This window comes from Nocardioides marmoraquaticus (genome assembly GCF_054777915.1).
Genome location: NZ_BAAHAA010000001.1, coordinates 167,207 through 277,719, shown reverse-complemented (window position 1 = coordinate 277,719; position 110,513 = coordinate 167,207). Strand labels below are relative to the sequence as shown.

Below are 110,513 nucleotides of genomic sequence, written 5' to 3'. Positions count from 1 at the left end.
CGCCACCACGCTCGTGTGGATCACCTCCGCGCTGTACCTCGGCCCCGCCGCCGTGGTCCTCTACCGGCGCCACCGAGCTCCGAGCGCGACCAGCACCCGCTCGAGCAACCTCGTGGGTTCCGCCGACACCGGCCATGTCCGCGAAAGCGCGGGTGGGCAGGCCCGCGCCACGACCGTCTCGACCGCCCTCGGCGGGCTTCCCGGCGGCGGTGCCTCGGCGATCGCCCACCTCATCGGCGTGCCGCTCGTCATCGCCTCCGGCCTCACCATCGCCGGGATCGACCTGTGGGTGATGATCCTCGTCATCGGGGCCCTCGCCATTGCGTTGCTCTTCGCCTACGAGAAGTCGCTGACCGGCAACGCCGCAGCCCCAGCACCGACGTCTCGAGTCCGACCCAAGGCTGCGGTGCCAGCGGCCCTGGCCGCGGCTCTCACCGTCCTGGCCTTCGACATCGGGATGGGCGGATGGATGCTGCTCCTGCACTTCAACGCGTTCATGCCGCCAGCGACGGAAGGCTCGTTCTGGTTCCTCATGCAGCTCGGCATCCTGCTCGGACTCCTCACCGCCTACCCGGCCGTCGCCTGGCTCCGTCGCCGCAACTCGCCTGCCGTCGCGGTGTGACACCTCCACCGCCGCTGAGCACCATCAGCACCGCTCGCGTTCGGCCTAGCTCGCTGCCCAGGCGCGCGGCGACAGCAGCGACTCGGCACCCCTCATCGAAGAACGGCAGGTCCCACGTCATGCACATGACCACCCGCAGCCGAGTCGCCGCTCTCGTCCTCCTCGCGGTCCCAGTCACGGCCTGTGGTGCGGGCGACAAGGCGGACGACATCGATGCAGCCCTCGAGAACGAAGCGTCGTACCCGCCGTCCCTCGCGGAAGACAACGGCTATTGGCCGGCCCCCACCGACGTCCTCGAACACGTGAGAGCGGCCGGGCTCAACCTTGGTCCCATGGGCACCGCGCTCCACTTTCACCCGCAGCTGCGTCTCTTCGTCGGCGACACCGAGGTCCCGGTGGCGCCGAACATCGGCGTGGACCCGGCCACCGGAGCGATGTCCGCCCTGCACACCCACGAAGGCGACGGGACGATCCACATCGAGGCAGCCAGCCTCGATCAGCAATTCACTCTCGGCCAGCTCTTCACCCAGTGGGACGTCGAGCTCACCCGGACTAGCCTCGGCGGCATCCGGTCGGGCAGCGGAGCCCTCGAGGTCACCGTCGACGGCCAACGCGTCACCGAAGACCCCGCAGACCTCATTCTCGCCCCAGAGCAACAGATCGAGATCCGCGTCCCCGATCCGACCAAGGCGCCCTGAATCGGCCCCCACCGAGAACAGCCTCACCGCACAACCACGGCCACCGAAACCGCTCACCACCACACACCAGAACAGCGACACCAGAAGAGCGGCACGCATGCTACGGCGGCCCGTGATGTGTCCCCCGTGATCGCCGGCGACGTCTCGCAGCCCTAGGTACGCGACCCCTCCACGTCGCGTTCGGGGTCACGAGGTGGTGGCCTGGGTGCACGGCGGCGTCAAGTTCTTCCGGGGTGCCCCGGGAGCGGCGCGGACCTATGTCGAGGCCGACCGGTCCCGGGCCGATGACTACTACCTGACGGAAGGCAGTGGCATCGCGCAGCGATTCGTTGCGGAGCGTTCGCAGCCAGCGGTTTCAGACCCAAACGACGGATCGGGGCCAGCCCTGCCATCGGTAGCGGTACGAAGCGGCGGCGGTCTCGACGGGGATGCCTATGAGGAGTGGGTTGGTGGATTCGACCCGGTCACGGGGGAGGCGAGGGGTCGGTTGCGGACCGATCAGCAGGCGTTGCGGTTCGTGGAGGTGGTGGTCAACGGTCCGAAGACGTGGTCGCTGGTCGCGGCGCTTCACCCGGCAGTGGCAGCCGCCTATGACGAGGCGCAGGACCGGGCCGCGAGCGAGATCATCGGGTGGCTGGTGGAGCACGCCACCACCCGTGTCGGGTCGCGGGGCCGGCAGGTGCAGGTGCCGGTAGACGCGCTGGAGGCGGTCACGGTGCGGCACTACACATCGAGGGCGGGTGACCCGCACCGCCACCTGCACCTGCAGGTCAACGCCCGGGTGCACGCGATGGGCCGGTGGCGGGGACTGCACTCGGTAGGGGTGGTCGACAGCATCGAGGCCATCAATGGCATCGGCCAGGCCGCGGTGCAATGCGATCCGCAGTTTCGTCAGGTCTTGGCCGACCACGGCTACCACCTCGACCACACCAGCGGGGAGGTCATCGAGCTCGCCCCACATGCCCGCGCGTTCAGTGCTCGAGCAGCACAGGTCGCGGGCAACATCGACCGCTACGAGGCCGCCTGGCGCCGCGACCACCCTGGCAGCGAGCCTGGCGCGCACTTGCGGCGGGCGTGGGATCGGCGGGCGTGGGCAGAGGCCCGCCCCGACAAGGTCGTCCCCCTCGACGGGGAGACGCTGGCCCAGCGGTGGCGCGACGAGCTGACCGAACAGGGCTTCATCTCGCCGGTGCGAGCCAGCGAGCTGAAATCTCTGCGGGCGGCGGCGATTGACCGGGACGCGGTTGCTGACATGGCCGTGCAGCGGCTGGGAGCGAAGCGGTCGGCGTGGAACGGTGCCGACCTGCGCGGAGAGGTCGAGCGGGTCCTTGCTGCGGTTGATGTCGTCGCGGGCCCCGCCGTCCGCCGCGAGCTGGCCGAGGACGTGACCGCACGGGCCGTGGCTGCAAGTGTCGCCCTGCTGCACCGTGGCGACGTCCCCCGCCACGTCCGCGCCCTGACCTCCCCCTACGTGCTCGCTGTCGAGGGCCAGTTGGTCGACCGGCTCACCGCCCTCGCCCGCTGCATCGCGCCGGGGAGCGACGCCAGCCGCGGTGCTGAGGGGGTGGGGGGACGCGCTTCAGGGCGGCCGGGGGGACAGCACGCAGACGCCGACACGGCTGGGCTGGACCCCGGTCAGCAGCACGCGGTCCACGTGCTTGCCGGGACCAGCCGGCTGATGATCGTCGAGGGTGCCGCGGGAGCAGGCAAAACCACCACCCTGGCTGCGCTGAAGCACTGCCTCGAACACGTCGACGGTCCGCGTACCGCCCAGGCGAAGGACGGCGGCTCGACCGGTGCGAGTGGGAGCGGGGGTACTGGTGGGGGACAGCGCATGATGGTGGTGACCCCCACGCTCAAGGCAGCGCAGGTGGCTCGGCAACAAGTCGGGGTGACGGCGTTCTCCGCCGCCTGGCTCATCCATGCCCATGGACACCGATGGACCGAGACCGGCAGCCGCCACCACGTCCCGGTCCCACCTGACGAGGTCGATCCGCGTGCGCGACTGTGGCCGGGGGACCTGCTGGTCGTCGACGAGGCCGGAATGCTCGACCAAGACACCGCCCTCGCGCTCCTCGGCATTGTCGAGGAAGCGGGGGCCCGGGTCGCGCTCCTAGGCGACCGCCACCAGCTGCCTGCCGTCGGCCGCGGCGGCGTGCTCGACCACGCCATCAGGTGCGCGCACCCTGCCGACCACGTCACCAGCGACGTCGTGCACCGGTTCACCGACCCCGCTTACGCCCACCTCACCCTAGCCATGCGCACCGGTGAGAACCCCGAGAAGGTGTTCGACCAGCTCCACGCCGCCGGACACATCGTCATCCACCCCACCGACGTCGAACGGCTCGCAGTGCTCGCCGGTCTCGGGGCCGCCGGCGAGACCCTCATCGCCGACACCCGCGCCCAGGTCAACGCCCTGAACCACCACGTCGCCGACCTCCGCAACGACAATCAGACGGGCACGCCCGGCATGGCTGCAACTGTTGCTGGACGTGGCGGATCACTTCTCCGCGTCGGCGACCAGGTCGCGACCCGACACAACGACAGCAGCCTCGGCGTCGCCAACCGCGACCAGTGGACCATCACCAGCCTCATTCCAACTGACGGTGCCAGCAGTGGCGGCAAGACAGGTGCAGTCGTCGTCACCAACGACGCCAAAGGCCCCCGGAAGCTGCCCGCCAAGTACGTTGCCGACCACCTCGAGCTCGCCTACGCCACCACCGTCCACGGCGTCCAAGGCGACACCGTCGGCTCCTGCCACCTCCTTCTCGGCGAGACCACCGGTGCCGCCGCGGTCTACGTCGCCATGACCCGCGGACGGGACCGCAACACCGCTCACCTGGTCGCAGGCAGCATCGACGACGCCCGCCGCCAGTGGCTGGCCGCAGCGAGCCGCGAGCGTGCCGACCTCGGCCCAGCGCACGCGACATCTAGGGCGGCAGCGGACATCGAGCAGTACGGTGCGGAGGTCAGGCACCAGCCAGACGTCGGGCTGGTCCCTGGGACACCGCGTCCGCCCGGACACCTGGTCGCCGCGTGGGCGGCGGGACGTGACACCTCGGCGTCGCGACGTCGGTGAGCCGAGCAGAGTACGACGACAGCCTCATGTCCACTTGAGGTGCCAGCTGATGCCCGCTTTGCTGACATAGACGAAGACGTCGGCGAACGGCTCGATGGCGCTAACGAGCTCGTCGACACAGGCGCTGACGAGGTCGACGGCATCGGGCTCGGGACACCCCAGCTGAACATGGCGGCCGTGCGGGTTTCTGCGACGCCGAGCAGAGAACTCGACGTCATGCGTGATGACGACCGCGTCCTTCTGCGCGGCATATACCGACACGTCATCGTCTGCTGCGTCCGGGATTCCGGCGGCGGCCACCGTCCAGGCCTCGTGGCCCGCCGCGACTAGGACTGCGACGAGCGCCGCGTCGACGTCCTGGTCGAGCACGAACCTCACGCTGAGGCCAGGGCTCGAACCGCCTCGACGTCCTCGGGTGTGAGTGAGGGATACGACTGGATGATCTGCGCCGCGCTACGGCCCCGCTCCAGGTAAGCCTGGACCGTCTTGACCGGCACACGCGTGCCTGCGATGACCGGCTTCGAGCCGTGCACACCGCGCCGTCGTTCGATCTGACCGCGCTTGTCGTCAGCGCGTGCACCCGCGCCGAGCACCGCGGCCCGCAGCGGTCGGAGGTCCAAAACCTCGCTCATCTCGATCTGCCCCGGGTCGGAGACGTCGCTCCACGTGCCGTCCGGAAGCTGGAAGTGCACGCGGTTCCCAGCGAGCGCGAACCGCACCTCTGTCACCTGGTAGTCGAGGCTGCGCAGGTGCGCGACGATCTGCCGCACGTGCTGCAGGCTGACGTTCTGACGCAGCGACGCGAGCACCATCGCGGTCATGGCGTCGGAGAAGTCGTACAACCGGATCCGACGCGAGCCGGACAGGCGGTCGTCGACGGTCGAGACCATCAGGCCTGTCTTCTCCCAGTAGTCCAGGCGTCGTTCCGAGATGCCCCCGATCTGAGCGAGCCGAGGGCGGGTGAGCATGACGAGCCGCTCGTCAGACGCCATGGCGGTCACCTCGTGGGGCGGGTGGGACGGGTGGGTCGAAGCAGACTAAGTCACCGCTGACCGATAACGCAGTTTATTGGTCAGCAACGACAGGTGCCGAAGTCGCAGGTCAGCGCCTGATTGATGGCGGCTCGCTGGTCCGGGACGTTCGCTTGAGCCGGGGACCGGCCTCGAAGCCGTTCGTGGGGCGAGTCAGGTCGCCTCGAGGCCGTCCCACAGCAACGACCCCATCTGACGGGCTGCCCGGCGCCGCAGTTCGTCGACGGCATGGGTGTAGCGCTGGGCCGTCGCCATTTCGGTCCAGCCCATGATCGACATGACGGTGCGGATGTCGACGCCCTGCAGGAGCAGCAGCGTGGCCGCGGTGTGCCGGGCGTCGTGGAGCCGCACGTGGTGGACCCCCGCCGCTGCGATGAGCCTGTTCCATTCCTCCCGGTCGCGCGCTGGGTCGAGAAGACCCCCGCCGGCCGCAGGGAACACCAGGTCGTGTGCTCCGTCCCACGCCTCCCCTGCCTCGAGACGACGGCGGTGCACCGCGGCCCGGTGGGCGCGCAGCTCAGCCACCAGAGGCTGGGGCAGCACGATGGTCCGCTTCGAGGCTCTTGTCTTCGGCTCGACCAGGACCAGCCCACCCCCGGTGCGACGATCACAGTCACCGCCACGCCGGCGGCCACAGGCTGGGACGCCAGCGACCCGTTCGCACCCGTGGCTCCAGGTGTGGCGCTGCGCCGAGCGCCTGATGCGCAGCACGCCGTCGTCGAGGTCGACGTCCTCCCACAGCAGGCCCAGCGCCTCTCCCTGTCGCAGGCCCAGCGAGAGCGCCATCGACCAGCGGGCGGGGTGCAGCGTGTGCTGGGCTGTGGCGAGCATTCGGCGGCTCTCCTCGACCGAGAGGGGGTCGACCTCGACGTCAACGACGCGCGGCGGCCGGGCGACGGCGAGGGGATTTGTTGCGAGCCGGCCGCGGCGCGTGGCCTCGTTCAGGGACGAGCGCAGCACGCGATGCACCGCATGCACGAGGTGGGGGGAGCAGCCCTCGGCCTGCAGCCGCCGATAGTGCTCCTCGAACGTTTCCGGGCGCAGCTCGCTCAGGCGCAGGCCGCCCAGCACCGGGATGACGTGGGTGCGCATCTGGCTGCGGTACGTCGACAGGGTCTTCCACCGGGCCGTCATCGGCAGCACCGTCTCTAACCAGAGCTGCAACCACTCGCCGAGGGTCAGGTCGTCGCGGGCCCAGACGTAGGTGCCGTCGTCACGGCGACGCTCGAGGTCGCGCACGATGCCGCGCAGCTCGGCTCGGGTCCGGCGCTGCACGTGCTTGCGCTCCGCAGTGCCGTCGGGCCGACGGTTCATCGTCACGCGGGCGTGCCACTGCCCGTCGGCGCCGCGGTAGATCGTCGCGCTGGTCTGGTCGACTGGCTTGCGCGGCCTACCCATCGTGGGGTCCTCGCATCTGGCCGATGAAGCGGACCAGCTCGCGTCGCTCCACCCGTACCGACCGTCCGACGTGCACGACGGCGAGGTGCCGCCGGGCAATCTGCCGCTCGAGGCTGCGACGAGCGCAGCGCAGCTCGCGGGCCGCCTCGTCCAAGGTGAGAAGCAGGGTGTCGCCTGCCGGCGTGGTCGGAGTGCTCGCGTGGGTGTTGGTCTCCATGTGGCACCAAGGGACGGGGGTGGTCGCGTCACGATCACCTGGCGAGCCGGCACGCGGAGGACGACAACGGGCGCCGCAGCTCGCCTGTGGCCGGGCAGCGGGAGGACGCCGGGGGGACTTGCGACGACACCCGCCCCGAGGCGTCAGGAGCCCCGTCCAGAGTTTCTGAGCCGGTTGTTGAGACGGGAAAGGGCCACTCCCCCTATGGGAAGCGACCCTGTATTCCGCGTTTGCGCTGGTCATGCGGTGAAACCGTTCTGCGCGCCTGTAGGGATTCGAACCCCAAACCTTCTGATCTGGAGCCTGCCGCTGCGGCCGGCGGCGCCATCGCGCCGGCCTCGGCAGCGCTCGAGTTGCATGTCACGCCTGCCGACGTCGTCGAGCTTGGTCCCCGCCGAGCGCTAAGCGACTCTCGAGACGACCTGCCGCTTCGCTCAATGGCGACCGACCGTCACCTCGCTGTCGTGTCGAGCGCATCGTGAGCGGACGAGATCGATCACGGGCGACTCTGCGCGCTTTGCACTTTGGGCTCGTGGGCGCCGCAGTGGTTGGTGCGGCGGTTGCTGCGGGGGTCATGGCTACGAGCGCTGACCCGACGTTGGAGCGGCGGGAGCCGGAGCAGCCAGCTGCGGCGACACCTGGGAACCCGGTCATGGCCGAGGCGCTACGGCTGGTCGAGTACTACGGGTGCTGGACTGGCGATGCTCCTGCTGACATGCGGGGCGAGGTGCCAGGTCACGTGGTCGTCATCGACGCGGGTGAGGCCGTGTACGGCGGCGACCGGCTGGTAGGCCTGGCGCTGCGGCAGGTGTTCGACGGCGAGGACCACGGGCTTGTGGTGGCAGGGTTTTGCCGGTGATCTTCCTCGGCCCCGACTTGCGGTCACCGCGAGGCGTTCGCGACGCTGCGCCCGATTGGCGGACTCCCGCCAACCTGCCGGCGTGCAGCGTGCAGTTTTCCCGCGAGGACGCTGAGACAGGCCATGAGAATGCCCACGCGTGACCGACGTCACTGGCCAAGCTTGCGAGTCGTTGGCCCTTCCATGACGCCCAGTCTCGACTCGGGTCGGAGCTGGACGCCTGCGACACCGCAGGCATGGACCACCGCGATCGAGCAGTGGCGCAGGCACCTGCGAACAGAGACCGATGTCGCAGCGTCGACCATCCAGACCCGGACCGATCACCTGTACCGCACTGCGCGCGCGCTGGCGGCCGCTGACCCGTGGGCCGTCGACGAGCAGACGCTGCTGCAGTACTTCGACGCGCAAGAGTGGCAGCGCGAGACCCGCCGCGGACACCGCGCCAGTCTGCGGGCGTTCTACGCGTGGGGCGCGACGGCAGGCCACGTTGACCAGTCGCCGGCGCTCGCGCTGCCCAGGGTGCGACCCGGCAAGCCGCGGCCGCGGCCGTTGCCCGACAGCGGCTACCGCGTCGGCCGGCTCGCCGCGTCTCCTCGCGACCTGCTGATGCTGCGACTGGGCGCCGAGCTCGGCCTGAGACGGATGGAGATCGCCCAACTCCACACCCGCGACTACATCGAGGATTTCGAGGGCCTGTCGGTGCTCGTGCACGGCAAGGGCGACCGCGAGCGCGTCGTCCCGGTGCCCGACGGCCTTGAGCCAGTTCTGCGGGCCCTGCCGGCCGGCTACGTCTTCCCAGGCGACGACCACGGCCACCTGTCACCGAGGTGGGTTGGCACCGTCGTGGCGCGCCTGCTCCCGCCGGGCTACACCTGCCACACGCTGCGACACCGGTTCGCGACCCGGACGCACCAGGCAACCGGCGGGGACTGGGACGCCGTCCGCGAGTTGCTCGGGCACGCCTCGATGGAGACGACCAGGGCTTACGTCTTCACCGACCGGTCGCGCCTACGCGCAGCCGTCAACGACGCCGCCTAGCGCCCACTCGGCTGTGCGGTCATACGACTCGTGAGCCCCCACACTGTGACCGCAACCCTTGTCGTAGGACAAGAGTTGCGGTAGTCTTTCTCTTGTTGAAAGGGAGAGGGGGTGACAACATGACGAACAAGGAGATCAAGCGCCTGGCCCGCGAGCTGGAGCGTCAGGGCTTCGACGTCGAGCGGACGAAGAGGGGCCACCTGCGGGTGTTCCTCGACGGGACGTGGGTGACCACGCTCCCGGGCACGCCGAGCGACTGGCGGTCCTTCCGCAACGCGATCGCGGCCGCCAAGCGCGCCGGGTTCCAGTGGCCGCCGTAGGCCGCTGAACCACGAGGACCGGGGCGCGGATATCGCCCCGGTCCTCACCCAGCAGGATCACACGACCAGGGTGAGGACCGGAACATCATGACCACCAGCTACAACGCCACCATCGAGTACAAGAAGCGCGCCGACGTCGTGCTCCCCGTCGACGTCGATCACCTCATGGACTCCCTCGCGGAGTACCACCCGGCCGTAGGCAGCTCGCCGCGCGGCTGGCTCGAGATCACCATCACGTTGCCCGCCGCCAGCGTCGCCCAGGCGGCCACCACCGCCCTTGCGGTCGTCACCGAGGCGGTCCGCGGTTTTGCAATCAGCGCGGAGCCGCTCGTCGCGGCCGTGATGACCACCGAGGAGTTCGACGCACGCGCCGGCATGCAGCCGCTGCCCGAGCTCGTCAGCTCGGCCGAAGCCGCCGAGCTGCTCGGCGTCTCCCGCCAGCGCGTCAACCAGCTCGTCGAGGCGGGCCAGCTGCAGGGCGAGCACGTCGGCCGCGCGCTCGTGCTCCCCCGCGCCGCGGTGCAGAACTTCGCCGGCCGCGACCGCGGCCCGGGCCGCCCGAAGACGCACGCACGGTGAACTGGTGAGTCCTGGCGTGGAGAAGGTCCTGATCAGCCTCATCCCTACGGCGGTGACCCTGGCCATCGGGCTGCTCACCGTCCTGGCACTGCCGTGGCTCGGCAAGCTCAGGTCGCTTCGTCGTGACCTCGAGCAGGACGCGGCCGTGGTCGACAAGCTGCCGCGTGGCGCGCAGGGCGCGCTGCGTCGCGACATGGCGGACCGTGCTCACGTGGTCGTCGCGTACTCACGGCATCCGGCCGCCACGTACCTCGACGTCCTGGCCACCCTGGTCGTGGTCGTTCTGGCTGCCATCACCTGCACCCAGGCGATCGCTCAAACCCTGCTGGACAAGGTGTACGCCGAGGCCGCCTTCACCGCGAGCGTGTTCTTCGTGATGCAGGCGAGCATCATCGCGCTGACGATCACGCGCTGGCAGCAGCGCGCTCTCGACCGGCTGCAGTACCTCGAGTCCTGCGTTCCACAGGACGTTGCGCACCAGTACTTCCGGTCGACTGCGCTCGGTTACGGCGTCATCAGGTTCCTCGCTCTGTTGCTCACTGCCGGACCGCTGGTGTGGACGGTGTGGGTCACGGCCGTCGGCATCTACGAGCGCTCCGGGTGGGGCGACCTGCTCGCGCTGCTGACGGCGCCCATCCTGTTGACGTTCGGTGGTGGCGTCGCGATCCGACGCACCCTGTGGAACCGCCCATTCGCTCGCGTCCTACAGCGCGGAGGCGATGTTCTCGGCAGCTACACACCCATGGGCGTGGCCGGTGGTCTCGCTCTGCTGCGGCAGAGTCGAGAGGACACCGATGACGGTCGCGATCGCAACCACTAGCCCGACGACCGGGGCCTGCCACGGGTCGCCGGTGGGTCACACGACGGCGGCGGCGATGTCGTCGAGCACCTGCGAGCCGACCACGCGGTAGTGCTGGGCGGTCTGCAGGTTGGCCCACCCGAAGGCCTCGGCGACGGCCTGAGGGTCGGGCACGCGAGCCATGGCTAGCGTCGCGGCGCGCTTCCTGAGGTCGTGGAAGGTGTTGTCGATGCCGGCGCGGTCCATGAAGCGGTTGATCCTCCGCTGCAGCTGGTCGGCGGTGTAGGCGCGGCCGCCGGCGGTCACGACGTTGCCCCGGACGACCGGGAGGAGCTTGTCGAGCAGCACGGGGGAGAGCCCGAAGACGCGCTCCTTGGCGCCCTTGCCGAAGACGTAGATCCGGCGGGCGTCGAGGTCGAAGTTGGTCCAGTCGAGTGCCGCGACCTCAGAGACACGAAGGCCGGCGTAGGCGCCGATGGCGAACGCGCGGCGCAGGTCGAGGTGGTCGGTGGTGAGCTCGCCGAGCAGCTGGTCGAGCTGTGTCTGCCCGATCGGCCGAGGGACGCGGCGCTCGAGCTTGGGGAAGTCGAGGCGGCGCGTGGGGTCGTCGACGCGGTGGTCGAAGCGGGTGGCCCAGCTGTAGAACGACCGCAGCACCGCGAGCTCGTTGGCGCGGCTCGCCTTCGACAGCTGGGTGCGGCCGGCCCACCAGTGCTCGAGGTCGGTGGTCGTGGCGGTGAGCGGGTGGTGCTCGAGCGCGAGCGATCGCAGGACGGTGCGGTAGCGGCGGATGGAGTTCGGCGACCACCCCCGGTCGTGGGCGGCGTAGGTCACGAACGCGTCGATGACGAGACCGGGCGGGTCGCCGGCGCTGACGTCGAAGTCGAGCTGCTGGCGGTCGGGGACGAGCTCGCCCTGGTGATGCATGGGCGGTCGCGGTGAGCGCCGAGAACCTGCTGGGGGCATGGCGGGGAAGGCCTTTCGGTCGCCGCTGATCCCCAGGTCAGACGCTACATCGTTGATAACAGTGTTTATCGGTCACCGCACAGCGTGGCGTGGGCCCAGTTCGGCGGTGCCCCCGTAGCGCTCCGCGTGGTCACCGCCGTGTCGACCGCGATCGCCGTCGCCGAGTCCGGCCAGCGGTCGGTGCGTGAGCAACGGCCTACCGGTCGGTGCGTGGGCAACGGCCTACCGGTCGGCGTCGTCTCGCCGTACCTTGACGCGCATGAGCAACCAGCAGCCAACGCCGCCTGGCTGGTACCCGGACCCGGAGTCCCCGTCCTTACGATTCTGGAACGGCAATGAGTGGACCGACCAGCGAGCGCCCCTTCCGCAGCGCCAGCAGGGCGTGTCGACTCAGAAGCTCGTCACCGGGGTTGGCCTGGGAGTGCTCGCGGCTGCGGGGGCTATCTGGTTCCTGATCCAGGTCAGTCAGCCCTCCGAGCTCGACTGCGCGGTCCAGGAAGCCGAGCGGGCGATGGATGAGTCGTCGTACGTCGACCCCGACTGCCGCTAGCTGCGCCGACGTTCCTACGGTCTGCCACGGCCTCCGATCAACTCCTGCGCGGCCGGACGACGCACGGGCATGACGAAGCTGCCCCCGCCACCTAGTAGGTGACGGGGGCGGGGTGAGTCGACCGGTCGGGCCGTGCGCTACGTGTAGAACTTCACGGGCATGTCCTGCCCGCCGCGGGTGGCGGTGATCGTGATCCGGTCACGGTTGGCGCGCGACTGGCCGTAGCCCTGGACCTGAAGCGTGCCGGACGCCATCGCGACGCCGTTGCGGACGACAAGGTCGGCGAGGGCGACGTCGACCAGCTCGATGGTGGCGCTGCCGCGGGCGTTGAGGCCGACGTGGAACGCGCCGGGGTCGTTGCGGCCGCGGTGCCACCGGAACACGAAGCCGTCGGCGCAGTCCTCGAGGTTGACGCCGTGGCCGTGTACGTCGCTGGTGTCGACGTCGGACCACACGTGCTCGCCGCTCGAGCGCCAGATGGTGGGCATGCCGGCGTGGGCGTCGGTGAAGCGGGCGTGGTCGACCGTGCCGCCGGGGCTGTTGTTGACCATGAGCGGGGACGTGCCGCAGCCTTTGCCGTCGGCGTCGAGGCCGATGACGCGGTACCTGGCTCCGGAGTACGACACCATCGCGGTCTCGCCGTTGGGGATGCCGGCGAAGCCGCGCCAGGAGCCGGGGCCGGTGATGCGTTCGGTGGTGCCGCCCTTGAGGGTCAGGGCGTGGTAGGCGATGCCGCCGAGGTCCGGGCCTGGGTCAAGGACGAAGTTGCCGAAGTACCCGTCGAGGGCGGGGCACTCGATCAGCTTCTCCTGGGCGCCGACGAGCTCGTGGCCGCGGTCGCCGGTTGTGCCCCACCAGAAGCGGCCGACGGCCTTGGCGCCGGTAGGCCGCGGCTGCGCGGGCGAGCGCCAGGCGGTGCTGGCCACGGCGATGCGCGCGCGGGGGCCGCAGCCGACGATGCCGAGCTTGGCCCGGGCGAGGGAGAACCACCGGCCCGCCTTCGACTTCACGCTCTGGCGGGTGCCGTCGGCGAGCTGTACGGAGGCGACGCCGGAAGCGTAGAAGCCGTCGGTGGCGTCGAGCAAGTAGGGCTCGTCGCGCTCGGGCAGCACGAGCAGCTGGCGCGCGGTGAGCCGGTCGAGCACGGCGCCCAGCATGTCGCCGGGTCGGGCGACGGCGTCCCACCGCACCAGCTCGGCGTCGGCCGGCACGTGCAGGTGCCCGCGAATCTCGGCATCGGTGTCGATGCGCAGCTGCCCGAAGGGGTCGGGCTCGTGAGTCGCCATGTGCGCGGCATGCTCAGCCTGCACCGCGGCGAGCCGTGCAGCGAGGTCGTCTACCTCGGCCTGGCGGTCGGCGCGGCCCTGCACGCGGCCGTCGGCCTCGGCTTGCGCGACCAGCGTGTCGGCCCAGGCCGTCAAGGTGGTGTCGACGTCGTGGCGGGTGGTGCTCATGGAGGATCTCCTTCTTGGCGACGTAGGCGCGCGAAGCTGTCGCTCTGCGTGGTCTAGTGGGGGTTGATCGAGGCGCTTGGGAAGCTCGCTCTTCCCGCTGAGCAGGTAGCAGCGGGCGTTGACGACCTGGTGTCGGCCCTTAGATCGGCGGGGTGAAGATCGACCACTCGTGGCACCACAGCGACCAGCTGAACGCCTGTGTCGGGATCGGCCCGTTGTAGCGCTCGCACCACTGGTTGGACAGGATCGGCTGCCAGGTCTTCGCCGCGGTGTCGAACTGCGGGCTCCACAGAGTGGTGCCGTCGGTCGGGGTCGCGTTGGCGTTGAAGTCGGTCGGGGTGAAGGTGTTGACGAAGGCGCCGTCCCACCAGATCGAGTAGCCGGTCGGTGTCAGCAGCGCCTCGATGGTGTGCTGCCCACCGGCCACGCCTTGGAACGTCGGCATGCCGTTGCGCCATGCCTGCCGGTGCGTGGGCGAGGAGTACGGCGTCGTGTGCATGTTGGCGTGGGCGGTGAAGTTGCCGAACAGCTCCCAGTGATCCAGCTCGCCGTCGCCGAAGCCGGAGCCAAGTCCACGCTTCCACGCCGCCGGGAAGGTGCCGCCGACCAGTGGCGAGTACTCGACCCGGACCATCTCGTAGCAGTAGTTCGGGGTGGCGTGCTTGGTGCCGATGTTGCCGCGGATCTCCGAGGACCGGACCGTGCCGCCCGCAGTGTCGCGGCCGCCGTCCAGTCGCACGCTCTTGCCGGACGGCCCCTGCCCGAAGAACACCTTGCTGGCGTCCATCGTCCCCGACTCCTTGACCCAGCCGTCGGACAGTGCCCAGGAGTCGCTGGTGGAGAAGTCGAGCGTCTTGAGCAGCGCGTAGCCGGCGGGCCGGTTGGGGTACGCCAGCCCGGATGTCGGCGGTCGCACGACGCCGCCGGCGGCTCCGCGAAGCATCTTCCCGCCGGCACCGAGAAGCACGCGGGCGGTCGTCTCGGCGGTCACGACATTCCCATCCACCAGGAGAGCGAGTTCGACGCCAGGCCACCCAAGTTCACCGACGCTGGCACCGTCGACTGGCCGGGCAGCTGATTGAACCGGTACGGCCCGGCCTCTAGACCGACGTTGCCGACGCCGCCAGCGGACCCGGAGAACCCGCGGGCTATCGCGGCGGGGGTGGTGCCGACCTGCAGGATCGCGAGGTAGTAGGTCTGGCCAGCGACGACGTCGACGCCAGCGGTGAGCGCGCACTTCTTGTTGCCGATCGAGGTGAAGGCGCTGGACTGGTCGGTGGTGATCCCCAGACGGTTGCCGGTCGAGTCGTAGATAGCCATCTGGGCAACAGTGAGCGAGGCGCCAGCTGTCCCGACGTAGCACCACAGGTTGGCGAGGGTGCGCGACTCGACGGCCTTGACCCTGGCCAGGATCAGGTTGTTCGCTCCGGTGCCAGCCGCTGAGGCGCAGACGGCGGGGTCGAAGCACCAACCTGCGAAGCCCTGGTCGATCGGCCCGAAGGTGGGCTTGAGCAGCGGCGCCGAGATCCGCAGGTCGGACCCGATGGTCTCGAGTAGCAGCGGCGCGACGGCAGTGAGGAGCGCCTCGCCAGAGATGCCCAGCTTGGCGCGAGCGGCGGCCTGGTCGGCGAGCGTCAAGAAGTCTCGGCCGTACGACTGCGTGGGCAGTCCTGCGAGGGCGCTCAGGTCGCTGTCGAAGGGCTGCTTGTCGTCGAGCGCTGCCTGCAGCCCGGTCACGGTACTGATCGCCACCGCGGTGAGGGTGATGGTGATGGTGTCGGCGGCGTCGTTGACGGTGACGCCGATGCCGTTGGTGCCGACCAGTGCAGCGCCGATGGTGTCGCGGACCACCTCGGCGTCGGTGCCTGACGCGGTGACCTGGAGGCTGTTCCCGGCGTCGTTGTAGGCCAGCGTGACGTTGGCGCCCGAGACGAGCAGCGCAGCGACCGCGTCTTGTGCGGCCTCGGTGAAGTCGCTGATGGTCGACGCCGACTGCGACCCGGTGTGGGTGGAGCGGTCGCGGAGCTGGGCGTCGGTCGCGTTCGCGGTGGCGCCGGTGGCCACGCCGCCGAGCTTGGTTCGCTCGGCCGGGGTCATCGCGACGCGGGTGCTGGTGTCGGTGGTGGTGTCGAGGGACTGGTTGCCGGTGTGGGTGCCGCGGTCGCGCAGCGAGGCGTCGGTGGCGTTCTGGGTCGCCGTGGTGGAGATCGTGATGGTGTTCGCGGCGTCGTCGACGGCCACGCCGATGTTGCCGACGCCCACCAGTGCGACGCCGATCGCGTCGCGCACCGCTTCCAGGTCGGTGGCCCCGGCCGCTGCGAGGGTGACGGTGCCGGCCGCGTCGTCGTAGGTGACGGCGACGCCGGAGCCGACCAGGCTGGCGCCGAGGACGTCCTGCACGGCCTCGGTGAAGTCGCTGATCGTCGACGAGGGCTGGGCGCCGGTGTGGTTCGAGCGTGCTCGGTCGGTCGTCGACGCCGCCGCTACGTCGCTGGTGGTTGCGTACGGCCCTGCAGGCGCGAACCGGCCATCGGCCTCGGCCTCGGTGTAGTAGCGGCCGTCGTGGTCGTGGACGCTCGGAGGGAACGTCGCGGGCTTGTCGGTGATCGAGCTCCAGGAGGCGGCCCCGGTCTCGTCCTCGAGCAACGCGACGCGCCCCGCGAGCGCGTCGAAGTCGGCGATGTAGACGACGCTGTACGGCTCGGCCGGCTTGGGGATGACCCCGGGCAACCGGTTGAGCCAGATCACGCCACCAGGAGCATCCTTGTCGGCGATGAAGCTGATGTTGCGGCGCCCGGTGACGCCGGTGAGGTTCTCCGTGAAGCTGTACGAGCCGCCGGAGCCGACGATGTCGGGGTCGTTGCTGGCGGGGACCTTGACCTCGAAGTAGCCGACGTTGCGGGCGACGTACTCGCCCTGGCCCGGGATGGGCTGGCCGTTGGCGTCGACGGCTCCCTCCCAGATCGGCACGGACTTGGTGCCGATCGGCGCGCGCAGCAGCACCGGGTAGATCGAGATCGGCGTGACCGGGTCGTCGTCGAGCATCGGTCCCGGCGCGTTGTACGTCAGGTCGATGGTGCCGGTGGTCGGGGTGCCGTCGAGGTTGGTCGCGGCCCACTTCAGGGTGACCAGGTTCCAGTCGGGCGACGGCTGGTGCTGGGTGACGGTCACGCACGTGCTCCTGTCGTGGTCGTGCGACGCTCGGCGCGACGCATCCGGAGGTAGTTCTCGGCGCTGAGCGCGGCTGCGGCCGCGCAGCCCCACGCCGCGGCGCGGAGCAGCCGGCCGGCGTACCGGGTGGCGGCACGCAGGCTGCGGCGCCGCGAGTCGCCGGGGTGTTCGCCGTGGCTGGGCAGGCACGTCCCGGGCAGGTCGTTGTCGTTCACGAGTCGGCGTCCGGGCGGCCGTCGTGGCCGAGTCGCCACCGCGTGGCGAGCCCGAGCGGGTTCCGGGTGCCCTGGTGGCGCTCGTTGGCCTGGGTGAGGCGCTGGACCTGGAAGTCGACCGGCAGCCCGGTGACGTCGCGCAGGTAGGACGAGATGCCGATCTGCAGCAGGTTCAGCGCCCCGTCATCGGGGAGCGCGGCGGCCAGGCGGTCGTAGTCGACGTCCTCGAGCAGGGCCCGGACGTCGACGTCGCGAGGTGGCCGACCGTCGCGCGGCTGCTGTGCGGTGCCGACGAGGTAGGAGGCGTGGATGCCGAACCACTCGTTGAGCGGTCGGCATGCGAGGTCGAGCCGGAACATCTGCTCGGGGGACAGCGCGCTCACGTGTCGGCCTCGTGCTCGCCGCGGCGGCGGAAGGGCGCGACTTCCTGGATCGAGCGGGGCGTGAACCATCCGGCCAGGCCGGCGACCAGTGCTGGCGCGAGCAAGAAGATGAGCGCCTGCACGTAGCCGGGGACGTCGCCGGTGACGGCCGGGTTGTAGACGTGGTCGTCGAGCATCCCGATGACGAACAGTGCGACGACGCCGCCGGCGCCGGCGCCGCCGGTGCCGGCGACCACCTTCGGGGTTGGCCACCTGGTCGGCAGGTCGGTGGCGCTGGGCTGACGCTGCGTCATCGGGCCCTCCGGTCGTCGGCCGGGATGGACACGAGCACGCGCAGCACGAGGTGGTCGTTCGGGTTGGACCCGGTCTCGACGACGACCTCGTGGACCTGAACGTTCTTGGAGACCCAGAAGCCGTCGATGATGCGTCCGCTGGCGTGGGTGGCCACGGGGGCCGCGACGAACCGCAGGCCGATCGCGCGGAGCGGGTCGAAGTTGCGGTGCCCCTCGAGGCCGTTCTGGTCGACGGCGAGCATGACGGCGCGGCCGCCGGCGACGCGGGGGCCGAGCCGGCGGGCGATGCCGCGCACCTGGGCGGCGTGCAGCTGGCGGGTCGCGGTGAACTGCAGCGACGGGGTGCCGTGCCAGTTGTAGGCGTCGAGCTCGGCGCCGCGCATGAACGCGAGCAGCGCTTCGACGAGGTACCGGGGGTCGGCCATGGTGGGCCCGGCGGCCGCGACCGGCACCCGCTTGCGGCCGGTCAGCTTGTAGGCCTTCACGCGGCGCACGCGCAGCCGGTCGGTGTCGACCGCGATGGGGGTACCGCGCCAGGGGCGCAGCAGCCGCATCGAGGACCTGACCCCTGGCATCAGCCGCAGCAGCCAGCCGCCCTCCTGCAGGAAGACGATCGACACGCGGCCGAGCAGCGCGGCGATCACGGCGATCGCGCGGGCCCGCTGCTTGCCGCCGGGGTTGAAGGTGACGGCCTGGAAGTACACCCGGTCCGGGCGCGCCGGGGTCGCCGGCGTGACACGTGCCCGGGCGACGACCTGCCCGACCACTGGGCCGCCGGTTGGGGGCGCCGAGGTGCGGCGCCGGCGGGTGGTGCGGGCCATCAGGCGGCCGCCTTCTCGCCCTCGAGCTCGCGCAGCCGCTTCCACGAGATCGGGCCCATGACGCCGTCGACGACGATCTTGGGCTCGACCTTCTTCTGTCGCTGCTCGAACAGCACGACGCGCCGCTTGGTGGCGGGCCCGTAGATGCCGTCGGCGGTGATGCCGAGCGCGGTCTGCAGGTAGTGCACGTCGTTGCCGCGATCGCCCATCGACAGGGACCGCTCCCCCGGCACCCAGACCTTCTCCTCGAGGATCCGCTTGATCGCGGTGTAGGTGAGGTTCCGGGCGGCCTTCCACGAGAACTCGATGTGCAGGTGGTCCCAGTGGGGAGCCACGCCGAGGTACGGGCGCCCCTTGGGCGACTTGGCCGAGTAGACGCGCCGGCGGTAGATGATGGCCTCGATGCCGAGCTCGTCGGCGTGCTCGAGCAGCTCGGCGAGCAGCCGGATGCCGTCGGGGTCGTTGATCGGGAAGCCGACGTCGGCGGCGCGGCCCTCGCCGTGCTTGGAGGTCGTCGCGCCTCCGCGCACGGTCCGGCAGTTGAAGATGCCGAGGTTGAAGCCGCCGAGGGCGCCGTACTTCTCGACCGCCCACCGCATGAACGCGGAGACGCCGGGCTGGGGACCGCTGGTGCAGCTGACGGCGCTCGTCCAGGGGGCGAAGGTGGGCGTGGAGTCGGGAACGAAGACGCTCATCGCGCGCCGCCGATCGGGCCGTTGGCGTCCTCGTCGTCGAGGTCGCGGATGTCGACGTCGTCGCCGTCGTCGACGTGGGTGAAGTCGTTGTCGCCGGCGTCGACGTTGACCTCCTCCTCGACGTGGTCGTCGTGGTCGAGGCGCTCGTGCTCGGGCACGGCGAGGATGTCGCCGATGTCGGTCAGCTGCGGGTCGGACATGTGGGCCTCCTTGCGAGGGTGCGGGGTCGGTGATGCGCAACCGCGCCTGGGCGGCGGGGTCGTCGTTGGTGCTGTGCGTGCGCGCAGCCGTGCGGCAGCGGGCCGGTGGTCGCGCGTCAGTGGTCTCGGCGGGTGAGACGGTTCAGCCGCTCTTCGAGCGCTTCGCTGGCTCGCTTGGCCACGGCGGTGGCGGCCTCGGCGGCGTCGACCTTCTTGCGTAGCTCGGCGACCTCGAGGTGCAGCGCCCTCGCCTCGTCGCGGAGGGACGCGTTCTCGGCACGCAGCTGCGCGTTGTCGTTGTTGGCGGCGTCGAGGGCCTTCGACATCGTCAGCACGGCCTGCTCAGCGCCCTGGACGACGATGGAGTCGACCTCGACGGGGGTCTTGGCGTCGACGGCGATGGTCTCGGCCTTGGCCTTGCGCGCCAGCCACCCGGACTGTCGCAGCGACGAGATGCCCTGCCAGAGGCTGCCGCCGAGCAGCCCAGCGAGCAGCAGCTCGACGAGTGGGTTCACTCGCGGTCCCGGCGTGCGGCGGCCTGCACGGCGAGGACCTTGTGGGTCGTGATCCGGATCGCGACGGTGCGCAGCCAGCACGCGGCGGCGATGACGGCGAGCACCAGGGCGTACCCGGTGCCGCGGCCGGGGTTGTTGAAGATCACGACCAGGGCGAGGCCTGCGTAGGACGCAGCGACCACGAAGAGCGCGGCGCGCTCGACAGCGACGCCGGCGGGGATGGGGGCGTCGGCGGTGCGGGTGATGGCCGGGCGGCGGGACGCGGCGATGATGCCGCCGACGAGGACGACACCGCCGAACGAGGAGATCGCCAGGTAGGCGAGGCGCATGAGCGCGGGCAGCTCGGTGAGAGATGGGGTGACGTCGCCGATGAGGCCCCGCGCGCCGTTGACGACCAGCAGCAGGCCTAGCGCTAGCTCGAGGGGGTGCGTCAGCAGCGGGGTCGGGATCCGGTCTGTCCAGCGACGTCGTGCGGGCGGTCTCGGCACAGGCACCTCCGATGGTTGGGGGTTGGTCAGGCGACGCGGAAGCGGACGCCGTCGAGCGAGACGAACGTGGGTCGGTTGTTCCAGGAGGCGCGCACGATGCCGGTGGCGAGGACGTCGAGTCGGCCGGCGACGTTGCCGTTGAACATGACGGTGAACATGCGGTTGGCGGGCGGTCGAAGGCCGTCGGGGAAGTTGAAGATGGTGTCTTGCGTGGCGGCGCTGGACGGGGGGACGACGATGCCCTCGAGGGCGACGTAGAGGCCGTCGTACTCCCACATCGGGGCGCCCCAGCCGGAGAAGGCCGTCCAGCCGGAGGCGAGTACGGGTGAGGTCTGCGCTCGCAGGAGGTTCTTGCGGGGGTCGAGGGCGTGCTCGCCGGTACCGCGGAGCAGGATCGAGGCCAGGGCCCCGGTGAACGCGATCGAGCGGAGCTCGCCGATCGCTCCGGGGCGGGTCGCGAACTGGTTGTCGGTGCGGCCGGTGAAGCCGGTGAGGTCGAAGGCGTCGTAGACGACCATGGTGACGCCGGGCGCGAGGTCGGGCGTCTGGCGACGGTTGTCTACGTAGATCCGGAGCGAGTCGGGGTCGTCGACGCCGCCGCCGTCGCTGGGAGCGTCCATGTCGACGCGCACCCAGGTCCTGGGTGGTGCGGCGTACGTCGCCCGGTAGGCCGGCGGGTTGGGCTCGGTCTCTGCGGTGCCGGCGCCGGCCGGGTCGGAGTCGTAGAAGGAGTAGGAGAAGGTCCGGGACTCGGACGCCGGGCGACGAGCGAAGGCCCACACCTCGCCCTCGCTGGATATCACGTGGAAGCGGGTGCCGTCCCACGCGAGGCCGCGGATCAGGACTCCGGGTGGCGCGGTCCAGTCGTTGGCGGTGACCCGGGTCTGGTTGGTGCTCGACCCGGTGGCGCCGGATCCGGTGCGGGTGTAGACCCGCACGGCGGAGTCGCCGGCGACGACGAAGCGGGTGGCTCCGAGGTCGGCGGCGCCGACGTGGAGGCCGCGGATCTGTGGGAACGGCGAGGTGGCTTCGAGGACGTCGTAGCGGCTGCGGACGCCGGCGGTGTTGTACTGGTTGACCCGCAGCGAGCCGTTGTCGCGGCGGCGGTAGGCGATGAACAGGTCGGTGCCGTCGGTGGCCAGCGCGGGGACGTCGAAGACCACGCTGGCGGTGGTGAAGATGAACTCGTCGACCTTGGTGCCGGCCTCGTAGACGAAGACGTACCAGCTGCCGTCGCGGTTGGCGTCGGTGCCGAGGATGTAGGTGCGTGCGCCGATCTGCACGACGCCGCCGGCGGGGGTGAAGTTGCCGGGCAGCGTCAGGAGCAGGAACGTCGTGCCGTCGCTCTTGGACATCGCCTGGAGGCTGCCGCCGAACAGCGCGGCGCAGAACAGCCACGACGCGCCGTCGGAGCTGTTGAGCAGGCCGCGGGCCACGTCGAAGTTCTTCACCGGCCCGCCGGCGGGCGTGCGCTTCACTCCCGGGTGGTCCCACGACTTCCCGACACGCGGCCGGGTGGTGGGTGCGGTGATCCCGGAGGCGAGGTCGAGGCCGCCCTCGATGAAGTTGACCTGCCCGGTGAGGCGGAGGTTCTCGATGACGGCGCTGAGGGCGTTCAGCTGGACGGTCATGCTGGCCGGGTCGCCGTTGAACGGGATGCGCAGCACGCCGGGGAAGTCGAGCGCGTCGGTGTCCCAGGTGCCGATGCCGACGTCGATGCCGTTGGCGCGCAGCGCCTCCGTGAGGACGTTCTGCGCCAGCAGGGTCTGGACGACCAGGGTCAGCATCGACGGGTCGATCTGACCGGGGGTGCCGGCGACCCACGCGGACGGTGCCGCGGCGCCGGCGTCGTTGCGGGCCACGAGCGCGACGTAGACGACGGTGCCGGCCGGGATCGGGGTGGTCTTGTCGGCGAGGGTCTGCACGAACGCGATGGGCTTCACGTCGGCCGCGAGGAGGTGCTGCGGACCGGGTGGGCCGGCGGGCGCCGCGCCGTCGACGGCCGGGGCGACGTAGATGTCGATCGCGGTGAACAGGTCGTCGGGGGTGGACCAGGTGACCATGCACGAGCCAGGCCCGGACTGGCACGCCGGCATCGGGGACGACTGCGGCGGCGCGGACGGGGCGGGAGCGGGCAGGGTGCCGGGGTCGATGGTGGAGCCGTCGAAAGGCGCTTCGATGTCGTCCAGGCCGATGACAACCCGCTCGGTCAGGTCGACGCGCACGGGCGTCCCGCCGGGTGTGGCCTCGGTCAGGCGTCCGTCGAGTGACGTCTCCACACGGCAGTCGATGGGGTCCTGCACGTTGTCCACGGCGACGGTGGCTCGGAACTCGCGTCGGGGCCGGCCGTCGGCGAGCAGTGGCGTCACGGGGGCGCCGGTGGCCACCGCGACGGGGACGTCCTGGGCCAGGGTCACCACGAAGTTGCCGGTGGGGGAGTCGGGGTCGGTGGCCGCGGTGTAGTCGAGGACCTGGCCGTCGAGGTCGAGCACGCCGCCGGCGACGTCGAAGTCGACGGTCCAGTCGACCTTCAGCGTGCGGGAACCGGCGGCGACGTCGGCGACGAGCTCGGTGGTCACGGTGAGCAGCGACACCTGCTCGAGCAGCCCGGTGACGATCACGCCGTCCTCACCTCCAGGGGCTTCATCGGCGGCGCCCCTTGCCCTTGCTCTTCGAGCTCTTCTTCTTGGCCGGTCGCGCCGACCCGGACACGGCAACCCGTCCTGCTGCCCCAGAGCGCTTGTTGCGCAGCGACCCGAAGCTCATCCCCGCGGCCGCGGTGCCCGCGGTCGACCACTGACCAGCCACGGGCACCGAGCAGTCGCGGACCTTGACGACCTCGGAGCGGTAGGGCGACGACACCCGGACGACGTCGAGCGGGTCGAGGGCCCAGAACGGCAGCAGCTCGACGGTGACGGCGGTCGACAGGGTCACCAGCGCAGCGATGCGGCTCTCTCCGCGGGCGGCGAGGGCGGTAGCAGTGGCCAGCGACTCGTCGTCGTCACCGAACTCGTAGTTCGTCCACGCGCGCCCTCCTCGAGCGAGCTGCTCGGGGGTGTACGCCCCGGACGTTGCGGTGGTGGATCCGCGCAGGCTGTTCTTGCCGCCGCCGACCCAGCCGTTGCGCAACGTCGCCAGATCGGTCGACCACTGCGGTTCGCTGAGGAGCTGCTCGGCGGTGAAGTGCCACAGCGGCGCGGAGTCGATAGGCCAGGGACGCATGGTCGCCACGTTGGCGCCCGTCCAGAACAGCTGGCAGCCGGCCAGCGACGCCGCGCGGCGCATCGCGGCGAGCGGGGTGAGCGCGTCGGACTCGCCGCCGAAGGCGATGTCTCCGGACAGCCGCTTGGTGATGACGCTGCGGCTGGGGATGTCGATCCGCGGCTCGCCGGTGGACTCCAGGTAGGCGCGGATCTCGTCGACGACGTACCGGTTCTTGCGGAAGGCGTTGGCGGGGACGCCTCGGTCGTGGAACACCGCGCCGTCGTGCGCCTCGAGCTTCCACACGCCGCCGGAGTCGTCGCTGACCTTCTGCGGGCGGCCGGTGAACGTCTCGGTCCACAGCCACCTGCCCAGCGACTGCACGTAGGCGCCCTGACGGACCTGGATGAGCCGGCGGGGCGCGACGGCGTCGTCGAGGTGGTCGCCGAGCTGTGCGCCGTCGGTGTCTACCAGCACGCCCTGGAAGGTGCGGTCGACGTCGCCGCCGCCGACGAGGTTCCACTGGCCCTCGGCGAAACCTTCTCGAGGCACCGTCAGCAGCGGCCGCATGTCGAGGTCGAGGACCGCGACCTGGGAGTCGATGACGGTCGGCAGCGCCTGCTGCTGCTTCCACGCCTCCCACTCGGCGGCCGACCAGGCCGCTGGCTTGGCCACCGTCTACTCCTGGCCGGTCACAGGGGTGGGGAACTCGCCGTTCTGCTCGACGTACAGGCTGATCCGGTGCGCGAGCCGCCGGCGGGTCGCTTCGGGGGTGGGTCCACCGACGCTGAGCCGCGACACTCGCACCGGGATGTTGCGCATCCCGGACAGCAGCCGGCAGGTGCGGGTGGGGTAGCTGCGGATCTTCTGGGCGGCGGCGACCTGCTGCGCCACGGGCCGGTCGCCCTCGGGGACCAGCTCGCCGGCGATGGGTCCATCGATGCCGCCCAGGGCGAGGACCCGCCACGTGGGGGCTTGGGCGTAGGGGCCCTTGTACGTCAGCGTGGTCTCGGTCTGCTCGAGGTCGCCCGTGGCCGCCGCGCCGGCGATGTTGACCCATGCGCCGGAGATCGGCTCGACGATCACGACACCGGACAACGGCAGCTTCACGGCAGTGGCCGAGGCTGGGGCGCTCATCTTGCCGGCGACGATCGCGACCACCGAGTAGGTGGTGGTGGTGTTCGGTGGGCACGTCCAGTCCTCGTAGGACCAGTTCGTGCCGTTGCGGCCGACGGCGCCGGGGAACCGCGCGAAGATGACGCCGTCGCGCAGGATCGCCCACTCGTCGGGCTCGCCGGCGGCCCGGCTCCACGACAGCGTCAAGTTGGCGCGGCCGGCGGTCGTGGCCACCGTCAGCGCCGTGGGGGCTGCCGTCGATCCGGACGGCTCGACCGTCCACGTCCACTCGGTCTGTCGGTAGCCGAGATCGCCGGGCGAGGCGGTCCTGTCGGTGCGGCTGTCCCAGGTCCTCAGCCGCGAGCGGATCGTCGACGTCGCCGAGACCCGCAACGTCGCCGGCGGGGTCCACGACTGGTCGGCACCCGACACCTCGCCGGAGTCGTACAGCACCTCGCCGGCTGCGCTGAGGAGCTGGAGCTGGAACTTGCTCTGCGACGCGAACGACCACTGGTGCTCGGGGGTGACGTCATTCGTGGTCCCACCCGCCGTTGGTGCAGTGGTGGTCAGGGTGGCCAGGTCCTGCCGGGTCACGGTGACGGGCTGCGAGTACGGCGACCAGCCGAGCGGCCCGAGCTGGCGGAACCGCAGCGACGCCGAGCCCCCTGCGGCGAGACCCGCCCACCCGGCGGTGTCGGTGTTGACCTGGCCGATGGTCGAAGGGATCTCGGCGCTCGTCCAGGTCGGGTTGGTGAACGACCCGCCCGCGACATCGGCTTGCGCCTGCACCTTCAGCACCCCGGCGGGCGCGGCCCACGAGAAGATCGGCTTCGCGATCGCGACCACGCCGCGGGGGGTGACGTCGAGCGGGGCCGGCATCTCGCGGGCGTAGGTAAGCGTGAGCCGGGGGTAGCCGGTGGGGTGCTTGGGGCCGAGCCAGGTGCGGGCGGTCGTCTCGCTGTTCGACAGCCTGTGACCGTGGTAGGTCGCGCCGTCGGCGACGGCCTGGAAGTCGGCGGTGGCGTCGACGGCGGCCTGGGCGGGGCCGGTGAAGGTGCCGTTGCGGACGGTCCCGACGCCCGGCTGGTTGTTGTGGGTGGTGGTGGATCGGAACGGGCCCGTGAGCGCGCGGGCGGTCGGTGTGCGTGACCCGGTCAGCGCCGTCGAGCTGCGCCACTCGATGATCGCCGAGACCACGACGGCGCCGACGAGGTCGCGGGGCAGGCCGAACTTGACCAGGGCGTGCGCCGCGGTGCCGCGGAGCACGAACGTCGACTGCGAGGCCGACGACAGTGGCTTCGACGCCTTGGCGGAGTCGACGGTGGTGAACAGCGAGGTCCTGCAGGCAAGCGTGGTGACGCTCACGCGACCCCCTCGACGTACGTTCCTGCGCCGGCCCGGTCTGCCATGGCGTCCATCTCGGAGGCGGCGTCCATGCCGTCTGCCACCACGGTCCCGATGACCTCTCCGAGGTCTCCGAGGTCGGCGACGAACGTCGCGCCGACCAGCGACACCGCGACGGTCGTCGGCGCCGGTGCGATGGCCAGCGAGCCCCGACCCATCGGGGTCGCCGCCTGCTGCTGGGCGAGCGACCGGGTCATGTCGAGCACGGCGCCCTCGGAGAACCGGGCTTCGCCGCCGAGGAGCGCCACCGTCTCGGCTGCGATCGCCCTCGCGCGGGGGCGTCGGTAGTCGTTGGCGAGTGGGATGTACGCCTCGCCCTGCGTCTCCGGCTCGCGCCACACCCGGGTCATGCCGGGCCCGGCCAGCTCGGGCTGGTGGTGGTTTGCCACGTCGCCCCGGTCGCGCTGGATACCGCCGCCGGCGTACGCGACCGACCCGAGCAGGTTGCCCTCGGCGCTGCCGAACGGGATGACCCGGCTGATGAACTCGGTGACCCTGCGCGTGGTGATGGTCGAAGTGGCGACCCGGCCGTCGGCCTGGTTGAGCAGCCCGAGGACGCTGCGGATCGCGCCCGACGCGGCGTCTCGCACGCTGAGGGTCGGTCGCGGACGCTGACCGCCCAGCCTCCTTGCCGCCTCGATCACCTGCTCCACGACGCCTCTGGTTGCCTGTCCGCCGTTCTGGGTGATGAGCGTGCGGACCTGCTTCGGGGCGAGGTTGTAGCGGCGGGTCAGCGACACGATCTCCGACATTGCGAGAGGACCGCCCCGGGTCTCGAGCCGCGTGACAACCTCCTCCGGCAGCAACCCGAGGGACCGCTCGTACTGACGGGTCGCTTCCTCGCCGGAGTTGAAGGCACGGTTCATGCGGCGGATCTCGGCGTCGGTGGCGTTCGCGAGCTGCTTGAGCCGCAGCGCGCCGTCGGGCCCGAGCTGGCGCAGCTGGTCGATGAGGCCGGAGGCGACACCGCGCCTGGAGGCCCGGTTCGCGTTCTGGCCGAACTCGGCAAGAGCTCGCGCCTGCTCGGCCATCTTGCGGATGAATTGGTCGAGCGACAGCGACGCGTCGCCGGCGTAGGAGCTGATGTCCAGGAACGAGCTCGCGGTCGTCCGTGCGGCAGCAGCGGACTCACGCATCACGGCGGCCTGCCGCTTGTACGCCGCGGAGTCCTGCGCGGCAAGCCGTGCCTCGGTCGTCGCTCGCGCGAGCTCTCGCTGCTTGCTCTCGGCCTCCTCGGTCTTCCCGGTCCAGTCGGCGATCAGGCCGGACGCCTTGCCGATGCTGCCGGTGAACAGGCCGATGCCGGCGACGTCCCAGGGCCTGAAGTCGGACATCGACACGTTGGCCTTGTCGGTGGCCGTCGACAGCCGCTCCTGCGCAGCGGCCATGGCCTCGACGTTGCCGGACTCCATGGCCGAGTCGGCGCCCGCGATCGCGTCGCCCAGCTGCGACGACGCGGCGTTGAGGTCCATCATCAGGCCGATCGAGGCGCCGATCGCTGCGCCGAGCGGCCCAGCCATCGTGCCGGCGAGCCCGAGCGCAGCGGTGTTCGATGCACCCATGCCGTCGGCCAGGCCCGACGTCGCGATCGCCAGCGCGCCGGCTGCGGCCGCACCCTTCGCCATGGTCCCGACACCGGCGCGGATCGCAGCGGCCCGCTCGCGCTCGAACGCCGCGTGCTGCTGCACGGACATCTGGGCTCGCTGCTGAGCGGTCGTCACCGTCGTCAGCGCGGACGCCATGCCCAGGATGTTCGACTTGGCCTTGCCGCCCCACGCGGTCGCGGTGACGCTGCTCGTCACCGCGGACAGCCGGTTGAACGCGGCCAGAGCCGCGACCGCCGCCATGATCGGCGTCCCGAGGTCTGACTCCGCGATCGCCGAGATGGCGTTGGCGAACCCCTCGATGCCGGCCAGCACCGGACCTCCGAGCGGGGCCGCTGCGGTGACGATGTCGACCACGGCGTTGCCGAGCGCTCCGAGGGTGTCCGCGACCTGGGGGCCGGTGGTGCGGATGTAGTTGATGAAGTCCTGGAACCCGTCGGTCTGGTCGAGGCCCTCGGCCCATGCGTCGAGCCCGCTGGTCGCGTTGACCAGCCACGACCCGAAGTCGTCGTTGAGCGGGTCGAACGCCATCCACAGCTCGCCCATGGCGTGCGCGACGTTCCCGGTCGCATCGGCCATCTGGCGCAGCGCCTCGGGGGCGTTGGCGGCCAGGAAGTCGAAGAACTCCGCCCACCGCTCGCTGCCCAGCGAAGCACCGCCGTCGGCCGCGATGTCGCCGATGGCCTTCGACACCTCGGCGACGATGTTCTGCACCCGGGGGAGGGCGCCCTCGAGGCCCTCGATGCCCTCGGAGATCCCGGGGAACATGTTGGTCGCCGCCAGGTCGCGCAGGCCCTTGAGGGTGGGGCCCAGGTCGGCGAGCTGCTGCGTCAGGTCCTGCGCGGCCGGCGACAGCCGGTCCATGGCCAGGCGCGCCTTCTCGAGGTTCGCGGCGGTCGGCTCGAGCTGCGCCTCGTTGACCGCCTTCAGGGCGTCGCCCATGCCCTGGAACGCGCCGATCAGGGTGCCGCCTGCCAGGGCCGCGAACCCCGCCTGCGCGGCGAGGCCGGTGATGGCGGGCAGAGCGACCGCGCCGATGGACACCGCCGACGGTCCGAGGATGGCGGCGAGGTCCGCGAAGAGCCGTAGCCGGCCCGAGTACCGGTCGATCTCCGAGGCCCCGGCTGTGACGCGGGCGTTCAGCGACGCCACCGCGCCGTCGGCGGACCGGAGCCCTGACGCCGCGCGGGTGCCTTCGCGGCCGGCGCCGCTCAGGCCGTCACCGAGGTCGGTGCTGGACCGGTTGGCCGAGACCGCTTCCTTCGACAGGCTCTTCAGCTGCCGTTTCACGATCTCGAGCGCCGCGGCGGCCTTGGCGGCCTCGAGGGGGAAGTTGTGGTTGAGCTCCAGCAGCACCGACTCCTTGCGCACCGCCATGGCTCACACCTCGCTTCGGGTCAGCCGAGGAACTTGTCCTCGGGGTTCAGGTCGGTGTCGGCGACGACGATGGTGACGCCGTCGTCGAACCGGAACGGGGTCAGCGCGCTCGGCTCCTTGCCCCAGGTCGAGAACGTGCCGTCGTGGAACGGCAGCTCGGCGTGCAGGGCGGCGTACCGGCGCTCGGCGGCCTTCTTCTCCGCTGTGCGGCGACACACGAGCCGCTGCGGGTAGAAGTCGCGGTCCGGGTGACTGCAGGAGGAGTCGACGGCCCCGCACAGGGGGCAGGCGGCCTGTGCGACGTCGTGGTCGGCCAGGAGCAGCTGCTGGTAGTCCGGCGGCAGGGCGTCGAACGTGGGCAGGCTGATGCCTGCCCGGCGAGCTGCTGCTAGTTCGTGTCGTACGTCGCCGGCGGCACGAACGAACGCAGCAGTTTTGGGTCGGCGGGCCCTCCGGCGTTGACGTCCCACGCCTCGTTGAAGAGCCGGTTGACCTCGCCCTCGGACAGCTCGTCGTCGAGCCATCCGACCAGGTCGTGGGCGCTCTTGCGGGGCTCGGTGATGGTGCGGATCTCCGGGTCGTCGGGGTCGACGTAGCCGAGGAGTGCCACGGGGAAGGTGTCCATGTTGACGCCGCGGCGGGCGTCCTCGGGGTGGACGATCTTCCCGGTTGGCTCGTCGGAGGTGGGGTCGGGTGCGGGGTCGGTGATCCACCGCGGCGGGTGGGCCTGCCGCAGGGTCCGGAACCGGCGTCGACCGATGGACTTGCCGCGGACCGCGACCGCTCGTGCTGCTGCCTGGTCGATCAGGTCGTCCTTGGCCTTCTCGGCGTCCGCGACCTGCTGGCGCAGGCCGTCGACGCCTGCGGCGTCGCCTTCGCGCAGCGGGCTGGTGTCGCGCTGCAGCGCGGTGGTCAGGTCGGTGCTGGCGCGGGCCAGGTCGACCTGGGCTTCGATGATGCGGTCCCAGTCGCCGTCGCTGTACAGCGGGACCTCGAAGGTGGGCATGACGGTGCTCCCATCGTCGAGCGGTGTCGAGTGGAGACCCGCGGCCCGGCACTCGACGAACCGGGCCGCGGGCGTTCGTGGTGGCTTGACCGGCCCGCGCGGGCCAGGAGCAGGGTCAGGCCAGGACAGCGACGTCGGAGCGCCGCGGCCCGGTCTGCGCGATCGCCTGCTGGATCGCGACCTCCGCGCCCTCGCCGTCGCCCTCGCGGGTGATGATCTGGGGCCCGAACTCGACCGGGATCAGCTCGACCTTCTGACCAGCCGCGATGTCGATGTCGCGGTTCATGCCCCAGCGCTCCTCGATCCATCCCGTCGTGCCGGGCGGGAACGTCTCGAACGCCTTGCGGCCGGGCGAGCCCGTGGCCGCCTGCGGGTTGTGGGCGTAGCGCACCTCGCCGTACGTCGCCTGGGTCTCGCCGACGAACTCGTAGGTCTCGGCGTCGCCCTCCCGCTTCGGGGCGCGAGCCATGTTCGTGGTCTGCGACGGCCGGGCCGAGGAGTCGTAGAACATGTTGGTGACGTCGAGCGCCGAGGCGCCCGTGGACTCGGCCACAGTCGGCCCCGCGGCGCCGGCGACGGCGGGGATGAAGATGCGCTTGACGCGCAGGTACGCCTTGGTGCCGGCGGGGCGGGCGGGTGCAGCCATGTCAGTTCTCCTTGGTGTCGTCGGCGACCAGGCGGTCGACCAGGTCCGGCTTGTTGCCGTCGGTGGGCAGACCGCGGTCCGCGAGCTCGGCGCGCAGCTGCTCGACGAGCAGGCCGGTGTAGCGGCCGGCCGCGTCGGGGATGTTGAACACCGCGCCGGCCGGCTCGCCGTTGACGTCGTAGGCGGGGTGCTCGGAGTCGTCGGCGTCGAACACCGTCGAGAAGGCGTCCGGGTTGGTCTCGACGACGGACGCGGCGACGGTGTACTCGTGGCCAGTCGCGGCGTCGATCACGCGCAGGTGCGCAGGCTCGTTCATGGGTCTCCCTCGGGTCGGGGCGGGGTGCGGGTTGCTGGGGCGGTGGTGGTCAGGCGGTGTAGACGAACTCGCGGACGTGGCGCCACCACCCCTCGGCTCGCTCGACGGGGTCGGGGTCGACGACGGGGGCGAGCGCGCCGGTCGTGCCGTAGCTGGTGGGCAGCTCGCGCCACAGCAGGGCTGCGCGAACCTTGTCGGTCTCGGCGAGCGCGCCGGGGTAGTCGCGCGAGAAGGTGCGGGTGAGCACTCGGTAGCGCCGCTCGTCGCTGGTGCCGTCTTCGCGCAGCACCTCGGGGAGCCGGTCGGACACGTGCACCTCGGTCCACGCGGCCGGGGTGTTAGTGCGGTGGTGGGCCTCGCCGACGTCGTACGCCGCCGACCCCGCTGCGCGAAGAGCCGCGACCACAACGGCCGTCTGCGCGGCGAGGCCGCGCGGGTCGACCTCGGGGGCCTGAGCGGTCACGGCCAGAACCAGCCGTCGACCATGTCGCGGACCTCGCGCTGCAGCACCGGGCCCATCAGGTCGGCGGACTTCGCCAGGTTGAGGTGCGGGGAGGTCTGGGGCCCGGGGCCGTGCTCGAAGTCCATGCCGCCCTGCGGTCGGCTCGCGTCGGGCCCGTACTGCGCCCAGAACCCGGCTCCGCCGAACCCGACGCCGCCGCCCGACTCGTGGGTGAACGCGTTCGGGTAGCGCTTGCCGTGGTCGCCGGCGGTACGGCGGGCGGAGTCCTTCGCGACGGTGTTGCCGACCATCCCTGCTCGGCGCATCAGGGCCCGGGAGTCGGTGACGGACCGTCGGGCGATGGTCCGGAGGTCGTCCTGGAGGCGTTCGATGCCGTCGATGCCGGACACCTCCACGGTCATGAGCAGCGTCACGGCGGCCTCCTAGCGAGGTCTGATGGTGAAGGCGGCGGTGGAGGTGTCGGCCGGCGCGGCGGGGCTGACGCGGGCCTTCTCAGCGGAGGTGAAGTAGAGGTCCTGGGAGGCTGCGCCGTCGGCGTACTGCTCGGCGTTGCGGAGCACCCTCATGGCCGCGGCGCAGAGGACGTCGATGACGACCAGGGCCTCGAGGGTGCCCGCGTGAAGGGCAGCGGGCACTGAACGCACTTCTGCGGTCAGTGCCCGCCACGCCTCGTCGAGGCGGACCTGCGCGACCTCGTCGCTGCCGTGGTAGCCGCGGCCCAGGAGGTCCTTCACCAGGGCGGGGTTGGGCACGACGACCACGGCAGGTCAGCTCAGTCCGTCGGCTCGGGCTGGAACTCGACGATGGTCGTCCGGTTCTTGCCGGCGACCTCGGCCGCGATGACCCGGGCGCGCTCGACGTCGTCGGCGCCCTGCAGGTACGCGAGGACACCGTCGGGCCCCTTCACGCCGTGGTCGCCGGGGTCGTAGAGCGCGACCTTCGGGTCCCCGTCCTGCGTCCCCGGGTCGGACCCGGAGCTGTCCGGGACGGCAGCCGGCTCGTCCACCTCGTCGCCCGCCGCGTTGTCGGTCTCGGCCTGCCGGCGGTCGACCTCGTCGGCGACGCGGCGCTCGAACTCCTCGTCGAGCCGCTGCGCGACCTCGGCGTCGACGAGGCGCTGCAGCTCGGCGGCCACGACGTCGGGCTCGATCGCCGCGGCCTTGATCGCCGCCATGACCGCCTGGCCGGCGTTGTCGCTCGCGCCGTGCCCGGGCTCGCCGGAGCTGGACTCGTCGGAGCCGGACTTCTCGGAGTCCGGCTCGTCGGGGGTGAGGAGGTCGTCGGGGTGGACGAGCTCGGCGGCCCAGTCGGGGACCGGCTGACCCTCGACCAGCGCCGTGGCGGCGTCGGTGTCGGGGTGCCGCACGACGAGGGTGCGGCCCAGGACCGGGGCGCTCACGCGAGCACCTGGATGGCCATGGCCGCGTTGGGGTTGGCCAGCACCGGCTCCCCGATCGCGTCGCCCTCCACCTCGACGGACGCCCCGACCCGCTCCTCCTTGAAGACGCCGCAGACGATGCCGGGCTGCTCGTCGGGCTCGATCCCCCACGACTCGAACCCGGCCGAGACCGTGAGGCCCCAGTACGTCGCACCGAGCAGCGAGCCCTCCTCGGCGTCGGTGTCGACCGGCTCGGGGAGCAGGTAGATGTGCTTCGGGCTCAGCACCTTGGTGCTGACGCCCTCGACGGACACCGTGCGGTCGTAGACCTCCATCTCGGCCAGGTCGGCCGAGGCCACGTAGCTCTCGACCTCGGACCGCAGCGGCGGGCGCGTGGCCGCCCCGATGCTGGTCTTGAACTGGTTGCCGGCGGCGAAGGCGTTGAACCCCTGGCGGCTGCCGAAGACGATGCGGCCGGGCCGGGCGTCGTCGTTGAAGCCGGCGTAGAGGTCGAACCAGGTCGACAGCTGGCTGAGGCGGTCGACCGCGGGGTCGGACCACCAGTTCCCCGAGCCGGCGGCCACGCTGAGCGCGGCGTCGCGGCCGAAGTTGTCGTCGATCAGGAAGTTGTCCTGGTCGACGAGCACGCGGCCCAGGTTGATGGCGATCCCGCGGGTCAGCTCCTGGCGCATGGAGATGGCCTGGACGTTGCGCTTGATCGACGCCTCGATGCCCTTGCGGATCCGGTCGTCGGAGAGACGGCGCAGCTCCTTCTGGGTCATCTCGTCCAGGGGCTCGGTGCGGGCGATCGACGGCAGGTCGATGCTGGTCGACTTGCTGCCGGGGCCCTTGCCGACCTCGGGGCGGGCGTTGAAGGCGCGGTACTTGGCGACGTCGACCAGCCCGTTGCCGGGGGTCGCGCGCACCTTGACGTGGTCGGAGTCGACCAGGACGTTGGGCAGGAACCGGGCGAGAGTGCCGCCGCGGCGCTGCTCGATGAGGTACTGCTCATCGCGGGCGATGGCGGTCGCCTCGACGGGGTCCATGAGGTCGGTCCAGGGGGCGTTTGCCATGGTCGATCAGCTCCAGAAGGCGAACTGCGGCTGGGCCGCGGTGGTGGGCACCGCGAACCCGGCGAGCGGGACCTTCGCGGTCTTGATGTTGCCGCGCACGACGACGGCGCAGTTGAGGTCCTCGGCGTCGTTGAGCTTGACGTCGCCCTTGAGGAACCCGAGGCGGGCGCCGGCGGTGTCGGCCCAGGGGCGGATGACGTCGCGGTCGTCGATGCGGACGGGGAGCCCGGACGGGAAGAACCCGTTCGGGGCGTGGGTGGCGGGGGTGAAGGTGCTCACGTCCAGGACGCCGCTGATGGCCTCGTCGAGGCCGTCGGTGTTGAGCATCCAGGAGAAGTCACCCGTGCCGTACTGCGTGGTCTTCAGACCGGGCATGACGGTGTCCTTTCGGGACGGTGGGAGGGGGTCAGTCCTTCGCCGCTCGGGCCTCGCGCCGCTCCCGCATCAGGTCGGCGATGCTGCTGCCGGCCTTGTCGCTGCGGTCGCGGTTCTTGCCCTGCGTGGGGTCCGGCCGAGGACGCCTGTCCTTGCCGTCGGTGCCGGTGTCGACCTGCCACGGCTCGGTCTCGGCCAGCTTGTCGAGCTGTGCCTTGATCGCGTCGCGGTCGGGCTCACCGTCGTCGCCGACCATGACGGTCGACAGGTCCAGCAGCCGCACTGCGGATGCGGGGGATCGGAACTTCTGCTCGGCGGCGAGGGCGCGTGCCTCGGCGGCGACCAGTCGGGTGTGCGACGCCTGGGTCGCGGTGGTCTCGCCCTCCTTGCGGGCGGCCTCGACGGCCTTCTCCTGCTCGGTGCGGGACTCCTCGACGTGCTTGTCGAACTGCTCGGCCTTGGCCTTCAGGTCGTCGTAGTCGGAGTACTTCTCCCGCTCGCGGGCCAGCCGGGGACCGATGCGGCGGTCGAGCTCCTCTTGGGAGGTGATGGGCTCGAACTGGTCCTTCTTGTCCTTGTCGGCCTTGCCGTCCTTCCCGTCGTCGGGGTCGGGGGCTCCGCCGGCGATGGGGAAGATCGCGCGACCGCTGGGCAGGTACCCGATCGGCTGGATCGGCTGGCCGGCGAAGTAGGCGGCCAGGGCGGGGGGCAGCGACGCCCGCTGGGCTGGGTGCAGGGTTCGGTGCGACATGGGCGGTCCTCCGGTGGAGTGGGCCGACGATGACCCCGTCGGTCCGGTCGTCGTCGTGGCGACCGGCGGGTAGGTGTGGGTGGCGGCTGCTGGGCCGGGAGGCTCAGCCGAGGTAGGCGTGCAGCTTGAGCAGCCGGACTCGCTCGGCGGCGTCGTCGCCGGCGACAGCGAGGATCGACTCGGGCATGAGGCGGATCTGGTTGGTGGCCCGGTAGCGGCGGCCGCGGCTTTTCTCGAGCTGGCCGCGCGCGTTGCCGTAGCGGCCGCGCACGGTGATGCCTTCGCGGGTGAGGTGAACGTCGCGACCGAACACCTGGGCTCGTTCCATGCCGCGGCGGGCGTTGACGACCTGGGCGATGTCGGCGCCGTCGCGGACGGCCTGTGCGCCGGCTGCGGTGAACACCCGGTCCTGCTCGGTGGCGTCGAGGGAGTCGAAGTACGCCTGGGGGCTGGACACCGGGGTGCTGGTCGCGGCGAGGGTGGCGGGGATGTGGGTGCACCTGCAGCGCGGGTGACGCTCGAAAGGTTCGCTCATCAGGTAGCGGCGGCCGGCGAGGATGACGCACCTCGAGCAGGCGCCCGGCTCGACCATGCGGACGTAGTGGGTGACCGCGGGCTCGGCGGCCATCGCGACGCTCTCGAACGCCCGCACGGTGTCGGCGACGATGGTCGCGGCGTAGGCGTCGATGTCGCGCTCGACCTCGGCTAGGGCCTGCGCGAGGTCGCTGTCGCCGAAGTAGAAGAGCTTCGGGTCGACGGGACGGTCCGGGGCTCGCTCGGAGATCTTGTCGGCGCGGTCACGGACGGTGCCGATGCTGCTGGCGAACATCGACGCGCTCGGTCGCCCGTCGCCGGCCCAGCCCGCCAGAGCGGCCGGGTTGATCAGACCGAGCGGGTCGGGAGTGGGGAAGTCGAGCTCGGCGAGGACCTGCTCGACGTAGGCGTCGGCCTCTCGTGCGGCGGCGACCTGCGCGGCGGCGGTGACGGCCAGGACCTTCGGCGCGACGTCGGTGGCGTACTGGTCCTCGAGCTGGGCGGCGGGGTCGAGGCGACGCCACGCTCGACGGACGCCGGCGACGGTGCGGCTGGTCAGACGCGCCACTGCGCGGTCGTGGCGGCGAGCGGCGTCAGGTGCGGTCGGGGTCGGCACCTGGACCGGCATCCGGGTCGGCGCCGAGGTCGAGCAGGCCGCGGGCGATCCCGTCGAGGGTGGCGTCGGAGCGCTCCTCGCGGTCGTCGCGCTCCATGTTGCGGATCTGCACGTTGCTGTAGCCGAGGTCCTTGCGGGCCTGGCGCAGGCTGATGATGCGCTGCTGACGCAGCTTGACCGCGGCGTCGGCCGCCTGGGCCTTGGTGGGCGTGGAGGGGTCCCGGTGCTCGGTCTCGAGGCCGCGCAGCTTGGGGTCGTCGACGCCGGTCTGGAAGCGGCGCACGAGGCGCATGACGTCCTCGAGCGTGCCGGCCTCGGCGGTGTTCTGCCGCTCGCACAGCCTGACGAGGCGGGACTCGTCGGCGCGGATGCCGTCGGCGGAGGGTGGGTTGTCGGACAGCTGGCCGAGGTAGCGCATCGGCAGCCCGGTCAGGCCGGAGACCAGCTGGGCGTAGTGCCCGACGATGGTGACGAAGTTCGACAGCTCGGCGGCGCTGAACTGGTGGAACTTGGCGTCCTTGTTGCCCGTGGCCCAGATCGCGCCGAGGTAGGCCTCCCACTCGGTGAGGATGCGGCCGGTGTTCGGGTCCTTGAAGTCTTCCTTCGAGATGCCGGCAGCGGTCCGCTGCGGCAGGCCCATCACCTCGGTCGCCACCTGCGCGATGGTCAGCGCTCGGGCTGCGGAGTCGGTCAGCCCGATGATCCGCGTCATCATCGAGCGGCCGTAGCGGTCGTGGGTGCGCTGGCCGTTGACGAGCGGGACGACGGGGATGGGGAAGCCGTGCTCGTCGGGGTCTTCCTCGTCGACCCAGCCGGTGCGGTCTGCGCGGAGCCAGTGGGTGCGGCCCTCGGCGTAGTAGGTGGCGCGGCGGATCCGCTTGCCGTCTTCGACGTCGGTGTAGAACCGCGCGACGGCGGTCATCCGGCGGTGGTGGCTGGACCACTCGTGGGTCATCTCGAGGGGGCTCTCGACGGTGACGAGCGGGGTGGCGTCGTCGTCGGGGTTGGTCCCGACGCAGTAGTAGGCGTGGCCGAACACGTTGGCGTCGGTGCGGGCGAGCGGGGACTCGCTGTCCAGGTCGTTGGCCTGCCAGACGGCCCACAGGTTGCTGTCGGCGTTGGACCGGCCGGCGAGGCGGAAGCCCTCGACCTCGCGGCGGTCGACGATGGTGTCCACGAAGGTGCCGGGCCACCCGACGATGGTGACGAACTCGCGGAGGTCGTCGGGCACCGCGATGCCGAGCTGCTGCAGCCGCTGCTCGCCGTCGTAGTAGGCGTCGAGCGCCTCGAAGCCGAGGCGGCGGACCTTGCGGCCCGCGACGGCGTAGCCGCGGGTCTCGCGCGACAGCCTGGCGCGCAGACGACGCAGGGTGGCCTGGTCGTCGCTGGTCAGGGCTGCGCTCTGGGCCACGCGGTCACCTCCGGGGTCGTCAGCCTCGCCCGAAGACGAAGACGGTCTTGTCGGTCTCCTCCTCGACGACGGCGTCCATGACCTCGCACATCGCGGTCACGGCAGCTGAGACGCCGTCGATCTTCTCCGCGGCGCGCGCCTTGTCGGGCTTGACGTTGCCGGAGGGGTCCATGGCCACGGCGAGGTTGTCGACCATCCACCGCATGACGGGGTTGCCGCCGTGGCGGTACCGCTGCCGCAGCGTGAGCCGCAGGATCTCCTTCAGCGGCGCCGACATGGTCGCGAAGCCCTGGCCGACAGGTACGCAGGTCATGCCGTCGTCCTTGAGGCGGCGTACGACGTCGGTCGTTCCCCACCGGTCGAAGCCGAGGGTTTGCACGTCGAAGGTCTCGGCGTCCTTGAGGATCTGGGTGACGATGAAGTCGTTGTCGATGACGTTGCCGGCGGTGAGTGTGAGGCGTCCCTCGCGGACCCACACGGTTGCCTCGCCGGCGGTGCGTCGGTCGAGGTCCTCGAGCCGGTCCTCCGGGAGCCAGAAGCGCCACAGCAGGTCGTGTCCGTCGTTTCCGTCGGGGAAGTCCCAGCACAGGGCCGTGATGTCGTTGACGGAGGCCAGGTCGAGCCCGCCGTGGCACTTGCGGCCCGCGAGGTCGGTCTCGACGACGAGGCCGGCGGAGGCGTCCCACGGCGTGAGCTCGAGGTACTTCGTCTCTTGCTTGGTGCGGATGCCGAGGTGCAGCCGCAGGAACTTCGCGAGGTCGGCGGGTGAGTCCTTGGCCTTCGCGGCCTCCTTGGCCAGGTAGGACCGGGTGGGGGAGATCCCGAACCCGGGGTTGGCCTTGCGCCAGGTCGACTCGGCGAACGGGTCGTCGGTCTTCTCGGCCGCGAACACCACGCCGTAGGTGGTGGAGTCGGTCAGGACCCGTGCGGCGAGCTGCTCGATGCGGTGCCGCTTGCGGGAGTAGATGGTGGCGGGCTTGCCGTCGTCGGCGGTGGTGATTGCCGCCACGAGCGGTTGGTCGCGCGACCCGGTGCCGGTCTCGAGGGTCTCGACCATCTCAGCGGTCTTGTGGATGTGCAGCTCGTCGATGACGGCGCAGTGGATGTTGGCGCCGTGCTGGGCGTCGGCGACGCTCGAGATGGCCTGGAAGTACGACGCGGTCTTCGGGTGGATGATCTTGCCGGCCAGCGCCTTGACGTGGCCCTTGAGCGCCGGCGCCTTGTCGCACATCGCCTTGATGGGCGCGAAGACGAACCCGGCCTGGTCCTTCGTCGTGGCAGCGGCGATGACCTCGGCGCCCTGCTCGCCGTCGGCGGCGGTCATGTAGACCGCGATGCCGCCCAGCGTGGTCGACTTCCCGTTCTTGCGGGGGATGTCGACGTAGAGCTCGCGGATGACCCGGACCCAGCGGTCGGCGTCCTCGTCGAAACGGACCCACCCGAACACGGGCGCCAGGACGTAGGCGACCTGCCACGGGTCCGGCTTCAGCGGGGTGCCCGCCCACTTGCCCTTGGTGTGCCGCAGCAGCCCGAAGACCTTCAGCACCTTGTCGACCCGCTCGGGATCGAACCGGGCGCCCGGGCAGGTCTCGCCCGGTTCGGGGGTCTTGATCAGCGGCGGGCAGTCGGGCAGCGGGATGCCGCGGCTCTGCAGGTACCACGCGACCTCGGGGCTCAGCTTGAGCCGCTGCAGCTCCTCGGCTGAGAGCGGCTCGGGCTCACCCGAAGGGGTTTTCGTCCTCCTCGCCATCGTCGGCCGCCTTCCCCAGCGCCATCTCCGCCGACGGGGTCAGCCCGTAGTGGATGGCCCAGGCGCGTAGTTCCTTGCCGGCGTTGCGGGCGATCGCCACCGACGGGTTGGCCATCTCCTTCTCGGTGACGGTGCCGTCGCGGGTGGTGATGATCATCTGCACGGTCAGGCCACGACGGGTGACGTCTCGCGTCGCGAGGACGTAGGTCGACCAGGTCTCGCAGTACGCCGCGAGGGTGGCCCGGTCTTCCTCCTTGAGCAGGTCGAGGCGCTGCAGCCCGGGGGCGACGCGCTTCCACTCGGCCTTCGCCTCACGCGAGATCCACGTCGGCGGGTTCGGGGCGATCCGTCGGAACGCCGGCGGCGTCTTGACCTTGCGGCCGCCGGAGTCGGTGCCGGCGCCGCGGCCCTTGAGCAGCTGCAGCGCCGCGGGCTGCGCAGGACGACCCACGAGAACCCCCTAGAGAAAATTCGTTCTGAGATCACGTGCGCGGCGCTCCCCCGCGGTCCCTGGAGAAGGGGCCGGGGAGGGGGTCACCCCCCACCCCCGTCGGGGCGTTCCGTCGTGCCGTGCTCGACGTGCATCGGGTGGGGGCACGGCTGCCCGGCCCGGCCGGACGTGGCCTGGTTGCACCGCGGGTGCTCTGGTCCGTGGTGCACGGTCTTGTCGTCGTCGCAGTGGCCGAGTTGCCAGTCGACGCCACGGCGGGCGCCGGTGATGGGGCGCCCGCACCGCCAGCACCGGTAGCTGCGGCCGCCCTCCAGCTGCTGCTGATAGTGGCGACCGACCTGGTCGTGGTGGGCGTCGTAGCCGCGGCGCTGGCGTCGGCCGCGTGCTGCGTCTCGGATGCGCCTGCATCTCGGGCAGCGTCCTGGTCCGTCGTGCAGGAGCTTGCAGTCCGGGCACCGGACCTGCGGAGCGGACGGCATCGGTCAGCTCCTCAACCGAGCGGTCGTCAGCATCCCGCCTGAGCTACCGATGTCGGCGGGGTTCTTCCCGCCGCGCTCGCCGGGCCAGATGCCGAAGACGTCGTGGAAACACTGGCTGGCCATGCGCTCGTGGGTCGCGGTTCCAGTAGTGCTGGAGGGCGTTGTCACCGCCGGTGTCAGCCATCGTCGTCTTGCTGGGCGCAGAGGATGTCTCGCTTCAGGTAGTGACCGCCGGCCTCGAGCAGGCCGAGGCATGAGGTCATGCTGAAGTTGTCGGTCGGCACTGTGTAGCGGATGGCGCGCCCGACCTGACCGTCGTCGCTGACCTCGATGTGCTCGTAGACGACGAGGGCGACGTCGACCAGGACGGGCTTGCCGGCCTGGTCGTTGGCGTACGCCTGGAGGCTGGCGAGCAGCTGCTCGAGCGGTGAGCGCTCGGCCTCGGGATGGTCCGTCATCGCGGCCTCCTCCCTGGACAGGCCCCGGGGTCGAGGCGTCGGTGTGCGGCGTGGTGTGTGCCCTGCCCGGGGGAAGTCACAGGCAGGGAGTCGGCCACGTCGTCATGGCCTCGACCCCGGGGAACTTGGCGGTCTGCGCGCTGCGCGACAGCGTGCTGAAGGAGGTGCCCACCCCGCGTTGCACGCCGACTTCCTGAGACGCCAGAACCCCGGTCGCGAGCCACTGGGCTCGGCCGGGGTTCCGGGGTCTGGGTACACGAAGACCGCTGGCGATATCTAACAGCACACACCCTGAGCCTGGTCGCATGAAGGGGTTCGACACGCCTGTCAGGACTGTCGGTGCCGGGTGCTAGCCATCCGCTCGGCGACCTCGCGCAGCTCGGTCAGGTCGTACTCCGGGACGGTTCCGCCGCGGCCTCTGCCGTACCGGTACGACACCGGCTCCACCAGGTTGCGGCGCTTCCACATGTAGATCGTGGCTGGCGTAATGCCGAGGATGGTTGCTGCCTCGGCCGCGGTGACCTGTTGGCTCAGGTCAGCCATCGGCCCGCGGTATGGCCGGCGGCGCCAGGACCCGCGCCTCTGCTAGCTCGGCCTCGTCGTACCGGTGGGCTGTGCCCTCGATGACGCAGCTGTACTGGTCGCGCTCGCCATAGCGTAGGTCGCAGTCGATGCACCGTACGTCGCTCTCGGCCAGGCCCGCCGACCACTGACGCTGGCGCAGGTCCTCGGCGCGGTACGCCTCGAGCTCGGCGTGCTCGGCCACGTTCAACGCTGCGGGCTGACGGTGACACCCCCACCCAGACAACCGGGCGAGCATCCCACCTGGACAGGTAGGGCCCATCTCGCAGAGCTCGCTGCAGTCACAGCCCGGCGATGACGCCACCTCGCCCGGCTGCGCGCCTGTCGGTGTCGCCTCAGGCCACAGCACGCGAAGCGGGAACGCGAGGTCACTCCAGGCCACGTCGCGGGGCTCACTCGCTGTCTCGTCGTCGCCGGCGAGGATGACAGCGCGCGGCCAGAGGTCGTCGCCACCCTCTTCGTTGAACCAGAGCCAGAGCATGCGGCCGTCGCGGTCGACGACGGCGATCTCGGGTAGGCCGACGTGCTCGTTGACGTACTGCAGCAGTCCCCACACCTCGGTCTCGTCGCTCAGCGCGCTCACCGGGAAGCCTCGTCCGGGTAGGGGTGGCGCCCAGCGTGATCGGGCCGCATCTTGCCGCCCGCGGTCACGCAGTACTCGTCCTCGAGCGCACCGCACCGGGGGCAGAAGCCGTCCGCCTCGCCGCTCACCGCTCGTCAGCCGCCTCGGTCGCGCCGGCCGGGCCGTCGTAGTCGCAGCCGCCCTCTTCTGCACCCAAGGCGTGTGATCGGCCCGACTCGACGCCACAGCGGGGACAGGACTCCTGGGTCTCTCTCCAGGGCCGGCCGCCGCCCGGCTCGACGTACAGCTCGCCGCCGGTCTTGCGGCCCATGATCCAGCCGATGTGCTGGCCGTGTTCGTCGACGACGCCGGCGAGCAGCTGGCTGTAGGCCCCAGTAGCGCTTGCGGGGACGACTGGCCGGCGAAGTCGCCAGCGGAGCAAGCGGAAGGCGGCGAGGATGTCTCCGCGGAACCGGACGCCCGTGGGTGGGACATCGTCGATGTGCCAGGACCAGTTGCTCAGGCCCGACGGTGTTGCAGCCTCGAGGCGTGGACCTTCCCAGTCGTCGGGGACGGGCGCTCGGGAGACGTGCAGGGCGAGGACGCGGTCGGTGACGTACTGCTCGTCGTCGTAGCTGAAGGTGGCCAGGGTGGGCCAGTCGATCGGCTCCAGCTCACCCACGAGCTCGCAGTGCTCGCAGGTGCAGGCGTGCACCTCGGGCGTGGGAACGAGGGTGCGCCAGTCGAGCTGGGTCACGGCTGGCAGGTCCGGCTCGCTGGCGGCGGTTGTGGTCTCGTCGCTCACTGGTCGACCTCCGTGTTGTTGCGGTGGTTCTGCAGCTGGGAGACGGCGGCTCGTGCAGTGGCCTCGTCGAGACCCACCTGCCCGCGCAGCGCCCGGTAGTAGGCGGCGTCGAGGTCGGCGACCGCGACGGACTCGAGGACGTGCATCGCGTGAGCCCGCGCGGCGGCCGGGGTCCACTGCCCGAGCCGCTGGTCGCCGTCGACCGCCACGGTGATGAAGGGCTCGAGCTTCGGGTTGACCCCGGGCGTGAGCCGGATGGGGTAGGTGACGTTGGGCGCGACCGACGCGCGGTCGCCGCGCAGCAGGTTGACGACACCGGCCGCGTGCTCGAGCGCGGCCTGCTCGCCCTGCTCGGCGGCTAGCGCCTGGGTCTGGCGTCCGACGGCGGCGTCGTGCTCGGCCTGGGCTGCGACCGCGGTCACCGCGGCCGCGTAGCGCATGGCCTGGGGCGGCTTGAACGCCCGGGCGCGGTCTTCGCCTGCGCTGACGGTGACGACGTAGCCGCCGGTGTCGTGGTCGACGTCGGTGCGCACCCAGACGGTGTCGCGGTCGGCGGTCTCGGTGGGTGTGTCGGGGGTGGTGGTCATGCTCAGCCTTCCCAGTGGGTGATGCGGATGGCGCCGGCGGGCGGGTGGGGTGCGTCGCTGAAGGTGACCCACCACTCGGAGGGTCGCTCGGCGTCGACGCAGTAGCAGCTGGGCGTAGCGTCGCCGTGGTCCTCGACCCAGTCGGCGGTGTGCTTGCAGATCTCGGCGTCGCCGCAGTCGGCCCGGTGCTCAAGGAGCTCGCAGTCGCCGCGGTGCTCGCGGAACAGGCCCCACCTGCGGGTGACGGATCCGACCTCGACGTCGAAGGCGAGAGCGTTCGTCGCCGCCTCCTGCATGTCGGCGGCGGTGATGTCGCCTAGCGCGATCGCGCCGGCGTCCCTGTCCTCGCCCAGCAGCGCGAGCTGGACGCCGTTGGGCTGCAGCTCGAAGGTCGGGCGCAGCTGCTCGAACGTCATGGGCGGTGCGCTGAAGACGGGAGCGGTGCGGTTGACGTGGACCAGCCCCTCGGTGTGAGCAACGGGTTTGAGGCGCCCGTCGACGATCGCCAGTCCGAGGGGGACGTCCTCGGTCCAGTCGTCGCCGAGGAGGTCGATGCCTTCGTCGAGCGCGAGGCTGAAGGGGCAGTCGCGGAGGTCGATGCCAAAGTCCCGGCACAGCTTGCTGTGCAGGATGTAGACGGTCTCCCCGTCGCTGGCGGCGCGGCCGAGGTGGAAGAGGGGATGCCGGCGGGCGCCGACGATGCGCTGTATGTCCTCGGCGGGGACGAGATTGGTCATGGTGGGGTCCTCTCGTGGGTGGGCGTGGACGGATAGCGGTCAGGCGTCGATGACGCCGACGGCGACGGCGTCGGCCATCGCGCGGGCCTCGCGGTCGGCGCGGCAGTCGGCGTTCAGGCAGCGGTAGGGCAGGGCCACGCGGCTGGCGCCGGCGCGAGAGCAGACGATCGCGATGCCGCCGCTGGTCATCTGGTCGCCGCAGCTGGGGCAGGTCGTGAGCTCGTGCCTGGCTGCCTTGGCGAGCTGGTCGGCGTACTCGTTGTGCTCGTAGCCGGCGTGGCCCTTGACCCAGGCGAAGCGCACTTCGCCGGCGCGCAGCTCGATCTCGGTGACGATCTGCTCCCACAGGTCGGCGTTGGCGACGCGTCGGTACTTCACGCGGGCCCAGTTCGGCCACCATTCGGTGGCGCCCTTGACGACGTACTCGCTGTCGGAGACGACCAGGAGCAGGCCAGGGAGCGCCTGGATGGCTTCGAGGGCGGCCTGGAGCTCCATGCGCTGGTTGGTGGTGCCGTGAGCGGACCCGGAGGCGCAGTGGCCCTCGGTGGTGACCCAGGCCCAGCCGCCCGGGCCGACGCGGCCCGTGGATGAGCCGTCGGTGTACACCGTGGTGTACGGGTGAGGCGTGTCAACGGTGGGTGGCGGGGGCAGTTGCTCGGTCATGGGAGACCGCCCCTGGTGCTGCCGGGCCGGGGTCGGTAGTCGTCGCGGGTGATGGCGCCGTGCCGAATGGCGGAGGGGATGTGCCCGAAGTGGTAGTACTCGCCGCAGCGGTAGACGTTCATGTGCTGACCGGGGTTCAGCCGCCGGGCGACCTTCTTCGCCGCCCGGCGGGTGGTGAAGCGGCGCTTTCCGCAGACGGGGCAGGAAGTGCCGGTGTTGCCGGTCTGGCGGGGCTGGCGGGTCACTGGTCGGCTCCGCGGATGAGGATCTCGGTGGCGACGAGGCCGCCGCGGTGGGACCGCTCGGCGAGGCCGTTGCGGACGAGCTCCCCGCGGTAGGTGGAGAAGGTGCCGCCGGTGGTCGCGATGCCGGCCGCTTCGCCAAGCTCGTCGTTGCTTAGGGGTGTGGGGTAGGCCTCGATGAGCGCGTCGAGCATCTTGGCGGCGCCGGCTCGGAGGATGCTGCGGTAGTGGTCCTGGAGCTCGGGCGCGGTCATGGGGTCGGGTCGACCGCCGAGGTAGTCGAAGCCAGCCTCGGTGAGGGTGAAGCCGGCGTGGTCCTCATCGATGAAGCCCAGGCGCCGGATCTCGCCGAGGTAGGTCGACCAGGTGCCGCCGGTGGTCTTGAGGCCTGCGACCGTGCCCCACTGGCCCTTGGTCAGCCGGAGCGGGTGCATGCGGCCGAGCGTCTCGACCATGCGACGTGCGCCGGCCCTGAGCGTGACGTCGCCGGCGCGTGGTGGGCGTTCGCGCTGTCGCTGGGCAAGGCGCGGCTCGGCGCCGGCTGTCCTTGGGGCCGGCGGCACCGGCGCGGCCTCGGTGGCGCGCGGCGCAGGCGGGACGAGCCCGACGAGCTGGGTGCCGATCTCCTCGAGGGTGTCGCGCAACGCGATCGCGTGCTCGCGGAACTGCTGCAGGAGCTCGTCGGTGACCGCGGGCACCTCGACGTGCTCGACGTCGGGCTCGGCATCGCGGAGCTGCTCGACCTCGCGCTCGAGCTGCGCGATGCGGCGGCGCAGCTCGCGGGGGTCGTCGGCCTTGGCGCGTTCGACGGTGGCGGTGATCTGCTCGCCGAGTGCGGCGAGGTCGACGTCGGCAAGGCGCTGCGGGGTGACGCGTTTCTCGCCGGGCTTGGGGGTGGCGGAGGAGTCGAAGGTGCGGCGTGCGCGGACGTGGACGCGTTGCAGCACGTCGAGCCACCCGGGTGACCAGACCCACGCGTCGCCGACCTGCAGGCTCGGCAGTGACGCCTTGACCTGGCGGGCCTGGTCGTCGTCGGCGTGGAGGCGGACCCACTCGTCGATCGCGGCGACGTCGCGCACGCCGGTCATGCCGAGCGCGACGAGGACCTCGGCCTGGGTGAGGACGTCCTTGTTGAGCACGGCGGGCCGCTGGGTGATGAGGGTGACGCCGATGCCGCGGGCGCGGCCGCGGCGGACGAGGTCCTCCATGGCGCCGAGCAGGCGGGCGCCGTCGGCCTGTGGCCGCTGGGGCGCGAAGGCGTCGGCCTCGTCGACGATGACGTGAAGGGCTTCGCGGTTGCGGTGGTAGAGCCGCTCAACGAACGGGCCCATGAAGCGGCGTGAGGCGGACTTCGACAGCGACGACAGGTCGATGACCGCGGACATGCGGCGGTCGACGACGACGTCGGCGATGAGGTCGCCGGCCTTCTCCTCGAGGGGGACGTCGGCGTGGTCGCCGCCGAATATGACGACGGGCAGCCCCTCGCCGGCACCGTCGGCGCTGGAGCGGATGCCCCACCAGACGCCGACGGGGTCGAGCACGACGACGGGGATGCCGGCGCCGATCATCTCCTCGGCCATGACGACGGCGGTGTTCGTCTTGCCCTTGCCGCGCTTGGCGAGGATGGCGAAGGTCTCGGTGACGGCCTCGAGGGGGAGGTCGAGGTCGGGCGCGATGCTCAGCTGCTGGTCGGTCATGCGCCGTGCCACCAGCCGGCCGGCCGCGCGTCGGGCGAGCAGGCGCTGCAGAGGTACCTCTCAACCCACCAGCAGGGCGGGTCGCAGGCCGCGTCATCGGTGCAGCCGCAGCTCTTGCAGACGCGGATGCCGGCGTCGGCGAGCTTGCCCTTGGCGTTGGGCCACCAGGGCTTGACGGCCCACAGCAGGGCCATGAACCACGCGATCCGACGCCACGGCCGGTGCGACGGCTCGTCGCAGCGGTCCGCGCGCACGACGCACCTGAGGACTCCGAAGTCAGCGCGGGTCGGCGCCGGGCAGCCGCTGAGAGACGGGCGCCTCATCGGAGGAGTCCTGCTCGTCGCAGCGCGTCGTGTGGCGTCCTGGAGACGGGGCGCACCTGCTGCAGCGCCGCGATCGAGGGGTCGCGGCGGAGTTCTGCCCACTCCTGCGGGGTGGGTTCACGCAGCTCGGTCGGCGGGGTGCCGACGAAGATGCTGACGCAGGAGCACCCCCAGCAGACGGTGGCGTGGCCGTCCCCGGGTGGCTGGCCGTGACCGGGGGTTGCGTTGGAGGTGGCGTTGTTGGCCCGACCGCAGACGCGGCACGGGAGCTCGAGAGCGTGGGTGGTCATGGGGGTCTCCTAGTTGGCGTCGTTGCGGATGACGGCTTCCCAGCAAGGGCCACAGGCGGTGCCGGCGACCTTCGGGACGCCGCGGTGGTCGCAGAGGGATCGGGCGGCCTTTGCGAGGGGGTGGGTGTCGCCGAAGTAGGGCTTGGTGGTGGCGCCCTTGGGGCGGCCGACGGGTCGGGCGACAGGGTTGGCGGCTTGCCGGTCGGCGGCGCGTTGCGCGCGGATCAGCTCGTTGCCGTACGTCGCGGAGAAGTGGCCGTTGCGGATGGCTTCCTGGTCGGCCGTGGGGAGCTGCAGCAGGTCGAGGCGGCTACGCACGTAGGCGACGGAGCGACCGTTGCGGGCCGCGATGGTCTCGACGGAGTGACCGCCGGCGCGGAGGCTGGCGAAGGCGCGGGCCTCCTCGACTGGGTCGAGGCCGGCGCGCTGGCCGTTGGCGACGAGCATGGCGATGAGCTCGTCGTCGGGCAGCATGTCGCGGCGTACGACGCAGGGCACGCGCTGCAGGCCCGCGAGGCGGGCGGCGGCGTGGCGGCGGTGGCCGTCGACGATCTGGAACCCGCCGCCCGGGATGTCCTGGACGAGGATCGGGTGGAGCAGTCCGATGGCGCGGATGCTCGAGGCGAGCTCCTCGATGCCGGCGAAGACCTTGCGGGGGTTGTTCGGCGAGGTGCGGATCCGGTCGATGTCGAACATGGCGAGGCCCTTGATGACCCTGCCCTCGGTTGGACTCATGAGGTCGGTGCCTTCCTGGCGTCGGTGGGTCGCTGGTCGAGGTGGGTGCAGGCGGGGCACCGACAGAAGTCGGCGGGCAGGTCGGTCTCGACGCACCGCTCGGCATCGGTCGCGGGTCGCCCGACGACCTGGTCGGCTGGGCCGGCGTGGCGGGCACGCTGGGCCTGGTCGAGGCGCTGACGGATGGCGGCGTCGACGTCGGGGCGGGCTTGGGCGGTCGCGATCTTCTTGCTGAGGCGGGCCAGGCGGCGCTTGCGTGACTGGACATCGGCGTTGGCGGCGTAGATGTGCTTGCTGACCTGGGCGCCGACGCCGCTGCGCTGGCCGAGCCAGACCCAGGAGCCGCGGCCGATGCCGGCGCTCATGAGCCACGTGTGGCGGAAGGCGACGGGGTTGCGGTGGCACTCGCAGTAGCCGTCGTCGCAGACGCAGGCCTCGTGCTGGGCCGCGCCGAGTGGCTTGTCGCAGCGGATGGTCCAGGTGCGCCACTCGATGACGAGGGTGTCGAGGTTGCAGAACGGGCAGGTGGCGCCCGGCAGGCGGCTGCGGTCGGTGCCCTCGACGATGACGTCGACGTCGAGCACGAGCTCCTCGATGACCTCGAGGACGCGGGCGAGCGGTCGGACCTGGTCGATCAGGGCGACGAGGACCGCGGTCTGCTCGACGGTCGCTGCGGTGCCCGCGTCGGCTGCCAGTAGACGCCGGTCGGCGGGCCAGGTGCGCAGGTGCTTGCGCAGGGCTGCGTTGAGGCTGCGCAGTCGCCGGCCGACCTGGTCGTCGACTGACATGGCGGTGACGTTGCCGGGGGCGTCGGTGGCGCCGTGGCCGTTGGGGACGTCGATGCCGAGGCGGGCGCAGATGTCGACGAGCTCGGCGCGGGCGGCGACGTCGTCGGCGTGCTGCTCGGCTCGGGCCTGCTTGGCCTCCATGGTGAGGAACCCGAGGCCGCGTTGGCGGCTGTCGACGAGGTGGTGGAGCAGCGTGGCCTCGCCGGCGAGGAGCCGTAGCGTGGCGGCGGTCTCGGCCTGGAGCATGCCGGTCGGCAGCTGGATCCGCTCGAGGAAGCGCTCGTGGCGGGTCTGGTCCTCGTGTGCCGCGGTGATGCGAGCGATCGTCGTCATCGTCGACGGCCCAGCTCGCTGGCCAGCTGGGCCCAGAGGTCGCGCTCCTTGCGGAGCTCGTCGATGCGCAGGTCTCGGACTCGCTCGGCCTCGACGGTGTCGGAGGGCGACAGGTCGGGGTCGACGGGTGCGGTGCCCAGCCGGAGGATGGCGTTGTCGCAACGGACGGTTTCGCTGCGGCAGTGCTTGAGGTACTCGCGGTCGTCGTCGGTGAGCGGCATCAGGCGGTCCTCCGGATGAGCTGGCGGGCTTCGTCGGTGTGGCGCTTCTTCGCCTCGGGGCTGGCGGCCTGGGCATCGCGGTCGCGACGGGCCTGCTCGTCGGCGACGCGGTCGGCCGCGCGCTTCTCCGCGGCCGCGGCCTTCCGGGCTGCGGCCTCGAGCTGGCGAGGGGTGGTGCCGCACGAGCGGCAGGGACGCAGCCCGCGGCAGCTGGCGCAGCTCGGTGTCGAGGCGGCGCTCCCCCCGCTGGCGGGGGGATGGGGGGGAAGTGGTTCATCTGGTTCATGGGTTCTGTGGGACACAGATGTCCCCCCGTGACCGGGTTCCTGTCCTGCCGTCTGTCCCCCCGTGTGTCCTGCCGTGCGTCCCCCCGTGGCGGGTGGGGCGGGCGGGGCGTCGGGGTCGTCGCGGGGGGACACATGTGTCTCGTCGTGACCCTGAGGACGGGGGGACAGGTTGTCCTGCCGCGCTTCCGGGGCCCCGGCGGCGGCGCCGGTGTGCTGCAACGCGGCCTGCTCGGCGTCCCAAGAGCTGTCGCCGGCCTTCGCGGCCGCGGCCCAGCGGGCCCGGGTGGCCTCGGTCATCGCCAGGTCGTAGACGACTGGTCGACGGTCGCCGCGGCCGCTGACGATGCTCTGGTCGCCGCGGCGGATGAACCCGTCGGCGATGAGACGTCGCTGGTAGCGGCCGATGCTCCGCACGTCGCACTCGAGGTACTCGGCGAGCGTCTCGCGCTTGCAGAAGCTGTTACGGCCGTCCTTGTGGGCGTGGTCGGCCATGGCGACCAGCAGGAACTTGCGGGCGGTGTCGCCGACGCCCTTCTCGCCGGCCTCGGAGCCGACGTTGAGGGCCCAGGTGGTGGCCTGGTGGCTCACGGGGCGGGGTCTCCTTCCGGGAGGTGGCGGCACTGGTGCACGGGCTGCCAGGGCATGGCGTAGGCCTCTTGCTCGGCCTCCTGCCGGCTGCACCGCCGGCGGATCATGAGGTCTTCGACGAGGTCGCGCAGCAGCCACGCGCGGCGGCCCTCGACGGGGTAGGCGGCGACGCCGATGTGGGTGCGGCCGTCGACCTGACGCTGCTCGAACGGGCGTGTCCGGTGGGGGGCGTGGGGGTCGGAGAGCATGTCGACCGGCCGGTGGCAGTCGTCGCACCGGATCGGGCCCGAGCCGCGACGCCGGCGACGTCCCCGCGGCGGGGTCACCGGCGGCCTCGAGCAGCAGCGACCGCAGCGCGCAGCGCGACGTCGTGCGCGGCCCGCACGTGCGTGGTGCTAGGCCACCGCGCAAGGTCGCTGGCTGCGGCCTTGAGGGCCTTGCGGGCCTTGGTGGGCACGTCGGACCAGCACGACGAGCAGAACGGGTTGCCGTCGCGGACGAGCTCGCGCTTCGCGGGGGCGGAGCAGGCAGCGCATCTCGGGGCGCAGGTCGGGGTCCTCACGTGTCACCGCCCGCTGGAGGGCGCATCGGCGCGTCGGGGGCGCCGGCGGTGTCGGGGCAGCGGAACCACGGCGGGTGGAAGCACGCGACGTCGATCTTGACCTGGACGACGCTGTAGGCGGTCGACCAGTGCTCGGCGTCGGGGTGCGTACCGCGGCGCAGCACCCGGGCGCGTGGCTTGCTGGTCGGTCGGTGGCCGCTGGCCAGCGTGACGAGTCGGAGGCTGGCCAGGGCGCTGACGACGTCGGCGCCGAAGTCGCGGGGGCGCGGGTCGACGACGGGTCCGGCGGGGCCGTCGACCTGCTGGCGGTGCTCGAGCAGGATCCCGCGGGTGCCGGTGGCGATGGGCTCGTTGCGTGGGGTGTGCTGGGCGAGGCCGCGGCGCAGCCGGCAGGCGACGCAGGAGCACTGGGGATGGACGTGGGTCATGGGGTCGCGCCTCCGGTGGTCTCGCGTAGCCAGGTCTCGATGTCGTCGGCGAGACGGCGGCCGTCTTCTCGAGCGGCGCCGCGGCTGCCGCACGTCGCGAAGTGGGGCATGGCGCGGGCCCAGGACGGGTCGAAGGAGCAGTCCCTCGACAGGACCTCGCAGACGAGATCTCGACCGTGCATCCGGGCGCCGACGTTGCCGTCGGGGTGCGGCTCGAGATCGAGGGGCATGAGCTTGCCGCCGCGGCCGCGGTCGGTCGCGACGGTCCGAGCGAACACGATGACCCTGTTGCAGGCGCGGCACCGGTGCCGTCGACCGGGGAGCTTGCCGTCGACGAGCCAGGTGCGGGCACCGCTCGACCCGCTGCCGGGGTTGTCGTTCGTCCGTCCGGTCATCACCCTGGGCTCCGCTCAACGACGGGCACGGCGGGCAGCGCAGGCATGCCGAGAGCGCGGCGTGCGGCGTTGGCGACGCGGCGCACCTCGACGGCTGCCCATCGCGACCAGGTGGCGGGCGGGTCGTCGAGCTGGGGCACCGCGTCGGGGTGCTCAGGCGCCCACACCATGAGCGAGGCGGTGCGCTGGTCGAAGCCGGCCGCCATCAGCTCGAGCACGCGCGCGAGCTCGTGGTCGCCGTAGCAGTTGCAGGTGGGGGTGGGAGTGGGGGCGGTGCTCACCGGGGCCCCCCGAGCTGCCGGCGTACGGCGGGCAGGTCGCGCACCGCGAGCAGGGCCTCGCGGTGCCGTCGGCCGTCGTCGGGGCCGACGATCGCGTTGTCCTCGAGCTGCTGCAGCAGCACGCGAGCGCGCGGGGCGCCGATCGGGAACTTGCCGCGCAGGTCGGCGACGTTGACCCGGCCGCGGCGGATCGCGAACTGGGCGGCTGAGAGCAGCAGAGGGTCCTGCTCGAGCGGTGCGTCGGTCACTGCCACCACCGTCCGTAGCCGTAGGTGCAGAACACGCCGGCGCCGAGGATCGCGGCGACCATGACGACGCCGCACAGCGCGCGGCCCAGCTCGTAGACGTCCATCAGTCCTCCGGGCCGGTGTCGGGGGCGATGCTCAGGAAGGTGTCGACGCCGTCGAGGGCGAGGCCGACGCTGGTGCGCGCGAACTGCTCGGCGGTGCGGGTCGCGAGGGCGGGGTCGACGACGTACGCCGACAGCGAGAGGCGTACGCCGCTCACGACGCGGCCTCGCCGTCTTGGCCGAGCGCGCCCCCGAGGACCTCGGCCAGAGGCTTGTTGCCGCGCTTGTCCCAGGCCTCGTCCACGGAGCTACGCAGCCGCTGGTCGACGTCGCTGAACGGGTGGCCGGCCTCGACGAGCAGCTCGAGGTACCGCTTCGCCTCACCGACCCGGTGGTCGCTCGCCCTCGTGAGGTTCTCGTCGGCGGGGACGGTGAGCGCGACGATCAGTGCACGGGTCAGCGTGCCGCGTGTACACGTCGCCATCCCGTCGAGGTGCTGACGAAGCTTCATGAGCATCTGGTTGCTCGAGCCCGTGCGAGCCAGGGCGGCCTCGTTGTAGCCGTTGATGAACGTCCACCGGTCAGCGGACGCGATCTCCATCGCGTCCTGGTAGCGCGTTAGAGCGGTGCCGTAGAGGTCAGCGACGCGGGTCGGCAGCAGTACACGCACCAGGTCGGCAACCGCGTCGGGGAGGTGTGTGTCGGTGCCCACGAGGTCGAGCAGGGTCTGCAGCCGAACGTCGGCCGCAGCGTCGTCAGCCGCAGTGGCATCCTCCTGCGCCCTGCGAGCCGCATCCCGGGCCTCCTCCTCGACCCGGTCCTGCTCGGCGGCCTCGGCATCGTGCTTCGCGACGTCGAGGCACACCGGGGTCACCGCCGGGTCGGTCCACTCGTCGGCCGCGGTCTTCACGTAGCCCAGGCACCCGTCGTGGTCGGACCACTCCACGGAGAAGGTCGCCGTCAGGCGCCGGGCGCTCTTCATCGACCAGATGTGCTCGTACTCGCCGAGCTCGTGCTGGCGGGCGCCGGCGGCGAGCAGCTCGGCCTCCTGCTCGGCGACCTCACGCTCGGCCTTGGCGCGGCGGCGCTCGCGCTGGATCTGCTGGCGCAGGTTGAACCCGTCGCCGCTGGCGGCGCGTTCGAGGCGCTTGGTGGCGGCTGGGTCGTCGGCGAACTCGGTGACCGCGGCCGCGTCCTCGAGGCGCAGCTGGCCGGCGTGGACCTTCTTCCGCGTCGACGGCTGCAGCTTGAGCAGCTTGAGCCGGGAGCGCACGGTCTTGACGTCGCGACCGACCTTCTCCGCGATCGCCTTCTGCGTGTGCCCCATCAGCGTCAGCTGGTGGTAGCCCTCGGCCTCCTCGATCGGGGTGAGGTCCGCGCGGTGCAGGTTCTCGACGAGCATCGCCTCGAGCTGCGTGGCGTCGGTGGAGAGATCCCAGCGCACGAACGCGGGGACGGTCTGGAGCTTGGCCTTCTTCGCGGCGTCGATGCGGCGGTGGCCCGCGATGAGGATCCACTTACCGGCCTCGTGGGGGTGGGGCGCCACGGTGATGGCCTGCAGCAGGCCCTGGGCGCGCACCGACGCGACCATGTCGGGGTCGGCGACCGCGCGGTGGCGCGGGTTGCTCGGGTGCTTCACGACGTCGACGAGCCGGGGCTGCGCGAACGGCGTATCGGGCGACGGGTCGGTGCCGGGGGTCGAGGTCGGCGCCGCGGCGGGCGCCGGCTTGGCGGCCGCTTGCCTCGGTCGGGCGCTCGACGTCTTCTTGGCCGGTGTCGAGGCCTTCGAGCCGCTGGTTGACGCCTTCGGGCTGGGCGTTGAGGCCTTGGCTGGGGTCGTCATGCCTGTCCCCCGACCGCGCCGTCGGCGGGCTGGTCAGCGACGCCGCCTACCAGCAGGCGCGTGCAGGCTGCGGCCACGGCACCGCCCTGACTGACGCCGGAGGGTGGAGGGGGCAGCAGGCCGAGACGGCCGGCGACGAGGGTCAGCAGCGACACGGTGACGGGCTGCCACGTGTCGGGCTGGTAGTCGCGGCAGCTGGCCAGGGCCGGGACGTCGTCGTGGTCGACGTCGACGAGGATCTGGTCGCTGAGCTGGGACCAGGTCTGGTGGACCAGGGCGTCGTAGTGCGCGAGGACCCGTGCGAGCGCCACGGCCTGGTCGTTGTCGAGCTCGATGGTCAGCTGACCGTAGGAACGGCGTACGACGCGGGGGGCGGGCGGCCTGGGGTGGGGCGCGGCCTGGGGTCGGCTGCTCGCGGTGGTGTGGGTGGTCATGGGGGTCTCCTTCGGTGGGTGCGCAGCGGGGTGGGCGGTCGCTGTGGCGCGGTGGTGTGGGGCCGTCCGGGTCCTCGTGTCGGGGGGATCAGCGGGGACCCGGACGGCGGCTCTAGGGGGGCGGCGTCACCGCCTGCAGTCGTGGCTCGGGGTGCGCACGCCCGATGGCCTCTCCAGGTGCAGCCCGCCGGGCCTCCAGCGGGTGCCGGCCCGGTCCACCGGGCTGCACAGGCAGCGGGCGTGCGCACGTCGCAGGTGTGGTCACCGGAACAACCCGCCAGTCACTCCATGCAGGTAGCGCCGTGTCCGGTCCCACCACGGCTCGGTTCGTGACACAGAGGCGGGTGGGCGCGACTCGGGGTTCGGCTCGGGGTTCGGCTCGGGGTTCGGCTCGGGGCCTGGCTCGCGTGACGGGTGGTACGTAGTGCTCGTGTCGCGGCGCGGGATGGGCGCGTGCACGGGCCGGTCAGCGGGGAAGTCGGCGTCGCCGTCCTGCACCAGGTTGCCGTCTGAGCGCTCTCGGTCGAGCAGCCCGAAGACGACGCGCGGCGGCTGGCCGGGGTCGGTGTCCCGCAGCGGGAAGACGAAGCCAACGGTGGCTGCGATCCAGCGCCCGGAGTACCGCGAGCAGAACGTGCGGTTGCCGTGGTGGCGGTTCGTGCACTCGCAGTACGCGAGCGGGTCGTACTCGACGAGGAGCACGGTGTCGCCGTGCTGGAAGCCGCGGTCGTTGACGCGGACCTCGTAGGGCTTCCAGCCGGCCCAGGCCTCGCCGAAGAAGCGCGGGTTGGTCTTCAGGACGTGGGTGGCCTCGGGGACGTGCTCGGTGGCCATCATCGCCGGCCCTCGCTGCTGAGGATCGCGATCAGCGCACAGACGAACACCAGCAGTCCGAGCACCCCGATGGCGACGAGCCCGGTCACGACGCCCACCGCTCGAGCTCGTGGAGGTCGCTGCACACCAGTCGGCAGTCGCCGCACAGGCCGTCGGTGAGCCCGGACTCGATCGAGCACCTGGTGCAGGCGCCGGTCTCGCCCCGACCACACTGGAAGGCGTCGATGGTGCCGTCGCGCTGGGCGCGGAAGTAGCACGCGCTGCACAGACCGCGGCCGCCGCGGCGGCGCACGCCGAGTCGTCCGAGGTCCCGCCGCTGCTCCGGGCTGAGGTTGCCCCAGCGCCCGGTGTCCCAGACCAGCAGGAAGCCACATCCCGCCAGGCACTCGGGCAGCTCGCCGAGTTCGTTGACCTGCCCGCGCACGTCCTCTCGGCGCGCGTCGACCGACTCGATTGACATCAGGTCGGCCGCGGCGTTCTCGAGCGCTCTCATGCCGAGGCCTCCGCTGCGCCCTGAGACCGCTGGTAGGCGAGCTCGTCGATGACGCCGGCGTCGAAGAGACGAGCGCCAGTGGCGCCGGCCATCTCGACGGCGACGGGCACCTTGCCGGCGGACACCCAGCGGTTGAAGGTCGCCCGGTTGACCCCGAGAACCTCCGCCGCCTGCGCAGACCCGATCAACGGGGCGGTCTTATGCATGTGCGCAAACCTAGGCACGGTCTAGAACTCTGCGCAAGTATCCGCATGCGGCGAGTCGCGGTGTCTTGCACAAACTTGCGCAGGCGCGGCATCATGGGCGCATGACCACGCAGCCAGCGAGAGGCCTTGTCCCCGAGTTCACCCTCGGTGATCGCCTTCGCAAGGCCCGCGAGCACGCGGGCTACGAGCAGGGACCGTTCGCCGCGCTACTCGGCGTCTCGCGCGGGACCGTCAGCAACTACGAGCGCGAGCTCGGCACGCGCGGTCCCAAGCCGATCGTGCTGGACCAGTGGGCCGCGAAGACGGGTGTCAGCCTGCAGTGGCTGACGACGGGACACGACGACGGCCAGAACGCGAAGAGCGCCGCCCCGGGTGGCGGGACGACGCTCTTGCCGGTCGGTGACCGTGTGCTGCGCGCCTGTAGGGATTCGAACCCCAAACCTTCTGATCCGTAGTCAGATGCTCTATCCGTTGAGCTACAGGCGCCCATCCACATTGCTGCGGACCCGAGAACCTTAGCCGACCTGGTGGGTGGGGTCGAAATCGGGCGGCGCCGGTTCACGTGTCACCGGGTCTCGAGGCTCGTCGCCCAGGGGCTCCTCGCACCTCGACCAGCCCGGGCGGCGCGGATGGTCTCGACAAGCTCGACCCACGAGGCGACCGGGCTCGACCAGCGAGGCGGACGGTCTCGGCAGGCTCGGTCGACTGGCGGTGTGAGGCAGGCCACACCCCCTGGATCGATCCAATAGCCGAGGTCACGGGGGCGACGTACATTCGCCAGCACCCTTCGGGCGCGGGCTCGTTACTGCCGGGTACGGGGGGTCCCACGCGGGCGCATGCAACGGTGCGGCACCCGGCAACAGACACACCTGCCGAGACTGCTCAAGAGGGGCTGGCATGACTGCAACGTCGGACATCACCACCGGAGCGCCCACCACGCACCAGGGCATCCTCGACTTCGTCGCCGAGGTCGCCGCGATGACCAAGCCCGACCGCGTCCACTGGTGCACGGGCTCCGACGAGGAGTGGGTCGAGCTCACCGACTCCCTCGTCGCCACCGGCACCTTCACCCGGCTCGACGAGTCCAAGAAGCCCAACTCCTTCCACGCCGCGTCCGACCCGATCGACGTCGCCCGCGTCGAGGACCGCACCTACATCTGCAGCCGCGACGAGCGCGACGCGGGGCCCACCAACAACTGGATGGACCCCGAGGAGATGAAGGGCATCATGCGCGGCCTCTACGACGGCTGCATGCAGGGCCGCACGATGTACGTCGTGCCCTTCGTCATGGGCCACCTCGAGGCCGAGAACCCGATGTTCGGCGTCGAGCTGACCGACTCGGCGTACGTCGTCGCCAGCATGCGCGTGATGGCCCGCATGGGCAGCCACGTGCTGGAGAAGATGACCGAGACCGACGCGCCGTTCGTGCCGTGCCTGCACTCGGTGGGCCACCCGCTCGCCGAGGGCGAGGCCGACGTGGCGTGGCCGTGCAACGAGACCAAGTACATCGTGCAGTTCCCCGAGGAGCGCGCGATCTGGTCGTTCGGCTCCGGCTACGGCGGCAACGCCCTGCTCGGCAAGAAGTGCTACGCGCTGCGCATCGCCTCCGCCGTCGCCCGGGACGAGGGCTGGATGGCCGAGCACATGCTGATCCTCAAGCTCACCAGCCCGCAGGGCGTGACCAAGTACGTCGCCGCGGCCTTCCCGTCGGCGTGCGGCAAGACCAACCTCGCGATGCTCGAGCCGACCATCTCCGGCTGGAAGGTCGAGGCCATCGGCGACGACATCGCCTGGATGCGCATCGGTGACGACGGCCGGCTGTGGGCGGTCAACCCGGAGTACGGCTTCTTCGGCGTCGCCCCCGGCACCAACGAGCACACCAACCCCAACGCGATGAAGACCATCAACAAGGGCAACTCGGTCTTCACCAACGTCGCGCTGACCGAGGACGGCGACGTGTGGTGGGAGGGCCTCGAGAACCCGCCCGCCCACGCCACCTCGTGGAAGGGCGAGCCCTGGACGCCCGAGAGCGAGGAGCTCTCGAGCCATCCCAACAGCCGCTACTGCACCCCGATCAAGCAGTGCGACATGCTCGCCCCCGAGTACGACGACCCGCGCGGCGTCCCGATCGACGCCATCCTCTTCGGCGGTCGCCGCAAGACGACGATCCCGCTGGTGACCGAGGCCCGCGACTGGACCCACGGCACCTTCATGGGCGCCACGCTGTCGAGCGAGACCACCGCGGCCGCCGTCGGCGCGGTCGGCGTCGTGCGTCGCGACCCGATGGCGATGCTGCCCTTCATCGGCTACAACGCCGGCGACTACTTCGGTCACTGGGTCAACATGGGCAAGGAGAACGACGCGGCCAAGATGCCGCGGATCTTCTACGTCAACTGGTTCCGCCGCGACGACGAGGGCGGCTTCCTGTGGCCCGGGTTCGGCGAGAACTCCCGCGTGCTCAAGTGGATCATCGAGCGCATCGACGGGCAGGCCGAGGCCGTCGAGACCCCCATCGGCCACGTGCCGACGCCGGGCTCCCTCGACGTCGAGGGCCTCGACATGACGCCCGAGCAGCTCGAGGCGGCCCTCGCGGTCGACGCCGAGGAGTGGAAGGCGGAGATCCCGCAGATCACCGAGTGGTTCGGGAAGTTCGGCGACGACCTGCCGACCGTGCTCTGGACCGAGCTCGACGGTCTCAAGGCGCGCTTGGGTCAGTGAGCAGGCACTTCCTGCATCGGCCATCATGGCCGACATGAGTGCGGAGGACGGAGTCGAGGAGCCCGCACCCGACGCCCTCGTCGCTGCTCCGCCGGACCCCCGGCAGCTCCGTGACGACCTGGCCGGGCCCGCCGGCCGGCTCTTCGCCGAGGCGGTCGAGGCCGGCGGTATCGAGCCCGACGACCCCCGCGTCCAGCCCGGCGGCGCCGACCACGCCTCGCTGCTCACGCTGAGCGCGCTCGGCCTGCTCCGGCAGGACGGCGACTCCGCCTGGCTGCCCACCGACCCCTCGACGGTGCAGACGTGGCTCGTCGCGCCGCTGACCCGCGAGGTGCAGCGGCTGCTGGAGGAGAGCCGCGCCTGGGCCGAGACCCTCGACACCCTCGGCCAGACCTACCGCACCGTCGGCACCGGCGAGGAGGGGCTGACGCAGCTGCGCGGCCTCGACACCGTCAACGGCTTCCTCGAGTCGGCCGTCGAGGACGCCCGCATGGAGATCCTCACCGCGCACCCCGCCGGGGCCCGGCGGGCCAGCGTGCAGGCCATGGCGAGGTCGCGCGACGTACGCGCCCTCCAGCGCGGCGTCCGCCTGCGCACCCTCTACCAGCACACCGCGCGCCACAGCCGCTCGATGCGCGAGTACGTCGACGCGATGCGCGAGGTCGGCGCCGAGATCCGCACCCTCGACGAGTTCTTCAACCGGCTCATCGTCATCGACCGGCGGCTCGCGCTGATTCCCGGCGACGTGCCGGAGTCGGCGGTGCTGATCCACGACCGCCGGGTCGTCGCCTACCTCGTCGACGTCTTCGAGCGCTCCTGGGAGCGCGGGCGCGACTACGACCACGAGACCCGCAGCACCAAGGGACAGATCGCCGAGGAGGTGCGGCAGCTGACGGTGAGGATGCTCGCCGAGGGCCACAGCGACTCCGCCAGCGCCAAGCGGGTCGGCGTCAGCACCCGCACCTACGCCTCCTACGTGGCGGCGCTCAAGGCCGAGTTCGGCGTCGACACCCGCTTCCAGCTCGGGCTGGCCATGGGTCGGGCCGACGACACCGCCCTGCCCGACGACCCACCCGCGGCGTACGACGCAGAACGGCCCGGCGGCGACGCCTGAGGCGTCGCGGCCGGGCCGGCTGGAGGACCGGGAAGGGTCACTCCCAGGCAGTGTCCTGAGTCTTGACGACGCCGGTCGGAGCCTTCTCCCAGGCGGTGTCGGCGTGGGCGGGGGAGCCGAGCGCGATCACCGCGACGGAGGCGGCAGCGACGGTCAGGGCCTTGGCAGCGTGGCGGAGGTTCATGCGAGTCGTCCTTTGTTCGTGGTGGGCAAGGACAAGCCTCCCCCGAGATCACGCAGGAGAGTCCTGCCGGACCCCCTCGCGAACGTGCAATGCAGGTTCGTGCACTCCTGAGGGCAGGACGGAACCGCCCCCGGTCGCGGATCGCGAGCCGGGGGCGGGTCTGGCGGAGGTGGAGGGATTTGAACCCTCGATGGGGTTGTAGCCCCAAACCCGCTTAGCAGGCGGGCGCCATAGACCTGACTAGGCGACACCTCCAGACCGGGCACAGGTTACCGATCGGTGCTGCGCCCGGCGAATCCGGCCCGCCGCCAGCCCCTGGGCGAGGGCCTCGAGACCCGGTGAGGTGCAGCCGGCAGCGCCTGTCAGCCGAGGCGCTTGTAGCCGTGGGTGCGGTCGAGCTGGGCGGCGATGACGTGGACGAGCTCCTCGGGGTCGCCGGCGAAGACGTCAACCGGGAGGGTGGCGGTGCGGCCGTCGCGGAGGCGGATCATCGAGCAGCGGACCCCGTCGACGGTCGCGACCTTCACGTCGAGCACGTCGCTCCAGCGCGCCGAGCGGGCCTCGGCCGAGCGGAGGCCCCGGATCCGGTAGCCGTCCTCGTCGAGCCGCAGCACCCAGTGCGCCGGCAGGAGCAGGCCGAGCAGGGCGGCGAGCGCCGCGAACACCAGCACGACGACGACCGTGACGACCGCGCCCGGCAGGCTCAGCAGCCACGCGAGCAGCACCAGCACGAGCAGCGCCACGGAGACGACGACGATGCCGGCGCCGAGGACCCGGGCGCGCAGCGCGGGGGCGAGCGGGCGGCGTACCGGAAGGTCCGGGAGGGGCGGTTGGGGCTGCTGGGGCGTGGGTGCTGCGGACATCTCGTGTCGAGAGTAGTCCAGCCGTGGACCACGCTTGATCGAGGCGTCGCGGGGGGCCACGATCGCGACGTCAAGCCTGCGGTGCTGCCCGTCGCCGCGGGGCCGTCGAACGCGAGGCAGGTCGCCTGATGGGTGCCAACGACGCCGCCGTCCGAGAGCTGCAGCAGCTCCTCGACGCCTCACCCACCGCCCCCGAGTGGCGGTGGAACGCCCACCGACGCCTCGTCTCCGCCCGTACGGCGCTCGCCGTGCCGGCGCAGCCGCGGGGCGACCACGACGCGACCCCGACCGACGTGCCCGCCCGCCTCGACGAGCTCAGCGAGGGCGTCCTCGACCGGCTGCACGTGCAGACCGTCGTGCGCGAGGTCAGCACGCTGCTGCGCCACCTCGAGGACTGACCCCGGGCTGACCCGGGACTGACCCGGGGCTGACTGGCAGAGGGGGCGGGATTCGAACCCGCGGTAGGTCTCCCTACGACCGCTTTCAAGGCGGTTCCGATAGGCCACTCCGGCACCCCTCCTGGTAGGGCCAGAGCCTAGGCCACGCTCACAGCCGGCGGTTGGCCAGCGAGGGGTTGGTACGCCGCACCTCGGCCACCGCGTCGCGCTCGAGCAGCGTGTCGAGCACCGCCTCGTCGGCGTCGGCCTCGACGACGACGTCGCCGGTCGGGGCGACGACGGTGGAGTGACCGGTGTAGCGGGGGCCGGGCTGGCCGACGCCGATCACCCAGACGGTGTTCTCGATGGCACGGGCGCGCAGCAGGGTGCGCCAGTGCTCGACCTTGCGCTCGCCCGCGACCCAGGCGGCGGGCACGACGAGCGCCTCGGCTCCTGCGACCGCGAGCGCACGGGCGAGCTCGGGAAAGCGCAGGTCGTAGCAGGTCATCAGGCCCAGCGGGAAGCCGTCGACCTCGGCGGTGGCCGGCTCGAGCGGACCCGGGCTGATGGTGCGCGACTCCTCGTAGCCGAAGGAGTCGTAGAGGTGGATCTTGCGGTAGGCGCTCACCCGGCCGCGCTGCGCCAGGACGAGGGTGTTGAGCGGGCGGGCCGGGTCGTCGCCGCGCTCGAACATCCCGCCCAGCCACGCCGGGCCCGCCTCGCTGAGCTGCTGCAGCCGGGTGGCGAAGGGCCCGTCGAGGTCCTCGGCCCACGGCGCGAGGTCGGAGCCGGCCTCGCCGAAGTCACGGGCGAACGCCTCCGGCAGCACCACGAGGTCGGTCCCACCCGCCTCGGCGGCGGCGCGGTCGATCGCGGTGAGGTTGTCGGCCGGGTCGAGGGCCGAAGCCTGCTGCACCAGGCGGACCCGCAACGTGCTGCTCATGGCCTCCAGGGTGTCAGACTCGCCGGGTGGTCGTCGGGGTCGTGGTGCTGACGGGCGGCACCGGACGCCGGCTGGGAGGCGCCGACAAGGCTGGTCTCACGGTGGGCGGTCGGTCGCTGCTGTCGCGGGCGCTGTCCGCCGCGTCCGGACTGGGCCCGGTCGTGGTGGTGGGGCCGTTCCTCACCGGCGTCCCGGCGACCTTCGTGCGGGAGGACCCACCGGGGGGTGGCCCGGCCGCTGCGCTGCTCGCCGGGGTCGCAGCGCTCCCCGAGGTCGACCTGGTGGTCGTGCTGGCGGTCGACATGCCCCTGGTCGCCAGCGCGACGCTCGAGCGGCTGGTCGGCGCCGTCGGTCCCGGTGACGGGGCGCTGCTGGTCGACGGCGACGGGCGCGAGCAGTACCTCTGCGCGGCGTACTCCCGCGCGGCGCTGCTCGCCGCCGCCCCGGCCGACGTCGACGGCCTGCCGCTTCGGCGGCTCGTCGCCGGGCTCTCGCTCGCGCCCGTCCCGGCCGTCGGCGACGAGGCGCTTGACGTCGACACCCCCGGCGACCTCGACCTCGTACGGCGGCTCGCGGGCGGCTGAGGGCCGGCTCGGCGGGACTTTTCGAACGAAAAGTCCCCGACACGCCGACGCCGGAGGTGCCGATCGGTCGAAAACCAACCGACGACGCAGCCCGCGCCGAGCCCGTGGCAGGCTCGGGCGCATGCGAGCCGTGACCGCGCCCGAGCCCGGAGGGCCGGAGGCCCTCGTCGTCAGCGACCACCCCGACCTCGAGCCGGGGCCGGGCGAGGTGGTGATCGAGGTGGTCGCCACGGCGGTCAACCGCGCCGACACGTTGCAGCGGCAGGGCCACTACCCGCCGCCGAAGGGCGTCACCGAGGTGCTCGGGCTGGAGTGCTCCGGCCGCGTCGCCGCGCTCGGGGAGGGCGTCGACGGGTTCGAGGTCGGCCAGGAGGTGTGCGCGCTGCTCGCGGGCGGCGGGTACGCCGAGCAGGTCGTCGTGCCCGCGGGCCAGGTGATGCCGGTGCCGTCGGGCGTCGACCTCGTCACCGCCGCCGCGCTGCCCGAGGTGGCGTGCACGGTGTGGTCGACGGTGTTCATGGTGGCGGGCCTGCAGCAGGACGACGTGCTGCTCGTGCACGGCGGCGCCGGCGGCATCGGCAACATGGCGGTGCAGCTCGGGGCGGCGTACGGCGCTCGCGTGCTGACCACCGCGGGCACGGCCGACAAGCGGGAGTTTTGCGTGAAGCTCGGGGCCGAGCGGGCGATCGACTACCGCGAGGAGGACTTCGTCGAGGTCGTCAAGGGCGTGGGCGGCGCCGACGTCATCCTCGACAACATGGGGGCCTCCTACCTCGACCGCAACGTCGACGCGCTCGCCGTCGAGGGCCGCCTGGTGATCATCGGCATGCAGGGCGGGGTCAAGGGCGAGCTGAACATCGGCAAGCTGCTGCCCAAGCGCGGCGCCGTCATCGCCGCCTCGCTGCGCGCCCGCCCCACCGAGCAGAAGGCCGCCATCTGCGCCGCCGTCGTCGAGCACGTGTGGCCGCTGGTGGAGCAGCGGAAGGTGCGCACCTTCGTGCACGAGACGTATCCCCTCGAGGACGCCCACCGTGCCCACCAGGTCATGGAGGAGGGCTCGCACACCGGCAAGCTGGTGCTGACGACGGGTCGCTGATCATCCGCTCAGGCGGGTCATCAGTGACTCCGTGGCTGCGGCAGCAGTCACGACGTCACCGAGATGGACGACACGTCATGGGGCGAGGGGCTGTCGGGAGGCGTGGGTACCCTCCACCCCATGTCGACGTCCTCCGGTGAGCACCAGCCCGACACGACCCACGACGACGGCCACGTCGTCGTGATCGGGCCCGACGGGCAGCCGGTGGCGGTGCCGGCCTCCGCGCTGCAGGGCGCCCAGGAGGTCGAGCCGATCGACGACGGCGACGGCGGTCCGCGCAACCTGACCGACCTCGTCGAGCAGCCCGCCAAGGTGATGCGCATCGGGCGCATGGTGCAGCAGCTGCTCGAGGAGGTGAAGGCGGCGCCCGTCGACGAGCCGGGCCGCCAGCGCCTCGCCGACGTCGTGCACACCTCCATCGCGGAGCTCAAGGACGGCCTGGCCCCCGAGCTCGACGACGAGCTCGACCGGCTGATCAAGCCCTTCGAGGGCGGCACGCCCACCGAGTCCGAGATCCGCATCGCCCAGGCGCAGCTGGTCGGCTGGCTCGAGGGCCTCTTCAGCGGCATCCAGACGGCGATCTACGCCCAGCAGATGGCCGCCCGCGGCCAGCTCGAGCAGATGCGCCGCGCGCTCCCGCAGGGCATGACCCCCGGCGCACCGCAGGGCCAGCCGCAGCAGGGGGCCGACGACGACGGCCACGGCAACCGCGGGGGCATGTACCTCTAGCCCGCGTCCCACCACCGCAGCACCCGCAGCGCGGCGAGCGTGACCCACGGCGACGGCTCGCCGACGACGCCGTACGACGCGTGGGCAGGGCCGCGCAGCACCCGCGGCAGCGGCCAGCGGCCGTCGGGGAGCCGCAGCGATCTCACGACGTCCACCGCGTCGGCCAGCCGCTCGTCGCGCCGGTCGGCGCGGCGGAAGTGCTCGAGACCCCGCAGCACGTCGTGGTGCCAGCGGGTGGGGTGCGCGGGCAGCAGGTAGTCGGGGTCGGCGACCTCCCCGTCGCGCTGCCGCCAGGCGAGGCGGCGTACGAGCAGCCACTCCTCGCCGGCCGCGCGGGCGTCGGGAGCCGCGTCGGCCGCGAGCAGGGCCTCGACCACGTTGACGGTCGAGTCGAAGGAGGACGTGAGGGCGCCGCGCTCGCGCTCGCAGTTCCACGCGCCGTCGGGCAGCTGGTCGCCGACGAGCCGCTCCACCACGGGCGTCACGTCGACGCCGAACCAGCAGCCGGTCACGACCAGCCGACCGTTGATGCACTCCTCGACCTCGCCGTCCCAGAACGGCTGCTGGTCGTGCTCCCACCGCAGCGCCGACGCCGCCTCGACCAGCGCGGCCGCGGTGGGGGACGCGGGGTCGAGGCCGAGCTCGACCAGCTCGTGCAGCACGAACGACGTCGCCGTCCACGCCTGGCCCTGGGCGCGGAACAGCTCCTCGGTGTAGCCCTCCGGCCAGAACGCCGCGTGCTCCCACGTGCCCTGGTCGTCGCGGGCCGCGAGCAGCGCGGCGCCGACGCCCTCGTGCTCGACCCGGGCGCGCACCGGCGCCCACGACGACGCCGGCTCGTCGAGCAGGTCGCGGCGCGCCCGCCACGCGACGGCGGGGTCCGACTCCAGCAGCCAGGTGACGACGTCCACCGGCCTACTGTGCGTCGAGCAGCCCCTCGATGACCACCGCGACGCCGTCGTCGTCGTTGGAGGGCGCGCGGTGCGTGGCGGCCTCGATCGCGAGCGGGTGGGCGTCGGCCATGGCGTACGACGTGCCGGCCCACCGCAGCATGGCGACGTCGTTGGGCATGTCGCCGAGCGCGACGACCTCGCCCGGCTGCACCCCCAGCTCCTCGCACAGCAGCGCGAGCGTGGAGGCCTTGGTGACGCCGGCCGCGCTGATCTCGAGCAGGTCGTCGCCGTTGGAGAAGGTGACCTCCACCCGGTCGCCGGCCAGCTCCTGCACGCGGGGGGCGTAGTCGTCGGCGATGGTGCCGGGGTTGCGCACCAGCAGCTTCTGCACCGGCTCGGTGACGAGCTCGGCGAGCGGGCGGCGGCGTACGTCGGGGGCGAGCTCGTGCTGCGGACGGTAGGCCTCGTGGTCCTCGACCAGGAAACCGTCGAGCCGCTCGACGGCGAACGCCGCCCCCGGGAACTCCGCCCGCACCGCCGCGGTCACGTGGTCGACGTCGGCGGCCGCGATGGTGCGCTCCAGGCGCGGGCCGTCGGTGCTGACGTCCCACACCAGCGCACCGTTGGCGGCGATGACGAGGCCGTGGCGCCCGACGTGCTCGAAGACCTCGGCAGCCCAGCGCAGCGGCCGGCCGGTCACGAACACGACCGGCAGGCCGGCGTCGTGGGCGCGCTCGAGCGTGGCGGCGGTGCGCGGCGAGACCGTGCGGTCGCTGCGCAGCAGGGTGCCGTCGAGGTCGGTCGCGACCAGGCGAGGGGTCATGGGGCGGGCTCCAGAGGTACGTCGGGTCGGGCGGGCGGCCGGCGCGGTCACCACGCCGGTGGTGCCCGGGAGCGGCCGCACCATCACCAGGGACCCGTCGTCGCGTGCGCCACGCAGGCCGGTGAACCCGCTCCGGGTCGCGAACCGCATCGCCGCGGGGTCGTCGGGGCGCACCGCGGCGCGGACCCGCACCCCGAGCCGGTCGGCCTCGGCGAGCAGCGCCGCCAGCGCCTCCCGCCCGGCGCCGCGCCCGCGCGCCTCGTCGACCAGCCGTACGACGGCCTCGACCTCCGCGGTGCCGTCGTCACCGGCCGCGGGCGGCCCGACCAGGGCGGCGCAGCCGAGCGTGGCGCCGTCGCCGCGGCGTACGACGTGGCGCGGGCCCCAGCCATCGGACCCGTCGGCCACGAGCGCCACCAGGTCGAGGTCGTCACGGGCGGGGTAGCCGGGCAGCCACGACACCCGTCGGCGGCCCGCGAGCATGCCCGCGGCGTCCTCCGGCGTGACGAGCGGGAGCCGCAGCCGCTCGGTGGTGAGCTCGGGGGCAGGGTCGCTCAGGGGAACCACCGACGGATCTCGCGGGCGGCGCCGTCGTCGTCGACGGAGTCGGTGGTGGCGTCGGCGGCCTCGTGGACGACGTCGGGGGCCTGGCCCATCGCGACGCCGCGGCCGGCCCAGCGGAGCATCTCGAGGTCGTTGCGGCCGTCGCCGATGGCCAGCACGTCGGCGGCGTCGAGGCCGAGGTCGTCGCACACCAGCGCGAGGCCGGAGGCCTTGGAGACCCCGGGCGGCTGCAGGTCGAGCCAGGCGGTCCAGCCGACGAAGTACTCGGTGCCCTGCAGCCCGACCCGCTTGGCGGTGGCGATGAAGTCGTCGACGGAGGCGTGGGGGTCACGGATGATGACGCGGCTGACGGGCTCGCCGACGATCTCGTCGATCGGGGCCTCGACCAGCTGGCCGGTGAGCTCGCCGGGTGGGAAGGGGCGGCTGACCTTGTAGCCGACGCCGCGCTCCTCGACGGCGACCATCGCCTCGGGGTGCTCGGCCAGCACGGCGCGCACGCTCTCGCTGGCGTCGAAGGTCGTCTCCTCGACCAGCTCGAAGGGCGGGTAGCGGAACACCACGGCGCCGTTGGACGCGACCACCCACAGCGGGCCCTGCGGCGTACCGCTGCGGCCGTCGGTGATGCCGAGCAGGTCGGCCACCGGCATCATGCCCTCGGGCGAGCGGCCGCTCGCCAGCACGACGTGGGCGCCGGCGTCCTGCGCCGCCCGGACCGCCTCGCGCACGGCCGGGTTGACCTCCTCGCGGGCCGCGCCGACGGCCTCGCCGTCGTCGTCCTCGGTCCAGCGCAGCAGCGTGCCGTCGATGTCGAGCGCGACGAGGCGAGGCTGCCAGCCCGGCGCACCAGACGTCACGCCGGGACCACGGGCTCGATGACCTCCCGGCCCTGCAGGTAGGGCTGCAGCGCCGCGGGCACCCGGACCGAGCCGTCGGCCTGCTGGTGGGTCTCGAGCAGCGCGACGATGGTGCGGGGGATCGCGGTGAGGGTGCCGTTGAGCGTCGCCACCGGCTTGACGTCCTTCTCGCCGAACCGGCCGCGGATGCCGAGCCGGCGGGTCTGGAAGTCGGTGCAGTCGGAGGTCGAGGTGAGCTCGCGGTAGCGACCCTGGGTGGGGATCCAGGCCTCGCAGTCGTACTTGCGTGCCGCCGAGAGCCCCAGGTCGCCCGCCGCGACGTCGATGACGCGGTAGGCGAGCTCGAGCTTGTCGAGCCACTCCTTCTCCCACCCGAGCAGCCGGAGGTGCTCCTCGGCGGCGTCCTCGAGAGTGGTGTAGGTGAACATCTCGACCTTGTCGAACCAGTGCACCCGGAAGATGCCCCGGGTGTCCTTGCCGTGCGAGCCGGCCTCCTTGCGGAAGCACGGCGAGAAGGCGACGTAGCGGCGCGGCAGCGACTCGGCGTCGAGGATCTCGTCGGAGTGGTACGCCGCCAGCGGCACCTCCGAGGTGCCGACGAGGTAGGTCTCCTGACCCTCGATCCGGTAGACGTCGTCGGCGGCCTGGCCGAGGAAGCCGGTGCCCTCCATCGCGCGCGGACGCACCAGCGTCGGCGGCACCATCGGGGTGAAGCCGGCCGCGCGGGCCTGGTCCATCGCCATGTTGACCAGCGCGAACTCCAGGTCGGCGCCGACGCCGGTCAGGTAGTAGAACCGCGAGCCCGACACCTTGGCGCCGCGCTCGAGGTCGATGGCGCCGAGCAGCCGGCCGAGCTCGACGTGGTCGCGCGGCTCGAAGCCCTCGCCCGCGAAGTCGCGGACGGTGCCGTGCTCGGAGATCACGGCGTAGTCGTCCTCGCCGCCCGCCGGCGCCTCGTCGGCGGCCGGGTTGGGGATCGCCAGCAGCGCCTGGCGCCACTCCTCGTCGGCCTCGGTCTGGCGCGTCTCGGCGGTGCGCACGTCGGCGGCCAACGACTTGGTGCGGGCGAGCAGCTCGGCCTTCGCCTCGCCCTGCGCCTTCGGGATCTCCTTGCCGAGCTGCTTCTGCTCGGCCCGCAGCCGCTCGAAGTCGGCGATTGCCTCGCGGCGGTCGGTGTCGGCGCCCAGGGCACGGTCGACGACGTCGCCGGAGAGCCCCCGCTTGGCCTGGGCGGCACGGATGCGGTCGGGGTCGTCGCGGAGCAGTCGTGGGTCGATCACGTGGCGAGGATAACGAGCGGCACCGGGGCGCCCGCCCGCCCGTCGCGCCGCAGCGGCGTACGGCGCCTGTCATGCTCGTCAACCGTGAACCAGGTGCAGCGTCGACGTGCCCAGGGGTTGGCCGCCGTGGCCTGCCTGGCGGTGTTCGGTGTGCTGCTCGCGCTCGTGCTCACCGAGTGGGGTCCGCTGCACCGCTTCGACGAGTGGGTCGGGGCGTGGCCGCAGGAGCAGACCGAGGCGCACGGCTGGCTGGAGGGCTTCTGGCGGCTGGTCAGCGCGGTCTTCGGCACCCTCCCGCTGACGATCGCCGCGCTGGTCACCGCCGGGCTGCTGCTGAACAAGGGCTACCACCGGGCCGCGATCTGGACCCTGCTGGTGATGGCGACCGTCTCGCTGGCCACCACCGGCGCCAAGCTGCTCATCGCACGCGACCGGCCCGAGCTCGGCCTGCTGGAGCTGACGAGCTTCTCGTTCCCGTCGGGCCACGCCACCGGCACGACCGGCGCCGCCGGGGTCGCGATCGTGCTCACCCACCTGCTGGTGCGGCGGAGCGGCGTACGACGCCTCGTCACCGGCCTCGCGGTCTTCCTCGTGGTGCTGGTCGGCGCCGACCGACTCTTCCTCGGCGTCCACTTCGTCTCCGACGTGCTCGGGGGTGTGGCGCTGGCCTCGGCAATCGTGCTCGGCTGGCTGGCGGCGTACGACCCGACGCCGCGCAGCATCGCCGCGGTCGCCGACCCGCTGCCCTCCGACACCCCCGCCGTCGCCGACCGCAAGCGGCTCGCGGTGATCCTCAACCCCATCAAGGTCGACGACGTCGGTCGCTTCCAGGCGCTGGTCGAGGAGCTGGCCGGCGACGCCGGCTACGCCCACGTCGACTGGCACCGCACGACCCCGGAGGACACCGGCTACGGCATGGCGCACGCCGCCGCGGTCGACGGTGCCGACCTCGCGCTCGCGGTCGGCGGCGACGGCACCGTGCGCGCCGTGTGCGAGGAGCTCGCCGGCACCGGCATCCCCGTCGGCATCGTGCCCGCCGGCACCGGCAACCTGCTCGCCCGCAACCTCGACCTGCCGCTCTACCTGCGCTCGGCCGTCGACGTCGGCCTCAACGGCCAGGACCGCGCCGTCGACATGGTCGAGGTCAGCGGCGACAACATGGACGACTCGGTCTACCTCGTCATGGCCGGCATGGGCTTCGACGCCGCGATCATGGAGGGCGTCAACGAGCAGGTGAAGGCCCGCGTCGGCTGGCTCGCCTACGTGCTCTCGGCGCTCAAGGCGCTGATGTTCCCCGCGATCCGGGTCGACATCTCGGTCGACGGCGGCGAGTTCACCCGCCACCGCGCCCGCACCGTCGTCGTCGGCAACGTCGGCGCGTTGCAGGCCGGCATGCCGCTGATCCCCGACGCCGCCATCGACGACGGCCGCCTCGACGTCGTGCTGCTCTACCCCCGACGGTTCCTGTCCTGGATCCCCCTCGCCGCCCGCGTGCTGTCGCGCTCCAAGCGCACCGACGAGACCATCACCCGCATGAGCGGCCGCGAGGTCGTCGTCCGCGCCCACGCCGACGCCCCCCGCCAGCTCGACGGCGACCTGATCGAGCCCGGTCGCGAGATCCGCGCCCGCTGCATCCACGGCCGGCTGCTGGTGCGGGTGCGGCGGTAGTGGTTCCTGATTACCCGCTCAGGCGGGTAACCAGTGACTTCGTGGCCGCGGCAACAGGCACTAAGTCACTGAGAAGCGCGCCCAGTCGTCGTACGGCGGCTTGGGTGGCTGGGTCGACGTGGTGCCAGCAAACTCACTGGTTAACCAGTGAGTCTTGTGACTGATGTGACACGACGGGTCATCGGACTCTCACTGAGCCACGAAGTCTGACGCTGAGCCACGATTGTTTGCCGCGTCCAGCGGCAAAGTCACTGGTGAACCAGTGACTTTGCGCCCCGGCCCTGCGCCCCGGCCCCGCGCCTCGACCGCGTCGACAGGAGCCTCGCGGCACTCCGGTCGCCCGGGGCGCTCACCCGCGGGCGTGGGAGATGGCGTCCTGCTCCTCGGGGCTCAGCTGCTGCTCGCAGCGGCCGTCGACGACGTTCTTGGCGTAGGTGCGGGACTCGGAGCGGCCCTGGATCGAGGTGACGAGGACGCCGCTGCCGGAGTCGTCGAGCAGGGCGAGGCTCCACGAGAGCTGGCCGCCGGTGTCGGTGAAGGCGTCGTAGCGGACGACGGCGAGGTGGCGCAGCGCCTGGGCGCCCTCGCGGCGCAGGGCGGCGACCTCCTGACGCAGGGCCTGGACGTCGGTGGGGAGGTCGGTGTCGTCGGCGACCGTACGCCGCGCGCCGCCGCGCCGCGCCGCCAGCGACACGAACAGCGCCGCGGCGGCGAGGAGCAGGGCGAGGACGGCCACGAGGATCACCCGGGAAGCCTAGGCAGCGGGCGATCCCACGACCGACCGACGCGCCACGACAGCCCGCAGCCGCGTGGGAAAGTAGCGACGTGAGCACGAAGCGCATCGCCTACCAGGGCGAGCCGGGAGCCAACTCGCACATCGTGTGCCTCGAGCACTACCCCGACCTCGAGGCGCTGCCGTGCGCGTCGTTCGAGGACGCCTTCGCCGCGGTCGCCGGCGGCGAGGCCGACCTGGCGATGATCCCGATCGACAACTCGATCGCGGGCCGGGTCGCCGACGTGCACCACTTCCTGCCCGGGTCGGGGCTGCACATCGTGGCCGAGCACTTCCTGCGCATCCGGTTCTCGCTGATGGCGCTGCCGGGCGCGACGCTCGAGGGGCTCCGGTCGGTGCACAGCCACGTGCACGCGCTCGGCCAGTGCCGCGGCGTGATCCGCGAGCTCGGCCTGCACCCGGTCATCTCCGGCGACACCGCGGGGGCGGCTCGGGAGGTCGCCGAGTCGGGCGACCCGACGATGGCGGCCATCAGCCCGCCGCTCGCCGCGGCGACGTACGGCCTCGAGGTGCTGCGCGACGACGTCGAGGACGCCGACCACAACACCACCCGCTTCGTGGTGCTCTCGCGCGACCTCGTCGAGGCGCCGGTGGGGCAGGGGCCGGTCGTGACGACCTTCGTCTTCAACGTCCGCAACCTGCCGGCGGCGCTCTACAAGGCGCTCGGCGGCTTCGCGACCAACGGCGTCAACATGACCAAGCTCGAGAGCTACATGGTCGACGGGCAGTTCACCGGCACGCAGTTCCTCGCCGAGGTCGACGGCCACCCCGAGGAGCCCGGCCTCGCCCGCGCGCTCGAGGAGCTCACCTTCTTCACCACCGACGTCAAGATCATGGGCGTGTACGCCGCCGCGCCGTTCCGGGGCCGCTGAGATGCCCTTCGTGGCTCGCTCCGCTCGCACCTCAGGGAGCGAGGGGGGTCGCTCGGCTCGCACCTCAGGGAGCGAGGGGGTCGCTCCGCTCGCACCTCAGGGAGCGAGGCGGCTCGCTCCGCTCGCACCTCAGGGAGCGAGGGGGTCGCTCCGCTCGCACCTCAGGGAGCGAGGGGGCTCGCTGCGCTCGCGCCTCAGGGAGCGAGCGGCCCTAGGCTGCGGGCATGAGCGCACCCGGGGTGACGAGCGAGGTCGGTCGGCTGCGGACGGTGATGCTGCACCGCCCCGGTCCGGAGCTGAAGCGGCTGACGCCGCGCAACAACGACCAGCTGCTCTTCGACGGCATCCCGTGGGTCTCGCGGGCGCAGGACGAGCACGACGCCTTCGCGCAGGCGCTGCGCGACCGCGACGTCGAGGTGCTCTACCTGACCGAGCTGCTCACCGAGACGCTGGCCGACGCCGAGGCCCGCGAGGTCGCGGTCGCCGGCGTCACGCAGTCGCTGCGGCTGGGCGACACCCTGCGCGAGCACCTGCGCGGCTGGCTCGGCGAGCTGGGCCCCGAGGCGTTGACCGAGGTGCTGACGGCGGGCCTGCGCAACGACGAGGTGCGCGGCGGCTTCGGCCTGGTCACCAGCCTGCTGGCCTCCGACGACTTCGTCGTCGACCCGCTGCCCAACCTGCTGTTCACCCGCGACTCCAGCGTCTGGATCGGCGACCGGGTCGCCGTCACCTCGCTGGCGATGCCCGCGCGCGACCGCGAGACGCAGCTGACCGAGCTGATCTACACCCGGCACCCCCGCTTCGCCGGCACCACCACCTTCCACGGCTGGCACCAGGAGCACGTCGAGGGCGGCGACGTGCTGCTGCTCGCGCCGGGCGTCCTGGCCGTCGGCGTCGGGGAGCGTACGACGCCTGCCGGCGCCGAGCGGCTGGCCCGGCAGGTCTTCGGTGAGGGCGGCGTGCACACCCTGCTGGCCGTGCCGATCGCCCAGGAGCGGGCCACGATGCACCTCGACACGGTCTGCACGATGGTCGACGTCGACACCTTCACGATCTACCCCAACGTCGCCGACCACCTGGTCGCCCACACCGTCACCGCGGGCGACGACGACCGGCTCGAGGTGGGTCCGGCCGAGCCGTTCCTGGTCGCGGCCGCCAAGGCGATGGGTCTCGACACGCTGCACACCATCGACACCGGCCTCGACCCGGTGACCGCCGAGCGCGAGCAGTGGGACGACGGCAACAACACCCTCGCGATCGCGCCGAAGGTGGCGGTGGCCTACGAGCGCAACGTCGAGACCAACGCCCGGATGGAGGCGGCCGGCATCGAGGTGGTCGCCATCGCCGGGTCCGAGCTGGGTTCCGGGCGTGGCGGGCCGCGCTGCATGTCGTGCCCCGTCGCCCGCGACGAGGTCTGAGCGCGCGGTACCGTCGACGCTGTCGGGGGACGTCGCCTCCGCCGTGTCCCCACCGGAGGTCTGCTCATGCGTCGCTCGCTCGCACTCCTGGCCGGCTCCCTGGTGCTGCTCACCGGCTGCGGCGTGTCGGTGGGCAACGGCTCCGACGACGTCCCGACGCTCGGCACCGACGACCTCGAGCAGGAGGTCGCGACCCAGCTGGAGGCCGAGGTCGGCACGGCCCCCAAGGCGATCACCTGCGACGACCCGCTGCCGGCGGAGGTCGACGCCCAGGTCCGCTGCGTGCTCACCGCACCCGACGACACCAGGATCGGCATGACCGTCACGACGACGGCGGTCGACGGCGACGACGTCAGGTTCGGCATCCGGGTCGACGAAGAGCCGATGGACTGACCGGTCGGCGTGAGCGCCCCCGTCGTACCGCCACGTCGCGACCCCGCCGCCGGCGCCCGCCTGCTGCTGCCGGGGCTGCTCGGGGTGCCGGTGCTGACCCTCGTGCTCTTCGTCTTCTTCGGCTGGTGGGTCGGCGACGCCGAGGCCCGCGGCGTCGACACCTCCGCCCACGGCTTCGCGTTCCTCCTGGTCTTCCCGCTGGGCGCGCTCTTCGTCCTCGACGTCGTGCTCTACGTCGCCCTGCTGCGACGGCCCGAGGGCGGCCGAGTCGCCCTGGCGGTCGTCAACGGCAGCGTCGCCGGGCTGATCCTGCTCCTGCTGCTGGTCAACGCGGCCTCTATCGGCCGCGGCAGCGTGATCGCGGCGGCGGGCGCCGCGGTGGGCGCCCTGGTGATGGTGGCCTCGGCGGCGCTGATGTGGCGCGGGCCGTTCGTGGCGAGCGCCCGGCCGACCAGGCGGGCCTGAGAACGAAGGTGCCCGGTCGGTGTTGACGGGGGGGACAACATCGACCGGGCACGACCGACAGTACGGCATCGCCGAGCGCGCTCACAACCGCGCGGGCGCGTCGTCGCTGCGCCGCAGGTCAGCGCACCGTCAGCGCACCGTCAGCTGCCGGCTCGCGAGGCCGTTGCGGGCCGATCTCTCCTCCGCGGTGAGCGGCTCGGTCGACTCGAGCGCGGCCCTCAGCCGGGTGGACAAGGCGTCGAGGGGCTCCTCGAGGGCCTCGCCGCCGGTGCCGCGCGGCACGTCCCACACGGGGACGACGAGGCCGTGGGTCCGGAACATGCCGATCAGCCGGCTGCCCTCGACGAGACCGTCCTCGCCAGCGGCGTGCAACCGGGCCAGGGCGTCGAGCACGTCGTCCTCGGCGTGCGGCAGGGTCCAGCGGAGGTACTCGCGGTCACCCATGTTGGTCCAGTACGCCGCCTCGACCGACGTCAGGCGCACGGTCGGGGACGCGGCCTGGTTGGCCTGGTCGAGCGCGGAGGCCATGGTGTCGTCACCCTCGACGTCGGCGACCCAGTAGTCGAAGCCCTCGTGCACGGTGATCGTCAGCGGCTCGTCGGCGACGAGGTCCTGCAGCCGCGGGCCCTCACCGGGCGGCTCGGGCAGACCGATGAGGCTGCCCGGCTCGGCCTCGAGGGCCTCGAGCAGGACGGCGGCCAGGTCGCGGCTGGGGTCGCCGTAGGAGTGCTGCACCTGCATGCCGAGCCACACCGTGCCGTCGTCGCGCACCAGCGCCGGGGCGGCCCCAGGCAGCAACGAGCACACCTGCACGGAGCGCTCGTGCGGCTCCTTCAGCGGCAGCGGGGCGGTGGCCGCCGGCACGAACTCCTTGAGCGCCACGAGGTCGAGCTCGGACGGCAGGCCGGCGAAGGGGCGGGCGACGTACGGCGACGCACCCCCGCCGCTGCCGTGGCACGCCTTGTAGCGCCGGCCGGAGCCGCAGGGACACGGCTGGCGCGGACCGACCGCGCCCTCGGCGGTCTCGACGCGCTCGGCGGTCTCGGTACGGGTGCGCTGACGTGACTTCTTCCCCATGCACGCACCCTAGGGTCAGGTGGAGGGGGTCAGGCCAGAGGGATCTCGGCCACGACGGTGACGCCGCTGCCGCTGCCCTCGACCCACCAGCGCGCCGCGAGGTGCTCGACGATGGCGAGGCCGCGGCCGCAGGTGTCACCGGTGCCGGCGTCGACGACGGAGGGCACGGTGCCGGCACCACCGTCGGTGACCTTGATGGCCAGCAGTGATCGCGGAGCGGCGTTGGCCTCCACGCGCCACTCGACGCGCAGCAGCTCGTCGTCGAGCGGGCGGGCGTGACGCACGGAGTTGCCGACCAGCTCGGAGATGAGCAACCGGGCGTCGTCGCGCGTCTCGTCGGCGGCGTCGACGGAGTCGAGCCACGTGTGCAGCGCCCCGCGCGCCACGCGGGCGCTCTCGGGCGAGAAGGGCAGGTCGAGACTGACAGCCTCGGGAACTCTCGGCTCGAGGGTCATGGTCATGCGTCCTCCACAGACGGGACCGCTGAGTGCTGTGCTGGTCTCCGCAGGGAAACTGCCCAGCCCGTGCCGGTTCGAAACCACCTCAACCCGGACGGTCCTCCCGGCGCCCGACGTGGGCCAGGGTGCGCCCCGGGTGGTCGGTGATGAGGGCCTCGATCCCGAGCCCGACGCACAGGTCGACGTCGGCCGGCTCGTTGACGACCCAGCAGTGCACCCGACGCCCCTTGCCGACCAGCCGCCCGACCCGGTCGGGGTCGGCGCGCACGGTGTCCATGCCCGGACCGACGATCCAGCCGGGCTCCAGGAACGGCTTGACCCGGGCCCAGTGCTGCCGCTTGTCGTCGACCAGCATCACGAGGTCGAGGTGCGGCGCCAGGCGCTGCAGCCGTCGCAGCGCGACGTAGGAGAACGACATCAGCTGCACCGGCGAGCCCGGGTCGGTGAGGCCGTAGTCGGAGAGCAGCTCGACCACCCGCCGCTCGACGAGGCCGGCGTACCGCGTGGGGTGCTTGGTCTCGATCGCGAGTCGCACCGGCGCGCCACGTGAGGCGGCGTGGTCGAGGGCGGTCTCGACGAGACGACGCAGCGTCAGCACGGTGCGCTGCTCGGGGTCGGCCTCCGGTGCCTCGTCGTCGAGCTCGGCCCACGGCCGCTTCCACGACGCGAGGTCGACCTGCTCCAGCTCGGCCAGCTCCATCGCCGAGACCACGCCGTGGCGGCTGCCGGTGCGGCGCAGGTCGCGGTCGTGCACGCACACGAGGTGACCGTCGGCCGTCAGTCGTACGTCGCACTCGAGCCCGTCGGCGCCGGCCTCGAGCGCGGAGACGTACGCCCCCAGCGTGTGCTCGGCGTGGAGCGCGCTCGCCCCGCGGTGCGCCACCACCCACGGCCGCTGCGTGACCATGGTCAGCAGTGTGCCCCCGCGGGTGGGCCGGCGTCAGCCCGCCGAGCCGAGCGCGAGGCCGGTGAGGGTGACGCCGTACGCCGCGGCGAGCGCCTCGGCAGCGCGCTCGACCTCGGCCTTGCGCGGGCGGCGCGTGCCGGCGAACCAGCGCACGTCGAGCCGGCGGCGTGCTCCGCTGCCCTCGAGCCGCCAGGTGCCGCGGATGCGGCCGTCGACGAGCAGGAAGGGCTGCATCAGGGCGTTGCGGGGGTTCCACAGCCGGGCGAAGTGCTCGGGCGTCACGAAGCGGTCGCGCCGCTTGGTGTCGTAGGCGCAGACCACGGCGTCGAACTCGGGCAGCAGCCGCACGCCCGCCTCCTCCGCCGCCGGGGGAGCGTCGGGCAGGTCGTGGAAGGTCAGGCCGTCGGGGCCCTCGAGCGGCACCAGCCGGTCGGCGAGCCGCTCGAGCGAGCCGTCGACCACGCCGAGCGTGAGGCCGGCCCACCACGCGACGTCGTGCCGGCTCGACGGTCCGTGCCACCGCACGTGGCGCAGCACCAGTGCGTCGAGCGCACCCTCCGGGTCGGCCAGCACAGAGTCGCGCGGGCCGAGCAGCTCGCGCGCCGTGCGGTAGACGGGCTTGCCCTGGCCCTCCCAGCCGCCGCTCGACGGCTTGCGCAGCAGCCCGCCGTGGCCGTTGGACATCGACCGGCCGACCGTCTCGTCGATGCTCGCCCGGTGGTCGGGGTCGTGCTCGTCGAGCCAGGCGCGGACGTGGTCGTGCACCTCCTGAGCGGTGCGCCACTCGTCGGCGGCGTACGCCTCGACCTCGGCCCAGACCTCGTCGACCTCGACCGCGGACGGTCGCCAGAGGCGCTGGCACATGGCGCGCATCGACCAGCGGGTGACGGCCTCCATCAGGGCGTGGTCGGCGGCCGTCGAGGTGTGCACGGTGCCGCGCAGGTTGCTGCCGCGCACCAGCCGCCACTGCTCCTGGGCGGCGGTGATGGTGTCGCGCTCGACGCCGGGCAGGCGCGCGGCGAGTCCGACGTACGGGGACCGCGCCGTCTGCGACTGCACGGGCCCCGTCGCGCCGATCGTCGCGACGACGGCGTCGACGTCGCGCCCCTCGACCGCGGGGAAGTGGCGTGCGGCCGAGCGGGCGCCCAGCTCCTCCCAGGTGAGGCTCACACCTGCCTCCTCAGGAACTTGCCGAAGTGCGGCACCGTGAAGGCGACGGTGCCGCGCTCGCCGGAGTAGACGAGGCCCTTCTTGATCAGGCCGTCACGCGCCGGCGAGAGCGACTGCGGCTTGCGGTCGAGGCGGCGCGCGACGTCGGCGGTGGCGACCGCGCCGTCGCCGACCTGCTCGCCCAGGTCGGCCATGGCGACCATGTAGTCGCGCTCAGCCGGGGTCGCGCGGTCGTAGCGGGCCCCGAAGAACCCCACCGCCAGCTCGCCCTCGGCCTCCGGCGCCGCCTGCACCACGTCGGCCCAGGTGATGGGGGTGCGGACGGCGGTGTCCCAGACGACCTTGCCGTAGGCCTGCACGAAGTAGGGGTAGCCGTCGGTCAGCCGGTAGAGCTCCTCGAGGGCCGCCGGCTCGTACGTCGCGTCCTCGTCGGCCGCCGGGAGGGTCCAGGCCCGCTCGGCCATCTCGCGCGGCAGCCGGTCGACGGCGACGTAGCGGAAGAGGCGCTCGGCGTAGGACTTCGACGCCGCGAGCGCGGCCGGCAGGTGGGGCAGGCCCGCGCCCACCACGACGAGCGGGGAGCCCTGCTGGCTGATCTCGTGGCAGGCGCCGCAGAGCGCGGCGAGCTCGGCGGTCGCGATGTCCTGCATCTCGTCGACGAAGAGCGCGACGCCGACCCCGAGGTCGCGGGCGAGCGACCCGACGTCGGTGAAGAGCTCGACCAGGTCGGTCTCGAGGTCGCCCGAGTCGGCCCGTCCCTTCGTCGCCTCGACGTCCGTCGGGGGCTGCCACCGGCCCTGCCCGGCACCGGCCGCCCGGCTCGCCGCCTTGCGCTCCTCGAGCGGCGTACGCAGCGCGAAGGCCTTGAGCACGCCGGTCACCGCCTCGACCCGCTCGGGGTCGCGGTGGCGGTGCGCGACCTCGCGCAGCGCGGCGTGGACGGCCTGGGCGATGGGCAGCCGCAGCGACTGGTCGGGCCGCGCCTCGAGCTTGCCGGTGCCCCAGGCCCGCTGCACCGCGAGGCTGCGCAGCGCGTTGAGCAGCACCGTCTTGCCGACGCCGCGGAGGCCGGAGAGCACCAGGCTGCGGTCGGGCCGCCCGGCCGCCACCCGCTCGAGCACGACCGCGAACTGCTGCAGCTCGCGGTCACGACCGGCCAGCTCGGGCGGGCGCTGGCCGGCGCCGGGGGCGTAGGGGTTGCGCACGGGGTCCACGATCGGACCGTATCGGGCTGTCTAGCGTGAGCCCTAGACATCGCTAGCGTGTCGTAGGAGCGAGTCCGGCGGTCAGCGTCGCCAGCACGGCCGGCACCTCGGCCCTCGACAGCCGGAACGTGCCCGCGCACTCCGCACCTCGCCACAGCGAGAGCGTCACCTCGTCGTCGGCGGGGTCACCCGCGTGCTCCCAGCGCACCGCGAGCGCGCGACCGCCACCGCGACGGTCGAGGAAGACGTCGGTGCCGAGGTCGACGTGCGCCTGGTGGGTAGCGGCCATGACCCATGGTCGCCCCCGGTGCCGGTGGTTGACCAGACCCCTGCCGCCCGGGGTCTGGGCTGGGTACCTTGGCGGCGTGCCCGAGCTGCCCGAGGTCGAAGCGCTCGCCGGAGACCTGTCGCGCCGGCTCGCCGGCCGCGCCGTCGTGCGCGTCGACGTCGTGGCGTTCAGCTGCCTCAAGACCTACGACCCACCGGTGACCGCACTGTCGGGCGGCCTCGTCGACGGGGTGACCCGGCACGGCAAGTTCCTCGACATCGACGTCTCCGGCACCCACCTCGTCATCCACCTCGCCAAGGCCGGCTGGGTGCGGTGGAAGGACGACCCGCCGGCCGCCCCCGCCCGGCCCAGCACCAAGTCGCCGCTCGCGGCCCGGGTGCTGCTCTCGCCGTCGCCCGACGGCGGGGGCGAGGCGGCCCTCGACCTGACCGAGGCCGGCACCCGCAAGAGCCTGGCGCTGTACGTCGTGCGCGACCCGGCCGAGGTGCCGGGCATCGCCTCGCTCGGCCCCGACCCGCTCGTCGGCGACTTCGGGATCGACACGCTGCGCGGCATCCTCGCGGAGCACGGCCGGTCGCAGCTCAAGGGGGTGCTGCGCCAGCAGAGCACCATCGCCGGCATCGGCAACGCCTACTCCGACGAGATCCTCCACGTGGCTCGCATGTCGCCCTTCAAGCCGGCCAGCAGCCTGACCGACGAGGAGGTCGAGGTCCTCTACGCCGCCGTCCGCGACACCCTGACCGCGGCCGTCGAGCGCTCGGCCGGCCTCGAGGCGTCCAAGCTCAAGGGCGAGAAGAAGACCAACCTGCGCGTCCACGGCCGCACCGGCGAGGCCTGCCCCGTGTGCGGCGACACCGTCCGCGAGGTCTCCTTCGCCGACTCCTCCCTGCAGTACTGCCCCACCTGCCAGACCGGCGGCAAGCCGCTCGCCGACCGCCGCATGTCGCGTCTGCTCAAGTAGCCGCCTGCCTGGTCGCGCCCTGCCGTGCCTTGCTCCCTGAGGAGGTCGCGCCGAGTCGTCCTCCTGCTCCCTGAGGAGGTCGCGCCGTACCGTCCCCTGCTCCCCGAGGAGGTCGCGCCGCGCCGTCCTCCGCTCCCTGAGGAGGTCGCGCAGCGACCGTCCCCTGCTCCCTGAGGAGGTCGCGCAGCGACCGTCTCGAAGGGCCGCCCCGACGAGCAGACCACCCCAGGTGGAGACTGGCCCCATGATCGAGGTCCCGACCGTCGAGGTCGCCCAGGTGCCCGACCCGATGCCCGAGGGCGTGACGGTGCTCGACGTGCGCGAGCCCGTCGAGTGGGAGCACGGCCACATCGACGGCGCCGTGCACGTGCCGCTGCAGCAGCTGCCCGGCCGGGTCGAGGAGCTGCCGCGTGACCAGCAGCTGCTGGTGGTGTGCAAGGTCGGCGGCCGGTCGTCGCAGGCCACGGCCTTCCTGCAGGAGAAGGGCTTCGAGGCGGTCAACCTCGCCGGCGGGATGATCGACTGGGCCGAGGCCGGCCGCGCGATGGTCCGCGACGACGGCGGCGCCCCGCTCGTCGTCTGAGGGACGTCGAGCGACGGGCAGCTCGTCGGATCGGCGGACGGGACGCCGTCTGGTCGTGCGTCTCGCACCGGCCGCGGACCGCGAGCTGCCCAGTTCGTCCCCGGCCCGGGCGTCAGGCGAAGGCGGCGGGGAGGGGGAGGGTGAGGGCGCGGTCGAGGCGGCGGAGGTAGTCGCGGCGCGGCACCTCGACGACGCCGAGCGTGGCGAGGTGGGGGGTCTGCCACTGGGTGTCGAGCACGCGGTGCTCCGCGTGCTCGTCGCGGAGCAGCTCGACCAGGCCGACGAGCGCGGCCTTGGACGCGTCGCGCTGCCGGGCGAACATCGACTCGCCCGCGAAGAGGCCGCCGACCGCGACGCCGTACAGGCCACCGGCGAGCTCGCCGTCGCGCCACGCCTCGACCGAGTGCACCCAGCCGAGCCGGTGCAGCTCGGTGTACGCGCGGACGATGCCGCGGTCGATCCAGCCGCCGTCGCGCGAGGGGTCGGCGCACCCCGCGATGACGTCGCCGAACGCGGTGTCGACCCGGACCTCGTAGTGCTTCAGCGACTGCCGCAGCGAGCGGCTGACCCTCAGGCCGTCGAGCGGCAGCACGCCGCGCTGCTCCGGTGACCACCAGCCCATCTCGTCGGGGCGGCGGGAGTCGAGGGCCATCGGGAACAGCCCCTGCCGGTACGCCGCCAGCACCGTGCCCGGCGCGAGGTCGGCGCCGGCGCACACCACGTCGCCGTCGGCGTCGTCCGACGGCGGGAAGAGCCAGGGGGAGGGGGCGGGCTCGACGGGCACGTGACCATGGTGCCCGGCCGTACTGTGGCGCCATGACCCTGGCGCGTGACCTGGCCCAGCAGCTGGGTCGGCGCCTGCAGCACGACCTCGGTCGGGCCGCGCCGCAGCTGGCCGCCGGGTTCGTGCACCAGGCCTACGACCGGGCGGTCGCGGGTGTGGGCCCGCTCGAGCCGGCCTCCGTCGTGGGCAAGCGGGCGTTCGTCGAGCACGACGACGAGGCGCAGGCGGTCTCGAGCCTCATCGAGTCGCACGTGCGTCTCGCGGGCGCGCAGGGGTTCGTGACCAACCTCGGCGGTCTCGCCACGATGCCGGTCGCCGTGCCCGCCAACATCGGTGGGCTGGCGATGATCCAGTGCCGCATGGTGGCGGCCCTGGCGCACCTGCGCGGCCACGACCTGGCCGACCCGCGCGTGCGCAATGCCGTGCTCACGACGCTGCTCGGCGAGGAGAAGGTGCACGAGCTGGTGCGCGAGCAGCGCCTCCCCGGTCCGCCGATGGCCGTCGCGACCGCCCCGGTCCACGATCCCGACCTCGACCGCCTCGTCGCCAACGAGGTGGCGGGCGAGCTCATGACGCGGGTGGCGGGCAAGCGGCTCGCCTACGCCGTCGGGCGACGGGTGCCGGTCGTCGGCGGTGTCGTCGGGGCGGGCACCGACGGCTACGCGACGTGGCAGGTGGGCCGCTTCGCCGACCGCGAGCTGCTGCTGCGCCACCACGCCTGACGCGTCAGGCGTCGGGCGTCACCTCGAACAGCGCGGCGCCCAGCGCGACCTGGTCGCCCGCCGCCGCGCCGACGGCCGCCACGGTGCCGGTGACACCGGCCGTGAGCGCGAGCTCCATCTTCATCGCCTCCAGCGTCCCGAGCACCTGGCCGGCCTCGACGACGTCGCCGACTCCGACGCGCACGTCGAGCACGGTGCCCGGCATCGGGGCGGCGACCGTGCCCTCGCCGATCGCCGCGACGGTGTCGGCGAAGGGGTCGGGCCGCTCCAGCACGTGGCGTTGGCCGAGGTGGACGACCTCGACGCGGCGCTGGCTGACCGCGGCGACCGGCACCGGGCCGGTGAGGTCGGCGGGCTCCAGGACGACGGGCTCGTCGAGGTCGACGACGACCGGGGCGGCGTCAGCGCCGAGGCGGAAGCCGTCGTCGCGCCAGGGCCCGCCCGGCCGGCCCTCCGCGGCCAGCACGGCGCGCGCGGCGGCCCGGCGGGCGGGGGCAGGGTCGGGCGCCGTCAGCTCGTGGCGGTCGAGCCAGGCGGTGTCGACCTCGCCGTCGCGGAAGGCGTCGGAGGCCACCAGCTCCCGCAGGAAGCCGACGTTGGTGGTGAGCCCGAGGACCGCCGTCTCCTCGAGCGCCCGCACCAGCCCGCGCCGCGCGGCCTCACGGTCGGCCGCGTGCACGACGACCTTGCCCAGCATGGGGTCGTACGCCGTGCTGACGACCTGCCCGTCCTCCAGCGCGTGGTCGACGCGGACGCCGCTCCCGTGCGGCCAGCGCACGGTCGTGGCGCGGCCCGCCTGCGGCAGGAAGCCGGCGTACGGGTCCTCGGCGTAGACGCGCACCTCCATCGCGTGGCCGTCGACCTCGACACCCTCGTCGAGGCCGGTCAGCGCCTCGGCCTCGCCGGCCGCGACACGCAGCTGCAGCGCGACCAGGTCGGTGCCGGTGACGAGCTCGGTGACGGGGTGCTCGACCTGGAGCCGGGTGTTCATCTCGAGGAAGTAGACGTCGCCCGTCGCGACGTCGAGCAGGAACTCCACGGTGCCGGCGCCGGCGTACGACACCTCGGCCGCGAGGTCGACCGCGGCGCGGTGCAGCAGCGCACGGGTCTCGGGCGGCAGGTCGGGGGCCGGAGCCTCCTCGACGACCTTCTGGTGGCGCCGCTGCGCCGAGCAGTCGCGGGTGCCGAAGTGGACCGCGCCGCCCCGTCCGTCGCCGACGACCTGCACCTCGACGTGGCGGCCGCGCTCGACGTACTTCTCCACCAGCATCGCGTCGTCGCCGAAGGCCGCCGTCGCCTCGCGTCGCGCCGCCGCGACCGCCTCGGACAGGTCGGCCGCCGCGCGCACCACCCGCATGCCCTTGCCGCCGCCTCCCGCCGCCGCCTTGACCAGGACGGGGAAGACCCAGCCGCTCGTGTCGGTGGTCTCGACAGGCTCGACCGACGACGGACCTCCGCTGGTCGAGCTCGTCGAGACCATGTCGTACGCCGGCACCACGGGCACGCCCGCGCGCTCGGCGACCTCGCGGGCGGCGTCCTTGCGGCCCATCAGCTCGATCACCTCGGCGCTCGGGCCGACGAAGACGAGGCCCGCGTCGGTGACGGCGCGGGCGAAGGTGCTGCGCTCGGACAGGAAGCCGTAGCCGGGGTGGACGGCGTCGGCGCCGGACGAGACGGCCGCCGCCACGACCGCGTCGACGTCGAGGTAGCTCTCGACCCGCATCGCCACGTCGGCCGCCCGCACGTGCGGAGCGCGGGCGTCGAGGTCGGTGTGCACCGCCACCGTCTCGACGCCGAGGTCGCGGCAGGTGCGGAAGACGCGCAGCGCGATCTCGCCGCGGTTGGCGACGAGGACTCTGGTGAACATGACTTCAGGTTGCCTTTCGTCTCACTGGGTCTCGACGCGTCCGTCGCGACCTCGTGCCTCGGTCGCGGGGCTTGCTCGACCTGGCCGCGCCCCCGCGACGAGCTCGTTCCTCGCCCACCGCTGCGCGTCTCACATCCGGAAGACGCCGTAGTGGGGCGTCGGTCGGGGCTCGTCGGCGGCGAGGCCCAGCGCCATGCCGAGCAGGCGGCGGGTGTCGCGGGGGTCGATGACGCCGTCGTCCCACAGCCGGGCCGTGGAGTAGTAGGCCGAGCCCTGGGTCTCGTACTGCTCGCGGATCGGGGCCTTGAAGTCGTCGTCGTCCTCCCGACCGGCGACGGTGGCGAGCACGGAGGCGGCCTGCTCGCCGCCCATGACGGAGATCCGGGCGTTGGGCCACATCCACAGGAAGCGCGGGTCGTAGGCGCGCCCGCACATGCCGTAGTTGCCGGCGCCGAAGGAGCCGCCGACGACCACGGTGTACTTCGGCACCGACGCGCAGGCCACGGCGGTGACGAGCTTGGCGCCGTCGCGGGCGATGCCGCCGTTCTCGTACTCGCGGCCGACCATGAAGCCGGAGATGTTCTGCAGGAACAGCAGCGGGACGCCGCGCTGGTCGCACAGCTGCACGAAGTGCGCACCCTTGCGGGCGGACTCGCCGAACAGGATGCCGTTGTTGGCCACGATGCCGACCTCGTGGCCGTGGATCCGCGCGAACCCGCACACCAGCGTCTCGGCGTACAACGCCTTGAACTCGTGGAAGCGGCTGCCGTCGACGATGCGGCGGACGACCTCCCGCACGTCGTACGGCGTGCGGCTGTCGGTGGGCACGACGTCGAGCAGGCCCTCGGGGTCCTCCAGCGGCTCCTCGACCTCGCCCGCCCCTCGCTGGTCGAGCCTGTCGAGACCATCACGCGGCAGCGTGTCGACCACCGAGCGCAGGATGCGCAGGGCGTGGCGGTCGTCGTCGGCGAGGTGGTCGACGACGCCGGACCGCTTGGCGTGCACCTCGCCGCCGCCGAGCTCCTCGGCGGTGACGACCTCGCCCGTGGCGGCCTTCACCAGCGGCGGGCCGCCGAGGAAGATCGTGCCCTGGTCGCGCACGATCACGGTCTCGTCGCTCATCGCCGGCACGTAGGCCCCGCCGGCGGTGCACGAGCCCATCACGGCGGCGAGCTGGGGGATGCCTGCGCCCGAGAGGTTGGCCTGGTTGAAGAAGATCCGGCCGAAGTGGTCGCGGTCGGGGAAGACCTCGTCCTGCCGCGGGAGGAAGGCCCCGCCCGAGTCGACGAGGTAGACGCACGGCAGCCGGTGGGCCCGGGAGACCTCCTGGGCGCGCAGGTGCTTCTTGACCGTCATCGGGTAGTAGGTGCCGCCCTTGACGGTGGCGTCGTTGGCGACCACGAGCACCTGCCGGCCGTGCACGCTGCCGATCCCCGTCACGATGCCGGCCGACGGCACGGCGGTGTCGTCGCCGGCCTCGCCGTACATGCCCCACGCGGCCAGGGCGCCGAGCTCGAGGAACGGGCTGCCCGGGTCGAGCAGGGCGTCGACGCGGTCGCGGACCAGGAGCTTGCCGCGGGCGGTGTGACGCTCCCGCGAGCGCTGCGGCCCTCCCTGCCGCACGCGCGCGAGCCGCTCGCGCAGCTGCTGGACCAGCTCGGTCATCGAGGGGGTGGTGCCAGCCGTCACGGTCACGCCGCGATGTTAGCGATCATTAACATGCGCGGCCAGTCCGGCTGCCGAGCTGCGGATCCGTCGTACCTGGCACGTGCGATCCGCGGAGCCGGCGGCGGCGTGTCAGCGCAGGACGGCGCGCTCGCCGAGCAGGGCGGCGGTGGCCATGCGGGTGAGCAGGCCGTGCATGGCGTCGCGGTCGAGCTTGGCGCTGTGGGGCGTGGAGTTGAGCAGGCCGAAGGTGGCGTGGGCGGCGGCGCGGGCGGCCTCGGGCGTGACCTCGGGGTCGTGGGCGCGCAGCTGCTCGACCCACACCTCGACGTAGAGGCGCTGGGTGCGGCGCACCCGCTCGCGCGCCTCGTGCGACAGCGCCGACCAGTCGCGGTCCTGCACCACGATGAGCGCCTTGTGGTCGAGGGCGAAGGCGGCGTGCCAGTCGACGAGCGCCTCGAGCGCGGCGGCGGGGGAGTCGGCGTCGGCGACGCGCTGGCGACCGACCGCGAGCAGCTCCTCGCTGATGCCCACGAGCATCGCGGCGAGCACGGCGTCCTTGGAGCGGAAGTGCCGGTAGAGCGCGGGGCCGGAGAAGCCGCAGGCCGCGCCGAGCTCGGCGATGGACACGCCGTGGAAGCCCTTCTCGGCGAACAGCTCCGCCGCCACGGCCAGGATCTGCTCCTTGCGCTCGCTCACGACGGGCAAGGTTATCGGGCGTTCACGTCGGTCCGTGAGCCGTGGCGGTGGTGATGCTCGGCACCAGGCGGCTGACGGCCTCGTCGTACGCCGCCACCTCGGCGTCGGCGAGCCCGTGGCCGGTGGGGGCGTCGGCCGCGAGGGCCAGGACGTGCGCCGCCCGGCCGCGGGCCTCCTCGCGCTCGGCGGCCCCCGGCGCGGGCAGGCCGGCGGCGAAGGCGGAGACCGCGTCGAGCAGCGCCTCGCGGGTGCGTCCGCGCAGCAGGAGCAGCACGTAGGGGTCGCCGTCGACGTGCCACGCCAGCTGGTAGAGCAGCGCCAGGGTGTGGCGGCACGGCTGCGCCCAGGCGTCGCAGTCGCACGCGGTCTCGAGCTCGCCGGGCCCGGGGAGCACCTCGGCGCCGGCCTCGTCGGCGTGCTCGACCAGGTCGACCGGCAGCTGGCCGGACTCGAGGGCGGCGGCGAACCGCGACTCCCGCGCCGCCTCGCGCGCCAGCGTGGTCCAGCCGTCGTCGTCGAGCCGCTCGACCCGCAGCTGCGCCATCACCGGCTGCTCGGCTCCCGGGTCGACCACGACGGAGGCCATGCCCTCGAGCACGACGACTGCGCCGAGGCGACCCGACCGGGCCAGGGAGCGGGCGCCTGCGAGGTCGTCGGCGTCGACGGCGGTCTCCTCGAAGCTGCGCACGAAGGCCCGGCCCCACCAGGTGTCGCTGCGGGCCACCGCACCCCGGCGGCGCGGGAGGCGGGCGAGCACCATCGGGTCAGGCACCGGGCAGGTCTCCGTCGCGGCGCAGCCGCGCGTCGAGCCGGACGAGGTCGTCGAGCTCGTCGTCGGAGAGCTCGGTCAGGGCGACGTCGGACTCGGCCCCGAGCACCCGGTCGGCCAGCGAGCGCTTGCGCACCAGCAGCTCGCCGATGCGCTGCTCGATGGTGCCCTCGGTGACCAGCCGGTGCACCTGCACGGCACGGGTCTGGCCGATCCGGTGCGCCCGGTCGGTGGCCTGGTCCTCGACGGCGGGGTTCCACCAACGGTCGAGGTGGACCACGTGGTCGGCGCGCGTCAGCGTCAGCCCGGTGCCGCCGGCCTTCAGCGAGAGCAGGAAGACCGGCGCCCGGCCGTCCTGGAAGTCGCGGACCATGCGCTCGCGCTCCCGCGCCGTGGTGCCACCGTGCAGGAACAGCGTCGGCACCTCGCGCTGGGCGAGGTGGCGCTCGACCAGGCGCGCCATCTCGACGTACTGGGTGAAGACCAGCACGCCGCTGGTCTCGTCGGCCACGACGGTCGAGACCAGCTCGTCGAGCAGCTCGAGCTTGCCGCTGCGCCCGCGCAACCGGCCGTTGGGCGCGCGCAGGTAGTGGGCGGGGTGGTTGCAGATCTGCTTGAGGCCGGTGAGCATCGCGAGCACGAGGCCGCGGCGGGTCTCGGGGTCGGCCTCGCGGATGCGCCGCATCGACTCGCGCACCAGCGTCTCGTAGAGCACCACCTGCTCCTGCGTCAGCGCGACCACGTGGTCGGTCTCGGTCTTGGCCGGCAGCTCGGGCGCGACGCCCGGGTCGCTCTTGCGGCGCCGCAGCAGGAAGGGCCCGACGAGCTGGGCGAAGCGTCGGGCGACCGCGGGGTCGACACCGCTCTCGATCGGCGCCGCCCACGCCCGGCGGAAGGCGGCGCGCGAGCCGAGCAGGCCGGGCGTGGCCCAGTCGAGGATCGCCCAGAGGTCGACGAGGTTGTTCTCCACCGGGGTGCCGGTCAGCGCCACCCGGCAGCGCGAGGGGATCTCGCGCAGGTGGCGCGCGGTCGCCGAGCGGGGGTTCTTGACGTGCTGCGCCTCGTCGGCGACGACGAGGTCCCACCGCACCCCCGCCAGGGTCTCGTGGTCGGCGCGCATCGTGCCGTAGGTCGTCAGCACGACCCCACCGTCGGCACCGTCGAGGCCGTCGAGCGAGCGGGTGCCGCCGTGGAAGCGGCGTACGGCGACCTGCGGGGCGAAGCGGCGCAGCTCGCCCTCCCACGTCCCGAGCAGGCTGGTCGGGCAGACCACCAGGGTCGGGCCGGTCGTGAGCCCGCGGGCGCGTCGGTGCAGGTGCAGCGCGATGACGGTGACGGTCTTGCCCAGCCCCATGTCGTCGGCCAGGCACGCCCCCACGCCGATGCCGGTCAGCTCGGCGAGCCACGTCAGGCCACGGCGCTGGTAGTCGCGCAGCGTGGCCTCGAGGCCCGGTGGATCGGGCAGCGGGGCGACCTGGTCGGCGTCGACCACGCGGTCGCGCAGCCGCTCGAGGGTCGCCCCCGGGTGCACCTCGACGGTGCGGCCCTCGACCTCCAGCACCCCGGTCAGCGCCGCCTGCAGCGCAGCGCCCGCACCGAGCTCGCGCTCGGCCGTGCCGAGCCCCGCGCGCACGCGCTTCTTGGCGCGGCGGGCCAGCGCGGGGTCGACGACGACCCAGTTGTCGCGCAGCCGCACCACGGGCGTCGTGGCCTCCGCCAGCGCCACCATCTCGTCGTCGTTCAGCGTCGTGGTGCCGTCGGGACCCTGCAGCGCCAGGCGCCAGTCGAAGCCGAACAGCGCCTCGGGGCCGAACGGACTCTCCTCGTACGTCGACTCCTGGGTGCTGCCGCGAGACTCCACCCGGGCCTGCTGCAGCAGGTCGGCGCGCAGCGACCGCGGCCACAGCACGTCGACCCCGACGGCGTCGAGCGCCTCGAGACCGCTGTCGAGCAGCTCGGCGAGCTCGTCGCCCTCGAGCACGAGGCGGTCGGGGACCTGCTCGCGCTGCAGCCGGTCGAGCACCGTCCACGCCAGGGCCGCCTCGCGCAGGGCCACGCCCACGGCGATGCGCGCACGCGGGGAGAAGCCGTGCTCGTCCGGCCCCTCGGTCCACAGCCGGGCGGCGTCGGCCACGTGCGTCTCGTCGGCCTGGTCGTGCACCTGCAGCACGACCTCGACCGCTCCCGCGGCGAGCACCTCCTCCGGGGCCTCCACGCGCAGCGCCAGACGCACCTGGGAGGCCAGGTCGCGGTGGTCGAGCGGGTCGACCGGTCGGGCGCGGAAGGTGACCTGCGGCTCGGCCACCCGCTGACGCGGCGCCAGCGTGCCGGGGCGGCGGACCATCGCGTCGGCGACGGCGTCGAGGAGCTCGCGCACCACCTCCTCGGCCTCGTCGGGGGCGGCGTCGGCGTGGGCCCGCGCCGTGGCCAGCGCGCGCACGCGCTCCTCGTCGGCCGACCCGGCCAGCGCCGCCCGCCACGAGCCCGCGTCGTCGGCCCGCACCGCACCCCGGGCCACCAGTTGCATCGCCAGCAGCGTCGCCCCGCCGAGCAGGCCGACGCTGGGGTGCGCGTCGTCGGCGCGCACCGCGCGTGTCAGGACCGGGATCGCCGCCGGCACCGGCAGGCGCAGCGTGCGGCCGCGACCGGTGAACTCGACCTCGCTCTCGCGCGGCGGCTCCCGCGGCAGCCAGGTGGCCGGACCGGTCAGCGGGACGAAGCTCACCGGGTGAACCTAGCCCCCGCCCCCGACAGCCCCGACGGCTGCTGCGGTGGCCGCGGAGGGCGCCGTAACGACGGAACTGGACCAGTCGAGGTCCACCGTTGCCCGAATTCCGGCACAACGTTGTCAAGGTCATGAATCGGACACCCGCTTCACTCCTCCCGCTCGTCACCCGCGCCGGTCTCGGAGCGGCCGTCGTCCTCGCCGTCGTGCCCGCGGCGCTGGGCAGCCAGGGCGTCGAGGTGCCGAGCGGGGTGCCGGACCCGCTGGGAGGCGCGGCGGCCGCCATCGGGCGGGGGCTCGGCGACGAGCCGGCCGTGGTCGCCTCGGGCGTCCCCGGGATCGCGCAGCGCGCGACGACGCTGATGATCGAGCACGACTGCTGGGCGGGGGAGGCACCCGACGACGTCGACCTGCCCGGCCACGTGGTGGTGACCGTGGAGCGGGGCGATCGGATGGTCACGCGCTACGGCGGGGCCCGCCTGACCGGGCGCGCCCTCGACCACGTCTTCGGCGACCCCGACCCGCGGATCTTCGTGATCCACGGCTTCTGCCGCTGAGCCGCGGGTGTCAGGATCCGGTCGCCGTTCGAGCTCCGGGGCGACCCGATCCTGACAGTCACCCGCGGACTACCCGCTCAGCCGGGTAATCCGCACCTCGGTGTCAGGATCCGGTCGCCGTACGAGCTCCGGGGCGACCCGATCCTGACAGTCACCCGCGGACTACCCGCTCAGCCGGGTAATCCGCACCTCGGTGTCAGGATCCGGTCGCGCGAACCCCTCGCTGACGACCAGGAACTGACAGCGAGCGCTCCGCGTCAGTCGAGGCCCTGGATCGCCTTGGCGACCGCCTTCGGCACCTTGGCGTCGAAGACGCTCGGCATGATGAAGCTCGGGTTGAGCTCCTCGTCGGTCACCACGTGGGCGATCGCGTCGGCCGCGCGGATCAGCATCTCGGTGGTGACGTCGGAGGCGCGGGCGTCGAGCAGGCCGCGGAAGACGCCCGGGAACGCCAGCACGTTGTTGATCTGGTTGGGGTAGTCGCTGCGGCCGCTGGCCACGACCGCGGCGTGCGGGAGCGCGTCGGCCGGGTCGATCTCGGGGTCGGGGTTGGCCAGGGCGAAGACGATCGGCTTGGGCGCCATCTCGGTGATCCACTGCGCCTCGAGCACGTTGGGGGCCGAGACGCCGATGAAGACGTCGGTGTCCTGCAGGCCGTCCTGGAGGGTGCCGGTCACCTTGCGGGGGTTGGTACGCCGCGCCAGCTCGAGCTTGGCGGGCGGCAGCGACTCGTCGTCGCCCGACAGGCACCCCTCGCGGTCCCACACGACGATGTCGGTGGCTCCGGCGGCGGCGATGAGGGTGACGATCGCGGTGCCGGCCGCGCCGGCGCCCGCCACGACGATGCGCACGTCGGCGAGGTCCTTGCCGACCACGCGCAGCGCGTTGGTCAGCGCCGCCAGCACCACGATGGCCGTGCCGTGCTGGTCGTCGTGGAAGACCGGGATGTCGAGCCGCTCACGGAGCCGGGCCTCGATCTCGAAGCAGCGGGGGGCGGCGATGTCCTCGAGGTTGATGCCGCCGAAGCCGGGTGCGATGGCGGCGACGACGTCGACGATCTCGTCGGTGTCCTGGGTGTCGAGGCAGATCGGCCAGGCGTCGATGTCGGCGAAGCGCTTGAACAGCGCGGCCTTGCCCTCCATCACCGGCAGCGCGGCGCCGGGGCCGATGTTGCCGAGGCCCAGCACCGCCGAGCCGTCGGTGACGACCGCGACGCTGTTGCCCTTGATGGTCAGCCGCGGCACGTCCTCGGGCTTGTCGGCGAGCGCCCGGCTGACCCGGCCGACGCCCGGCGTGTACGCCATCGACAGGTCGTCGCGGGTGCGCAGCGGGACCTTGGAGCTGACCTCGATCTTGCCGCCGATGTGCAGCAGGAAGGTGCGGTCGGAGACCTTGTGGACCGTGATGCCCTCGAGGCCACGCAGCTCCTCGACGATCTCCTCGGCGTGCTCGGAGTCGGTGGCCGAGCAGGTGACGTCGATGACGAGGCGGTCGTGGCGCGACTCGGTGACGTCGAGGGCGGTGACGATGCCGCCGTTCTCGGCGATGCTGGAGGCGACGTGGCCGATCAGCTGCGGGTTGACGTCGGTGTGCAGCCGCACCGTGATCGAGTAGGACCCGCTCGTGGCCGCCCTGCGCTTCTTCTGCTCGTTCTGCTCACCCATGGTGGGCATCTTCCACTGGCCCGTGGGTTACCCGCGAGTCCGTGACCCCCGTCACCGCGCGAACACTACGACCGAAACTCGGCGGTCCGCGCGTGCCGCCGAGCCGAGGGTGGCGCCCACGGCCTTGCGGACCGCACCGAGCGGGCCCCCGCCGCGCGCGCGGCGGGGGCCCTGGTCGGCCGGTGGTGCCTCAGGCCTCGATCGCGGTGCGCTCGCTGTCGGAGCCGGAGACCGAGATGCGGCGGGGCTTGGCCTTCTCGGCGACGGGGATCACCAGACGCAGCACGCCGGCCTCGTAGGACGCGTCGAGCTGCTCCAGGTCGAGGTTGTCGCCCAGCACCAGCTGGCGGCTGAAGCGGCCGCGTGGGCGCTCGCCCGCCAACAGCTCCCAGTCGCCGTTGCGGGCGACGCGCTCGGCGCCGACGGTCAGCACGTTCCGCTCGACCTGGACGTCGATGCTCTCGCGGCTCACGCCGGGCAGGTCGAGCTCCAGCACGAGCTGGTCGCCCTCGCGCCAGGCGTCCATCGGCATCGCGACGGGTCGGCTGGTGGTGCCCAGCAGCTGCTGGGCGAGGCGGTCGAAGTCACGGAACGGGTCGGTGGTGCGCAGCAGCATGATGGTCCTCCTCTGGGGTCGCACCTGTATCAACGGATACAGGTTTTATAGTCAGTGCAACGCCAGGTTTCAAGACCCTAGTCCCCGATCGTCCGGAGGTGCTCGTGCCCGCTCGCCACGTCGGGGTCTACGCGATCTCGGTCGCCGCCGACATGCTCTCGATGCAGGTGCAGAACCTCCGCGTCTACGAGCGCCGCGGCCTCGTCGACCCCACCCGCACCGCGGGCGGCACCCGCCTCTACAGCGAGGCCGACCTCCAGCGGCTCGCGCGGGTGCGCGACCTGCTCGCCGACGGGCTCAACCTCGCCGGCATCGCCCGGGTGCTCGACCTGGAGGGGGAGGTCGAGCGGCTGCGCGCCGCCAACACGCGACTGCGGGGACAGGTCAGGACTGCGTCGCGAGGGTGACCGGAAGCACCGCCCCTGCTCCCGCCTCGCGGAGCGCCTGGGCGGCGAGGGTGAGCGACCAGCCGGTCGCGACGAGGTCGTCGACGAGCAGCACCGGCCCGCCGTCGAGCGGCTCGTGCACCTCGAGCGCGTGGCGGCGGCGTACGGCGCTGACCCGCTGCGCGCTGTTGGCGGCGCCGGCCTCGGGCGGCACATCGGGGTCCTCGACCGCCCAGGTCGCCACCAGCGGCACCCGCATGGTGCGGGCCAGGCCCTCGGCCAGGCTGCCGACCAGCTGCGGCCGTCGCACGGACCCGGCCCGGGCGACGCCGGTGGGCCGCGCCTGCCAGGTCGGCGCCCAGTCCTTCATCACCGCCACCAGCGCCTCGACCAACGCCGGGGGCACCGGCTGGTCGGGCGCGTCGGGGGCGAGCAACGCCCGCAGCGCGGCCCCGTGGCCGAGGTCGGTCAGCCGGGCGACGGCGCGCCCCTCCTCGGCCTGCTCGCGGATCTTGCCGGTCAGCTCGATGCCCATCCCGGCCAGCGCGGTGGGCCACATCTTGCGCGGCGCGATCGTGACGCCCGGGCGGCTCAGCCGCTCCTGCGCGGCACCGACCGTCTCGTCGCTGACCGAGCCGGGGAGGCTGACCCCGCCGCAGTTGTCGCAGCGACCGCAGTCGGCGGCCTCGGGGTCGTCGAGCTGCTCGCGCAGGAAGCGCATCCGGCAGCCGTCGGTCGCGACGTACGCCAGCACCGCCTCCTGCTCGGCCTGCCGCGCCGCCCGGACGCGCTCGTAGCGCTCGGCGTCGTAGGTCCACTCCCGCCCCGTGGCCACCCAGCCGCGCTGCACGCGGCGTACGGCGCCGTCGACGTCGAGCACCTTGAGCATCGTCTCGAGGCGGTTGCGGCTGAGCTCGACGACGGTCTCGAGCTGGGCGGTGCTGCTCGGGCGCTCGTGGTCGAGCGCGGCGATCGTGGCGCGCACCTTGTCCTCCGGGGGGAAGGCCAGCGAGGCGAAGTAGCGCCAGATCTCGCGGTCCTCCCAGGCTGGCAGCAGCACCACGGTGGCGTCGTCGGTGCCGCGGCCCGCGCGCCCGACCTGCTGGTAGTAGGCCACCGGGCTCGCCGGCGCCCCGACGTTGACCACGAAGCCCAGGCGCGCGTCGAAGCCCATGCCGAGCGCACTCGTCGCGACCAGCGCCTTGAGCCGGCCGGCCAGCAGGTCCTGCTCGAGCGCCTGGCGCTCGGTGGTCTCGGTCTGCCCGGAGTACGCCGCCACCGCGTGGCCGCGGGCGCGCAGGAAGTCGGCGATCTCCTGCGTGGCCGCGACGGTCAGCGTGTAGACGATGCCAGTGCCGGGGAGGTCGTCGAGGTGCTCGGCCAGCCACGCGAGCCGGTGCTCGGGTCGCTCGAGCTGCACCACGCCCAGGTGCAGCGACTCGCGGTCGAGGGTGCCGCGCAGCACCAGGACGCCGTCGCCGAGCTGCTCGGCGACGTCGGTGGTCACGCGCTCGTTGGCGGTCGCGGTGGTCGCCAGCACCGGGATGCCGGGCGGCAGGTCGGTCAGCACCTGGCGGATGCGGCGGTAGTCGGGCCGGAAGTCATGCCCCCAGTCGGAGATGCAGTGGGCCTCGTCGACCACGAGCAGGCCCGCGCTCTCGGTCAGGCTCGGCAGCACCTGGTCGCGGAACGACGGGTTGTTGAGCCGCTCGGGGCTCACCAGCAGCACGTCGACCTCGCCGGCCGCGATGCGCTGCTCGATGGCGTGCCAGTCCTCGATGTTGGTGGAGTTGATGGTCGCGGCGTGGATGCCGGCCCGCTCGGCCGCCTCGATCTGGTTGCGCATGAGCGCCAGGAGCGGGCTGACGATCACCGTCGGCCCCGCGCCCATGCCGCGCAGCAGCGCCGTCGCGACGAAGTAGACCGCCGACTTGCCCCAGCCGGTGCGCTGCACCACCAGCGCCCGGGCCTGCCGCACCACCAGCGCCTCGATCGCGGCCCACTGGTCGTCGTGCAGCCGCGCCTCCTCCGAGCCCACCAGCGCCCGCAGGTGGGCCTCGGCCTGGTCGCGGGTGCCGGTCGTCGTGCTCATGGGTCCACCCCACCACGACCCACCGACGACCCGCCCCCGGGATCGACAGGCGCCGTTCCTGGGGTTCGCACCGCTGCCCTTCGTGGCTCGCTGCGCTCGCACCTCAGGGAGCGAGGGGGCAGGTTGCGCTCGCACCTCAGGGAGCGAGGGGGCAGGCTGCGCTCGCACCTCAGGGAGCGAGGGGTCTCGCTGCGCTCGCACCTCAGGGAGCAGGGGGCACGCTGCGCTCGCACCTCAGGGAGCGAGGGGGCACGCTGCGCTCGCACCTCAGGGAGCGAGGGGGCACGCTGCGCTCGCACCTCAGGGAGCGGGCCTGGCCGGCGGCCTCAGCGGCGCACGACGACGGTGGCGGTGTTGGTGACGACGCCGACGAGGGCGGGGGAGGCGGCGAGCGCGACGGGCCAGTACGTCGTGGCGACGCCGTCGGTGGGCAGGGGCACCGAGCGGCGCGAGCCGTCGCGCAGGTCGAGGGTCACGAGCGCCTCGGTGCCGCCGACGAGGAGGGTGTCGGGGTCGAGGGAGGGCAGGGCGTCGAGGACGGTGCCGTAGGGCAGGTACTGCGGGGTCGACGGCACCGAGAACGACCAGAGCTCCTCGCCGTCGGCCGCGCCGTACGCCGTCCAGGTGCTGCCGGCGCGCACGACCACGCGGTCGCCGCGCACGGTGGTGTCGAAGGCGGTGCCGCGGGCGGGGGTGACCCGCCAGCGTTCGGAGCCGTCGTCGGGGGAGCGGCCGACGAGGGTGGGCTGGGCCTCGCCGTCGACCGCCTCGACCACCACCACGGTGCCGTCGTCGGCGCCGCCGGCGAGGGACAGGTCGCGCCCCTCGCCGCCGGGGACGCTCCACCGGGTCGTGCCGTCGTCGACGGCGACGCCGGCCAGGGAGACCTCGTCGTCGTTGCCGGCCAGCGCGCCTGGGTCGAGCAGGTCGGTCAGCGGGCTGCCGCCGACCACCACGAGCCCGTCGTCGGCGCTCGTCTCGAGGCGGTCGCCGGCGCCGGCCGCGGGTCGTGACGTCCAGGCTGTCCCGTCGGCCCCGACACGCAGCAGCCGCTGGCCGGAGTCGCCACCTACCAGCACCAGCACCGAGCCGTCGTCGAGCACGCGCGTCGAGACCGGCTCGTCGGTCACCGGGTCGCCCCCGAGCGAGGCGCACCACTGCCGCTCGCCGGACGCGAGGTCGAGCGCGACGACCTCGGGCGCGGAGTCGGCGGGCAGGGTGACCACGACGTACTGCGACCCGCTGCGGTCGAAGGTCGAGCTCGGCGTGCCGACCGCCACGCTCCACCGCGGCTCCAGCGTGCGGTCGTCGAGCAGGGTGAACCGGTTGTCGTCACGCAGGCGCACACCGAGCCCCGCGGCGTACGACGTCACCTGGGGCGGCTCGTAGTCGTAGCCGTAGGAGCCGACCACCTCGCCGTACCGGCCGAGCGCCCGGACGAGCCGCGGGTCGGCCGGCTCCGCCGGGTCGGCGAAGGGGCTGCTCGACGAGGCGGCGTCGTACGACGCCACGGCCGCGCCGCACGGACGCTCCTCGGAGCGCCAGGCCAGTCCCACCCCGACGCCGGTGAGCACGAGGACGAGCACCAGCCCGCCCACGACCACCCACCTGCGCACGGGCGCCAGTGTGCCGGGCGCTCAGGCCTGCAGGCGGAGGAACTCGAGGTGGCGCTCGTACTGGTCGAGCACGTCGTCGATGAGCTGGGCCTGGGTGTAGCCCATGACGTCGTAGCCGAGCCCGCCGTGGGTCAGGTGCACCTCGATGCGGCCGTAGACGTCGTGGCCCCCCGGGACCCGACCGCCGTACGCCGGCACCGGGGCCTCGGTGGGCCACATCTGGTAGCGGAACGGGTGCTCGCCGCCGGTCTCGAGCCGCACGCAGCGGGTGCCGTCGTCCTCGACGGTCTCCTCGGCCACCGCCTCGACGTCGCGGCGGCACAGCTCCTCGGCGACCTCGCGCAGCGCGGGCAGGGCGACGTCGGTGAGGTAGCGGTCGGTCTCGGCCGGGCTCGGGAACTCCAGTGCGTGCGAGAGCCGGTGGCGCCAGTTGCGCGAGCGGTGGCCGGCGAGGTCCTGGCGGTTGCTGTCGGCGCGGTGGCCCTCCACCCGCAGCGCCCGGAGCAGGCCCCACATCACGCCGACCAGCACGAAGGCGAAGGGCAGGCCGACGATGATCGTGGCGTACTGCAGGGCGTAGATGCCGCCGACGCCGAGGATGGCCAGCGTCAGCGCACCGGTCGCCGCGGCCCAGAAGATGCGCAGGGCCGGCGCGCCGTCGTGGCGGGGCGTCGGCAGCCGCGACGACAGGTTGGCCATCACCAGTGCGCCCGAGTCGGCGGAGGTGACGTAGAACAGCAGGCCGACGAGGATGGCGAGGCCCGCGACGAACGGGAACGCGGGGTAGGCGTCGAGCAGCGCCCACAGGCCCTGGTCGGGGCCGGTGCTGGCGGTGACCGCCTCGGTGAAGCTCACGTTGCCGCTGCGCACCTCGTCGAGCGCGGCGTTGCCGAAGATCGCGATCCACATCACGATGTAGCAGAACGGGATGATGAGGGTGCCGGCCACGAACTGCTTGATGGTGCGGCCGCGCGAGATGCGGGCGAGGAAGAGCCCGACGAACGCCGCCCAGGCCACCCACCAGGCCCAGAAGAACAGCGTCCAGAGGCTCAGCCAGTCGCCGGTGTCCTCGAAGGCGAAGGTCTGCATCGTCATGTCGGGGAACAACCGCGCGTAGTCGCCGACGTTGAGCACCAGGGCGTTGAGCAGGTAGCTGGTGCGACCCGTGACCAGCACGAAGACCGCCAGCGCGATCGCGAGCAGCACGTTGATCTGCGAGATGACCTTGATGCCCTTGTCGACGCCGCTGACCGCCGACAGCGTCGCGATGCCGACGGCCACCACGATCAGCGCCGCCTGGGCGGCGAGGCCCATCGGCACGCCGAAGACGACCTGCAGCCCGACGTTGAGGCTGACGACCCCGATGCCCAGCGAGGTGGCGACGCCGAAGATGGTGCCTAGAACGGCAGCGACGTCGACCGCGTGGCCCGCGGGTCCGTCGACGTGGCGTCCCAGCACCGGAGCGAGCGCCGAGCGCACCGCCAGCGGCAGCTGGGCGCGGTAGGCGAAGTAGCCGAGGGCCAGGCCCATCAGGCAGTACATCCCCCAGCCGGAGATGCCGTAGTGGAACAGCGTCCACACCGTGCCCTCACGTGCGGCCGCCACCGTCTCGCCGTCGCCCGACGGCGGGGTGAGGTACTGCGTGACCGGCTCGTAGACGGCGTAGAACATCAGGTCGGTGCCGATACCGGCGGCGAACAGCATCGCCGCCCAGGCGCCGGTGCCGTACTCGGGCCGGGAGTGCTCGGGGCCGAGCCGGACGTCGCCGTAGCGCGAGAGGGCGAGGTAGACGACGAAGACGAGGATCGCGGTGGCGAGCGCGATGTAGTACCACCCGAACCACGACGACACCCACCCCACGACCGTGCCCAACGTGCTCTCGGCGTTGGTGGGCGCCGCCACGCACCACGCGGTCACCGCGAGGGTGACGGCGGCAGCGGGCACGAAGACCGGCCAGCGGACCCTGGGACGCTCCTCCCCGGCAGGTGCGGTCGCGGTCGGTCGGGCCTCTGTCTGAGCCATGGCCGAACGGTAGACGCCGTGGGGCCGGTTGGGGAGATGTCAGTTCAGCTGGTCTCAACCGCGACGGCGGCGGATCTCCTCGTTGATCGCCGGGACGACCTCGTGCATGTCGCCGACGACGGCGTAGTCGGCCTTGGTCATCATCGGGGCGTCGGGGTCGCTGTTGATGGCCACGATCGTCTTGGACGACGCGCAGCCGGCCCAGTGCTGGATGGCGCCGGAGATGCCGCAGGGCACGTAGAGCTCGGGCGAGATCCGGCTGCCGGTCTGCCCGACCTGCTCGTGGTGGGGGCGCCAGCCGAGCGAGGTGACCACGCGGGACACCCCGAGCTGGCCGCCGAGCAGCTCGGCCAGCTCGATCACGTCGCCGAAGCCGTCGGGCCCCCCGGCGCCGCGACCCGCGCCGACGACGATGCGCGCCGACTTCAGCGAGCCCGCGGCCTGGGTGTCGACCGGCTCGACCGAGACGGCCTGCACGACGCGATCGGCATCGGTCAGCCCGAGCGGCAGCGCGGTCACGGTGGCCGGACCGGCGGTGTCGGCCGGTGCGGCCTCGACCGCGTGCCCGGCGACGGTGAAGACGACCGGGCGGGCCTCGAGGACCATCTCCTCGAGCGCCGCGCCGCCGACGACCTGGCGGGTCACCGTGAACGGCGAGAGCGAGGAGAAGGCGACGACGTTGGCGGCCATGGGGTGGTCGAGGCGGGTGGCGACGCGCGCCATCACCTCGTTGCCGCGGTTGGTGCCGCCGGCCATCACGACGACGGCCTGCTGCTGCTCGCGGGCGGCGATCACGGCGCTCGCGTGCGCCGCGCCGGAGAAGCGGCCGAGGTCGGGGGAGTCGGCGTGCAGCACGGTGCGCACGCCGTGCTCGGCGAGCTCCTTGGGCACCGAGTCGCTCATCGGCCCGACCACGACCGCGTCGACGGGGATGCCTCCGCCCGCCGCGGCCAGCGAACGGGCGAAGGTGACGGCCTCGAGCGAGACCTCGTTGGCCTGGCCCTCGGCGGTCTCCACGTAGACGACGATCATCGGCTGACTCCCAGCTGCTGGAACAGGTCGACGACCGCGCTGGCCGCCTCGGGACCCTCGCCGAGCACCGAGGCGCTCGACGCCGTCACCTCGGGCAGGGTCAGGCGCACGCGACCGCTGCCGGCCGCGGCGCCGGCGAGCGCGCGCTCCTCGACCGCCACCTTCTTGGCCTTCATGCGGCCGGTGATGGTGGGGTAGCGCGGCTCGACGCCGCCCTCGAGGATCGTCACGACCGCGGGCGTCGGGACGCGGTACGTCGACCGGCCCTCCGCGCCCTCGGCGACGAGCGTCAGCACGTCGCCGTCGGCCTGCACCGTCTGCACGCCCGTGACGACGGGCCGCTCGAGGGCGTGGGCGAGGCGCACGCCGACCTGGAAGTCGCCCGAGTCGGCGGCGTCGTTGCCGAGCAGCACCACGTCGTGGCTGCGGCCCTCGGCGCGGTGCGCCGCGACGACCGCGGCGATCTCGCGCGCCACGTCGGCCGGCCCGAGGGCGACCGGGTCGGCCTCCACCAGCGTCGCCGCGGTGCAGCCGACGCCGAGCGCCGTGCGCAGCTGCTCGACCGACTCGGCCTCGCCGATGGTCAGCACGGTGGCCTCGCCGCCGGTGGCGGCGGCCAGCTGCACCGCGGTCTCGACGGCGCACAGGTCGTGGTTGGACAGCGTCCAGCCCACGAACCGCGCGTCGGCCGCCTGCGCGTCCTCGCGCAGCAGCACCTCACCGGAGAAGTCCGGCACCCGCTTGACGCAGACCAGGACGTCCATCAGCGCATCCGCTCGTTGCTCGGGTCGAGCAGCGGGGTGCTGTCGACGGACCCGACGGTCACCGGGTAGAGCTCCTCCATGTAGGACACGGCGAGCCGGTTGCCGATCGTGGCCTGGTCGGGCGGGAGGAACGCCATCAGCACGTGCTTGCCGAGCGACGGCGCCGAGCCCGCGCTGGTGACGTACGGGTGGTGGCCGTGGCCGTCGGTGAGCACCTCGCCGTCGCGGGTCACGACCGGCTCGCCGCCCAGCATGTAGCGCTTGGTGCCGTCGGCCGAGGTGTGGTCGTCGACCGTGAGCGTGCAGAGCACGGTGGCGGGGGCCTCGTCGCGCTGGGCGAGGTAGGCCTCGCGACCGACGAAGTCGGCCGCCTTCACCTTGGGCCGCTGCATCCCGGTCTCGACGATGGTGCGCTCGGCGTCGAGCTCGGCCCCGAACGCGCGGTAGCCCTTCTCGATGCGTCCGGTGGTGCCGTAGACGCCGATGCCGACGGGTACGACGCCGTGGTCGCTGCCGGCGGCGAGCAGGGTGTCCCACAGCGCCGAGGCGGCCTCGAACGGCACGTAGAGCTCCCAGCCGAGCTCGCCGACGTAGGAGATGCGGCTGGCCAGCACCGGGGCGTCGACCCCCTTGACCTGGATCTCGCGGCAGCTGAGCATGCCGAAGCCCTCGTGGCTGACGTCGTCGGAGGTGAGGGAGGCGAGCACCTCGCGGGCCGCGGGGCCCCAGATGCCGATGGTCGAGACCTGGTCGGTGAGGTCGGTGAGGGTGGCGCCCTCGGCGAGGTGGCCGGAGAACCAGGCGCGGTCGGCCATGCCGTGGGCACCGCCGGTGACGACGCGGAAGTGGTCGTCGCCGAGCCGCATCACGGTGAGGTCGGACAGGAAGCCGCCCTTGGCGTCGAGCACCGGGGTGTAGACGACCTTGCCGACGGCGACGTCGCACTGCGCGACGCAGGTCTGCTGCACCGAGGCCAGCGCGCCGGGGCCGGTGATGTCGAAGACGCAGAACGCGGTCAGGTCGACGACGCCGGCGTGCTCGCGCATCGCGAGGTGCTCGGCGTTGATGATCGGGCTCCACCAGCGGGCGTCCCACTCGTGCTCGCGCGGCATCACGGCGTCGCCGTACTTCTCCACGAGGGGGGCGTTGGACTCGTACCAGAACGGGCGCTCCCAGCCGACGGTCTCGTAGAAGACCGCGCCGAGGGCCTGCTGCTGCTCGGCCATCGGCGACCAGCGGATGCCGCGGTCGGACTCGTACTGCTCGGCCGGGTGCACGATGCCGTAGGTCTTGATGAACGACTCCGACGTGCGGGCGCGGACGTGCTCGCGGGTGGTCTCGTGGTCGTGGAAGCGCGCCATGTTGCTGTGGTGGACGTCGATCTCGCTGTGGCCGTGGGTCATCCACTCGGCGACGGCGCGTCCGACGCCCGGGCCCTCCTTGATCCAGACCGCGGCCGAGACCCACAGGCCCGCGACCTCGGACTCGCCCAGGATCGGGTTGCCGTCGGCGGTCAGCGAGAGCAGGCCGTTGATGGCGTAGCGGATCTCGGCGCCGTCGGCCCCGAGCAGCTCGGGCATGAGCTCGAGGGCCTGCTCGAGCTGCGGGTCGAAGTCGGCTGACGTGAACGGCATCTCGGTGGGCGACAGCTTGGCCTGCTCGATCGAGGGGATGTCCTCGGGCTCGTGCAGGATCGCGCGGTGGGCGTAGGAGCCCACCTCCATGTCGGCGCCGTGCTGGCGCTCGTAGCAGAGCGTGTCCATGTCGCGGATGATCGGGAAGGAGATCTCGCCCTCCTTCTCGGCCAGCTGCGGGCAGGGCCCGACCGAGATCATCTGGTGCACGGCGGGCGTCAATGCGATGCGCACCCCGGCCATGTCGCCGATCTTGGGGCTCCACACGCCGCACGCGATGATGACGTGGTCGGCCTCGATGGTGCCGGCGTCGGTCACGACGGCGCGGATGCGGCCGTCCTCCACGGTCAGGTCGGTGACCTCGACGTTGGGGACGACGGTCAGCTCGCCGGTCTCGAGCGCCCGCTCGCGCATGATGGTGCCGGCCCGCAGGCTGTCGACGACGCCGACGCTCGGGCACCAGAAGGCGCCGATGATCTGCTCGGCGTCGAGGAAGGGCACCTTCTCGGCGACGGCCTCGGGCCCGACCAGCTCGGCCTCGATGCCCCAGGCCTTCGCGCTCGACATGCGGCGGCGCAGCTCCTCCATGCGCTCTGGCGTGCGCGCCACCTCGAAGCCACCGGACTGCGTGAAGACACCCATCTCCTGGTACTGCGCGACCGAGTCGAGGGTCAGGTCGGTGATCTCGCGCGAGTGGTCGACGGGGAAGATGAAGTTGCTCGCGTGACCGGTCGAGCCGCCCGGGTTGGGCAGCGCTCCCTTGTCGAGCTGGACGACGTCCTTCCACCCCAGTCGGGTCAGGTGGTGGACGAGGCTGTTGCCGACGATGCCGGCGCCGATGACGACGACGCCTGCGCGGGTGGGGACGGTGGCCACGGGGTCTCCTGGTGCTCGATCGTTGTTGCGCCCTTCGCAACGCAGTGCGTCATGCGAAACGACGTACGTCATCGTCACCCCGCGTTCCGAGCGGTGTCAAGGACCGCGGGCAGCCGTCGTCACAACCATCGCCGGCCCGTCCGGCCGAGGCGTCCCTGCTCGGGCACGCCTCGGCTCAGCCCTCCCCGACCTCGCGGGGCTGCAGGTCGTCGGCCCGGGCAGCCTCGGGCCGGGCGTCGGGGGCGAGCGAGCCGCCGTACGCCGCGGCGACGCGCGGCGGGGCGGGCTCGGCGTTGCGGGGGTCGCCGGGCGGGTAGAGCGACGAGCCGCTGCCGTGGCGGTAGTACGGCGCCTCGGCGGCGGCGAGCGGCGTGTTGCCGAGGATGAGGTCGGCCGCCTTCTCGGCGACCATCATCACGGGGGCGTAGATGTTGCCGTTGGTGACGTAGGGGAAGACGCTGGCGTCGACGACGCGCAGCCCCTCGACGCCGTGGACCCGCAACGAGTCGGGGTCCGTGACGGCGTCCGCGCCGACCCCCATCTTCGCCGTGCACGAGGGGTGCAGCGCGGTCTCGGCGTCCTCGCGGACCCAGTCGAGGATCTGCTCGTCGGTCTCCACCGCACGCCCTGGTGACAGCTCGCCGCCGTCGAACGGTGCGAACGCCGGCTGGCCCAGGATCTCGCGGGCGACGCGCACCGCCTCGACCCACTCGCGGCGGTCGTTGGGGGTGCTGAGGTAGTTGAAGAGCATCCGCGGCTTGCGGCGCGGGTCGGTGCTGTCGATGCGCACCCAGCCGCGGGTGTCGGCGTACATCGGCCCGATGTGCACCTGGTAGCCGTGGGCGTAGCGGTCCTGCCCAGCCGGCGCCGACCCGTCGTAGCGGATCGCGATGGGCAGGAAGTGGAACATCAAGTTGGGCCAGCCGACGTCGTCGTTGCTGCGGGCGAACCCGCCGCCCTCGAAGTGGTTGGAGGCGGCCGTGCCGGTGCGCTTGAGCAGCCACTCCAGCCCCACCAGCGGGCGGTTGTGCCACTTCAGGCCCTCGACGATCGAGACCGGCTGCAGCGAGGCGTGCTGGATGTAGACCTCGAGGTGGTCCTGGAGGTTCTCGCCGACGCCCGGCAGGTCGTGCACCACGTCGATGCCGAGCGGGCGCAGCAGGTCGGGGTCGCCGACGCCGGAGAGCTGCAGCAGCTGCGGCGTACCGATGGCGCCGCCGCACAGCAGCACCTCGCCCGCGGCGGCGTGCTCCCGCTTGCGACCGGCCCGGAGGTAGTCGACGCCGACGGCCCGCGTGCCCTCGAACCGGACCCGGGTGGCGTGGGCGAAGGTCTCGACCCGGAGGTTGGGCCGCTTCATCACCGGGTGGAGGTAGGCGCGGGCCGCCGACATCCGCACGCCCTTGACGATGTTGCGGTCGAAGCGGCCGAAGCCCTCCTGGCGGTAGCCGTTGACGTCGTCGGTCAGCGGGTAGCCCGCCTCGCGGGCGGCCTCGAAGAAGGCGTTGAAGAGCGGGTTGGTGGCCGGGCTGCGCTCCAGGACGAGCGGGCCGGAGCCGCCTCGCCAGGCGTCGGCGCCGACCTGCCCGTCGGGCATGACCAGCGACTCCATCCGCCGGAAGTACGGCAGGCAGTGGCGGTAGTCCCACGACTCCATGCCCGGGTCGGCCGCCCAGCGCTCGTAGTCCATGGGGTTGCCGCGCTGGAAGATCATGCCGTTGATCGAGGACGACCCGCCCAGCACCTTGCCGCGGGCGTGGTAGACCCGGCGGCCGCCCATGGCCGGCTCCGGCTCGGACTCGTAGCGCCAGTCGTAGAGCGGGTTGCCGATCGGGAACGGCAGCGCCGCCGGTGCGTGGACGAGCGGGTCGAACCGGTCGGTGCGCCCCGCCTCCAGCACCAGCACCGTGGTCGACGGGTCGGCGCTGAGCCGGTTGGCGAGGGCGCACCCCGCCGACCCGCCACCGACGATGACGTAGTCGTAGCGGTCGCGGCGGCGGCTCACGACGCACCGCCGGTCGTCTCGTCGGTCGAGCCTGCCCCGTCGGGCGGGCCTGTTGGGACCACCGGTGCGTCGCCGCCGAACCAGCCGGACGGCGCCGGTGCGATGTTGTGCCACACGTGCTTGGTCTCCTGGTACTCCGCGAGCCCGTGCTCACCCAGCTCGCGGCCGGTGCCGGACTGCTTGTAGCCGCCCCACTCGGCCTGCGCGACGTAGGGGTGGAAGTCGTTGATCCAGACCGTGCCCATGCGCAGCCGAGCGGCGACCCGCTGGCCGCGCCCGGCGTCGGAGGTCCACACCGCGCCGGCGAGGCCGTAGATCGAGTCGTTGGCGATGCGCACGGCGTCGTCCTCGTCCGCAAAGGTCTCGACCGTCAGGACCGGCCCGAAGGACTCGTCCTGCGCCACGCTCATCGAGGAGGTGACGCCGGTGAGGATCGTCGGCTCGAAGAAGAAGCCGTCGGCCAGCGCGCCGTCGGTGGCGCGGCGCCCGCCGAGCGCGACGTGGGCACCCTCGGCGACCCCGGCCTCGACGTACGCCGCCACCTTGTCGAGGTGGGCCTGCGAGATCAGCGCCCCGGTCTCGGCCTGCTCGTCAAAGGGACCGCCGAGCCGGATGTCGGCCGCGCGGCGCACGAGCTCGGCGACGACGTCGTCGGCGATGCTCTCCTCGACCAGCAGCCGGGCGCCGGCCGAGCAGACCTGCCCGGAGTGCAGGAAGACCGCGGTCAGCGCGTTGTCGAGCGCGGCCTCGCGGTCGGCGTCGGCGAACACGATGTTGGGGTTCTTGCCGCCCAGCTCGAGCGCGACCTTCTTCACGGTGCCGGCGGCCGCGGCCATGATGCGCTTGCCGGTCTCGAGGCCGCCGGTGAAGGAGACGAGGTCGACCCGCGGGTCCGTGCTCAGCGGTGCGCCCGCCTCGGCGCCCGCGCCGAGCACGAGGTTGCCGACGCCGGCGGGCAGGCCCGCCTCGTCGAGCAGCCGCACCAGGTGGATCGCGGTGGAGGGGGAGAGCTCGGAGGGCTTCAGCACGAAGGTGCAGCCGGCGGCCAGCGCGGGGGCGACCTTCCACGAGACCTGGAGCAGGGGGTAGTTCCACGGCGTGACGAGTCCGCAGACGCCGGCCGGCTCGTGCACGACGCGGCTGACCACGGCGGCGTTGCCGGTGTCGACGACGCGACCGCCGTGCGCGTCGGCGACGTGGCCGTAGTGACGGAACACGCTCGTGACGTCGTCGACGTCGTACTCGCTCTCGACGAGCCGCTTGCCGGTGTCGAGCGACTCGAGCCGGGCGATCTCGGCCCTGTCGCGCTGCAGCAGGTCGGCGACGCGCAGCAGCAGGTCGCCCCGCTCGCGGGCGCTGGTGCGCGGCCAGGGGCCGGTGTCGAAGGCGTCGCGGGCCGCGGCGATCGCGGCCTCGGTGTCGACCGCGGTCGACTCGTCGACCTCGGTCACGAGCGTGCCGTCGGCAGGGCAGCGGATCTCGCGTCGTCCGCCCTCACGGGCGGCGACCCAGGCACCTGCGACGAAGTTCTCCGGCATGGCTTCCGTTCCGGGCCAGCGCCGCGGCGGCGGCGACCGGCCCTGAGCTGCGAGTCACTGTGGTCAGGGGGTCACGACGGGGTCAAGGCTCGTCACCGAGGCGTGACCAGGTGGCGTGGACCAGTGCCGGCGACGTCATCGGCGTCCCCACCCGAGCCGGTGCGACAGCTCGTCGGCCGCCGCGAGCAGGTGCGGCACCACCTCGGCCTGCCGGGCCTCGGTCAGGCGGAAGGTCGGGCCGGAGACGCTGATGCTGGCGACGACCTCACCGTGGGCGCCCCGCACCGGCGCGGCGACGGCGGCCAGGCCCACCTCGAGCTCGTCGACGGCGACGGCGTAGCCGGCCTCGCGCACCTGGTCCAGCTCGCGGCGCAGCGTCGCCCGGCCGGTCACGGTGCGCTCGGTGTAGGCCGGCAGCCGCCCGAGCGTCTCCTTGAGCGTCGCGTCGTCGAGCCACGCCAGCAGCACCTTGCCGTTGCTCGTGGCGTGCAGCGGGATGTGCTGGCCCACCCAGTTGTGCGAGCCGAGCGCGCTCGGCCCGGCGACCTGGTCGAGGTAGAGCGCGCTGCCGCCCGACAGCGTCGCGAGGTTGACGGTCTCGGCGCAGTCGGAGGCCAGCTGCTTGAGGATCGGCCGGGCCTCCTGCACCACGTCGAGCCGGGCCGTGGTCGCCCCGGCCAGCCGCAGCAGGCCGACGCCGAGCCGGTACTTGCCCCGCCCCTCGACCTGCTCGACCAGCCCGTGCTGCTCCAGCGTCGCCACCAGCCGGAACGCCGTGCTCTTGTGCACGCCGAGCTCGGCGGAGATCTCGGTGACCCCCGACTCGCCCCGCCGCGCCAGCACCTCGAGGATGGTCAGCGCCCGGTCGACCGACTGCACGCCCCCCGCCGGTGCCTCGGCCGCTGCGTTGCTCATGGCGCGACCGTAGACCTCCTGGCGCAACAGCGGTAGGTGGCGGGCTCAGTGAGAACTCCCCGGTTGACCGGGGAGTTCTGACTGGATCGGCCTTGATCAGGGCCGATCCAGTCAGAACGAGGCCGAACAGTCGCCCGGCCGGCAGGTCCGTACCCCCGCTTGCGAGACTGAGCGGGTGCAAGCCCGCTACGCCACCACCTGTGCCGCCTGCAAGACCCGCGTCGCGCCGGGCGAGGAGATCGTCAAGGGGGGCAGCGGCTGGGTGCACGAGGCCTGCAAGGGGGCTGCGAGCGGCGTCGCGACGAAGGCTGCGAAGCCGAAGAAGGACCTCGGCCACGACGCCCCGCCGGTGCCCGAGGGCACGACCGAGGTCTTCACCGACGGCGCCTGCAAGGGCAACCCCGGGCCCGGCGGCTGGGCGTGGGCCGTCGAGGGCGGGCCGCAGGGCTCCGGCGGCGACCCCGCGACGACCAACCAGCGCATGGAGATCCGCGCCGCGCTGGAGGCGGTGCGCGCGCTCGACGGCCCGCTGGTGGTGGTGAGCGACTCGACGTACGTCGTCAACTGCTTCCGCGACCGGTGGTGGGCCGGCTGGCGCTCGCGCGGCTGGACCACCAGCGCCAAGAAGCCCGTCGCCAACCGCGACCTCTGGGAACCCCTGGTCGACCTCGTCGAGCAGCGCGGCGACGTGACCTTCCGCTGGGTCAAGGGCCACTCCGGCCACCCGATGAACGACCTCGTCGACCGGCTGGCCGTCGAGGCGAGCCACGCCGTCTAGCGGAAGACCACGGTGCGGGTGCCGTTGAGGCGCACCCGCGACTCGGAGTGCCAGCGCACGGCACGCGACAGCACGGCCGCCTCGACGTCGCGACCGGCGGCGACCAGCTGGTCCTGCGTGTGGCCGTGGTCGACGCGCATCACGTCCTGCTCGATGATCGGGCCCTCGTCGAGGTCGGCGGTCACGTAGTGCGCGGTGGCGCCGACGAGCTTGACGCCCCGGTCGTGGGCCTGGTGGTAGGGCTTGGCGCCCTTGAAGCTCGGCAGGAACGAGTGGTGGATGTTGATCGCCTGCCCCTGCAGCGCCCGGCACAGGTCGTCGCTGAGCACCTGCATGTAGCGCGCGAGCACCACCAGGTGGATGCCGAGCTCGGCGTGCAGCGCCAGCAGCTCGGCCTCGGCGTCGGCCTTGGTGGCGGGCGTGACCGGGATGTGGCGGAACTCGATGCCGTGCGAGCGCACCAGCGGCTCGGCGTCGCGGTGGTTGGAGACCACCACCGGCACGTCGATCTTGAGGCTGCCGGTCGACTGCCGGAAGAGCAGGTCGTTGAGGCAGTGCAGGTGCTTGCTGACCATGAGCAGGGTCCGGTACGGCGCTGCGGCCGCCCACAGCTCGTAGGTCATGGCGAACCGCTCGGCCACGGCGGCGAAGTCGGCCCGGAGCTCCTCGGCCGTGGCGTCCCCGTCGACCTCGAAGTCGATGCGCATGAAGAAGCGGCCGCCCTCGCGGTCGCCGTACTGCTGGCTCTCGACGATGTTGCCGCCGTGGTCGACCAGGAAGCCGGACACCGCGTGCACGATGCCGGGCTGGTCGGGACAGTCGAGGGCGAGCACGAAGTCGCCGGACACGGCGCCCGAGTGGGTGCCGGACAGGGAGACGGCCATCAGTCGCCCAGCTCCGTGCGGCGGCGCGACACGAACTCGCGCATCTCCTCGTCGATCGCGGCGTCGAGCTCGGGCTTGACGTACTCCTCGAGCTTGGCCTGGTAGATCTTCGACGCCCGGGCGGCGGTGTCGAGCGCGCCGCCGCGCATCCACCGGTCGTAGTTGTCGGACGACGACAGCATCGGGCGGTAGAAGCAGGTGCGGAAGCGCTCCATGGTGTGCATGGCGCCGAGGAAGTGCCCGCCGGCGCCGACCTCCTCGTGGGCGCCGAAGGCCAGGGAGTCCTCGTCGATCTCGAGCGGGGTGAACTCGTGCTGCAGCATCTGCAGCAGCTCGGCGTCGACGACGAACTTCTCGAAGCCCGCGACGAGACCGCCCTCGAGCCAGCCGGCCGAGTGCATCACCCAGTTGGCGCCGGCCAGGAAGGTCGGCAGCAGCGTCATCAGCGCCTCGTAGCCGGCCTGCGCGTCGGGCACCTGCGAGGAGGTCAGCGTGCCGCCGGAGCGGAACGGGAGCCCGAAGTGCCGCGCGATCTGGCCGGTGCACAGCAGGCCGATGCCGGACTCGGGGGTGCCGAAGGTCGGAGAGCCCGACTGCATGTCGATGTTGGACAGGAA

At 72.5% G+C, this 110,513-nt stretch carries 121 protein-coding genes and 3 tRNA genes (2 of these 124 running past the window's edge); 26 read left to right on the top strand and 98 right to left on the bottom strand.

All coding sequences use genetic code 11. From position 1 onward, the window contains the following. The 3 genes from ACYU8I_RS01465 to mobF form a co-directional block, all read left to right on the top strand. Positions 1-622, top strand: partial view of a DUF4396 domain-containing protein gene (locus ACYU8I_RS01465; RefSeq protein WP_460836575.1) — the 3' portion only. It extends 128 nt beyond the left edge of the window; 622 of the gene's 750 nt are visible here — the last part of the coding sequence; the start codon falls outside the window, past its left edge; it ends in the stop codon at positions 620-622. A gap of 125 nt (positions 623-747) precedes the next feature. Further along, positions 748-1,320 carry a hypothetical protein gene (locus ACYU8I_RS01460; protein ID WP_460836573.1) on the top strand — a complete coding sequence of 191 codons (573 nt, stop codon included), beginning with the start codon at positions 748-750 and terminating at the stop codon, positions 1,318-1,320. 193 nt (positions 1,321-1,513) lie between these two features. Continuing rightward, positions 1,514-4,399 (top strand): MobF family relaxase, encoded by a 2,886-nt coding sequence (mobF, locus tag ACYU8I_RS01455; protein WP_460836572.1) that lies wholly within the window; start codon positions 1,514-1,516, stop codon positions 4,397-4,399. 24 nt (positions 4,400-4,423) lie between these two features. On the opposite strand, the gene ACYU8I_RS01450 is transcribed toward mobF, so the two are convergent. The 4 genes from ACYU8I_RS01450 to ACYU8I_RS01435 form a co-directional block, all read right to left on the bottom strand. Next, positions 4,424-4,768 carry a DUF5615 family PIN-like protein gene (locus ACYU8I_RS01450; protein ID WP_460836571.1) on the bottom strand — a complete coding sequence of 115 codons (345 nt, stop codon included), beginning with the start codon at positions 4,766-4,768 and terminating at the stop codon, positions 4,424-4,426. A 5-nt stretch (positions 4,769-4,773) separates the two neighbouring features. After that, positions 4,774-5,391 (bottom strand): DUF433 domain-containing protein, encoded by a 618-nt coding sequence (locus ACYU8I_RS01445; protein WP_460836570.1) that lies wholly within the window; start codon positions 5,389-5,391, stop codon positions 4,774-4,776. Positions 5,392-5,583: 192 nt separating this feature from the next. Further along, positions 5,584-6,828, bottom strand: a complete 1,245-nt coding sequence (locus tag ACYU8I_RS01440) for a tyrosine-type recombinase/integrase (RefSeq protein WP_460836569.1) — start codon at positions 6,826-6,828, stop codon at positions 5,584-5,586. Next, on the bottom strand, positions 6,821-7,045 hold the full coding sequence (locus tag ACYU8I_RS01435) for a helix-turn-helix domain-containing protein (RefSeq protein WP_460836568.1): 225 nt from the start codon (positions 7,043-7,045) through the stop codon (positions 6,821-6,823). Before ACYU8I_RS01435 ends, ACYU8I_RS01440 begins: the two co-directional genes overlap by 8 nt. A 1,042-nt stretch (positions 7,046-8,087) precedes the next feature. Between ACYU8I_RS01435 and ACYU8I_RS01430 the strand changes: the two genes are divergently transcribed. The 4 genes from ACYU8I_RS01430 (at position 8,088) to ACYU8I_RS01415 (ending at position 10,661) form a co-directional block, all read left to right on the top strand. Continuing rightward, complete coding sequence (locus ACYU8I_RS01430; RefSeq protein ID WP_460836565.1) at positions 8,088-8,942, top strand: tyrosine-type recombinase/integrase; 855 nt, start codon at positions 8,088-8,090, stop codon at positions 8,940-8,942. 119 nt (positions 8,943-9,061) lie between these two features. Next, positions 9,062-9,262 (top strand): hypothetical protein, encoded by a 201-nt coding sequence (locus ACYU8I_RS01425; RefSeq protein ID WP_460836563.1) that lies wholly within the window; start codon positions 9,062-9,064, stop codon positions 9,260-9,262. Positions 9,263-9,349: 87 nt separating this feature from the next. Next, positions 9,350-9,841, top strand: coding sequence for a helix-turn-helix domain-containing protein (locus ACYU8I_RS01420; protein WP_460836562.1), 492 nt, complete (start codon positions 9,350-9,352; stop codon positions 9,839-9,841). A 16-nt stretch (positions 9,842-9,857) separates the two neighbouring features. Then, a complete protein-coding gene (locus ACYU8I_RS01415; protein WP_460836561.1) occupies positions 9,858-10,661 on the top strand; it encodes a hypothetical protein in 804 nt (267 codons plus the stop codon). A gap of 36 nt (positions 10,662-10,697) precedes the next feature. Here ACYU8I_RS01415 and ACYU8I_RS01410 read toward each other — a convergent pair whose 3' ends face one another. After that, positions 10,698-11,567, bottom strand: a complete 870-nt coding sequence (locus ACYU8I_RS01410; protein ID WP_460836559.1) for a tyrosine-type recombinase/integrase — start codon at positions 11,565-11,567, stop codon at positions 10,698-10,700. A 298-nt stretch (positions 11,568-11,865) separates the two neighbouring features. Here ACYU8I_RS01410 and ACYU8I_RS01405 point away from each other — a divergent pair, with 298 nt between their 5' ends. After that, positions 11,866-12,156: a DUF2510 domain-containing protein gene (locus tag ACYU8I_RS01405; protein ID WP_460836558.1), complete on the top strand. Its 291-nt coding sequence runs from the start codon at positions 11,866-11,868 to the stop codon at positions 12,154-12,156. Between the two features lie 137 nt (positions 12,157-12,293). Here ACYU8I_RS01405 and ACYU8I_RS01400 read toward each other — a convergent pair whose 3' ends face one another. From ACYU8I_RS01400 to ACYU8I_RS01120, 57 genes are all read right to left on the bottom strand, one after another. Then, positions 12,294-13,610 carry a hypothetical protein gene (locus ACYU8I_RS01400; RefSeq protein WP_460836556.1) on the bottom strand — a complete coding sequence of 439 codons (1,317 nt, stop codon included), beginning with the start codon at positions 13,608-13,610 and terminating at the stop codon, positions 12,294-12,296. 139 nt (positions 13,611-13,749) lie between these two features. Then, on the bottom strand, positions 13,750-14,601 hold the full coding sequence (locus ACYU8I_RS01395) for a hypothetical protein (RefSeq protein ID WP_460836554.1): 852 nt from the start codon (positions 14,599-14,601) through the stop codon (positions 13,750-13,752). Beyond that, positions 14,598-16,781 (bottom strand): hypothetical protein, encoded by a 2,184-nt coding sequence (locus tag ACYU8I_RS01390; RefSeq protein WP_460836552.1) that lies wholly within the window; start codon positions 16,779-16,781, stop codon positions 14,598-14,600. Before ACYU8I_RS01390 ends, ACYU8I_RS01395 begins: the two co-directional genes overlap by 4 nt. Then, on the bottom strand, positions 16,778-16,996 hold the full coding sequence (locus ACYU8I_RS01385) for a hypothetical protein (RefSeq protein WP_460836550.1): 219 nt from the start codon (positions 16,994-16,996) through the stop codon (positions 16,778-16,780). The genes ACYU8I_RS01390 and ACYU8I_RS01385 overlap by 4 nt, the downstream gene beginning before the upstream one ends. Further along, positions 16,993-17,379, bottom strand: a complete 387-nt coding sequence (locus ACYU8I_RS01380) for a hypothetical protein (protein WP_460836548.1) — start codon at positions 17,377-17,379, stop codon at positions 16,993-16,995. Before ACYU8I_RS01380 ends, ACYU8I_RS01385 begins: the two co-directional genes overlap by 4 nt. Next, complete coding sequence (locus tag ACYU8I_RS01375) at positions 17,376-17,672, bottom strand: hypothetical protein (RefSeq protein ID WP_460836547.1); 297 nt, start codon at positions 17,670-17,672, stop codon at positions 17,376-17,378. Before ACYU8I_RS01375 ends, ACYU8I_RS01380 begins: the two co-directional genes overlap by 4 nt. Continuing rightward, entirely contained in the window at positions 17,669-18,493 is an 825-nt protein-coding gene (locus tag ACYU8I_RS01370; RefSeq protein ID WP_460836545.1) for a hypothetical protein, read from the bottom strand. Before ACYU8I_RS01370 ends, ACYU8I_RS01375 begins: the two co-directional genes overlap by 4 nt. Beyond that, positions 18,493-19,188 (bottom strand): peptidoglycan-binding domain-containing protein, encoded by a 696-nt coding sequence (locus ACYU8I_RS01365; protein ID WP_460836544.1) that lies wholly within the window; start codon positions 19,186-19,188, stop codon positions 18,493-18,495. The genes ACYU8I_RS01370 and ACYU8I_RS01365 overlap by 1 nt, the downstream gene beginning before the upstream one ends. Further along, on the bottom strand, positions 19,185-19,388 hold the full coding sequence (locus tag ACYU8I_RS01360) for a hypothetical protein (protein ID WP_460836542.1): 204 nt from the start codon (positions 19,386-19,388) through the stop codon (positions 19,185-19,187). Before ACYU8I_RS01360 ends, ACYU8I_RS01365 begins: the two co-directional genes overlap by 4 nt. A gap of 116 nt (positions 19,389-19,504) precedes the next feature. Then, positions 19,505-19,903 carry a hypothetical protein gene (locus ACYU8I_RS01355; protein ID WP_460836541.1) on the bottom strand — a complete coding sequence of 133 codons (399 nt, stop codon included), beginning with the start codon at positions 19,901-19,903 and terminating at the stop codon, positions 19,505-19,507. Further along, positions 19,900-20,391 (bottom strand): hypothetical protein, encoded by a 492-nt coding sequence (locus tag ACYU8I_RS01350; RefSeq protein WP_460836539.1) that lies wholly within the window; start codon positions 20,389-20,391, stop codon positions 19,900-19,902. The genes ACYU8I_RS01355 and ACYU8I_RS01350 overlap by 4 nt, the downstream gene beginning before the upstream one ends. 26 nt (positions 20,392-20,417) lie before the next feature. Beyond that, the gene (locus ACYU8I_RS01345; RefSeq protein ID WP_460836538.1) at positions 20,418-23,012 is read right to left on the bottom strand and encodes a hypothetical protein; all 2,595 of its coding nucleotides are present in this window, start codon (positions 23,010-23,012) and stop codon (positions 20,418-20,420) included. A 22-nt stretch (positions 23,013-23,034) separates the two neighbouring features. Further along, positions 23,035-24,267: a hypothetical protein gene (locus tag ACYU8I_RS01340; RefSeq protein WP_460836536.1), complete on the bottom strand. Its 1,233-nt coding sequence runs from the start codon at positions 24,265-24,267 to the stop codon at positions 23,035-23,037. Between the two features lie 3 nt (positions 24,268-24,270). Continuing rightward, positions 24,271-26,073 carry a hypothetical protein gene (locus tag ACYU8I_RS01335; RefSeq protein ID WP_460836534.1) on the bottom strand — a complete coding sequence of 601 codons (1,803 nt, stop codon included), beginning with the start codon at positions 26,071-26,073 and terminating at the stop codon, positions 24,271-24,273. Beyond that, positions 26,070-29,093: a hypothetical protein gene (locus ACYU8I_RS01330; RefSeq protein ID WP_460836531.1), complete on the bottom strand. Its 3,024-nt coding sequence runs from the start codon at positions 29,091-29,093 to the stop codon at positions 26,070-26,072. The genes ACYU8I_RS01335 and ACYU8I_RS01330 overlap by 4 nt, the downstream gene beginning before the upstream one ends. 20 nt (positions 29,094-29,113) lie before the next feature. Further along, complete coding sequence (locus tag ACYU8I_RS01325) at positions 29,114-29,311, bottom strand: hypothetical protein (protein ID WP_460836530.1); 198 nt, start codon at positions 29,309-29,311, stop codon at positions 29,114-29,116. A gap of 170 nt (positions 29,312-29,481) precedes the next feature. Then, a complete protein-coding gene (locus ACYU8I_RS01320) occupies positions 29,482-30,099 on the bottom strand; it encodes a hypothetical protein (RefSeq protein WP_460836529.1) in 618 nt (205 codons plus the stop codon). Between the two features lie 115 nt (positions 30,100-30,214). Continuing rightward, the gene (locus ACYU8I_RS01315) at positions 30,215-30,745 is read right to left on the bottom strand and encodes a phage tail tube protein (protein ID WP_460836526.1); all 531 of its coding nucleotides are present in this window, start codon (positions 30,743-30,745) and stop codon (positions 30,215-30,217) included. A 1-nt stretch (position 30,746) separates the two neighbouring features. Beyond that, positions 30,747-31,061 (bottom strand): SAP domain-containing protein, encoded by a 315-nt coding sequence (locus ACYU8I_RS01310; RefSeq protein ID WP_460836524.1) that lies wholly within the window; start codon positions 31,059-31,061, stop codon positions 30,747-30,749. Between the two features lie 49 nt (positions 31,062-31,110). Further along, positions 31,111-31,524, bottom strand: a complete 414-nt coding sequence (locus tag ACYU8I_RS01305; protein ID WP_460836523.1) for a hypothetical protein — start codon at positions 31,522-31,524, stop codon at positions 31,111-31,113. After that, a complete protein-coding gene (locus ACYU8I_RS01300; protein WP_460836521.1) occupies positions 31,521-31,937 on the bottom strand; it encodes a hypothetical protein in 417 nt (138 codons plus the stop codon). Before ACYU8I_RS01300 ends, ACYU8I_RS01305 begins: the two co-directional genes overlap by 4 nt. Before the next feature lie 9 nt (positions 31,938-31,946). After that, positions 31,947-32,285, bottom strand: a complete 339-nt coding sequence (locus tag ACYU8I_RS01295) for a hypothetical protein (RefSeq protein ID WP_460836520.1) — start codon at positions 32,283-32,285, stop codon at positions 31,947-31,949. Between the two features lie 11 nt (positions 32,286-32,296). Further along, the gene (locus ACYU8I_RS01290; protein ID WP_460836518.1) at positions 32,297-32,923 is read right to left on the bottom strand and encodes a hypothetical protein; all 627 of its coding nucleotides are present in this window, start codon (positions 32,921-32,923) and stop codon (positions 32,297-32,299) included. Continuing rightward, positions 32,920-33,975, bottom strand: coding sequence for a major capsid protein (locus ACYU8I_RS01285; RefSeq protein WP_460836517.1), 1,056 nt, complete (start codon positions 33,973-33,975; stop codon positions 32,920-32,922). The genes ACYU8I_RS01290 and ACYU8I_RS01285 overlap by 4 nt, the downstream gene beginning before the upstream one ends. Before the next feature lie 6 nt (positions 33,976-33,981). Next, positions 33,982-34,350 carry a hypothetical protein gene (locus tag ACYU8I_RS01280; RefSeq protein ID WP_460836516.1) on the bottom strand — a complete coding sequence of 123 codons (369 nt, stop codon included), beginning with the start codon at positions 34,348-34,350 and terminating at the stop codon, positions 33,982-33,984. A gap of 31 nt (positions 34,351-34,381) precedes the next feature. Beyond that, on the bottom strand, positions 34,382-35,101 hold the full coding sequence (locus tag ACYU8I_RS01275) for a hypothetical protein (protein ID WP_460836515.1): 720 nt from the start codon (positions 35,099-35,101) through the stop codon (positions 34,382-34,384). A 103-nt stretch (positions 35,102-35,204) separates the two neighbouring features. Then, entirely contained in the window at positions 35,205-36,203 is a 999-nt protein-coding gene (locus tag ACYU8I_RS01270; protein WP_460836514.1) for a hypothetical protein, read from the bottom strand. Positions 36,204-36,228: 25 nt separating this feature from the next. Then, entirely contained in the window at positions 36,229-37,662 is a 1,434-nt protein-coding gene (locus ACYU8I_RS01265) for a phage portal protein (RefSeq protein ID WP_460836513.1), read from the bottom strand. 19 nt (positions 37,663-37,681) lie between these two features. Then, the gene (locus tag ACYU8I_RS01260) at positions 37,682-39,412 is read right to left on the bottom strand and encodes a terminase large subunit (RefSeq protein ID WP_460836511.1); all 1,731 of its coding nucleotides are present in this window, start codon (positions 39,410-39,412) and stop codon (positions 37,682-37,684) included. Beyond that, entirely contained in the window at positions 39,381-39,863 is a 483-nt protein-coding gene (locus ACYU8I_RS01255; RefSeq protein ID WP_460836510.1) for a phage terminase small subunit P27 family, read from the bottom strand. Before ACYU8I_RS01255 ends, ACYU8I_RS01260 begins: the two co-directional genes overlap by 32 nt. 655 nt (positions 39,864-40,518) lie before the next feature. Further along, positions 40,519-40,800, bottom strand: a complete 282-nt coding sequence (locus ACYU8I_RS01250) for a hypothetical protein (RefSeq protein WP_460836509.1) — start codon at positions 40,798-40,800, stop codon at positions 40,519-40,521. A 327-nt stretch (positions 40,801-41,127) separates the two neighbouring features. Then, positions 41,128-41,343: a hypothetical protein gene (locus tag ACYU8I_RS01245; protein ID WP_460836508.1), complete on the bottom strand. Its 216-nt coding sequence runs from the start codon at positions 41,341-41,343 to the stop codon at positions 41,128-41,130. Further along, entirely contained in the window at positions 41,336-41,965 is a 630-nt protein-coding gene (locus ACYU8I_RS01240) for a hypothetical protein (protein ID WP_460836507.1), read from the bottom strand. The genes ACYU8I_RS01245 and ACYU8I_RS01240 overlap by 8 nt, the downstream gene beginning before the upstream one ends. Before the next feature lie 124 nt (positions 41,966-42,089). Continuing rightward, the gene (locus tag ACYU8I_RS01235) at positions 42,090-42,749 is read right to left on the bottom strand and encodes a hypothetical protein (RefSeq protein ID WP_460836505.1); all 660 of its coding nucleotides are present in this window, start codon (positions 42,747-42,749) and stop codon (positions 42,090-42,092) included. Further along, a complete protein-coding gene (locus tag ACYU8I_RS01230; RefSeq protein ID WP_460836504.1) occupies positions 42,746-43,336 on the bottom strand; it encodes a hypothetical protein in 591 nt (196 codons plus the stop codon). Before ACYU8I_RS01230 ends, ACYU8I_RS01235 begins: the two co-directional genes overlap by 4 nt. Positions 43,337-43,338: 2 nt before the next feature. Further along, positions 43,339-44,073 (bottom strand): hypothetical protein, encoded by a 735-nt coding sequence (locus tag ACYU8I_RS01225; RefSeq protein WP_460836503.1) that lies wholly within the window; start codon positions 44,071-44,073, stop codon positions 43,339-43,341. Between the two features lie 39 nt (positions 44,074-44,112). Next, the gene (locus ACYU8I_RS01220; protein WP_460836502.1) at positions 44,113-44,679 is read right to left on the bottom strand and encodes a ribonuclease H family protein; all 567 of its coding nucleotides are present in this window, start codon (positions 44,677-44,679) and stop codon (positions 44,113-44,115) included. A 53-nt stretch (positions 44,680-44,732) separates the two neighbouring features. Beyond that, positions 44,733-44,981: a hypothetical protein gene (locus ACYU8I_RS01215; RefSeq protein ID WP_460836501.1), complete on the bottom strand. Its 249-nt coding sequence runs from the start codon at positions 44,979-44,981 to the stop codon at positions 44,733-44,735. After that, positions 44,978-46,675: an ATP-binding protein gene (locus ACYU8I_RS01210; protein ID WP_460836500.1), complete on the bottom strand. Its 1,698-nt coding sequence runs from the start codon at positions 46,673-46,675 to the stop codon at positions 44,978-44,980. Before ACYU8I_RS01210 ends, ACYU8I_RS01215 begins: the two co-directional genes overlap by 4 nt. Beyond that, the gene (locus ACYU8I_RS01205) at positions 46,672-46,929 is read right to left on the bottom strand and encodes a hypothetical protein (protein ID WP_460836499.1); all 258 of its coding nucleotides are present in this window, start codon (positions 46,927-46,929) and stop codon (positions 46,672-46,674) included. The genes ACYU8I_RS01210 and ACYU8I_RS01205 overlap by 4 nt, the downstream gene beginning before the upstream one ends. Positions 46,930-46,994: 65 nt before the next feature. After that, a complete protein-coding gene (locus ACYU8I_RS01200; RefSeq protein ID WP_460836498.1) occupies positions 46,995-47,288 on the bottom strand; it encodes a hypothetical protein in 294 nt (97 codons plus the stop codon). 9 nt (positions 47,289-47,297) lie between these two features. Next, positions 47,298-48,023 carry a ParB/RepB/Spo0J family partition protein gene (locus ACYU8I_RS01195; protein ID WP_460836497.1) on the bottom strand — a complete coding sequence of 242 codons (726 nt, stop codon included), beginning with the start codon at positions 48,021-48,023 and terminating at the stop codon, positions 47,298-47,300. Beyond that, on the bottom strand, positions 48,020-49,144 hold the full coding sequence (locus ACYU8I_RS01190) for a hypothetical protein (protein WP_460836496.1): 1,125 nt from the start codon (positions 49,142-49,144) through the stop codon (positions 48,020-48,022). The genes ACYU8I_RS01195 and ACYU8I_RS01190 overlap by 4 nt, the downstream gene beginning before the upstream one ends. After that, positions 49,141-49,365 (bottom strand): hypothetical protein, encoded by a 225-nt coding sequence (locus tag ACYU8I_RS01185; RefSeq protein ID WP_460836495.1) that lies wholly within the window; start codon positions 49,363-49,365, stop codon positions 49,141-49,143. The genes ACYU8I_RS01190 and ACYU8I_RS01185 overlap by 4 nt, the downstream gene beginning before the upstream one ends. Next, on the bottom strand, positions 49,365-50,240 hold the full coding sequence (locus ACYU8I_RS01180; RefSeq protein WP_460836494.1) for a helix-turn-helix domain-containing protein: 876 nt from the start codon (positions 50,238-50,240) through the stop codon (positions 49,365-49,367). Before ACYU8I_RS01180 ends, ACYU8I_RS01185 begins: the two co-directional genes overlap by 1 nt. Further along, positions 50,237-50,566, bottom strand: coding sequence for a hypothetical protein (locus tag ACYU8I_RS01175; RefSeq protein ID WP_460836493.1), 330 nt, complete (start codon positions 50,564-50,566; stop codon positions 50,237-50,239). The genes ACYU8I_RS01180 and ACYU8I_RS01175 overlap by 4 nt, the downstream gene beginning before the upstream one ends. Then, positions 50,563-50,802, bottom strand: coding sequence for a hypothetical protein (locus tag ACYU8I_RS01170; protein WP_460836492.1), 240 nt, complete (start codon positions 50,800-50,802; stop codon positions 50,563-50,565). Before ACYU8I_RS01170 ends, ACYU8I_RS01175 begins: the two co-directional genes overlap by 4 nt. Then, positions 50,799-51,230: a hypothetical protein gene (locus tag ACYU8I_RS01165; RefSeq protein ID WP_460836491.1), complete on the bottom strand. Its 432-nt coding sequence runs from the start codon at positions 51,228-51,230 to the stop codon at positions 50,799-50,801. The genes ACYU8I_RS01170 and ACYU8I_RS01165 overlap by 4 nt, the downstream gene beginning before the upstream one ends. Further along, on the bottom strand, positions 51,227-51,625 hold the full coding sequence (locus ACYU8I_RS01160; protein WP_460836490.1) for a hypothetical protein: 399 nt from the start codon (positions 51,623-51,625) through the stop codon (positions 51,227-51,229). Before ACYU8I_RS01160 ends, ACYU8I_RS01165 begins: the two co-directional genes overlap by 4 nt. Then, positions 51,625-51,906 carry a hypothetical protein gene (locus ACYU8I_RS01155; RefSeq protein ID WP_460836488.1) on the bottom strand — a complete coding sequence of 94 codons (282 nt, stop codon included), beginning with the start codon at positions 51,904-51,906 and terminating at the stop codon, positions 51,625-51,627. Before ACYU8I_RS01155 ends, ACYU8I_RS01160 begins: the two co-directional genes overlap by 1 nt. Then, the gene (locus ACYU8I_RS01150) at positions 51,903-52,154 is read right to left on the bottom strand and encodes a DNA translocase FtsK (RefSeq protein WP_460836487.1); all 252 of its coding nucleotides are present in this window, start codon (positions 52,152-52,154) and stop codon (positions 51,903-51,905) included. The genes ACYU8I_RS01155 and ACYU8I_RS01150 overlap by 4 nt, the downstream gene beginning before the upstream one ends. A gap of 103 nt (positions 52,155-52,257) precedes the next feature. After that, entirely contained in the window at positions 52,258-52,413 is a 156-nt protein-coding gene (locus ACYU8I_RS01145) for a hypothetical protein (RefSeq protein ID WP_460836485.1), read from the bottom strand. Continuing rightward, on the bottom strand, positions 52,410-54,038 hold the full coding sequence (locus ACYU8I_RS01140) for a ParB/RepB/Spo0J family partition protein (protein ID WP_460836484.1): 1,629 nt from the start codon (positions 54,036-54,038) through the stop codon (positions 52,410-52,412). The genes ACYU8I_RS01145 and ACYU8I_RS01140 overlap by 4 nt, the downstream gene beginning before the upstream one ends. Further along, positions 54,035-54,472, bottom strand: coding sequence for a hypothetical protein (locus ACYU8I_RS01135; protein ID WP_460836483.1), 438 nt, complete (start codon positions 54,470-54,472; stop codon positions 54,035-54,037). Before ACYU8I_RS01135 ends, ACYU8I_RS01140 begins: the two co-directional genes overlap by 4 nt. 261 nt (positions 54,473-54,733) lie before the next feature. Then, entirely contained in the window at positions 54,734-55,309 is a 576-nt protein-coding gene (locus ACYU8I_RS01130; protein ID WP_460836482.1) for a DUF3850 domain-containing protein, read from the bottom strand. A gap of 82 nt (positions 55,310-55,391) precedes the next feature. After that, positions 55,392-55,799, bottom strand: a complete 408-nt coding sequence (locus tag ACYU8I_RS01125) for a hypothetical protein (RefSeq protein WP_460836481.1) — start codon at positions 55,797-55,799, stop codon at positions 55,392-55,394. Then, positions 55,796-56,005 carry a MerR family transcriptional regulator gene (locus ACYU8I_RS01120; RefSeq protein WP_460836480.1) on the bottom strand — a complete coding sequence of 70 codons (210 nt, stop codon included), beginning with the start codon at positions 56,003-56,005 and terminating at the stop codon, positions 55,796-55,798. The genes ACYU8I_RS01125 and ACYU8I_RS01120 overlap by 4 nt, the downstream gene beginning before the upstream one ends. A 101-nt stretch (positions 56,006-56,106) precedes the next feature. On the opposite strand from ACYU8I_RS01120, the gene ACYU8I_RS01115 reads away from it, so the two are divergent. Next, positions 56,107-56,460, top strand: a complete 354-nt coding sequence (locus tag ACYU8I_RS01115; RefSeq protein ID WP_460836598.1) for a helix-turn-helix domain-containing protein — start codon at positions 56,107-56,109, stop codon at positions 56,458-56,460. On the opposite strand, the gene ACYU8I_RS01110 is transcribed toward ACYU8I_RS01115, so the two are convergent. Next, positions 56,419-56,491 (bottom strand) — tRNA-Arg (locus ACYU8I_RS01110). The two genes, ACYU8I_RS01115 and ACYU8I_RS01110, sit on opposite strands and share 42 nt — an antisense overlap. A gap of 411 nt (positions 56,492-56,902) precedes the next feature. Between ACYU8I_RS01110 and ACYU8I_RS01105 the strand changes: the two genes are divergently transcribed. Both ACYU8I_RS01105 and ACYU8I_RS01100 read left to right on the top strand, forming a co-directional pair. Continuing rightward, positions 56,903-58,723, top strand: a complete 1,821-nt coding sequence (locus ACYU8I_RS01105; protein WP_460836479.1) for a phosphoenolpyruvate carboxykinase (GTP) — start codon at positions 56,903-56,905, stop codon at positions 58,721-58,723. 34 nt (positions 58,724-58,757) lie between these two features. After that, positions 58,758-59,837, top strand: a complete 1,080-nt coding sequence (locus tag ACYU8I_RS01100; RefSeq protein WP_460836478.1) for a LuxR family transcriptional regulator — start codon at positions 58,758-58,760, stop codon at positions 59,835-59,837. A 37-nt stretch (positions 59,838-59,874) separates the two neighbouring features. On the opposite strand, the gene ACYU8I_RS01095 is transcribed toward ACYU8I_RS01100, so the two are convergent. The 3 genes from ACYU8I_RS01095 to ACYU8I_RS01085 form a co-directional block, all read right to left on the bottom strand. Continuing rightward, positions 59,875-60,021: a hypothetical protein gene (locus ACYU8I_RS01095; RefSeq protein ID WP_460836477.1), complete on the bottom strand. Its 147-nt coding sequence runs from the start codon at positions 60,019-60,021 to the stop codon at positions 59,875-59,877. 161 nt (positions 60,022-60,182) lie between these two features. Beyond that, positions 60,183-60,276, bottom strand: a tRNA-Ser gene (locus tag ACYU8I_RS01090). Positions 60,277-60,383: 107 nt separating this feature from the next. Further along, on the bottom strand, positions 60,384-60,884 hold the full coding sequence (locus tag ACYU8I_RS01085) for a hypothetical protein (protein ID WP_460836476.1): 501 nt from the start codon (positions 60,882-60,884) through the stop codon (positions 60,384-60,386). Between the two features lie 128 nt (positions 60,885-61,012). Here ACYU8I_RS01085 and ACYU8I_RS01080 point away from each other — a divergent pair, with 128 nt between their 5' ends. Further along, a complete protein-coding gene (locus tag ACYU8I_RS01080) occupies positions 61,013-61,282 on the top strand; it encodes a hypothetical protein (RefSeq protein WP_460836475.1) in 270 nt (89 codons plus the stop codon). Between the two features lie 34 nt (positions 61,283-61,316). Here ACYU8I_RS01080 and ACYU8I_RS01075 read toward each other — a convergent pair. Next, a tRNA-Ser gene (locus tag ACYU8I_RS01075) sits at positions 61,317-61,404 on the bottom strand. Between the two features lie 26 nt (positions 61,405-61,430). Continuing rightward, positions 61,431-62,204, bottom strand: a complete 774-nt coding sequence (locus ACYU8I_RS01070) for a carbon-nitrogen hydrolase family protein (RefSeq protein WP_460836474.1) — start codon at positions 62,202-62,204, stop codon at positions 61,431-61,433. A gap of 26 nt (positions 62,205-62,230) precedes the next feature. On the opposite strand from ACYU8I_RS01070, the gene ACYU8I_RS01065 reads away from it, so the two are divergent. The 3 genes from ACYU8I_RS01065 (at position 62,231) to ACYU8I_RS01055 (ending at position 64,613) form a co-directional block, all read left to right on the top strand. Next, positions 62,231-62,788, top strand: a complete 558-nt coding sequence (locus ACYU8I_RS01065; RefSeq protein WP_460836473.1) for an NTP transferase domain-containing protein — start codon at positions 62,231-62,233, stop codon at positions 62,786-62,788. A gap of 121 nt (positions 62,789-62,909) precedes the next feature. Continuing rightward, positions 62,910-63,884 carry an NAD(P)H-quinone oxidoreductase gene (locus tag ACYU8I_RS01060; protein ID WP_460836472.1) on the top strand — a complete coding sequence of 325 codons (975 nt, stop codon included), beginning with the start codon at positions 62,910-62,912 and terminating at the stop codon, positions 63,882-63,884. Between the two features lie 120 nt (positions 63,885-64,004). Then, complete coding sequence (locus ACYU8I_RS01055) at positions 64,005-64,613, top strand: bacterial proteasome activator family protein (protein ID WP_460836471.1); 609 nt, start codon at positions 64,005-64,007, stop codon at positions 64,611-64,613. Here the strand turns inward: ACYU8I_RS01055 and ACYU8I_RS01050 are convergent. From ACYU8I_RS01050 to serS, 4 genes are read right to left on the bottom strand one after another with little or no spacing between them, the layout of a single operon-like run. After that, positions 64,610-65,524, bottom strand: coding sequence for a hypothetical protein (locus ACYU8I_RS01050; protein ID WP_460836470.1), 915 nt, complete (start codon positions 65,522-65,524; stop codon positions 64,610-64,612). The two genes, ACYU8I_RS01055 and ACYU8I_RS01050, sit on opposite strands and share 4 nt — an antisense overlap. A gap of 4 nt (positions 65,525-65,528) precedes the next feature. Beyond that, complete coding sequence (locus ACYU8I_RS01045) at positions 65,529-66,896, bottom strand: Cof-type HAD-IIB family hydrolase (protein ID WP_460836469.1); 1,368 nt, start codon at positions 66,894-66,896, stop codon at positions 65,529-65,531. Then, a complete protein-coding gene (locus ACYU8I_RS01040) occupies positions 66,884-67,747 on the bottom strand; it encodes an HAD family hydrolase (RefSeq protein ID WP_460836468.1) in 864 nt (287 codons plus the stop codon). Before ACYU8I_RS01040 ends, ACYU8I_RS01045 begins: the two co-directional genes overlap by 13 nt. Continuing rightward, positions 67,744-69,027 (bottom strand): serine--tRNA ligase, encoded by a 1,284-nt coding sequence (gene serS / locus ACYU8I_RS01035; RefSeq protein WP_460836467.1) that lies wholly within the window; start codon positions 69,025-69,027, stop codon positions 67,744-67,746. The genes ACYU8I_RS01040 and serS overlap by 4 nt, the downstream gene beginning before the upstream one ends. Before the next feature lie 84 nt (positions 69,028-69,111). Between serS and ACYU8I_RS01030 the strand changes: the two genes are divergently transcribed. Further along, positions 69,112-70,695, top strand: coding sequence for a bifunctional phosphatase PAP2/diacylglycerol kinase family protein (locus tag ACYU8I_RS01030; protein ID WP_460836464.1), 1,584 nt, complete (start codon positions 69,112-69,114; stop codon positions 70,693-70,695). Between the two features lie 349 nt (positions 70,696-71,044). Here the strand turns inward: ACYU8I_RS01030 and ACYU8I_RS01025 are convergent, their stop codons facing one another. After that, complete coding sequence (locus ACYU8I_RS01025) at positions 71,045-71,440, bottom strand: DUF4446 family protein (protein WP_460836462.1); 396 nt, start codon at positions 71,438-71,440, stop codon at positions 71,045-71,047. Positions 71,441-71,520: 80 nt separating this feature from the next. Here ACYU8I_RS01025 and ACYU8I_RS01020 point away from each other — a divergent pair, with 80 nt between their 5' ends. The 4 genes from ACYU8I_RS01020 to ACYU8I_RS01005 all read left to right on the top strand — a co-directional run bounded on the left by ACYU8I_RS01020 (position 71,521) and on the right by ACYU8I_RS01005 (position 74,636). Then, positions 71,521-72,360: a prephenate dehydratase gene (locus ACYU8I_RS01020; RefSeq protein WP_460836460.1), complete on the top strand. Its 840-nt coding sequence runs from the start codon at positions 71,521-71,523 to the stop codon at positions 72,358-72,360. A 224-nt stretch (positions 72,361-72,584) separates the two neighbouring features. Then, a complete protein-coding gene (locus tag ACYU8I_RS01015; protein ID WP_460836459.1) occupies positions 72,585-73,778 on the top strand; it encodes an arginine deiminase in 1,194 nt (397 codons plus the stop codon). A gap of 66 nt (positions 73,779-73,844) precedes the next feature. Beyond that, a complete protein-coding gene (locus ACYU8I_RS01010; protein WP_460836458.1) occupies positions 73,845-74,171 on the top strand; it encodes a DUF4333 domain-containing protein in 327 nt (108 codons plus the stop codon). 9 nt (positions 74,172-74,180) lie between these two features. Next, positions 74,181-74,636: a hypothetical protein gene (locus ACYU8I_RS01005; protein WP_460836457.1), complete on the top strand. Its 456-nt coding sequence runs from the start codon at positions 74,181-74,183 to the stop codon at positions 74,634-74,636. 129 nt (positions 74,637-74,765) lie between these two features. On the opposite strand, the gene ACYU8I_RS01000 is transcribed toward ACYU8I_RS01005, so the two are convergent. The 6 genes from ACYU8I_RS01000 to ACYU8I_RS00975 all read right to left on the bottom strand — a co-directional run bounded on the left by ACYU8I_RS01000 (position 74,766) and on the right by ACYU8I_RS00975 (position 79,742). Then, positions 74,766-75,713: a DUF5926 family protein gene (locus ACYU8I_RS01000; RefSeq protein WP_460836455.1), complete on the bottom strand. Its 948-nt coding sequence runs from the start codon at positions 75,711-75,713 to the stop codon at positions 74,766-74,768. 29 nt (positions 75,714-75,742) lie between these two features. After that, complete coding sequence (locus tag ACYU8I_RS00995) at positions 75,743-76,174, bottom strand: ATP-binding protein (protein ID WP_460836454.1); 432 nt, start codon at positions 76,172-76,174, stop codon at positions 75,743-75,745. Positions 76,175-76,256: 82 nt separating this feature from the next. Next, complete coding sequence (locus tag ACYU8I_RS00990) at positions 76,257-77,078, bottom strand: glycerophosphodiester phosphodiesterase (protein WP_460836453.1); 822 nt, start codon at positions 77,076-77,078, stop codon at positions 76,257-76,259. 33 nt (positions 77,079-77,111) lie between these two features. Next, positions 77,112-78,248: a winged helix DNA-binding domain-containing protein gene (locus tag ACYU8I_RS00985; RefSeq protein ID WP_460836452.1), complete on the bottom strand. Its 1,137-nt coding sequence runs from the start codon at positions 78,246-78,248 to the stop codon at positions 77,112-77,114. After that, on the bottom strand, positions 78,245-79,462 hold the full coding sequence (locus ACYU8I_RS00980) for an AAA family ATPase (RefSeq protein WP_460836451.1): 1,218 nt from the start codon (positions 79,460-79,462) through the stop codon (positions 78,245-78,247). The genes ACYU8I_RS00985 and ACYU8I_RS00980 overlap by 4 nt, the downstream gene beginning before the upstream one ends. 43 nt (positions 79,463-79,505) lie before the next feature. Continuing rightward, positions 79,506-79,742 (bottom strand): hypothetical protein, encoded by a 237-nt coding sequence (locus ACYU8I_RS00975; RefSeq protein ID WP_460836450.1) that lies wholly within the window; start codon positions 79,740-79,742, stop codon positions 79,506-79,508. A gap of 76 nt (positions 79,743-79,818) precedes the next feature. On the opposite strand from ACYU8I_RS00975, the gene ACYU8I_RS00970 reads away from it, so the two are divergent. Together ACYU8I_RS00970 and ACYU8I_RS00965 are read left to right on the top strand one after the other, a co-directional pair. Then, positions 79,819-80,703 carry a DNA-formamidopyrimidine glycosylase family protein gene (locus tag ACYU8I_RS00970; protein ID WP_460836449.1) on the top strand — a complete coding sequence of 295 codons (885 nt, stop codon included), beginning with the start codon at positions 79,819-79,821 and terminating at the stop codon, positions 80,701-80,703. A 244-nt stretch (positions 80,704-80,947) separates the two neighbouring features. Beyond that, complete coding sequence (locus ACYU8I_RS00965) at positions 80,948-81,286, top strand: rhodanese-like domain-containing protein (protein WP_460836448.1); 339 nt, start codon at positions 80,948-80,950, stop codon at positions 81,284-81,286. 112 nt (positions 81,287-81,398) lie between these two features. Here ACYU8I_RS00965 and aat read toward each other — a convergent pair whose 3' ends face one another. Next, the gene (aat, locus tag ACYU8I_RS00960; RefSeq protein ID WP_460836447.1) at positions 81,399-82,070 is read right to left on the bottom strand and encodes a leucyl/phenylalanyl-tRNA--protein transferase; all 672 of its coding nucleotides are present in this window, start codon (positions 82,068-82,070) and stop codon (positions 81,399-81,401) included. A gap of 32 nt (positions 82,071-82,102) precedes the next feature. Here aat and ACYU8I_RS00955 point away from each other — a divergent pair, with 32 nt between their 5' ends. Next, on the top strand, positions 82,103-82,792 hold the full coding sequence (locus ACYU8I_RS00955; protein WP_460836446.1) for an EcsC family protein: 690 nt from the start codon (positions 82,103-82,105) through the stop codon (positions 82,790-82,792). A gap of 4 nt (positions 82,793-82,796) precedes the next feature. Here ACYU8I_RS00955 and ACYU8I_RS00950 read toward each other — a convergent pair whose 3' ends face one another. The 5 genes from ACYU8I_RS00950 to ACYU8I_RS00930 form a co-directional block, all read right to left on the bottom strand. Next, positions 82,797-84,659 (bottom strand): ATP-binding protein, encoded by a 1,863-nt coding sequence (locus ACYU8I_RS00950; protein WP_460836445.1) that lies wholly within the window; start codon positions 84,657-84,659, stop codon positions 82,797-82,799. Positions 84,660-84,788: 129 nt separating this feature from the next. Continuing rightward, the gene (locus tag ACYU8I_RS00945) at positions 84,789-86,354 is read right to left on the bottom strand and encodes a carboxyl transferase domain-containing protein (RefSeq protein WP_460836444.1); all 1,566 of its coding nucleotides are present in this window, start codon (positions 86,352-86,354) and stop codon (positions 84,789-84,791) included. 102 nt (positions 86,355-86,456) lie between these two features. Next, positions 86,457-87,023: an SACE_7040 family transcriptional regulator gene (locus ACYU8I_RS00940; RefSeq protein WP_460836443.1), complete on the bottom strand. Its 567-nt coding sequence runs from the start codon at positions 87,021-87,023 to the stop codon at positions 86,457-86,459. A gap of 22 nt (positions 87,024-87,045) precedes the next feature. Further along, positions 87,046-87,795 carry an SWIM zinc finger family protein gene (locus tag ACYU8I_RS00935; protein ID WP_460836442.1) on the bottom strand — a complete coding sequence of 250 codons (750 nt, stop codon included), beginning with the start codon at positions 87,793-87,795 and terminating at the stop codon, positions 87,046-87,048. Next, entirely contained in the window at positions 87,788-90,517 is a 2,730-nt protein-coding gene (locus ACYU8I_RS00930) for a DEAD/DEAH box helicase (RefSeq protein WP_460836441.1), read from the bottom strand. The genes ACYU8I_RS00935 and ACYU8I_RS00930 overlap by 8 nt, the downstream gene beginning before the upstream one ends. A gap of 131 nt (positions 90,518-90,648) precedes the next feature. Between ACYU8I_RS00930 and ACYU8I_RS00925 the strand changes: the two genes are divergently transcribed. Continuing rightward, entirely contained in the window at positions 90,649-91,074 is a 426-nt protein-coding gene (locus tag ACYU8I_RS00925) for a hypothetical protein (RefSeq protein ID WP_460836440.1), read from the top strand. 257 nt (positions 91,075-91,331) lie between these two features. On the opposite strand, the gene ACYU8I_RS00920 is transcribed toward ACYU8I_RS00925, so the two are convergent. Beyond that, entirely contained in the window at positions 91,332-92,738 is a 1,407-nt protein-coding gene (locus ACYU8I_RS00920; RefSeq protein ID WP_460836438.1) for a malic enzyme-like NAD(P)-binding protein, read from the bottom strand. Between the two features lie 190 nt (positions 92,739-92,928). Then, positions 92,929-93,354, bottom strand: a complete 426-nt coding sequence (locus ACYU8I_RS00915; RefSeq protein WP_460836437.1) for an Hsp20/alpha crystallin family protein — start codon at positions 93,352-93,354, stop codon at positions 92,929-92,931. 98 nt (positions 93,355-93,452) lie between these two features. Between ACYU8I_RS00915 and ACYU8I_RS00910 the strand changes: the two genes are divergently transcribed. Next, a complete protein-coding gene (locus tag ACYU8I_RS00910) occupies positions 93,453-93,761 on the top strand; it encodes a MerR family transcriptional regulator (protein ID WP_460836436.1) in 309 nt (102 codons plus the stop codon). Here ACYU8I_RS00910 and ACYU8I_RS00905 read toward each other — a convergent pair. The 9 genes from ACYU8I_RS00905 to ACYU8I_RS00865 all read right to left on the bottom strand — a co-directional run bounded on the left by ACYU8I_RS00905 (position 93,739) and on the right by ACYU8I_RS00865 (position 108,234). Further along, on the bottom strand, positions 93,739-95,832 hold the full coding sequence (locus tag ACYU8I_RS00905) for a DEAD/DEAH box helicase (RefSeq protein WP_460836434.1): 2,094 nt from the start codon (positions 95,830-95,832) through the stop codon (positions 93,739-93,741). The two genes, ACYU8I_RS00910 and ACYU8I_RS00905, sit on opposite strands and share 23 nt — an antisense overlap. Before the next feature lie 326 nt (positions 95,833-96,158). Then, a complete protein-coding gene (locus tag ACYU8I_RS00900; protein ID WP_460836432.1) occupies positions 96,159-97,448 on the bottom strand; it encodes an outer membrane protein assembly factor BamB family protein in 1,290 nt (429 codons plus the stop codon). Between the two features lie 21 nt (positions 97,449-97,469). Beyond that, positions 97,470-99,470: a choline BCCT transporter BetT gene (betT, locus tag ACYU8I_RS00895; protein WP_460836431.1), complete on the bottom strand. Its 2,001-nt coding sequence runs from the start codon at positions 99,468-99,470 to the stop codon at positions 97,470-97,472. A 54-nt stretch (positions 99,471-99,524) separates the two neighbouring features. After that, entirely contained in the window at positions 99,525-100,502 is a 978-nt protein-coding gene (locus tag ACYU8I_RS00890; protein ID WP_460836430.1) for an electron transfer flavoprotein subunit alpha/FixB family protein, read from the bottom strand. Beyond that, positions 100,499-101,266, bottom strand: a complete 768-nt coding sequence (locus ACYU8I_RS00885; RefSeq protein ID WP_460836429.1) for an electron transfer flavoprotein subunit beta/FixA family protein — start codon at positions 101,264-101,266, stop codon at positions 100,499-100,501. Before ACYU8I_RS00885 ends, ACYU8I_RS00890 begins: the two co-directional genes overlap by 4 nt. Continuing rightward, positions 101,266-103,776: a GcvT family protein gene (locus ACYU8I_RS00880; RefSeq protein ID WP_460836428.1), complete on the bottom strand. Its 2,511-nt coding sequence runs from the start codon at positions 103,774-103,776 to the stop codon at positions 101,266-101,268. Before ACYU8I_RS00880 ends, ACYU8I_RS00885 begins: the two co-directional genes overlap by 1 nt. 175 nt (positions 103,777-103,951) lie before the next feature. Then, the gene (gene betA, locus ACYU8I_RS00875) at positions 103,952-105,781 is read right to left on the bottom strand and encodes a choline dehydrogenase (protein ID WP_460836427.1); all 1,830 of its coding nucleotides are present in this window, start codon (positions 105,779-105,781) and stop codon (positions 103,952-103,954) included. Next, on the bottom strand, positions 105,778-107,319 hold the full coding sequence (locus ACYU8I_RS00870) for an aldehyde dehydrogenase family protein (protein WP_460836425.1): 1,542 nt from the start codon (positions 107,317-107,319) through the stop codon (positions 105,778-105,780). Before ACYU8I_RS00870 ends, betA begins: the two co-directional genes overlap by 4 nt. A gap of 135 nt (positions 107,320-107,454) precedes the next feature. Further along, positions 107,455-108,234, bottom strand: coding sequence for an IclR family transcriptional regulator (locus tag ACYU8I_RS00865; RefSeq protein ID WP_460836424.1), 780 nt, complete (start codon positions 108,232-108,234; stop codon positions 107,455-107,457). 175 nt (positions 108,235-108,409) lie between these two features. Here ACYU8I_RS00865 and ACYU8I_RS00860 point away from each other — a divergent pair, with 175 nt between their 5' ends. Continuing rightward, positions 108,410-109,012, top strand: coding sequence for a ribonuclease H family protein (locus tag ACYU8I_RS00860; protein ID WP_460836423.1), 603 nt, complete (start codon positions 108,410-108,412; stop codon positions 109,010-109,012). Here ACYU8I_RS00860 and purU read toward each other — a convergent pair. Then, complete coding sequence (purU, locus tag ACYU8I_RS00855) at positions 109,009-109,896, bottom strand: formyltetrahydrofolate deformylase (protein WP_460836422.1); 888 nt, start codon at positions 109,894-109,896, stop codon at positions 109,009-109,011. The genes ACYU8I_RS00860 and purU overlap by 4 nt on opposite strands. Continuing rightward, positions 109,896-110,513: the final stretch of a trimethylamine methyltransferase family protein gene (locus tag ACYU8I_RS00850; RefSeq protein WP_460836421.1), read on the bottom strand. Its footprint extends 843 nt past the window's final position; only the last 618 of its 1,461 coding nucleotides appear in the window; the start codon falls outside the window, past its right edge — the gene reads right to left on this strand; the stop codon is at positions 109,896-109,898. The genes purU and ACYU8I_RS00850 overlap by 1 nt, the downstream gene beginning before the upstream one ends.

Bases quoted from the DNA above. Each gene is read 5' to 3' on its own strand.
- ACYU8I_RS01460 (WP_460836573.1), top strand. From the start codon at position 748: ATGACCACCCGCAGCCGAGTCGCCGCTCTCGTCCTCCTCGCGGTCCCA.
- ACYU8I_RS01445 (WP_460836570.1), bottom strand. From the start codon at position 5,391: ATGGCGTCTGACGAGCGGCTCGTCATGCTCACCCGCCCTCGGCTCGCT.
- ACYU8I_RS01440 (WP_460836569.1), bottom strand. From the start codon at position 6,828: ATGGGTAGGCCGCGCAAGCCAGTCGACCAGACCAGCGCGACGATCTAC.
- ACYU8I_RS01435 (WP_460836568.1), bottom strand. From the start codon at position 7,045: ATGGAGACCAACACCCACGCGAGCACTCCGACCACGCCGGCAGGCGAC.
- ACYU8I_RS01430 (WP_460836565.1), top strand. From the start codon at position 8,088: ATGACGCCCAGTCTCGACTCGGGTCGGAGCTGGACGCCTGCGACACCG.
- ACYU8I_RS01425 (WP_460836563.1), top strand. From the start codon at position 9,062: ATGACGAACAAGGAGATCAAGCGCCTGGCCCGCGAGCTGGAGCGTCAG.
- ACYU8I_RS01420 (WP_460836562.1), top strand. From the start codon at position 9,350: ATGACCACCAGCTACAACGCCACCATCGAGTACAAGAAGCGCGCCGAC.
- ACYU8I_RS01410 (WP_460836559.1), bottom strand. From the start codon at position 11,567: ATGCATCACCAGGGCGAGCTCGTCCCCGACCGCCAGCAGCTCGACTTC.
- ACYU8I_RS01405 (WP_460836558.1), top strand. From the start codon at position 11,866: ATGAGCAACCAGCAGCCAACGCCGCCTGGCTGGTACCCGGACCCGGAG.
- ACYU8I_RS01400 (WP_460836556.1), bottom strand. From the start codon at position 13,610: ATGAGCACCACCCGCCACGACGTCGACACCACCTTGACGGCCTGGGCC.
- ACYU8I_RS01375 (WP_460836547.1), bottom strand. From the start codon at position 17,672: ATGACGCAGCGTCAGCCCAGCGCCACCGACCTGCCGACCAGGTGGCCA.
- ACYU8I_RS01370 (WP_460836545.1), bottom strand. From the start codon at position 18,493: ATGGCCCGCACCACCCGCCGGCGCCGCACCTCGGCGCCCCCAACCGGC.
- ACYU8I_RS01365 (WP_460836544.1), bottom strand. From the start codon at position 19,188: ATGAGCGTCTTCGTTCCCGACTCCACGCCCACCTTCGCCCCCTGGACG.
- ACYU8I_RS01360 (WP_460836542.1), bottom strand. From the start codon at position 19,388: ATGTCCGACCCGCAGCTGACCGACATCGGCGACATCCTCGCCGTGCCC.
- ACYU8I_RS01330 (WP_460836531.1), bottom strand. From the start codon at position 29,093: ATGGCGGTGCGCAAGGAGTCGGTGCTGCTGGAGCTCAACCACAACTTC.
- ACYU8I_RS01320 (WP_460836529.1), bottom strand. From the start codon at position 30,099: ATGCCCACCTTCGAGGTCCCGCTGTACAGCGACGGCGACTGGGACCGC.
- ACYU8I_RS01315 (WP_460836526.1), bottom strand. From the start codon at position 30,745: ATGGCTGCACCCGCCCGCCCCGCCGGCACCAAGGCGTACCTGCGCGTC.
- ACYU8I_RS01310 (WP_460836524.1), bottom strand. From the start codon at position 31,061: ATGAACGAGCCTGCGCACCTGCGCGTGATCGACGCCGCGACTGGCCAC.
- ACYU8I_RS01285 (WP_460836517.1), bottom strand. From the start codon at position 33,975: ATGGCAAACGCCCCCTGGACCGACCTCATGGACCCCGTCGAGGCGACC.
- ACYU8I_RS01280 (WP_460836516.1), bottom strand. From the start codon at position 34,350: ATGCCCGGTCTGAAGACCACGCAGTACGGCACGGGTGACTTCTCCTGG.
- ACYU8I_RS01275 (WP_460836515.1), bottom strand. From the start codon at position 35,101: ATGTCGCACCGAACCCTGCACCCAGCCCAGCGGGCGTCGCTGCCCCCC.
- ACYU8I_RS01260 (WP_460836511.1), bottom strand. From the start codon at position 39,412: ATGGCGAGGAGGACGAAAACCCCTTCGGGTGAGCCCGAGCCGCTCTCA.
- ACYU8I_RS01250 (WP_460836509.1), bottom strand. From the start codon at position 40,800: ATGACGGACCATCCCGAGGCCGAGCGCTCACCGCTCGAGCAGCTGCTC.
- ACYU8I_RS01245 (WP_460836508.1), bottom strand. From the start codon at position 41,343: ATGGCTGACCTGAGCCAACAGGTCACCGCGGCCGAGGCAGCAACCATC.
- ACYU8I_RS01230 (WP_460836504.1), bottom strand. From the start codon at position 43,336: ATGACCACCACCCCCGACACACCCACCGAGACCGCCGACCGCGACACC.
- ACYU8I_RS01225 (WP_460836503.1), bottom strand. From the start codon at position 44,073: ATGACCAATCTCGTCCCCGCCGAGGACATACAGCGCATCGTCGGCGCC.
- ACYU8I_RS01210 (WP_460836500.1), bottom strand. From the start codon at position 46,675: ATGACCGACCAGCAGCTGAGCATCGCGCCCGACCTCGACCTCCCCCTC.
- ACYU8I_RS01200 (WP_460836498.1), bottom strand. From the start codon at position 47,288: ATGACCACCCACGCTCTCGAGCTCCCGTGCCGCGTCTGCGGTCGGGCC.
- ACYU8I_RS01195 (WP_460836497.1), bottom strand. From the start codon at position 48,023: ATGAGTCCAACCGAGGGCAGGGTCATCAAGGGCCTCGCCATGTTCGAC.
- ACYU8I_RS01190 (WP_460836496.1), bottom strand. From the start codon at position 49,144: ATGACGACGATCGCTCGCATCACCGCGGCACACGAGGACCAGACCCGC.
- ACYU8I_RS01185 (WP_460836495.1), bottom strand. From the start codon at position 49,365: ATGCCGCTCACCGACGACGACCGCGAGTACCTCAAGCACTGCCGCAGC.
- ACYU8I_RS01165 (WP_460836491.1), bottom strand. From the start codon at position 51,230: ATGACCCACGTCCATCCCCAGTGCTCCTGCGTCGCCTGCCGGCTGCGC.
- ACYU8I_RS01160 (WP_460836490.1), bottom strand. From the start codon at position 51,625: ATGACCGGACGGACGAACGACAACCCCGGCAGCGGGTCGAGCGGTGCC.
- ACYU8I_RS01140 (WP_460836484.1), bottom strand. From the start codon at position 54,038: ATGACGACCCCAGCCAAGGCCTCAACGCCCAGCCCGAAGGCGTCAACC.
- ACYU8I_RS01135 (WP_460836483.1), bottom strand. From the start codon at position 54,472: ATGACCACCCACACCACCGCGAGCAGCCGACCCCAGGCCGCGCCCCAC.
- ACYU8I_RS01130 (WP_460836482.1), bottom strand. From the start codon at position 55,309: ATGATGGCCACCGAGCACGTCCCCGAGGCCACCCACGTCCTGAAGACC.
- ACYU8I_RS01125 (WP_460836481.1), bottom strand. From the start codon at position 55,799: ATGAGAGCGCTCGAGAACGCCGCGGCCGACCTGATGTCAATCGAGTCG.
- ACYU8I_RS01120 (WP_460836480.1), bottom strand. From the start codon at position 56,005: ATGCATAAGACCGCCCCGTTGATCGGGTCTGCGCAGGCGGCGGAGGTT.
- ACYU8I_RS01115 (WP_460836598.1), top strand. From the start codon at position 56,107: ATGACCACGCAGCCAGCGAGAGGCCTTGTCCCCGAGTTCACCCTCGGT.
- ACYU8I_RS01105 (WP_460836479.1), top strand. From the start codon at position 56,903: ATGACTGCAACGTCGGACATCACCACCGGAGCGCCCACCACGCACCAG.
- ACYU8I_RS01100 (WP_460836478.1), top strand. From the start codon at position 58,758: ATGAGTGCGGAGGACGGAGTCGAGGAGCCCGCACCCGACGCCCTCGTC.
- ACYU8I_RS01095 (WP_460836477.1), bottom strand. From the start codon at position 60,021: ATGAACCTCCGCCACGCTGCCAAGGCCCTGACCGTCGCTGCCGCCTCC.
- ACYU8I_RS01085 (WP_460836476.1), bottom strand. From the start codon at position 60,884: ATGTCCGCAGCACCCACGCCCCAGCAGCCCCAACCGCCCCTCCCGGAC.
- ACYU8I_RS01080 (WP_460836475.1), top strand. From the start codon at position 61,013: ATGGGTGCCAACGACGCCGCCGTCCGAGAGCTGCAGCAGCTCCTCGAC.
- ACYU8I_RS01070 (WP_460836474.1), bottom strand. From the start codon at position 62,204: ATGAGCAGCACGTTGCGGGTCCGCCTGGTGCAGCAGGCTTCGGCCCTC.
- ACYU8I_RS01060 (WP_460836472.1), top strand. From the start codon at position 62,910: ATGCGAGCCGTGACCGCGCCCGAGCCCGGAGGGCCGGAGGCCCTCGTC.
- ACYU8I_RS01055 (WP_460836471.1), top strand. From the start codon at position 64,005: ATGTCGACGTCCTCCGGTGAGCACCAGCCCGACACGACCCACGACGAC.
- ACYU8I_RS01015 (WP_460836459.1), top strand. From the start codon at position 72,585: ATGAGCGCACCCGGGGTGACGAGCGAGGTCGGTCGGCTGCGGACGGTG.
- ACYU8I_RS01010 (WP_460836458.1), top strand. From the start codon at position 73,845: ATGCGTCGCTCGCTCGCACTCCTGGCCGGCTCCCTGGTGCTGCTCACC.
- ACYU8I_RS01000 (WP_460836455.1), bottom strand. From the start codon at position 75,713: ATGGGGAAGAAGTCACGTCAGCGCACCCGTACCGAGACCGCCGAGCGC.
- ACYU8I_RS00995 (WP_460836454.1), bottom strand. From the start codon at position 76,174: ATGACCATGACCCTCGAGCCGAGAGTTCCCGAGGCTGTCAGTCTCGAC.
- ACYU8I_RS00990 (WP_460836453.1), bottom strand. From the start codon at position 77,078: ATGGTCACGCAGCGGCCGTGGGTGGTGGCGCACCGCGGGGCGAGCGCG.
- ACYU8I_RS00975 (WP_460836450.1), bottom strand. From the start codon at position 79,742: ATGGCCGCTACCCACCAGGCGCACGTCGACCTCGGCACCGACGTCTTC.
- ACYU8I_RS00965 (WP_460836448.1), top strand. From the start codon at position 80,948: ATGATCGAGGTCCCGACCGTCGAGGTCGCCCAGGTGCCCGACCCGATG.
- ACYU8I_RS00955 (WP_460836446.1), top strand. From the start codon at position 82,103: ATGACCCTGGCGCGTGACCTGGCCCAGCAGCTGGGTCGGCGCCTGCAG.
- ACYU8I_RS00950 (WP_460836445.1), bottom strand. From the start codon at position 84,659: ATGTTCACCAGAGTCCTCGTCGCCAACCGCGGCGAGATCGCGCTGCGC.
- ACYU8I_RS00925 (WP_460836440.1), top strand. From the start codon at position 90,649: ATGAATCGGACACCCGCTTCACTCCTCCCGCTCGTCACCCGCGCCGGT.
- ACYU8I_RS00920 (WP_460836438.1), bottom strand. From the start codon at position 92,738: ATGGGTGAGCAGAACGAGCAGAAGAAGCGCAGGGCGGCCACGAGCGGG.
- ACYU8I_RS00915 (WP_460836437.1), bottom strand. From the start codon at position 93,354: ATGCTGCTGCGCACCACCGACCCGTTCCGTGACTTCGACCGCCTCGCC.
- ACYU8I_RS00905 (WP_460836434.1), bottom strand. From the start codon at position 95,832: ATGAGCACGACGACCGGCACCCGCGACCAGGCCGAGGCCCACCTGCGG.
- betT (WP_460836431.1), bottom strand. From the start codon at position 99,470: ATGGCTCAGACAGAGGCCCGACCGACCGCGACCGCACCTGCCGGGGAG.
- ACYU8I_RS00890 (WP_460836430.1), bottom strand. From the start codon at position 100,502: ATGATCGTCGTCTACGTGGAGACCGCCGAGGGCCAGGCCAACGAGGTC.
- ACYU8I_RS00885 (WP_460836429.1), bottom strand. From the start codon at position 101,266: ATGGACGTCCTGGTCTGCGTCAAGCGGGTGCCGGACTTCTCCGGTGAG.
- ACYU8I_RS00870 (WP_460836425.1), bottom strand. From the start codon at position 107,319: ATGCCGGAGAACTTCGTCGCAGGTGCCTGGGTCGCCGCCCGTGAGGGC.
- ACYU8I_RS00865 (WP_460836424.1), bottom strand. From the start codon at position 108,234: ATGAGCAACGCAGCGGCCGAGGCACCGGCGGGGGGCGTGCAGTCGGTC.
- purU (WP_460836422.1), bottom strand. From the start codon at position 109,896: ATGGCCGTCTCCCTGTCCGGCACCCACTCGGGCGCCGTGTCCGGCGAC.